Annotated in this window: 99 protein-coding genes (1 of these 99 running past the window's edge); 42 read left to right on the forward strand and 57 right to left on the reverse strand. The window is 38.4% G+C overall.

The features are described from left to right. Positions 1 to 194: 194 nt before the first annotated feature. Both IEX65_RS23400 and moeB read right to left on the reverse strand, forming a co-directional pair. On the reverse strand, positions 195 to 638 hold the full coding sequence (locus tag IEX65_RS23400) for a GreA/GreB family elongation factor (RefSeq protein WP_188769945.1): 444 nt from the start codon (positions 636 to 638) through the stop codon (positions 195 to 197). Positions 639 to 641: 3 nt separating this feature from the next. Further along, complete coding sequence (moeB, locus tag IEX65_RS23405) at positions 642 to 1748, reverse strand: molybdopterin-synthase adenylyltransferase MoeB (protein WP_188769947.1); 1107 nt, start codon at positions 1746 to 1748, stop codon at positions 642 to 644. A gap of 196 nt (positions 1749 to 1944) precedes the next feature. Here moeB and bamJ point away from each other — a divergent pair, with 196 nt between their 5' ends. From bamJ to IEX65_RS23445, 8 genes are all read left to right on the forward strand, one after another. After that, positions 1945 to 2697 (forward strand): BamJ family beta-barrel-assembly machinery protein, encoded by a 753-nt coding sequence (gene bamJ / locus IEX65_RS23410; RefSeq protein WP_188769949.1) that lies wholly within the window; start codon positions 1945 to 1947, stop codon positions 2695 to 2697. A gap of 68 nt (positions 2698 to 2765) precedes the next feature. Next, on the forward strand, positions 2766 to 4832 hold the full coding sequence (locus IEX65_RS23415) for a carboxy terminal-processing peptidase (protein WP_188769951.1): 2067 nt from the start codon (positions 2766 to 2768) through the stop codon (positions 4830 to 4832). 130 nt (positions 4833 to 4962) lie between these two features. Then, a complete protein-coding gene (locus IEX65_RS23420) occupies positions 4963 to 6972 on the forward strand; it encodes a hypothetical protein (RefSeq protein ID WP_188769953.1) in 2010 nt (669 codons plus the stop codon). 148 nt (positions 6973 to 7120) lie between these two features. Next, positions 7121 to 7564: a DUF6934 family protein gene (locus IEX65_RS23425; RefSeq protein ID WP_188769955.1), complete on the forward strand. Its 444-nt coding sequence runs from the start codon at positions 7121 to 7123 to the stop codon at positions 7562 to 7564. After that, on the forward strand, positions 7561 to 7704 hold the full coding sequence (locus IEX65_RS23430; RefSeq protein ID WP_188769958.1) for a hypothetical protein: 144 nt from the start codon (positions 7561 to 7563) through the stop codon (positions 7702 to 7704). Before IEX65_RS23425 ends, IEX65_RS23430 begins: the two co-directional genes overlap by 4 nt. A 72-nt stretch (positions 7705 to 7776) precedes the next feature. Continuing rightward, positions 7777 to 8688: a DUF72 domain-containing protein gene (locus IEX65_RS23435; RefSeq protein WP_188769960.1), complete on the forward strand. Its 912-nt coding sequence runs from the start codon at positions 7777 to 7779 to the stop codon at positions 8686 to 8688. Between the two features lie 197 nt (positions 8689 to 8885). Next, positions 8886 to 9467: an LOG family protein gene (locus tag IEX65_RS23440; RefSeq protein ID WP_188769962.1), complete on the forward strand. Its 582-nt coding sequence runs from the start codon at positions 8886 to 8888 to the stop codon at positions 9465 to 9467. A 60-nt stretch (positions 9468 to 9527) separates the two neighbouring features. Then, a complete protein-coding gene (locus tag IEX65_RS23445; protein ID WP_188769964.1) occupies positions 9528 to 10808 on the forward strand; it encodes a UDP-N-acetylmuramoyl-tripeptide--D-alanyl-D-alanine ligase in 1281 nt (426 codons plus the stop codon). Positions 10809 to 10864: 56 nt separating this feature from the next. Here IEX65_RS23445 and IEX65_RS23450 read toward each other — a convergent pair whose 3' ends face one another. The 3 genes from IEX65_RS23450 to IEX65_RS23460 form a co-directional block, all read right to left on the reverse strand. Continuing rightward, positions 10865 to 11650 carry a class I SAM-dependent methyltransferase gene (locus tag IEX65_RS23450; protein ID WP_188769967.1) on the reverse strand — a complete coding sequence of 262 codons (786 nt, stop codon included), beginning with the start codon at positions 11648 to 11650 and terminating at the stop codon, positions 10865 to 10867. A gap of 117 nt (positions 11651 to 11767) precedes the next feature. Continuing rightward, positions 11768 to 12673: a glycosyltransferase family 2 protein gene (locus IEX65_RS23455; RefSeq protein WP_188769969.1), complete on the reverse strand. Its 906-nt coding sequence runs from the start codon at positions 12671 to 12673 to the stop codon at positions 11768 to 11770. A gap of 119 nt (positions 12674 to 12792) precedes the next feature. Next, a complete protein-coding gene (locus IEX65_RS23460; protein ID WP_188769971.1) occupies positions 12793 to 13941 on the reverse strand; it encodes a DegT/DnrJ/EryC1/StrS family aminotransferase in 1149 nt (382 codons plus the stop codon). Between the two features lie 423 nt (positions 13942 to 14364). Between IEX65_RS23460 and IEX65_RS23465 the strand changes: the two genes are divergently transcribed. Then, a complete protein-coding gene (locus IEX65_RS23465; protein WP_188769972.1) occupies positions 14365 to 15693 on the forward strand; it encodes a DEAD/DEAH box helicase in 1329 nt (442 codons plus the stop codon). Between the two features lie 154 nt (positions 15694 to 15847). Here IEX65_RS23465 and IEX65_RS23470 read toward each other — a convergent pair whose 3' ends face one another. Beyond that, positions 15848 to 17005, reverse strand: coding sequence for a hypothetical protein (locus tag IEX65_RS23470; RefSeq protein WP_188769975.1), 1158 nt, complete (start codon positions 17003 to 17005; stop codon positions 15848 to 15850). A 315-nt stretch (positions 17006 to 17320) separates the two neighbouring features. Between IEX65_RS23470 and IEX65_RS23475 the strand changes: the two genes are divergently transcribed. The 3 genes from IEX65_RS23475 (at position 17321) to IEX65_RS23485 (ending at position 21721) form a co-directional block, all read left to right on the forward strand. Then, positions 17321 to 19516, forward strand: a complete 2196-nt coding sequence (locus tag IEX65_RS23475; protein ID WP_188769976.1) for a penicillin acylase family protein — start codon at positions 17321 to 17323, stop codon at positions 19514 to 19516. 45 nt (positions 19517 to 19561) lie between these two features. Continuing rightward, complete coding sequence (locus IEX65_RS23480; RefSeq protein ID WP_188769978.1) at positions 19562 to 19969, forward strand: DUF6855 family protein; 408 nt, start codon at positions 19562 to 19564, stop codon at positions 19967 to 19969. Between the two features lie 240 nt (positions 19970 to 20209). Continuing rightward, complete coding sequence (locus tag IEX65_RS23485; protein WP_188769980.1) at positions 20210 to 21721, forward strand: DUF4394 domain-containing protein; 1512 nt, start codon at positions 20210 to 20212, stop codon at positions 21719 to 21721. A gap of 86 nt (positions 21722 to 21807) precedes the next feature. Here the strand turns inward: IEX65_RS23485 and IEX65_RS23490 are convergent, their stop codons facing one another. The 13 genes from IEX65_RS23490 to IEX65_RS23550 form a co-directional block, all read right to left on the reverse strand. Beyond that, positions 21808 to 23232 carry a TolC family protein gene (locus IEX65_RS23490; RefSeq protein WP_188769982.1) on the reverse strand — a complete coding sequence of 475 codons (1425 nt, stop codon included), beginning with the start codon at positions 23230 to 23232 and terminating at the stop codon, positions 21808 to 21810. Between the two features lie 82 nt (positions 23233 to 23314). Beyond that, entirely contained in the window at positions 23315 to 24679 is a 1365-nt protein-coding gene (locus IEX65_RS23495; RefSeq protein WP_188769984.1) for an HlyD family secretion protein, read from the reverse strand. A gap of 40 nt (positions 24680 to 24719) precedes the next feature. After that, positions 24720 to 26849 (reverse strand): peptidase domain-containing ABC transporter, encoded by a 2130-nt coding sequence (locus IEX65_RS23500; RefSeq protein ID WP_188769986.1) that lies wholly within the window; start codon positions 26847 to 26849, stop codon positions 24720 to 24722. Positions 26850 to 27077: 228 nt separating this feature from the next. Further along, on the reverse strand, positions 27078 to 28199 hold the full coding sequence (locus IEX65_RS23505) for an acyltransferase family protein (protein ID WP_188769988.1): 1122 nt from the start codon (positions 28197 to 28199) through the stop codon (positions 27078 to 27080). Positions 28200 to 28296: 97 nt separating this feature from the next. Next, positions 28297 to 29439: a helix-turn-helix domain-containing protein gene (locus IEX65_RS23510; RefSeq protein WP_229250858.1), complete on the reverse strand. Its 1143-nt coding sequence runs from the start codon at positions 29437 to 29439 to the stop codon at positions 28297 to 28299. Positions 29440 to 29562: 123 nt separating this feature from the next. Beyond that, positions 29563 to 30906 carry a S41 family peptidase gene (locus IEX65_RS23515; protein WP_188769990.1) on the reverse strand — a complete coding sequence of 448 codons (1344 nt, stop codon included), beginning with the start codon at positions 30904 to 30906 and terminating at the stop codon, positions 29563 to 29565. A 54-nt stretch (positions 30907 to 30960) separates the two neighbouring features. Further along, the gene (locus IEX65_RS23520) at positions 30961 to 31947 is read right to left on the reverse strand and encodes a PorV/PorQ family protein (RefSeq protein ID WP_188769992.1); all 987 of its coding nucleotides are present in this window, start codon (positions 31945 to 31947) and stop codon (positions 30961 to 30963) included. 151 nt (positions 31948 to 32098) lie between these two features. Further along, positions 32099 to 32791 carry a sulfite oxidase-like oxidoreductase gene (locus tag IEX65_RS23525; RefSeq protein WP_188769994.1) on the reverse strand — a complete coding sequence of 231 codons (693 nt, stop codon included), beginning with the start codon at positions 32789 to 32791 and terminating at the stop codon, positions 32099 to 32101. A gap of 125 nt (positions 32792 to 32916) precedes the next feature. Next, positions 32917 to 34548 carry an L-glutamate gamma-semialdehyde dehydrogenase gene (gene pruA, locus IEX65_RS23530; RefSeq protein WP_188769996.1) on the reverse strand — a complete coding sequence of 544 codons (1632 nt, stop codon included), beginning with the start codon at positions 34546 to 34548 and terminating at the stop codon, positions 32917 to 32919. Positions 34549 to 34650: 102 nt separating this feature from the next. Further along, the gene (locus IEX65_RS23535) at positions 34651 to 35496 is read right to left on the reverse strand and encodes an AraC family transcriptional regulator (protein WP_188769998.1); all 846 of its coding nucleotides are present in this window, start codon (positions 35494 to 35496) and stop codon (positions 34651 to 34653) included. Positions 35497 to 35694: 198 nt separating this feature from the next. Continuing rightward, positions 35695 to 36270, reverse strand: a complete 576-nt coding sequence (locus tag IEX65_RS23540) for a non-canonical purine NTP diphosphatase (RefSeq protein ID WP_188770000.1) — start codon at positions 36268 to 36270, stop codon at positions 35695 to 35697. 120 nt (positions 36271 to 36390) lie between these two features. Then, positions 36391 to 37470, reverse strand: a complete 1080-nt coding sequence (prfA, locus tag IEX65_RS23545; protein WP_188770002.1) for a peptide chain release factor 1 — start codon at positions 37468 to 37470, stop codon at positions 36391 to 36393. A gap of 157 nt (positions 37471 to 37627) precedes the next feature. Beyond that, positions 37628 to 38479 carry a DUF2911 domain-containing protein gene (locus IEX65_RS23550; RefSeq protein WP_188770004.1) on the reverse strand — a complete coding sequence of 284 codons (852 nt, stop codon included), beginning with the start codon at positions 38477 to 38479 and terminating at the stop codon, positions 37628 to 37630. 284 nt (positions 38480 to 38763) lie between these two features. Between IEX65_RS23550 and IEX65_RS23555 the strand changes: the two genes are divergently transcribed. After that, positions 38764 to 40302: a long-chain-fatty-acid--CoA ligase gene (locus IEX65_RS23555; RefSeq protein ID WP_188770006.1), complete on the forward strand. Its 1539-nt coding sequence runs from the start codon at positions 38764 to 38766 to the stop codon at positions 40300 to 40302. Between the two features lie 65 nt (positions 40303 to 40367). On the opposite strand, the gene IEX65_RS23560 is transcribed toward IEX65_RS23555, so the two are convergent. The 4 genes from IEX65_RS23560 to IEX65_RS23575 all read right to left on the reverse strand — a co-directional run bounded on the left by IEX65_RS23560 (position 40368) and on the right by IEX65_RS23575 (position 46827). After that, positions 40368 to 41279: a hypothetical protein gene (locus IEX65_RS23560; RefSeq protein WP_188770008.1), complete on the reverse strand. Its 912-nt coding sequence runs from the start codon at positions 41277 to 41279 to the stop codon at positions 40368 to 40370. Between the two features lie 661 nt (positions 41280 to 41940). Continuing rightward, positions 41941 to 43311: a Gfo/Idh/MocA family protein gene (locus IEX65_RS23565; protein ID WP_188770010.1), complete on the reverse strand. Its 1371-nt coding sequence runs from the start codon at positions 43309 to 43311 to the stop codon at positions 41941 to 41943. An 85-nt stretch (positions 43312 to 43396) separates the two neighbouring features. Then, complete coding sequence (locus tag IEX65_RS23570) at positions 43397 to 45427, reverse strand: glycoside hydrolase family 3 protein (RefSeq protein ID WP_188770013.1); 2031 nt, start codon at positions 45425 to 45427, stop codon at positions 43397 to 43399. Between the two features lie 32 nt (positions 45428 to 45459). Beyond that, positions 45460 to 46827: a 3-keto-disaccharide hydrolase gene (locus IEX65_RS23575; protein ID WP_188770015.1), complete on the reverse strand. Its 1368-nt coding sequence runs from the start codon at positions 46825 to 46827 to the stop codon at positions 45460 to 45462. Positions 46828 to 47064: 237 nt separating this feature from the next. Between IEX65_RS23575 and namA the strand changes: the two genes are divergently transcribed. Further along, complete coding sequence (gene namA, locus IEX65_RS23580) at positions 47065 to 48135, forward strand: NADPH dehydrogenase NamA (protein ID WP_188770017.1); 1071 nt, start codon at positions 47065 to 47067, stop codon at positions 48133 to 48135. Positions 48136 to 48165: 30 nt separating this feature from the next. On the opposite strand, the gene IEX65_RS23585 is transcribed toward namA, so the two are convergent. The 3 genes from IEX65_RS23585 to IEX65_RS23595 form a co-directional block, all read right to left on the reverse strand. After that, on the reverse strand, positions 48166 to 49050 hold the full coding sequence (locus IEX65_RS23585) for a sugar phosphate isomerase/epimerase family protein (RefSeq protein ID WP_188770019.1): 885 nt from the start codon (positions 49048 to 49050) through the stop codon (positions 48166 to 48168). 166 nt (positions 49051 to 49216) lie between these two features. Next, positions 49217 to 50899, reverse strand: a complete 1683-nt coding sequence (locus tag IEX65_RS23590) for a RagB/SusD family nutrient uptake outer membrane protein (protein WP_188770021.1) — start codon at positions 50897 to 50899, stop codon at positions 49217 to 49219. 39 nt (positions 50900 to 50938) lie between these two features. Further along, on the reverse strand, positions 50939 to 54004 hold the full coding sequence (locus IEX65_RS23595; protein WP_229250871.1) for a SusC/RagA family TonB-linked outer membrane protein: 3066 nt from the start codon (positions 54002 to 54004) through the stop codon (positions 50939 to 50941). 330 nt (positions 54005 to 54334) lie between these two features. Here IEX65_RS23595 and IEX65_RS23600 point away from each other — a divergent pair, with 330 nt between their 5' ends. Next, entirely contained in the window at positions 54335 to 55198 is an 864-nt protein-coding gene (locus IEX65_RS23600; protein WP_188770025.1) for an AraC family transcriptional regulator, read from the forward strand. A gap of 84 nt (positions 55199 to 55282) precedes the next feature. On the opposite strand, the gene IEX65_RS23605 is transcribed toward IEX65_RS23600, so the two are convergent. Beyond that, entirely contained in the window at positions 55283 to 55495 is a 213-nt protein-coding gene (locus IEX65_RS23605) for a hypothetical protein (RefSeq protein WP_188770026.1), read from the reverse strand. 41 nt (positions 55496 to 55536) lie between these two features. Then, entirely contained in the window at positions 55537 to 55830 is a 294-nt protein-coding gene (locus tag IEX65_RS23610; protein ID WP_188770028.1) for a putative quinol monooxygenase, read from the reverse strand. A gap of 65 nt (positions 55831 to 55895) precedes the next feature. Here IEX65_RS23610 and IEX65_RS23615 point away from each other — a divergent pair, with 65 nt between their 5' ends. The 4 genes from IEX65_RS23615 (at position 55896) to IEX65_RS23630 (ending at position 59469) form a co-directional block, all read left to right on the forward strand. Further along, positions 55896 to 56837: a LysR substrate-binding domain-containing protein gene (locus IEX65_RS23615; protein ID WP_308424971.1), complete on the forward strand. Its 942-nt coding sequence runs from the start codon at positions 55896 to 55898 to the stop codon at positions 56835 to 56837. Positions 56838 to 56900: 63 nt separating this feature from the next. Beyond that, positions 56901 to 57827, forward strand: coding sequence for a YeiH family protein (locus IEX65_RS23620; protein ID WP_188770030.1), 927 nt, complete (start codon positions 56901 to 56903; stop codon positions 57825 to 57827). 6 nt (positions 57828 to 57833) lie between these two features. Further along, complete coding sequence (locus IEX65_RS23625) at positions 57834 to 59060, forward strand: sulfite oxidase (protein WP_188770032.1); 1227 nt, start codon at positions 57834 to 57836, stop codon at positions 59058 to 59060. 4 nt (positions 59061 to 59064) lie between these two features. After that, the gene (locus tag IEX65_RS23630; RefSeq protein ID WP_188770034.1) at positions 59065 to 59469 is read left to right on the forward strand and encodes a hypothetical protein; all 405 of its coding nucleotides are present in this window, start codon (positions 59065 to 59067) and stop codon (positions 59467 to 59469) included. Positions 59470 to 59471: 2 nt separating this feature from the next. Here IEX65_RS23630 and IEX65_RS23635 read toward each other — a convergent pair whose 3' ends face one another. Both IEX65_RS23635 and IEX65_RS23640 read right to left on the reverse strand, forming a co-directional pair. Further along, on the reverse strand, positions 59472 to 61472 hold the full coding sequence (locus tag IEX65_RS23635) for a T9SS type B sorting domain-containing protein (RefSeq protein WP_188770037.1): 2001 nt from the start codon (positions 61470 to 61472) through the stop codon (positions 59472 to 59474). Positions 61473 to 61598: 126 nt separating this feature from the next. Beyond that, entirely contained in the window at positions 61599 to 63074 is a 1476-nt protein-coding gene (locus IEX65_RS23640; RefSeq protein ID WP_188770039.1) for an ATP-binding cassette domain-containing protein, read from the reverse strand. A gap of 158 nt (positions 63075 to 63232) precedes the next feature. On the opposite strand from IEX65_RS23640, the gene moaD reads away from it, so the two are divergent. After that, positions 63233 to 63475 (forward strand): molybdopterin converting factor subunit 1, encoded by a 243-nt coding sequence (gene moaD / locus IEX65_RS23645; RefSeq protein ID WP_188770040.1) that lies wholly within the window; start codon positions 63233 to 63235, stop codon positions 63473 to 63475. Between the two features lie 61 nt (positions 63476 to 63536). Then, a complete protein-coding gene (locus tag IEX65_RS23650; RefSeq protein ID WP_188770042.1) occupies positions 63537 to 64169 on the forward strand; it encodes an acetyltransferase in 633 nt (210 codons plus the stop codon). Positions 64170 to 64250: 81 nt separating this feature from the next. Here IEX65_RS23650 and IEX65_RS23655 read toward each other — a convergent pair whose 3' ends face one another. Together IEX65_RS23655 and IEX65_RS23660 are read right to left on the reverse strand one after the other, a co-directional pair. Further along, positions 64251 to 64853, reverse strand: a complete 603-nt coding sequence (locus tag IEX65_RS23655; RefSeq protein WP_188770045.1) for a DUF1684 domain-containing protein — start codon at positions 64851 to 64853, stop codon at positions 64251 to 64253. Beyond that, positions 64850 to 66043, reverse strand: a complete 1194-nt coding sequence (locus IEX65_RS23660) for an MFS transporter (RefSeq protein ID WP_188770047.1) — start codon at positions 66041 to 66043, stop codon at positions 64850 to 64852. The genes IEX65_RS23655 and IEX65_RS23660 overlap by 4 nt, the downstream gene beginning before the upstream one ends. A 141-nt stretch (positions 66044 to 66184) precedes the next feature. Here IEX65_RS23660 and IEX65_RS23665 point away from each other — a divergent pair, with 141 nt between their 5' ends. From IEX65_RS23665 to IEX65_RS23680, 4 genes are all read left to right on the forward strand, one after another. After that, positions 66185 to 68257 carry a carboxy terminal-processing peptidase gene (locus IEX65_RS23665; protein WP_188770049.1) on the forward strand — a complete coding sequence of 691 codons (2073 nt, stop codon included), beginning with the start codon at positions 66185 to 66187 and terminating at the stop codon, positions 68255 to 68257. A gap of 82 nt (positions 68258 to 68339) precedes the next feature. After that, a complete protein-coding gene (locus IEX65_RS23670) occupies positions 68340 to 69377 on the forward strand; it encodes an LIC11966 family surface protein (RefSeq protein WP_188770053.1) in 1038 nt (345 codons plus the stop codon). Between the two features lie 198 nt (positions 69378 to 69575). Next, positions 69576 to 70124, forward strand: a complete 549-nt coding sequence (locus IEX65_RS23675; protein ID WP_188770055.1) for an REP-associated tyrosine transposase — start codon at positions 69576 to 69578, stop codon at positions 70122 to 70124. A 115-nt stretch (positions 70125 to 70239) separates the two neighbouring features. Then, the gene (locus IEX65_RS23680) at positions 70240 to 71319 is read left to right on the forward strand and encodes an aminotransferase class I/II-fold pyridoxal phosphate-dependent enzyme (RefSeq protein ID WP_188770057.1); all 1080 of its coding nucleotides are present in this window, start codon (positions 70240 to 70242) and stop codon (positions 71317 to 71319) included. On the opposite strand, the gene IEX65_RS23685 is transcribed toward IEX65_RS23680, so the two are convergent. From IEX65_RS23685 to pyrR, 3 genes are all read right to left on the reverse strand, one after another. Beyond that, on the reverse strand, positions 71271 to 72179 hold the full coding sequence (locus IEX65_RS23685; RefSeq protein ID WP_188770058.1) for a TraB/GumN family protein: 909 nt from the start codon (positions 72177 to 72179) through the stop codon (positions 71271 to 71273). The genes IEX65_RS23680 and IEX65_RS23685 overlap by 49 nt on opposite strands. Positions 72180 to 72546: 367 nt before the next feature. Beyond that, positions 72547 to 74424, reverse strand: coding sequence for a glycosyltransferase family 39 protein (locus IEX65_RS23690; protein ID WP_188770060.1), 1878 nt, complete (start codon positions 74422 to 74424; stop codon positions 72547 to 72549). A 94-nt stretch (positions 74425 to 74518) separates the two neighbouring features. Then, positions 74519 to 75052 (reverse strand): bifunctional pyr operon transcriptional regulator/uracil phosphoribosyltransferase PyrR, encoded by a 534-nt coding sequence (pyrR, locus tag IEX65_RS23695; protein ID WP_188770062.1) that lies wholly within the window; start codon positions 75050 to 75052, stop codon positions 74519 to 74521. 127 nt (positions 75053 to 75179) lie between these two features. On the opposite strand from pyrR, the gene pth reads away from it, so the two are divergent. The 3 genes from pth (at position 75180) to IEX65_RS23710 (ending at position 77194) form a co-directional block, all read left to right on the forward strand. Beyond that, the gene (pth, locus tag IEX65_RS23700; protein ID WP_188770064.1) at positions 75180 to 75740 is read left to right on the forward strand and encodes an aminoacyl-tRNA hydrolase; all 561 of its coding nucleotides are present in this window, start codon (positions 75180 to 75182) and stop codon (positions 75738 to 75740) included. 239 nt (positions 75741 to 75979) lie between these two features. Continuing rightward, positions 75980 to 76441: a hypothetical protein gene (locus IEX65_RS23705; RefSeq protein ID WP_188770066.1), complete on the forward strand. Its 462-nt coding sequence runs from the start codon at positions 75980 to 75982 to the stop codon at positions 76439 to 76441. A gap of 213 nt (positions 76442 to 76654) precedes the next feature. Continuing rightward, entirely contained in the window at positions 76655 to 77194 is a 540-nt protein-coding gene (locus IEX65_RS23710) for a hypothetical protein (RefSeq protein ID WP_188770068.1), read from the forward strand. Between the two features lie 106 nt (positions 77195 to 77300). Here the strand turns inward: IEX65_RS23710 and IEX65_RS23715 are convergent, their stop codons facing one another. From IEX65_RS23715 to udk, 6 genes are all read right to left on the reverse strand, one after another. Further along, positions 77301 to 78059 carry a TPM domain-containing protein gene (locus tag IEX65_RS23715; protein ID WP_188770071.1) on the reverse strand — a complete coding sequence of 253 codons (759 nt, stop codon included), beginning with the start codon at positions 78057 to 78059 and terminating at the stop codon, positions 77301 to 77303. A 136-nt stretch (positions 78060 to 78195) separates the two neighbouring features. After that, positions 78196 to 78630, reverse strand: coding sequence for a TPM domain-containing protein (locus tag IEX65_RS23720; protein ID WP_188770073.1), 435 nt, complete (start codon positions 78628 to 78630; stop codon positions 78196 to 78198). Between the two features lie 77 nt (positions 78631 to 78707). Beyond that, the gene (locus IEX65_RS23725) at positions 78708 to 79289 is read right to left on the reverse strand and encodes a LemA family protein (RefSeq protein ID WP_188770075.1); all 582 of its coding nucleotides are present in this window, start codon (positions 79287 to 79289) and stop codon (positions 78708 to 78710) included. A 142-nt stretch (positions 79290 to 79431) separates the two neighbouring features. Then, positions 79432 to 80862, reverse strand: coding sequence for a DASH family cryptochrome (locus IEX65_RS23730; protein WP_188770077.1), 1431 nt, complete (start codon positions 80860 to 80862; stop codon positions 79432 to 79434). Between the two features lie 81 nt (positions 80863 to 80943). Then, complete coding sequence (locus IEX65_RS23735; RefSeq protein WP_188770079.1) at positions 80944 to 81756, reverse strand: hypothetical protein; 813 nt, start codon at positions 81754 to 81756, stop codon at positions 80944 to 80946. Positions 81757 to 81883: 127 nt separating this feature from the next. Further along, the gene (gene udk / locus IEX65_RS23740; RefSeq protein ID WP_188770081.1) at positions 81884 to 82501 is read right to left on the reverse strand and encodes a uridine kinase; all 618 of its coding nucleotides are present in this window, start codon (positions 82499 to 82501) and stop codon (positions 81884 to 81886) included. 145 nt (positions 82502 to 82646) lie between these two features. Here udk and IEX65_RS23745 point away from each other — a divergent pair, with 145 nt between their 5' ends. Beyond that, positions 82647 to 83783, forward strand: coding sequence for a carbon-nitrogen hydrolase family protein (locus tag IEX65_RS23745; protein WP_188770083.1), 1137 nt, complete (start codon positions 82647 to 82649; stop codon positions 83781 to 83783). 20 nt (positions 83784 to 83803) lie between these two features. On the opposite strand, the gene IEX65_RS23750 is transcribed toward IEX65_RS23745, so the two are convergent. Together IEX65_RS23750 and IEX65_RS23755 are read right to left on the reverse strand one after the other, a co-directional pair. Next, positions 83804 to 85699, reverse strand: a complete 1896-nt coding sequence (locus IEX65_RS23750) for a beta-N-acetylhexosaminidase (protein ID WP_188770085.1) — start codon at positions 85697 to 85699, stop codon at positions 83804 to 83806. A 45-nt stretch (positions 85700 to 85744) separates the two neighbouring features. Continuing rightward, the gene (locus IEX65_RS23755) at positions 85745 to 86458 is read right to left on the reverse strand and encodes an MIP/aquaporin family protein (protein ID WP_188770087.1); all 714 of its coding nucleotides are present in this window, start codon (positions 86456 to 86458) and stop codon (positions 85745 to 85747) included. Between the two features lie 221 nt (positions 86459 to 86679). On the opposite strand from IEX65_RS23755, the gene purB reads away from it, so the two are divergent. Continuing rightward, complete coding sequence (purB, locus tag IEX65_RS23760) at positions 86680 to 88023, forward strand: adenylosuccinate lyase (RefSeq protein ID WP_188770089.1); 1344 nt, start codon at positions 86680 to 86682, stop codon at positions 88021 to 88023. A 43-nt stretch (positions 88024 to 88066) separates the two neighbouring features. Here purB and IEX65_RS23765 read toward each other — a convergent pair whose 3' ends face one another. The 10 genes from IEX65_RS23765 to IEX65_RS23810 form a co-directional block, all read right to left on the reverse strand. Continuing rightward, on the reverse strand, positions 88067 to 88594 hold the full coding sequence (locus IEX65_RS23765; protein ID WP_188770091.1) for a hypothetical protein: 528 nt from the start codon (positions 88592 to 88594) through the stop codon (positions 88067 to 88069). An 83-nt stretch (positions 88595 to 88677) separates the two neighbouring features. Beyond that, complete coding sequence (locus tag IEX65_RS23770; protein WP_188770092.1) at positions 88678 to 90735, reverse strand: penicillin acylase family protein; 2058 nt, start codon at positions 90733 to 90735, stop codon at positions 88678 to 88680. Between the two features lie 121 nt (positions 90736 to 90856). Continuing rightward, entirely contained in the window at positions 90857 to 91849 is a 993-nt protein-coding gene (locus IEX65_RS23775) for an aspartate-semialdehyde dehydrogenase (RefSeq protein WP_188770100.1), read from the reverse strand. 162 nt (positions 91850 to 92011) lie between these two features. Then, entirely contained in the window at positions 92012 to 93169 is a 1158-nt protein-coding gene (locus IEX65_RS23780) for an outer membrane beta-barrel protein (protein WP_188770102.1), read from the reverse strand. A gap of 6 nt (positions 93170 to 93175) precedes the next feature. Beyond that, a complete protein-coding gene (locus tag IEX65_RS23785; protein WP_188770104.1) occupies positions 93176 to 94525 on the reverse strand; it encodes a hypothetical protein in 1350 nt (449 codons plus the stop codon). Positions 94526 to 94531: 6 nt separating this feature from the next. Beyond that, complete coding sequence (locus tag IEX65_RS23790) at positions 94532 to 95491, reverse strand: DUF4097 family beta strand repeat-containing protein (protein WP_188770106.1); 960 nt, start codon at positions 95489 to 95491, stop codon at positions 94532 to 94534. Positions 95492 to 95503: 12 nt separating this feature from the next. Then, the gene (locus IEX65_RS23795) at positions 95504 to 96094 is read right to left on the reverse strand and encodes a hypothetical protein (protein ID WP_188770107.1); all 591 of its coding nucleotides are present in this window, start codon (positions 96092 to 96094) and stop codon (positions 95504 to 95506) included. After that, positions 96087 to 96578 (reverse strand): RNA polymerase sigma factor, encoded by a 492-nt coding sequence (locus IEX65_RS23800; RefSeq protein ID WP_229250861.1) that lies wholly within the window; start codon positions 96576 to 96578, stop codon positions 96087 to 96089. Before IEX65_RS23800 ends, IEX65_RS23795 begins: the two co-directional genes overlap by 8 nt. 159 nt (positions 96579 to 96737) lie before the next feature. Then, positions 96738 to 97307 (reverse strand): 5-formyltetrahydrofolate cyclo-ligase, encoded by a 570-nt coding sequence (locus IEX65_RS23805; protein ID WP_188770111.1) that lies wholly within the window; start codon positions 97305 to 97307, stop codon positions 96738 to 96740. Between the two features lie 54 nt (positions 97308 to 97361). Further along, the gene (locus tag IEX65_RS23810) at positions 97362 to 98207 is read right to left on the reverse strand and encodes a cupin-like domain-containing protein (protein ID WP_188770113.1); all 846 of its coding nucleotides are present in this window, start codon (positions 98205 to 98207) and stop codon (positions 97362 to 97364) included. A 259-nt stretch (positions 98208 to 98466) separates the two neighbouring features. Between IEX65_RS23810 and IEX65_RS23815 the strand changes: the two genes are divergently transcribed. The 7 genes from IEX65_RS23815 (at position 98467) to IEX65_RS23845 (ending at position 105562) form a co-directional block, all read left to right on the forward strand. Beyond that, positions 98467 to 98958, forward strand: a complete 492-nt coding sequence (locus IEX65_RS23815; RefSeq protein ID WP_188770115.1) for a DUF4442 domain-containing protein — start codon at positions 98467 to 98469, stop codon at positions 98956 to 98958. A gap of 108 nt (positions 98959 to 99066) precedes the next feature. Next, positions 99067 to 99384: a glyoxalase gene (locus IEX65_RS23820; protein ID WP_188770117.1), complete on the forward strand. Its 318-nt coding sequence runs from the start codon at positions 99067 to 99069 to the stop codon at positions 99382 to 99384. A 2-nt stretch (positions 99385 to 99386) separates the two neighbouring features. Further along, complete coding sequence (tnpA, locus tag IEX65_RS23825; RefSeq protein WP_188770119.1) at positions 99387 to 99854, forward strand: IS200/IS605 family transposase; 468 nt, start codon at positions 99387 to 99389, stop codon at positions 99852 to 99854. A gap of 199 nt (positions 99855 to 100053) precedes the next feature. After that, positions 100054 to 102462, forward strand: coding sequence for a 3-hydroxyacyl-CoA dehydrogenase/enoyl-CoA hydratase family protein (locus IEX65_RS23830; RefSeq protein WP_188770121.1), 2409 nt, complete (start codon positions 100054 to 100056; stop codon positions 102460 to 102462). 18 nt (positions 102463 to 102480) lie between these two features. Beyond that, complete coding sequence (locus tag IEX65_RS23835) at positions 102481 to 103332, forward strand: hypothetical protein (RefSeq protein ID WP_188770123.1); 852 nt, start codon at positions 102481 to 102483, stop codon at positions 103330 to 103332. 68 nt (positions 103333 to 103400) lie between these two features. Beyond that, positions 103401 to 104576, forward strand: coding sequence for an acetyl-CoA C-acyltransferase (locus tag IEX65_RS23840; RefSeq protein ID WP_188770125.1), 1176 nt, complete (start codon positions 103401 to 103403; stop codon positions 104574 to 104576). Between the two features lie 218 nt (positions 104577 to 104794). Beyond that, entirely contained in the window at positions 104795 to 105562 is a 768-nt protein-coding gene (locus tag IEX65_RS23845) for a ThuA domain-containing protein (RefSeq protein ID WP_188770127.1), read from the forward strand. Between the two features lie 92 nt (positions 105563 to 105654). Here the strand turns inward: IEX65_RS23845 and IEX65_RS23850 are convergent, their stop codons facing one another. Continuing rightward, entirely contained in the window at positions 105655 to 106944 is a 1290-nt protein-coding gene (locus IEX65_RS23850) for a flavin-containing monooxygenase (RefSeq protein ID WP_188770129.1), read from the reverse strand. A 36-nt stretch (positions 106945 to 106980) separates the two neighbouring features. Next, on the reverse strand, positions 106981 to 107823 hold the full coding sequence (locus IEX65_RS23855) for an SGNH/GDSL hydrolase family protein (RefSeq protein ID WP_188770131.1): 843 nt from the start codon (positions 107821 to 107823) through the stop codon (positions 106981 to 106983). A gap of 212 nt (positions 107824 to 108035) precedes the next feature. Here IEX65_RS23855 and IEX65_RS23860 point away from each other — a divergent pair, with 212 nt between their 5' ends. Both IEX65_RS23860 and IEX65_RS23865 read left to right on the forward strand, forming a co-directional pair. After that, positions 108036 to 109931, forward strand: coding sequence for a sensor histidine kinase (locus tag IEX65_RS23860; protein WP_188770134.1), 1896 nt, complete (start codon positions 108036 to 108038; stop codon positions 109929 to 109931). A 12-nt stretch (positions 109932 to 109943) separates the two neighbouring features. Beyond that, a complete protein-coding gene (locus tag IEX65_RS23865) occupies positions 109944 to 110627 on the forward strand; it encodes a response regulator transcription factor (protein ID WP_188770135.1) in 684 nt (227 codons plus the stop codon). A 77-nt stretch (positions 110628 to 110704) separates the two neighbouring features. Here IEX65_RS23865 and IEX65_RS23870 read toward each other — a convergent pair whose 3' ends face one another. Both IEX65_RS23870 and IEX65_RS23875 read right to left on the reverse strand, forming a co-directional pair. Beyond that, entirely contained in the window at positions 110705 to 111178 is a 474-nt protein-coding gene (locus IEX65_RS23870; protein WP_188770137.1) for a DUF4293 domain-containing protein, read from the reverse strand. 94 nt (positions 111179 to 111272) lie between these two features. Next, complete coding sequence (locus IEX65_RS23875) at positions 111273 to 111773, reverse strand: cupin domain-containing protein (protein WP_188770139.1); 501 nt, start codon at positions 111771 to 111773, stop codon at positions 111273 to 111275. A 213-nt stretch (positions 111774 to 111986) separates the two neighbouring features. Between IEX65_RS23875 and gldG the strand changes: the two genes are divergently transcribed. From gldG to IEX65_RS23890, 3 genes are all read left to right on the forward strand, one after another. Then, positions 111987 to 113663 carry a gliding motility-associated ABC transporter substrate-binding protein GldG gene (gene gldG / locus IEX65_RS23880; RefSeq protein ID WP_188770141.1) on the forward strand — a complete coding sequence of 559 codons (1677 nt, stop codon included), beginning with the start codon at positions 111987 to 111989 and terminating at the stop codon, positions 113661 to 113663. A 403-nt stretch (positions 113664 to 114066) separates the two neighbouring features. Next, positions 114067 to 114990 carry a helix-turn-helix domain-containing protein gene (locus tag IEX65_RS23885; protein ID WP_188770143.1) on the forward strand — a complete coding sequence of 308 codons (924 nt, stop codon included), beginning with the start codon at positions 114067 to 114069 and terminating at the stop codon, positions 114988 to 114990. Between the two features lie 173 nt (positions 114991 to 115163). Then, positions 115164 to 115343, forward strand: partial view of a S66 peptidase family protein gene (locus IEX65_RS23890; RefSeq protein WP_188770145.1) — the start only. It continues 879 nt past the right edge of the window; only the first 180 of its 1059 coding nucleotides appear in the window; it begins with the start codon at positions 115164 to 115166; the stop codon falls past the right edge of the window.

A 115343-nucleotide genomic window follows, 5' to 3' on the forward strand; every position in this document is an offset into this window, starting at 1 on the left:
TCATCAGAAATGATGAGACTTTTTTTGTTATTAGCCTATACCAACCAAATTAACAAACAAAAGCGTTGGGCCTCAAACTCAGGTGAGTAGAATAAACTACGAGCATTTTATTTAGTTTTATCCACATAGATTATAAAACATAAACCCCACAGACCAATCCGCAGGGTTTATGAAAGTAAATAAGAGGTCTACTATTAACTAATCGATAGTATTTTGTAAATTTTTCCTCTAAACTCAAAAGTTTCTCCTACTGATTTACCTAAAATAATCTGTCCGATTGGTGCTTCTTGTGAAATCACCATAAATTTTATTCCGTTTAACTCAACTATCCCTGCACCGATTGATACAAAGAAATAGCCCATCGTAGTTTCTATTAATGCTCCAAAAGTCACTTTTGTAAAAAGAGTCTCGATGTCAATTTTATCCAAAGAAAGGCGTTCTTGACGTGCCTGTCCGTACATTCTGCCGTTCATTTCTCGGTCGAGTTGCCCCATTGCTCGGGCTGTTTCGTATTTATCTCCTGCCGAACTTTTTCCTTCTTCATTTGCGGAGTTTTTTGCCGCTTCCATTGCTTCAAAAGAAGTTTGCATACGGCTTTCTATCAATTTCTTTACTTTTTCTAATAATTGTTGTTTCATGTATTAATTAATTCTCTTTTCAGCGGTGATATTTTGTAGAAAAGAAGGGTTATCATTTAAGATTTTATTCATTCCTCCAGTTAGATTTAAAAGATTGTCGTAGCCATATTGTTCTTGAAGAATTTTTATAGCTTTCTGACTTCGAATACCACTTTGGCAATGCACAACTACCGTTTTATCTCGACTGATTTTTGGTAAATGCTTTTCAAATTCTGACAAAGGCATTAATTCTCCGCCAATGTTTCGGGCTTCGTATTCGTGCTTTTCTCTTACATCAATTAGTTGGTAATCGCCTAATGAGTTTAATCTTTCAAACGTTATATCATTCGCTGATTTTAGTCCACAAAAAGCTTCATAATTAATTAGTTGAGTAATTTTTGATGTTTCGGGCATCTTGGGAATTTTAATAATTCTGCTTTGCATCGAAAGCGTATCCAATACTAATAATTTTCCTGAAAGTGGTTCGCCTACATTTGTAATAACTTTGATAGCTTCAAGTGCTTGCATTGAACCAATAATTCCAGGCAAAACGCCCAAAACACCAGCTTCAGCACAGTTTGGTGCTTGCTCAGGTGGTGGTGGAGTTGGGAATAAATCTCGATAAGTAGCTGAGTTTTTATGATTAAAAACTGCAACTTGCCCCTCAAAACGATGAATTGCACCATAAACGAATGGTTTATCAAGTATCACGCAGGCGTCATTTACCAAATACCGAGTCGGGAAATTATCGGTTCCATCAATCACAATGTCATAATCTTTGATGATTTCTAAGGCATTGCTGGCACTTAATTGAGTTGGATATTGATTAAATTTGACTAAAGGATTTAATGCTGATAATCGGTTAATGCTTTCACTAATTTTCTCATGTCCAACTGCTGAAGAACTATATAAAATTTGCCTTTGGAGATTGCTAATATCAATTTTGTCGTTTTCAACGACACCAATCGTACCTACACCAGCCGCTGTTAAGTATAACAAAATAGGGCTACCGAGTCCGCCACAACCAATTACCAAAACCTTTGATTGTTTTAGTTTTTCTTGTCCAGCTAAGCCAAATTCTGGCATCAGCATTTGTCGATTATATCTTTGAAATTCTTCGGGTGTGAGCATATTACAAAGGGAGCAATAAAGAAGCTATTTCTTAAAATATGTTAAATAATTACGATTACAACAAGCTAACGAATCATTTCTCTCGTAAATGTGTAATTATTACATAGTTTTTTAATAGAAATACTAATTTTTAGACTAAAAGTACGTTTATTTGTTATTTATAAAAAAGTTAATTCAAAATAAGTATATCTGAGAAATGAAAAAAACATTTATTGCTTTCGCTACTTTTATTCTAATAACACAATTTTCGTTTGCACAAAACACAAAAGCACCAGCTGCCAAGCCTAAAACACCAGCTGCAAAACCAGCTACGACTACAAAAACTGTAGTTGTTGCTCCGTCATCAGCGGAAGGTATGAAAAACGGTGTTGATTCGATTAGCTACGCTATCGGTATGAATATTGCTGGTAATTTAAAACAACAAAATCTGAAAGTTAATTCAGCGATGATGGCAAAAGCCATTGACCAAATATTGAATGGACAATCGACTTGGATGGACCCCAATGCTGCAAATGCCTATATTCAGGGGTATTTTCAGAACGAATCAATGAAAAAAGGGGCAGCTAATAAGGCTGTTGGAGATAAATTTTTGGCTGAAAATAAAACCAAAGCTGGTGTTGTTACTTTGCCAAGTGGCCTGCAATACTCAATCATGAAAGAGGGTAACGGTGCAAAACCTGCTTCTTCTGATAAAGTAAAAGTACATTATCACGGTACGTTGATTGATGGAAGTGTTTTTGATAGCTCAGTGGAGCGTGGACAACCTGCCGAATTTGGTGTAACGCAGGTGATTCAAGGTTGGGTAGAAGCTCTTCAATTAATGCCAGTTGGTTCGAAATGGAAATTATTTATTCCTTCAAACTTGGCGTATGGCCCACAAGGCCCACCAAGCATCGGCCCGAATCAAGTTTTGATTTTCGAGGTTGAATTGCTTGATATTGTGAAGTAACAATATCGCTCTAAAATATGACATTTTTTAAATATACACTCCCCTTCAGGGGACAGGGGTTACAAATTATGAAAAGAATCATCGTTCTACTAACCTTAACTGGTCTTTTTGGTTGTTTTGAAAACAAAGCCCAAAACTCGTCGTCGCCAACGTATGGCTATAACGATTTGAAACCTACTCGTACGCAAGAGCAGGTTGAGCAGTTTGCTACCCAGTTTTTGAGTTATCACCACTACCAAAAGTTTAAGCTCGATGATGATTTTTCGGCAAAAGTTTGGGATAATTTTTTGAAAGATGTAGATGGTGGACATTCATATTTTCTTGAAAGCGACATCAAATCTTTTGAAAAATATCGTAATGGTATTGATGAAGATTTATTGGAAGGAGATTTGACCGCTCCATTTGAAGTTTTCAATCTTTATCGCAAACGCTACAAAGAACGTCACGATTTTATTATGGCTTTGCTTGATAAGCCATTTGATTTTACGACCGACGAAAGCTACGAAACTGACCGTGAAAAAAGCAATTGGGCAAAATCAACGGCTGAGTTGGATGATGTTTGGCGTAAGATTGTAAAAAGTCAGGTACTTGACCTGAAATTAAGTGGAAGCAAAGATTCTGCAACAATAGCAACCCTGAAAGACCGCTATAAGCGTTGGGAAACTCGTATTGCTAAATGGAGAGCCGATGACGTATTCCAGTCGTTTATGAATGCTTTTTCTGAAACTATCGACCCTCATACAAACTATATGATTCCGAGTACAGCTGCTCAGTTTAATATCGAAATGAGCCAGTCGGTAGAAGGAATTGGTGCTTCGTTGAGAAACGAAGGTGATTATGTAATGATTGCCGAAATTATCCCTGGAGGCCCGTTATTTAAAAGTGGACAAGCAACCAAAAATGACAGAATTGTGGCTGTAGCTCAAGGCGAAAACGGAACATGGCAAGATATTGTTGGCTGGCTAACAGATGATGCTGTAAAGCTAATTAGAGGCACAAAAGGAACAGTTGTTCGTGTAAGACTCCTACCGGGCGATGCACCTGCGGGTTCACCAACAAAAGAGCTACGTTTAGTTCGTGAAAAAGTAAAACTCGAAGAAGCAGTTGCCAAAGGTGAAGTTGTACCGATGAAAAAAGATGGTAAAGACTATAAACTGGGTGTAATTGATATTCCGATGTTCTATCGTGATTTTGAAGATGCTCGCCGTGGCGGTGATTTTCAGAGTACAACAAAAGATGTTAAGCGTTTCTTGAATGACTTTAAAGCTAAAGGTGTAGACGGTGTAGTGATTGACCTTCGTAATAACGGTGGTGGCTCGCTGACTGAAGCCATTAATCTTACTGGTCTATTCATCACAAAAGGCCCAGTTGTTCAACGCCGTGATAATAACGGTAGTGTTGATGTAGAGAGTGACACCGACCCTGAATTGGTTTATAATGGCCCATTAGTTATTCTTCAAAATCGTTTTAGTGCTTCGGCTTCGGAGATTTTTGCGGGAGCTATTCAAGATTATAAGCGTGGAGTAATTGTTGGCGAACAATCTTTCGGAAAAGGAACAGTGCAACAATTAGTTGATTTAGACCAGTTTTTGCTCGCACCTCGTACTGCGTCTACCGATAAAAAACCAGCGGTAGGTTTCGACCAAAAAGAAAGATACGGACAATTGAAATTGACAACTGAGAAGTTTTATCGCATCACAGGAAATAGCACTCAACGCAAAGGAGTTTCGGCTGATATTTTATTGCCAACACCTTTCGACCCAGAGGAAATGGGAGAAAGTTCTCAACCAAGTGCATTGCCGTATGACCAAGTAAAAACTTCTGATTACGAGAAAACAACTGTTATCAACGAGAAAATATTGGCCAAATTGCAAGAAAAATACCAAGCTCGTTTGAAATCAGACCAAGAATTGAAGCAATTAACCGATGATTTGGCCGAGTATCGTAAGATAAAAGATATTACTGTTATTTCGCTGAATGAAGCTAAACGCAAGCAAGAGCGTGATGAAAACGAAAAACGCAGAAAAGCTGTAAATAAATTAAGCTCAGGCGAAAAAGATGAAAAAGAAAAAGATATTATCTTGTCCGAAAGTGAGCGTATTCTCTGTGATTTAATTTCATCATCACAGAAATAATAATCAACTATTTTTTCTAAAGAAACCCCCAGATGAGCCAATCAACTGGGGGTTTCTTATTTTTTTAAGGTTAAATTGTTATCTTTTATTGGTATTTCATAACTTTGTATATAACCTATGATGAAATTCGATGACAACTGATACTTATACACAAACGTCGATGTTTGATTTGTGGCGTCAGAATCATTATTTATACAAAGATAAATATACTTCGCACCAGACGTCGTACATCGAGAATCTGTTGCCCGAAATTGCCGTTCAGCTAAATGTTTATGATATTATAGACATTCTTCAACGTCGATTTGGCAATGATATTATCCAAAGGGCATTAGACCCCAGTCGTGGTATCGAAAGCCCCGTAAGCTATCACCAAGATAGCCAATGGCTGAAGAAGTCGAATATGGTGGGCATCAATGTCCGTACCATCAACAACTTTTTCAATGTCGTCAAATACGCACTAACGATTCCAAAATCACAAGATTCGATACATTTATTGCCTATTTGGGAGCCAGGAGTAGTTGGCAGCCTCTATGGCATGACAACTTTCAATATAAACCCTGAGTTTTACAGTCAAGAATTGGCTACTGCTATCCCGTCGCTTGATTCGGTCGAGAAACAACTCAAATTTGTGGTGAATATCTTGCATGCAATGGGCAAGAGCGTAGGCATGGACGTGATTCCACACACCGACCGTTTTTCGGAAATGGTCATTGCATATCCTCGCTTTTTTGAGTGGGTACGCAGGGTTGGAGGAAGAATTACGAGCAATTCAGAAACAATTTATAGAGAGGTCGAAGAAATTATTTGGCATTATTTAGTACGTAATGGCACAGCCAACGGAACACCGATTTCTTACTCAAAAAACACGCTGTTTTCGCCCGAAATTCCAATTTTGAGCGATGAACAACGATTGGAAATAATATTCGGTTATAAAAACGATTTTCAAGGCCGTCTTCGCCGCCGCATTGAGTTAATGCACGAACTAATTTACCAAGGCTACGAAACCCTTCCGATGACAATGGCACCGCCGTACCGTGGGCTACACATCAATCCCGAAGAATTTGTGATTGATGAAAACGGAAACCGTTGGTACACTTATGAATTTGATGAGCCACAGGCAATGTCGAGGGTTTTTGGCCCTTTGGCACGCTATAAGTTTTTTCACTCAAAAGATGATAACGCTAATTGGATATTAGATTTTGAGAACCCAAATAAATATGCGTGGGAGTATTTCTGTCAAAAAGTGTATGAATGTCAGAAAACCTATAATTTAGATTTTATGCGGGGCGATATGGCTCATGTTCAACCCCGACCAGATGGCGTACCAGCCAGACCCGATGAATATTATGACCCACTGATGGCCGTAAAGCATTATGTGCAGAAACAAGGCGTCAAGCATTTTGCATTTTTTGCTGAAACTTTTTTAGTTGACCCTGATTTTATGGGATATGGCGATGAAAATGACCACTTGGAGGCCATTGATGCCGATTCTACACTCGGAGATTTACAGTCTTCGGTGGTAGGTTCTCCCGAGTTTATGCAGAAATTTGTGAAGTACAATCAATTGCTTCGCACTCGTAAATTCGCACCAAATTTTACGGTTATGACAGCTGATAAAGATGACCCTCGTTTTGATGAGTTTTATCGAACTGCCAATTATCTGCGTTTGTTTGTTTCGTTGTTTTTGACTGATATGCCAAGCTATGTAGGTTTGGGCTTTGAAACACGCAATATGCACCTTGAAAGAGGCAAAAATGAAGAATATACGAAACTATACGTTTTTGCAATTCGAGATGATAATGACCGAGATAAAGTAACTCACGGGCCATTTATTTGGGGTAAAAATCACTATCAGTTTCATTTGTTTCAGCAAATGCACCAACTGGCTGAAAATATTTGGGAGGAAATCAAAGGCCGTTCGGTGAAATGGCTTTTAGAACCAACCGAAGAGCAAAAATTGATGATTTGGACACTGCAAGATAATCCGAAGTACGTTTTTGTGGTAAACTTCGACCCATATAATGGTATTGACGAAAATCTTTTGCGAGAAAAGACCTTCAATCATCCACTCAACCAAATCTTTACGACTGGGCATTATAGCCAGCAGCATGAGTGCAGGGTTTATCGTTTGAACGATTGATAGAATATTAATAAATCACACAAAAGTCTCATACCTACTCGATAGGTATGAGACTTTAATTATACTACGACCATGGATTTCGGAAAACTCAAAGATATTTCAGATGTAGATTTTACACTTTTGTTAAGCATTCATCATTAAAAAGTATATGGAAGAAAAGTATTACGATTTTGAACGCCCTATTTCAGAAATTCGTTATAACTTTAAAAGCATTAGTCAAGAAAAAGAGGTTTCTAAGCGAGTAATTTTTACTACTTCAGATTATCAAAACTTTTATAACTTAGCTTTAGTTGATGTTTTTGATGATGGTAGCATCTCTGATATTTCTGAAACTCGAAATAAAGATATGATAATGGTTTTAGCGACAGTTATCAAAATTATTGAAGAGTTTTTGGATAAATATCCAGATGTATTTCTAATATTTCAGGGTAGTGATAAAAGACGGCAACGTCTATATCGACTAATTATCAGTCGGGAAATGCCTAATATTGAAAAAAAGTTTATAGTTTTAGGTGGATTTGAAAACTCACAGCCTGAACACTTTCGACTTAATCAAGAATATGATTATTTCATTATTTCAAAAATAAGATGAAAAACAAGCCAATATCTGCAACACAAAAGACTGGTTATCAAGTAGTTGATGATAAGCTACGAGCGGCTAATTCATATTTAAAAACAATAGATATGGATAAATTGCATGAAACTGTGCGACAAGGTAAAAAAGAAAAATAACTTCTTGAATTAATTTTATTCTAAAGTCTCATACCTACCCGATAGGTATGAGACTTTAATTATACTACGACCATGGATTTCGGAAAACTCAAAGATATTTCAGATGTAGATTTTACACTTCCGCCAGATAATCCATTAACTGCACAAACCCTTGCGGCAGTATCTCCGAAAGTTTCTCAGCCCGATTTATATTTTGGTCCACCGATTTGGGCGAATAAAAGCTGGGCGGGAAAGATTTACCCATCAAATGCCAAGGATAAAGATTTTTTACATTACTATACTCGCCAGTTTAACACCATTGAACTGAATGTAACGCATTACCAAATTCCGACCGAAGAAACGATTATCCGTTGGAAAGAATCGGCCGCTGATGGTTTTAAGTTTTGCCCGAAATTTCCGCAAGTAATTAGCCATGACCGTCAACTGATTGGCTGTGAGTTTCTTACCGAACAATTCTGCACGGCGGTTTTGGGCTTGGAAGAGCATTTGGGAATGACTTTCTTGCAGCTTTCACCGATGTTCGACCCACGAAGGCTGAAAAGTTTAGAAAATTACTTAAAATCTTTACCGCCAAATTTTCCTGTTTCGGTTGAGTTTCGTCATTCTGATTGGTTTAAAGATGCCAAAGTTTGGGCAAATACCTGTGCAATGCTCACCGAAATGAAAGTTGGAACGGTGATTTCAGATGTTTCTGGCCGACGAGATGTACTTCATGCCACACTTACGACGCCAAAACTTACGCTTCGGTTTGTAGGCAACGAGCTTCACCCGACAGATTACACTCGTATCAATGCGTGGTGTGAACGTATAAAAACTTGGCTTGATATGGGTTTAGAAAGTGCTTATATTTTTGTGCATTGTGGCGATAATGAATTTGCTCCCGAACTCACAAAATATTGGATAAATAAGATTAATGCGAAAACAGGCCTAAATCTGCAAGAACCTAAAATAATTCCACAGGTTGTGCAGGGTAGTTTGTTCTGAAAAAAATGTTGCATTATATTGTTCAAGTCCATAAATTGCACGAAAATCCGAAAATGTATCCACTTAACAACAAAGATTTTTTTTCCTGACAAATTTAGCGAACAAAATAAGCCCGACGTTTCGTTGGGTTTTATTTTTTAAATAAAACGCCTCATTTTTTATAAACATCAAGAAACAAAAAACACTTAATTGAAGCTATGCAAGCGATATTAGTTTACTGTGGAGCAAATCCTGGAACAAAACCTATTTATAAAGAAACTGCCGAGAAACTGGGCAAAGTTTTAGCTGAAAATAATATCCGTCTTATCTACGGCGGAGGAAGCGTTGGATTGATGGGAATTGTGGCCGACTCGGTTTTGGCAAATAACGGACAAGTTACGGGTATTATTCCGCACTTTTTAGACCGTATGGAAGTTGGACATAAAAGCCTACCCGAAATGCACAAGGTAGAAACCATGCACGAACGTAAGGCTTTGATGGAAAAGCTCTGTGATGGCATTATTACATTGCCTGGAGGTTATGGTAGCATGGACGAACTTTTCGAGATTTTGTCATGGTCTCAGTTGGGACTTCACCAAAAGCCAGTGGGTTTGCTTAATGTCAATGGTTTTTATGACCACCTCTTAAAGCAATTAGATGTAATGGTTGAAGAAGGTTTCTTGAAAGCCGAAAATCGTGCATTGGTAATTGTGGCCGATAATATTGAAGAATTAATGGAGAAAATGTCGAGTTTTAAAGCATCTTACCACGAAAAATGGTTGAATAGAGAGCAGATTTGAGAAGGTAAATTGCTTTTAGTTTATCTTTGTAAAAAACTTCGACACTTATTATAGAAAACCATGTCTATTGCCGAATTATATCAAAAATTTAAAGTCAGCAACGGAATTTCGACCGATACCCGAAAAATCAACGAAGGAGTAATGTTTTTTGCTCTGAAAGGCGATAAATTCAATGCTAACTCGTTTGCTCATGAAGCACTCAGCAAAGGTGCAAAATACGTAGTGATTGACGAGGCCGAATATGCTACCGACGAACGTTGCATTTTGGTTGGTGATGTGCTTTATACGCTTCAGAAATTGGCTAATTACCACCGTCAACAGCTCAGTATTCCGTTTGTGGGCATGACTGGCTCGAATGGAAAAACCACTTCTAAAGAGTTAGTTGCGGCAGTTTTATCAAAGAAATTCAAGACTTATTATACAAAAGGAAATCTCAATAATCATATTGGTGTGCCGCTTACATTGCTTGGAATTGACGAAAGCTACGAAATTGCGGTAATCGAAATGGGAGCAAATCACCAAGGCGAAATCAGAGATTTATCTAATATTTGTGAACCGACGCACGGCTTCATCACGAATGTTGGAAAGGCTCACTTAGAAGGTTTTGGAGGTGTTGAAGGGGTGAAAAAAGGCAAAGGAGAATTGTATGATTTTTTAGCAAAATCAGGCGGAACAGTTTTCGTAAGTGCCAAAAGTACGGCATTGCTCGAAATGGCCGCTCAGCGGAAATTCAAAGAGAGAATCGACTATTTAGCTGATGATGAGGTTGTTATGTTGCAAGATTCACCAGTGGTTAGATTCTCCGCAAATGGCTCTCAATACGAAACGCATTTGCCAGGCTCATATAATTTTGAAAATATTGCCGCAGCTTTGGCCATTGGAAAATACTTTGGTGTGTCACCTGAATTGGCAAATGAGGCTGTTTCTGAATACAATCCTGATAATAATCGCTCTCAGATTGTAGAAAAAGGTACAAATAGCATTTTGCTCGATGCCTACAATGCTAATCCATCGTCAATGTCGGCTTCAATTCAGAATTTTATCAATCTGAAAACCGATAAAAAGAAAGTCGTGATTTTGGGAGATATGTTTGAATTAGGCGAAGAAGGACCCGCCGAACACCGTCTGATTGGCGAATTAGTAGCCAAAGGAAACTTTGATTTGGTAGTTTTATTCGGCGAATTAATGACAAATGCCCTCGAGTTTTTACCGAATGCTTTCTATTTTTCTGATAAGTTTTCGTTACATAACTGGCTGATTGATAAACAATTAAAAGATTCTTATGTATTGATAAAAGGTTCGAGAGGAGTTAGTTTGGAGACTGTTGTGCAGTTTTTGTAGCAATCAAAATATATTGAGAGGGGATATTTTAACAGAATATCCTCCTTTTTTATGTCTTATGATTTTTTCTGAAAAGTGACGCACAAGTGCTTATGCAAAAGCAAAGTTTGATTTGTATTAAGAGAATGTTGCTCTGCCAAAACTTCTTTTTCTATCGAATTTGACGTTTTTCGAGAAAGGCGTTTAAGCGTGCGAAACGAACGAAGATGAAAAAAAATGCCCAAAAATAGATACGAAATCAAAGAACTTATGCTTAGTTGGTTGGCATGAACCTTCTGTAATTTTAAGCCTGCTAAACCTGCCAGTGTTCGTAGCCTTTGGGCGGTGCAAAGATATACTCGACCATTATAAATATGGCTATCATCGTAGCCAATTACACTTGCTTCGTTCGACGAAAACATATCGCTTCGCTCTGCTTCTACCCACAAATTTCCGAGGCGACCGTTAAGGCTGCTGTTATTGGGCTTTGTTACGATTAAAATACCGTTGGGCTTGAGTATTCTTGAAAGTTCTTGTAGTAGCGAAGTCTGATTAGGAATATGTTCGATTGTTTCCATCAAAAGAACATAATCAGCTGAATTAGCTTCGATGGGTAGTTTTTGGTTTAAATCAATGGGCTGGCAAGTTAGTGAATCGCTTTTGAAAATATCGGGATACATATCAAAAGCCTTTACGACGGCACCAGCATTGTGCCACAAATTAGCAACATAGCCCGAACCAGCCGAAACATCAATCACAGTTTTTCCTTTTACCTCGTTTTCTTCAACAAAACGATGAATAAACTCCAAAGCAGCTCCTTTTGAGTGTGGTACTTGTTTGATTTGTGATTTATATTTCGACATTAGAGGGCGTTGTTGTTATAGTTTCATATTGTTGCAAATTGTTAGTTTTTGTTTTAATAAGAGGTTTTCAATGCCTTTCTCAACAATCTGCAACAAAACAAACCCTTTAAACAAATTTTAAGATATATCAATCGGACGACTTTTAAACTTAACCTTCCATCTATCAATTTGTTTTTTTAAGCGAAGTGTAAAGTTTTCTTCGGGGTCGGGTAGTTTACCCAAAAACTTTGTTCCGATTTTTAGATAATTTTTGAAAAACGTATTGCTACTCATACCCCACTTCAAAATAAACTCTGTACGGCCGTCATTGCGTTTTACTCGTCCTGTACTTCGGCTGGCAAAATGATAAACCCTGCTTTTTCCCAAACCTTTGTAATATCTTACACCATAGTGCCAGAGTTTTATCATAAAATCGGGGTCGCTGTACATCCCTGGGAAAAACTCAACGCTTAACCCACCAACCGCCCGATAAACAAACGTTGGTAAAACCATCGGATACCATTGGCTACCATTCCAGTCTTCTTTTGGGTAAGTGGCATATTCTGCTAAAAATTTCTCTTCATCAAATTCCGAAGGGTGCGTGCCATAGTTTTTATCAGCTATCACACAGGCATTTCCTTTATCGAAACCCTCAATCATTGTTCCGCTGATGCACCATTTATCATCTGTTTGTTTGGCTACTTCTTCAAACAAGTAGAAGTCCCAATCGGGGCATAAGTACATGTCATCATCAATGAAAACTAAGTATTCGGCAGTAGCCAAATGCGAAGCGGCATTGAAACCATAGCAAACACCCGAATTTTGCGAGCTTTTTGTATAGCTAATATCACCTTGAGCAATTACCCAATCTTCTGAGCCATCGTTCCCTTCATTTACGTGAACAATAATTTGGTGCTTGTATCGACTATTTTTCTTGATACTATTGACCACACATTTCAAATAGTCAATATTATTCCACGATGGAATGAGTATAGAAAAAATAGGAGAGTAGTCTAAGGCTACTTTTTTATGAATAAAATCCACTTACAATAATTGATAATTGATAATGAAAAATGGAGAAGTATTAGGTGATAAAGATTGGGAAAAGTAGAATTGATGATTAGTATTCATAATTATCAATTCTACATTCTCAATTAAAGATATCACCATCCTTTGCGTAAGACATAAGCAATGTATGCCACATCTTCTTCGGTTACTTTGGCGTGAAGTGGTAATACTAAATAACGTTCTTCGATGGCATCCATCTTAGGGAATTGTCCCGGTGTACGGCCACCAAAAATGCTATATTTATCGTTTCTGTAATGTACTTGACCTGATTCGATGCCGTGTTCACGAAGGTGTTTCATCAAATTTTCACGGTCGTCAACTTCGGCAGTTAATAGCCATGCTGCGTGTTCACGGTCGGTGTATTCGCTTCCGATTACTCTGATTCCTCTAATATCTTTCAATAAATCGCAATAGAGACGATAGAGTTTCTGACGATGAGCCAAATGGTCGTCAAACTCATCGATTGCTGCAAGGCCGATACTGGCAGCAATATCGGTCATTTGGTATTTATAACCAACTTCAGTAATATCGTTTTCCCAAATGCCTTTTTGTTTGCTGCTACGGTCAATGCCGAACCAACGTAAACGTTTGGCTTTTTCTACCAAAGATTTATCTTTTACGACCAACATTCCGCCATCACCAGTGGTAATGTGCTTGATTGCTTGAAACGAAAACATCGTAAAATCGCTTTGGCTACCGATATACTCGCCTTTGTATTTTGCACCAACGGCATGAGCTGCATCTTCAATGATAGCAATATTGTGTTTACGGCCAAGTTCCCAAAGTTCGTCCATGTCACATGGCAAACCGCCATAATGCACACAAACAATCGCTTTGGTTTTTGGTGTAATGAGTTGGGCTACGTGCTTCACATCAATATTGAGGTTGGCGTCAATATCGGCAAAAACAATTTTTACTCCCATATACAAAAATGGGATGTTGGTAGCTGTACAAGTAAATACTGGGGCAATCACCTCATCGCCTTCTTTGAGGCCAGCCAGTAAATACGACAAATGTAGGGCGTCAGTTCCTGAGCCAACCGCAAGACTTTTGCAAGGAGCGGTAAATTTCTGCTCAAAACGTTGTTCAAATTCATCAACTCTCGGACCTTGACCAATCCAACGAGTATTCAGAACTTCGCTTACGTTTAAAGCAGCTTTGGCTGGAATATTTGGGTGAAACAGAACGATACCGTCACTTGTATCCATGACAGGAAACTCGTTCATGGGCTTTTCAGCAGTCATAAACAATAGTTAAGTTTTAGGTTAGATTGACCAGGTTTTTCTGGAAAATTTATTTTTCACGTTTAAATATACCAAGATAGTTTTAATGCTATACATGGACGTGAACAAAATTAATATTATAAATTTTAATATTCTACAAAAAAAGGATTTTTATCATAAATTTTAATCTTTTAATCTATACATTTGGTGGGTTAGTATGCTGTTTTATGAGTAGCGAAATGCTAAATTATAGTATTAATGACTCAAATTAAAAGAGTGAAAAAGGCTATTTTCGAAGAAAAATTGTCTAAATAATAGACTTTTGTAATCAAGATTCTGGTTTGTGAAATAAGGTTGGAAGCACCTCAGAAATATTAGATTTGGTGTGGTTGAGGCACATAAATATTTCAACAAAATCCTATTTATTGTCCGTACCTTTGTGTCATGGATATTCATCAACAACATTCGCAAATATTGGCCAATCTTGGCATTGAGAAACTAAATCCGATGCAAGTTTCGGCACAAAAAGCCATCACCGCTCGCAATAGCGATACGCTTTTATTGGCACCAACGGGTTCGGGTAAAACGTTGGGTTTTTTATTGCCTGTTTTGCAGTTACTCAAAGCTGACCAAGCTAAAGTACAATGCTTGATACTGGCACCTTCTCGTGAATTGGCTTTGCAGATTGAGCAAGTTTGGAGGAAAATGTCAACGGGTTTTAAAGTAAATGTTTGTTATGGCGGTCATCCAATGGCTACCGAAATACAGAATCTATCAACCCCGCCCGCTTTATTAATAGGCACTCCTGGCCGAATTGCCGACCATATTACTCGTAACACTTTCGCACTTGATGGCATCACGACTTTGGTGCTGGATGAATTCGATAAATCCTTGGATTTGGGGTTTCATGACCAAATGTCTTTTATTATCGAAAATTTACCGAATCTTAATAAAAGAGTATTGGTCTCGGCTACGGCGGGTATTGAAATTCCAGAGTTTACGGGTTTGACCGAACCAAAGGTTTTAGATTTTTTACCTGAGAAAAATACCGAAAATGAACAACTGACGATGAAGTTGGTGATTTCGGACGAAAAAGATAAACTTGATACGGTTTTTGATTTGGTTTGCTCACTTAATTCAGAAGCTGCTTTAATTTTTTGTAATCATCGAGATGCCGCCGAGCGAACAAGCGAATTTTTGAACCAAAAAGGAATTGTTGCTACATTTTATCACGGTGGAATGGAGCAAGACGCCCGTGAACGTGCTTTGATTAGATTCAGAAACGGCAGTGTAAATTATTTGGTCACGACCGACTTGGCGGCTCGTGGGCTGGATATTCCCGAAATGAAACACGTGATTCATTATCATTTGCCACTTCAAGCACACGAATTTGTGCATCGTAATGGTCGTACGGCACGTATGCACGCTTCGGGAACTTCGTATCTGATTTTTAGTATAGATGAAGAACGCCCAGCTTATGTTGACAAAAACTTGGAGGAATTAGTGCTTTCAAAACGTTATCCATTGCCGCAGCTTCCTGAATATCAAACACTTTACATTAGTGGAGGAAAGAAAAATAAACTCAATAAAATTGATATTGTAGGCTTCCTATCACAAAAAGGCCAACTCGAAAAAGGTGATTTAGGGCTTATCGAAGTGAAAGATTTTACATCGTTTGCAGCGGTGAAACGCACAAAAGTAAAGGCACTCCTACAACTTATCAGAGAAGAAAAGATGAAAGGTAAGAAATATAAAATTGAGATTGCGAGGTAGGTTTTTAGTAGTCGACAGTCAACGGTAGTGTCGGTAATTACTCAGTTTGTATTTTTTTGAAAGCAAAAGCGGCCAAAACTTAGACTTTTGACCGCTTTTTGTATTTTGGATAAGTTATCCACGTTTCTGTGGACTACTGACTATGGACTGTTGACTAATTTCTTCTGCCTCTGCCTTCGCTACGGCCGCCGCCATCGTTTGAAGGTCTTTCGCTGCGTTCGGTACGGCCAGCTTCTGAGCTACGTTCGCCACGACCACGATTGCTTTCTGATGTATTTGGCATACTACGTTCGTTACGGCTCGACTCTGCTCCACTGCCACGACCGTAATTATCCGAACGACTTTCGCCTGTATTTGGGCGGTTGTTTCTCGAATCGTTACCGTTATCACGTGGGCTGCGTTCAGTAGGAGTTACTGGAGAGTTTTCGCTTCCACCTCTCGAACCACGCTCATTGTTGTTCCAATCTGGGCGACCGCTGTCACGTGGGCTGCGTTCAGTAGGAGTTACTGGAGAGTTTTCGCTTCCACTTCTTGAACCACGCTCATTGTTGTTCCAATCTGGGCGACTGCTACGGCCGTTGTCGTTGCTTCTTGAGCCTCGCTCGTTGTTATTCCAGTCGGGGCGGGAATTACGATTATTGTCATAGCCATCTCTCGATGAGCGACCGTTGTTACTCCAATCTCTTGATGTACGGTTGTCGTAGCGACCGCCTTCATAACTACGAGAATTATTATTGCTGCGATAACGGCTACGCTCGCTGTAATATTCACGGCCAACACGATTTCGGTCGTTTCTGTACCAACCATTATAGTTCGGGCGAGGCGTATATCCTAAACGAATGTTACCAAATCCACGGCGGTCGAAACGGTAGAAATCAAAACCACCTTGATAGTACCAACGAGGATATCCACGAAGGTCGTTCCAAGCCATATCAAATCCGTAGAATCTGCGGTCGAAATCATATAGTTCGATGCCAACTTGACGGTTGAGATATGCCACATCGTCCCAGATTTCTTGCTGCTCCCAACGATTGAAAATTCCATCTGATAAGTAAGCATATTCTTTACGCTCCACGTCCTCTAAACGACGATACAGACGATTGGCTTCATTACGAGTGATGAGTCCATTTTGAATACCATTGCTGATACGCACTCTGATGTCCCAGTGCCAGTCAAATTCATCATCGTAGTAGTATCGGTCATCATCATAGCCGTAACCATTACCATAGTTATCATAAACACCACCATATTGTGCATTTGCCGAAAGAATAGTAGCGAATACCATCATTGCGGCTATCATGAAATTTCTCATCGTCTTATATAATTAATTGTTAATTTATACTTTAGATGCAGAAAGGTATCAAAAGGTTTGCTACTGATTTGTTAATTGATTGTTAATGGGTTTTGTCTCATTGTAAATAGTTGATTATAAGTTTATTAAATAAATTTATTAATGATTTTTTTGTAGTATTGTAGGACTGGTTTTTAACCTATCACCAGTGCAAAATCTATTTTTAAACATAGGCTATCTAACAGACTAAAAACCTGCCTTACTTTTCAATCTTATTTACAATTTTGTGTATGTTTGTTAAACCATTTTTCATCACTCAAACGCATAAGCCTTTTTATGAAATCTTTCTGTTTATTTTTTTTACTGTCATTTTCAATATTCGCCCAAAAAACTGTTTCGAGTAAATTTTCGACTGCCGAAATTGCTCGTTTTCAGCAGCAAGCTAAGCGAGTAAATATCATTCGAGACAATTGGGGGATTCCACATATTTATGGAAAATCAGATGCTGATGCGGTTTTTGGTTTGCTTTACGCTCAATGTGAAGACGATTTCAAGCGAGTAGAAATGAATTATATCGAAAAACTGGGCAGAATGTCAGAAATTAAAGGCGAAGCAAGCCTCTACGATGATTTACAAATAAAACTCTTAATTGACACGACCGACGCCATTGCTGACTACAATAAAGCCGAGCCGTGGATGAAAAAACTACTCAATGCCTACGCCGATGGTATCAATTTCTACTTATACACGCACCCCAACACAAAACCTGCTATGCTGACTCGCTTCAAGCCGTGGTATCCACTTTTGTGGACTGATGGAAGTATCGGAGCAATCAGCACAGCAGATATTACAACGGCCGAATTGAAGAATTTTTATTCGGGCGATAAAGTTACTTACACTGCCGAACCCAAAGACCCCGAAAACCAAACTGGCTCGAACGGCTTTGCTTTTTCGCCTAAAATTACGGCTTCGGGAAATGCCATTTTGTATATAAATCCGCACGTAACGTTTTATTTCAGACCCGAAGTACAAGTAACCAGCGAAGAAGGTCTGAATGCTTACGGTGCAGTAACTTGGGGGCAAATGTTTGTTTATCAGGGGTTTAACGATTATTGTGGTTGGATGCATACTTCGTGCAATGTCGATGTGGCCGATGTTTATGCTGAAAAAATTACTAAAAAAGGAGATAAGTATTTCTATGAATACGATAAGCAATTAAAGCCAGTTACCGAGAAAAAAATAAGTATCAGTTACAAAGATGGCGATGGACTGAAAACCAAGATTTTTACGACTTATGCTACGCATCACGGCCCAATTATGGCGAAACGTAACGACCAATGGATTAGCCTAAAATCATATAATCGCTCAATGACAAGTCTGATTCAGAGTTGGAAACGAACAAAAGCCAAGGGTTTTGAAGACTACAAAAAAACTATGGATTTGCGAGCGAATACTTCAAACAGCACCGTTTTTGCCGATAACAAAGGAAATATTGCTTATTGGCACGGAAATTTTGTGCCTGTACGTGACCGCAAACTCAATTGGGCAAAGGTAATCGACGGAAGTACTTCGGCCACCGAATGGAAAGGCTTGCATACGGTTGATGAAACCGTTCATGTCTATAATCCAGTGAATGGTTGGTTGCAAAACTGTAATTCTACACCCTTTTCGGCAGCGGGGGCGATGAGTCCGAAGAAAGCAGATTTTCCGCCATACATGGCACCCGATGGAGAGAATTTTAGAGGTGTAAATGCCGTGAAGGTTTTGGATAAAGAAAAAAGCTACACGATTGATAAAGTGATTGCGGCAGGCTATGACACAAATTTGGCAGCTTTTGAGGTCTTGATTCCGTCGTTGATTAATGTTTTCGAGAAAAGCGTAAAACCTACTGATTCGCTTTATGCTGTTTTGAGTGAGCCAATTGCCGAGTTGAAAAAATGGAATTATCATTCATCAGAAACCTCAGTAGCTACCACTTTGGCAATTGAATGGGCGGGGAAATTGAGTACAACACTACAAAAATTATACATTGATGAAGGTGAAGACGACCAAGTAGCCAATGTGAAAAGATTTGCGGCATCGGCCACACCTGAGCAGGTTTTACCGCCATTATTGACTGTGGTGAATGATTTAAAGAAGAAATTTGGCAAATGGCAAATGCCGTGGGGCGAAATCAATCGTTATCAAAGAATTTCGTCAGATATTCAGCAAAAATACGATGATGCACAGCCGAGCGTGCCAGTGGGTTTTGCTTCTGCATTGTGGGGAATGTTGCCTTCGTACAATAGCCGTTATTATCCATCTACTCAAAAACGCTACGGTGTAAGTGGCAATAGCTTTATTTGTGCCGTTGAATTTGGACCAAAAATCAAAGCAAAATCATTGTTGGCAGGTGGCGAAAGTGGCGACTCAAGCTCAAAACATTTCAACGACCAACTTGAAATGTACACTAAAGGCAAATTTAAAGATGTACTTTTTTACAAAGAAGATGTACTGAAAAATGCCGAGCGTACGTATCATCCTGGTGAGTAAAGTAAATAACGCATTTCTAAGTCTAACCTATAATTACTCAAGAAAATGAAAAATCAAATCGGAACAAAAGAAAACCCAATGGCATTACAAACGCCACCTCAAACTTCATCATATACGATGCACGTAGCCGAAAAAGATGGTAAAGAAATTTTGGTTTGTACGGTTGGCTCAACGGTTTTGCATTATGATATTCGTTGTATTAATGATTTGCACGAAATGCTCAAGCAACACGGCGATTGGATGGAACTTGGCTCGGCTGACGAACAAAAACCAGCCAAAGAAGGCACCGTAGAAGCATGGGGACGCTCAGAGTCTAATCCTGTTGGTGGTTGGTATGGTTTGAAAAAAGGTTTTCGTGGGCGTTTTGGTATGTATGTACCGCCTTTAATGGAAGCTCTTGGTTTGGTAGAATTAGAGCATAATCCTAAAAATAATCGGATGAGAGCGAAGTAAGTGTTTTTCCTTCCCAAGAGTTTCTTGCACGAAACTCTTGGGAATTCTATTCAAAGTATATTCACGCAAAAGCCTCTTTTTCCCCTTTTCTTGTACGTTTCTTCTTTCAAAGCAAATATGTAAGTGTTTTATAATAAGTTATTTAAGTATTTGTTGGCTTTTTTTCTACATCGAGATTAAATCCTTTTAATCTTTTGTGTCGTATATAAAAAACGTAAACAAAACTTAAACTTAAAAAACATGAGTCCAAAGAAAATTAAGATGCTTTTGGGAGCATCAGTTATCGCTTTTGGTATGGTGGTATCATCATGTGACAAAGATACTGTTAGTGTAGTTAAACCTGATGTAACATTCTTCGCTCTTGCCGATGGTAAACAACTGTTAAAAATAAACGCCATGAATTCAGAAATGGCAACAGCTACAACACCAATTACTGGTTTAATGGCTAATGATGCTCTTACGGCTATCGATTTCCGCCCAGCTACGGGTGAATTGTACGGTGTAAGTATGATGAATCGTTTATATGTAATTAATCAAGAAACAGGTGCGACAAGAGTAGTCGGAACGGCGGCACTTAGCCCAGCAATCAGTGGTTCGGCGGTTGCTTTAGATTTTAATCCAACAGTTGACCGAATCAGATTAGTAACCAATACTGGTCAAAACCTACGTTTACACCCAGAAACTGGTGCAGTTGCCGCTACTGACGGAGTAATTAACGGTGGAATGAGTCCAAGTATTGAGTCGGTAGCATATACAAACAACATGGCTGGTGCTTCGACAACAGTTTTATATGATATTGATTCTAAATCTGATAAACTTTACAAGCAAGACCCACCAAACAATGGAACTTTGGTAGAAGTGGGTGCTTTAGGCATTGATATTACAGCTTCAGCAGGTTTTGATATTAATCCAGCGGGTGATGTAGCTCTTACTGCTGTACAAGTGGGGGGTAAATGGGAACTTCATCAAGTAGATTTAATGACAGGAAAATTGACAAAATTGGGTAATCTTCCATCAGGAAATATCAATGGTTTGGCAATTCCAACATCGCCAGTGGCTTTTGCGGTTGATGAAAGTAATAATTTATTGGCATTCAATTTTATGAGTGTTGGTACACCCGTAAGCAAACCAATTACTGGCTTGCAAACAGGCGAGACTATCGTGGGAATTGATTTTCGTCCAGTGAATGGCCAGCTTTATGCTTTGGGTAGTACAAGCCGTTTATATGTGTTGAATACTTCTTCGGGAGCAGCTACTGCCGTTGGGACTTCTCCTTTCACAACTCTTTTGTCTGGAACAGCATTTGGCTTTGATTTTAACCCAACCGTTGACCGTATTCGTTGCGTAAGTAATTTAGGTCTTAATCTTCGTTTACACCCAGAAACTGGCGGAATTGCAGCGGTTGATTTAATGTTAAATCCAGGTACACCAAGCATTACGGCATCGGCTTATACCAATAATTTTGCAGGAGCAACAACAACAGTTTTGTATAATATTGATAGTGCTACTGATAAACTTTACAAGCAAGACCCACCAAATAATGGTACTTTAGTAGAGGTTGGTACTTTAGGAATAAACGTAGAAAATGCCAGCGGATTTGATATTGGCAGTAGAAGCGGAATGGCTTATGCTGCGTTGAAAGTTGGCTCAAATTCTGCTATATACACAATCAATCTGATGACGGGAGCAGCAACAAAAGTAGCCGATTTACCAACTTCGGTTCGTGCGTTTTCTATCGGAACAGGGTTTTAAATGATAGATTGTTGAAGAAATAAAATTCAAAAAATATAAGGGCGATAACTTAGTGTATCGCCCTTTATTTGTTTTATAACTCATCTTTAAAATTGTACAGCACCCGAATATTGCAAGGTAGCAATCGCTTTTTCGTATTTTGATTTGAGGCTTTCGAGCTTAGTTCTCATATCAATCAATTTTGTCTCTCTCGAATTAATCAAGAACAAAGTACTTTCTCCGATTAAAAATTTTTGCCTTTCAGCTTCGAGTAACTTCTCTTGATTGGCATTGGCTACAAGCTGAAACTCAATTTGTTTAGCTAAGTTGATTACTTCATTATAGGCACTTTCAACCGCAATTCTTAGTTCTCTTCCAATAATATCTTTCTCGAACGTCGTCTGTAATTGCTTAATTCTGACCGATTGTAATTTACCTCGCTCTTTTCTGAGCAAAATAGGCATTTCAAAATTCACCCCGAATTTATGATTATTGAGCAAAAAGCCACTCGCAACCGAACCTTCTTTCTGATAGCTTGCCGGCACACGTAAAAGATTGAAGTTGACATCAAATTTAGGTTTGAGCATTTCAATTCTGAATTTTTCTTCTATTTGAAGTTGTTTTTGTTTTAGAATTATTTTTGCAATTTCGGGATGGTTTTGTTCTAAGTTTCTCAAAATGTCATCAACCTTTTGGCGTTCGATGGCCATTGGATTAATTGTTTGTGGAATAAAATTCGCATCTAATTCAAGTGGTTTTTCGTCTTTATTCCAAAGATAATTAGAGATAGCCAAAGCTCCATTCTGAAACTCAAGTTTCGATTGTTCGAGAATAACTTGTCTATCTTGTACCGTAATGGCTGCTTCCACACTATCAATGGCTGCAATTTCGCCTATTCTGGCTCGTTCGCTTAGTAGCTTAAAACGGTCTTCGGCCATTTGATATGATTCTTGATTAAGTTTGAGTTTCTGATAACTCAAATACCACTCCCAGTAATCTTTAGCGGCCGAGAAAATAAACTTGTTTATGATTTTTTGTCGTTCGGCTTGGGCAATATTATTGAGAAGTCTCGCTTGAAGTAGCGTATTTCGGCGAGCATCAATCAATAGACCTTGCCCAAGCGGAACACTCACACCACTAAAAATCAAACTTGCTGACTCTTCTGGAATAAGGCGTGTTCCTGTATTTTGTTCGTATCCTCCTTTTATCTCAATCCCGCTGTAAATCGGCACTTTTAAGGTACTCTCAAAACGGTTGTAATAATCTTTACCGTCGAGGGCTTTTCTGTCGAATGTTGTGGCGAGTTTTGGGTCAAACTGTCCACGAGCTTGCATCATTTCGGCTTTGGCATCATCAAGATACAAGTTGGCTTGTTTTATTACTGGGTGATTTTTGAGAATAATTTCTTGAAAATCCTGAAAACTAAAGACCTCTGTTTTTTGTGAAAATGACTGATGTACGGCCAAGTTCAAGACAAAAACCAGCAAAATGACTGTTTTCGAAGAAATATATCGCTTTATTGGTTTTATCATTTCGTAATTAATTACTGGTTATTGGGGAATTGGTTAATTAGTGTTCCCCGAAAAAGCGGCGTATCGCATACGCCGCTACAAATTATTTTTTAGCAGCGGTTTCTTTGCCTGTTTTTTCTCCTTCTTCGGGAGCTTCTTTTAAGCTCGGTGGGAAGGCATTTAGCTGACGCCAGATTTCGTACCAAACAGGCACATCATCGAGCATAATCCATCCATATACACCCGAGCCAACCCTGAGTTGTTTTGGCCAATTGCCACTGTCGGGAGTTACAAGTAAGCGATATTGTCCATTTTTGCTATCAATCATATCAATTACTCGAACTTTTCCGGCAAAAGTACCCACCGAAACCGACGGCCAACCCGAAAACTGAATTGCTGGCCAGCCTTCAAATTCCAAACGAGCAATGCGACCTTGCTGAATTAGCGGAACGTCCATAGCATTGACGTATAGTTCAACTGCCAAATTTGGATTGACTGGTTGAAGTGTACAAATAGACTCTGTTTCTTTCAACGTTTCGCCAATACCTGCTTTTAACGCTTTTACTACGTATCCATCTTGTGGAGCTCTGACCACGTACATATTTCGACGAATATCAACGCTGGCTTGTTTGTTTACAATTTTTGAAATTTCTGATTGCCCATCAGAGATTGAGGCTAAAGCTGAACTTCTATCTGAACGTGCCTTTGCGATTTTTTCGGCATATTCGGCATTGATAGAGTTGAGTTCGATTTGGCTATTGATAAGTTCTTGTTTCGAAATCGCTAATTTGTTTTGTACCGAAATGAGTTTGTTCTGCGTTTCCTGCAATTTCAAACGTCTTGATTCGATTTCATTGAGCGATACAATACCTTGTTTTTCTTGTGTCAGACCACGTTGAAGTCGGTCTTGGGCAATCTTTACTTGTAATTGTTCGGCTTGAATATCGGCACTGTCGGCATTTACTTTAGCTCGGTTTTGTTTTACTTTATTGCGAGCTTTTTCGAGGCTCAATTCCCAGTTTTTCGATAAAGCATCCACTTGTTTTTGCAAAGCGTCGGCTTTTGCTTCGTAGCTGTCGAGTGCTTCTTTTTTGGCTTGAAGCTGCTCGTCAAGTCGGATTGGGAGTTGAGGGTCAAAATACTCGTCTTTCAATTCAGAAAGTATCACGAGTGTGTCGCCCTTCTTTACCAGTTGACCTTCGGCTACATTCCATTTTTCAATTCTTCCTGCAATTACGTTCTGAATACTCTGTGGCCGCTCCGATGGACTAAGTGCAGTAACAGTACCTTTTCCGTTGATATTTTGCTGCCACGGTAAAAATAACGTAATAATGAAAATGATAAAAAAGCCCAATAGCCAACGCTTCAGAACGTGAGTGCTTTTGGGGGTACTGACTAATTCTTGTATGTAGGCATTGCTCGATTCTTTCACCGATTCGGGCACTACATTATTTGATAAGTTTAGCATATTTCTTTGGCTTGATTAAAATTACTGTTGAGAAATTCTCTTAATGCAAATAATTTTGAAAAGCTGGATTTGTTTTTAAATCTTGATATTTTCCTTCTTGAACGATTTGACCTTTATCCATCAAAATAACTCTGTCGCATCGTTCCATGATATTTTCTTTTTTGGTTTCAATCAATACCGTTGTTGATTTTTCGGATGAGAAAATGAAAGCGATAATTGCTTCTAATTCTGCTTGACTGAAAGAATCAAAACAGTTGGAAAGTATCAGAAGGCGTGGTTGTAAGAGCAAACAACGGGCTAAAATAAGCTTGGTTTTGAAGGTATCAGAAAACTGTCGACCGCCCGATAGAATTTGTGTTTGAAGACCGTCTTTTAGTTTACCGATGCTTTCGGTTAGTTGTAGGCCATCAAGTACAGTTTGTATTTTGGTTCCAGTTAGTTCAGTACGATTGAGCGAGATGTTTTCCAAAATTGTTCCATCAAAAATCGCATCAATGGTTTGATTTTTCTTCACGTACTTAAAGAAATGTTCCTGCTGAATATCTCGCATCGAAATGCCATCGTAGGTAATAAGCCCTTGATAATTTCCGAGAATTCCAGCTAAAACTTTCAAGAAAGTCTCTTTACCCGAACCATTCATTCCTGAGATTGCGATTTTTTCGGAAGGATTTACCTTTAGGTTAATACCACTGAGGGTATAATCAGAACTATCTGCAAACTTATACTTTAGGTTTTTGAGTTCAAGGCCAATTCCTTGTGTAGAATTATCTAAATGTCTCAATACTCCCTTATGGTTTTCGAGTGGAAGGTCAGAAATTTGACCAAGTTTATCGACGGCTGTTAGTAGGTCGAAAACTGAGTCAAATGATAAAATGATTTTTTCGACAGAGCTCACTACTAAAACCACGACGATTTCGGACGCTACAAATTGACCAATCGTGATTTGTAGATTTACGACTAAATATGTCCCTAAAATCAATAAACCACCCACAACCAATACCTTGAAAAACACCGCATTGTAAAGCAATATAAGTAAGTAGCTAAAATATTTTTTGCGGTATTTAAGATAATTTCCTGCCAAATGCTCCATTTTTTGTAACGGGAAATTTCTCCCGCCCGCTACTTTAAATACCGATACCATTCGAGCCATGTCTTGCAGCCAGTAAGCTATTTTGAATTTATATTTCGACTTTATGATATTGGCATCGAGAAGCCTTTTACCATAAACTCTGATAACGATAAAAATTAGCAAGACAGTAATGAGTGCAAAACCGATAAACAAAGGGTGATAGGCCGAAAGCAATAAAAGCCCAAAAATAATCTGGATAACGGCGGCCGTTACATCAATCAAAATCTTTGGTAGCGTTTTTTGTACGGTGATTATATCAAAGAAGCGATTCATCAATTCGGGAGGATAATAGCTTCTTAATGCCTCAGTTTTGATGTTTGTGATACGATAGGTGTATTCGAAGGCCGATTTCACGAATAAACGCTCTTGTAGGTACTCAACGATGGTTAGCTGCATGACTTGCATCACGCCCGAAAGAATCAGAGCAACAATAACCAAACCTATCAACATATAAATCGAACTGAAATAAACGCCACCTTGTACGAATCCGATGATTGCCTGAATGCCCAATGGCAAAGCTAAACTGATTGTACCTATCAGAATGGCATAAACATAGATTGATAGAATATCTCTTCGCTCAATGCGGAGCATATTAATGAGGCGTTTGAGAGGCGATAGTTTAACTATCTCAATATTGGCTTCATCAGAGATGGACTCGACTGGAAAAAACGTAAAAAGCTGGACTTTCTCGAAAGAAGTATCCAGCTTTTCTAAGGTGCTATTGATGGGGACTAAACCTTCGCCACCGATTTTAAATGCTTTTTTCTCTTTGTTTTTTTTGCTCGGAACAAAGAAGTAGGCTTCACCACTACCATCAAAAAAAAGAAATGGTGTAGTGGTTTTCTTCTCAAACTCTTTGATTTGGTTAACATCAACTGAGTTTTCAATGAGAAGTACTCCTTTTTTTTCTATACTACTGCGAAGTTCACTAATAAAATCTTCTTTCGATGTGAGAGTAGGGTTGCTCAAACCCACATAGTTACTAAACTCAAAGTACAGGGCTAATTTCTCTAAAATACTTCTTAATGATATTTCATTCATACGACTACGATTTTCTTAATTTAGAAAGAAATTAACTGGAAGTGTAAAATTTTAAACGTATATATTGATAATATTGTTCAGAAAATATCTCCTTGCCACGGGCGGTTATTATCATTTAAAATGCCCATTTCCTTCATTTTTCCTGCAAAATTTGCCATTTTGAGCTTTTAATCCTAATTAGAATCTCATTAGAAGTACGAATAAGTAGGCTAAAATAAGCAAAAATACTCAGGTTTTTTGACCTTTAAGGCCGAATAAAACCCTCATAAAAAAGAAAGGTTTGATAAGAAAATGGTAAATCAAAAACGAAACCCCAAATGTACCAATGACCAAGATGATGAATTTTGTAATTACGCCTATCGCTAAATCAGCGATGTAAAAACCAATCGTAACTGTAATGGTTTGGTGTAAAATATAGAAAGGATATACAGCTTGGTTGGCGTATTCGACAAAACTATTATGGTAATTTAGGTAATATTTTGCAAAGCCGCAAATGGCCAAAATCATAAACCAAACATGGGTCATCTTCAAGAAGCCATTAAGAACTAAAATTACTAAACCATCTTCGGGAATTGCTCCAAAAATAGCATCGTAAGTTTTGCTGGAAATAATTATACAAAGTGAAACCGACAAAAATAGTTTACGTTTCTGCTCAATAATATCCCACACGAAAGTCTGGTAGGCTATTATATATCCGTAAATAAAAAACAATAACGAAACCGTGAAATTATACCAGTCGGCCGTCAGATTATGCGTCGTTGGCCAATCTTGGCGAAGAAAAATATAGGTCAATGCAAGTGGCAGAATCAATAAGATTAACTTGATAAACGCAGTGTTTTCTGGATTTAAGATTTGTATGTTTTGTTTCCGAATCCAAACAAAGAGAGGAGCCGCCAAAAGAGAAAACACCCACAAATAAGCCACAAACCAAAGGTGATGCCAGCTGAAACTTCCTTCGGGGTATGGCACAAATTTAAACACACTTGGGTAAAAGTCTGCGTATGAACCCGCAAAAGCGTGAGTTTGAAGGCGTTCGAAATAGATTTGCGGTGGCACGATTACGAACATTCCGAAAATCAAAGGCAATAATAATCTTTTGGTGCGTTCGCCAATAAATTGCAGACCAGTACGAGATTTCATGGCAAAGCTTACTCCCACGCCCGAAATGAAAAATAATAACGAAAGTCGCCACGGACTGAAGAACTCCATCCAGACCGTAAAACCATTGGCAATGACGTTATTTTTTACGTGCCAGTCCCAGCTTACAAAAAACATTCCGCTGTGATAGAAAATTAAGATTCCAAAAGCAATCACCCGAATCCAATCAATGTAATGTTGTCGATTTTTCATAAATTATGTTTTTTTCGACAAAGGTCTGCTCAAATGATGGGTTTAGAAGTAGTTTCTTATCGTTGAGGTGTTCGTTCTGATAAACTCGAACGTCCATTTAGCTTGATTTAAACTCCGAGGGGGTCTTGCCTGTAATTTTCTTGAAAGCCGTGTTAAAAGCAGATTTTGAATTATAACCCACCATTTCGGCTATTTCTTCAATTTTCAGATGAGCATTTGCTGAGTTTTTGAGTAAAACCTTCGCTTCTTCGATGCGATATTGAGCCGCAAAGTCAAAGAATGATTGCCCGAGTGATTCGTTGAGGATTTGTGAAAGATGATGCTGCGAAACACCCAAGTTTTTGGCAAGTGAAGGTAGCGAAAACCCAGAATCCAGAAAAGGTTTTTGGGTTTTCATTAATGTTTGGAGTTTTTCGAGCGTATTTTCTTGAATTTCATCAGTCAACGAAGATTTTTCGTATTTCTTTGTGGGTTTTTGCTGAAAAAATGCCGATTGCTTGGTCAGCGTAAAACTCAAAGCATAAATAATTAGTGTGAGGTAAGTCGCAATGAAATGGTCGCCTAAATCATTATCATAAATTAGTTTGGCAACAACAAAAACGACGATTGCCAAAACCGAATAAAGTTGTCCTCTTCGGCACCAAACAAAATTCGGATTCTGATTCGACCAAAAATCTGTTTTTTCTGCTTTAGCTTTATTGCTCAACGCCCAGAATCCCGCAACGGTATAAATAAACATTTGCAGGAGCATCAGTTCATTTATATGGTCTCGGATTTTGTAAATAATACTCGGAAAGCTATAATTACAAGGTAGTTCTGACAAGACTCCGTCGTGATAGGCACTGATATACGCATTGTATTTTTCGGAGAATTCCTGTGTGTAGAAAGTAACCGAAAGATAAATGAGGTAAATCAAAAAAGGTGCAAAATGCCACAAATCAGAACGTCTGAAGGGACGACTCAGAAAACCTCGGTGATACAGATAAATAAGTGGAGCAAAAAGAAGATTGGTGGGTTCGGCAAAATCAATGAGCCAAATAACCCTAAACATATAGTTGGTGTAGCATAATAAAATTTCTGCAAGAGCTGCCGCAAAACTTATGAGCAATACACCTAAATATCGGTTAGCTAAAGTATTTTTATTTGAAAGAAAAAAGTAAGCTAAATACAGTGCCTGAACAATACCAAGGAATATCCAAAGGGCATAAATATCAATCTTTAGAGGGAGCGTTTGGGCCATTTCTTTGATTTGTTTGCCCAAATTTATAATATATTTCCGAAAGCGAGAAGATTAATTCATGGCTACGAAGTATTGAGAAGCAAATCTAAAACCCAAAATTGAAATTGCCTATGAATTCTTATTTTACGGTATTTGTTTGATTATCAATTTTTTAGCAAAATCTAAAATAGTGTCATCACCCGTCAGAAAATCCGCATAAGTCTGTTTGACCTCAAAAGTGGGTTTTAAATGAAGCTCGGTAGTGGTGTTATAATTGATTTTGAGCAGTGGTAAACTTACCGTAAATTGTGTATTAGGTAATGTAAAAGATGTAAATTCACCAGCCGAGGAGCCATCGGCTGCTCCACCGCAAGTTGTTCCAATCAAAGCAACGTTTTCTTGATTTTTGAGATGTGCCGCTAAATAAACCGCCGTCGAAAAAGTGCCTTCGTTGGTTAAAACATAAATATTGCCTCGAAAGAGATATTCGTTGACAGGCTCATAAAACTGACTGGCCGCAAGCCCCTTCTTCTTAGCTTTTATATTAGAACTACTACTGATTTGGTATCTTTGATAGGGCTTTTTGAGCAAATATTTGAGCATTTCATCGGCATAATCGAGGCCGCCACCTGCATTATTTCTTACATCAATTATGAGGTTTTTAGATTGTTTCTCGGCGATTTTCTTGAAAATTCCTTGAATTTCGTTACGAAAATTGCCGTTTTCAAACTCGTTTCCATCAAAACTTCTAATCCGTAATACCGATGCTTTAGCGGTGTTTTCGCTCAAATAGATATTTTTATAAAAATCGGTATTTTTAATGGGGTTTCGCTCGGCTTCCATTTCTCGAAGATACGCCAAAGGTTGAGTCTTAACGGTCAGATTTTTAACCCCTTTGCCAAGCCTAACTTTGAGGTTTAGTTCATCTTGCTCATCAAAAAACAAGTAAAGTAATCTTCTGAAATTACGTTGGAGATAATAAGCCTCTACATTGGCATTTGAACCATCGCCATTCTGAAAAGTATATTTTGAAAGGTTTTTGATTAGTTTGGGTATCGGAATATCTTCAATTTCCAGAATCTCAGAGCCTTTAGTCAGTAAATTATTTTCCGATAAATTTCTGGATACATAAACTTTGTCATCGAAAATAACCACCTCCATTGGCAAGAATTTCGGGTTAACATTATTGGGTTTAATCAGACGCTCATCAACAAAAATAGAAGTATGCCCGCACTGAATAGCTCTTGTGAGATTCAGATAGTGTACGAATGTTTGCTTGATAGTAAGCGACCGCTCAACTTTGTATAATGAGTCATAAATCTGCTGAAAACGACTTTGCTCAATAAACTTATAAGGATTCGGATGGATTTCTTCGATACGTTCTTTCAAAAACGCCAAATCAGCTCGTAACTCAATAGGGGAGAAGGTTTGCCCAAAACTCTTGATGCTGCTAAGTAAAAATAAAAAAGCGATAAGAGTTTTGGGCATTGGTCTATACTGAAAATGATTTTCTAAAATTAAATATTTAACACCAAAGTTTTACTAAAGAGTTTTGATAACTTCTTTATCGAAGCTTTTAATATCAAAAACGAGCGAAAATTGTGCTGTCTTATTATAGACCACTCCTTCACCAATACGATAAGCAAAGTCAAGGCCAACTTGTTTCATGATTCGTCCGCCTAAACCGAAAGTAAGGTAATTCGCAAATGCGTCATTGCCATTCCAATACCCTACTCTTGCATAAACGGTATTATCAAAAGAATATTCTGTTCCTATCGAATAAGCAAGCGGTGCACCGTAAAAGAATTGATTTACTTCAAACCCAAACATGATTTTATTCTTGTTTTTTTGGAAAGTTGGTGTTACCCCAAGCCTAAAATTAGCAGGAAGATTAAAATCTTGCTGTCCGTAGTTTATTTTACTGCCAATATTTGCTAACGCAATACCATAATTTAGCTTAAAATTGTCTTTTTTGCCAGCCATTCCAAACAAACCTACGTCACCAGCCATACCTTGTCCTGTGTGGAAAGATGAGTTTCCTATTACATTGTTTCCAATGATTTGCGAGTTAATATACTTTAAACCAACCCCTAAAGAAACGTTATCAATGATTTTTTTAGCGTAATTAATACCAACAGCTTGGTCTAATGATGTAAATGTTCCATTAGACTGTCCATTAGGTGTTGAGAAATTGACTCTGCCATTGTCAAACCTTCTGTAATATATACCAATAGCATCTTGTCTGGACTTGGTTTTGTAGTAGCCAGATATGTTTGTTATGTGCATATCATTTGTAAGCTGTTTTAGCCAAGCAAATCGAGTAATATTTCCTCCAAAAGTTCTATCAGTAAAGGCCAGTTTGGCGGGATTATTGAAGTTTGCACTTGCATCAGCCGATGTGGCTACCCCAATGTTGCCCATACCTGAATGACGAGCGTCGGGTGGAATTCGTAGAAATGGGAAAGCAATTTGGGCGTAAAGGTTGGTGGATAAAGCAATAGAAAAGGCAGTAGTAACAAGTCGTTTCATAGTTGTGATTGTTTATAAATTGCGGAATTAACTTTCTAAAAAAACGCCTAATTAAAAAGCCATATTTGAAAATGAGCATTTTAAATTTTTTCTACAATAAAAAAGAGTCGAATGAAAACATCCGACTCTTCTCAAAAACTATCAATTCTTCTCAACTATATCTATCATTTCGCCAAGGATAGGCCGTATTAGAATACCCTCTTTCTTCCCAAAAACCTAATTTGTTTTTCGGTAAAAATTCAATTCTCTTAATCCATTTTGAACCTTTCCATGCGTATAACTGAGGTGTAATCATACGAGCAGGGCCACCATGTTCTTTAGCCAGAGGTTCGTTGTAAACCGTGTGGGCAATCAAAACATCGGGTTTTAGTGCCTCTTCGAGCGATACATTGGTTGTGTAAGTATCGTAGCCATAGCACATGATGTGCGTAGCGGTTTCTTTAGGCTGAACAAGTGCCGCTAAATCAACCAAACGAACGCCTTTCCAAACCATATCCATCTTCGACCAAGTAGTTACACAATGAAAATCGCTGGTGTCTTCTACTTGTGGTAATGCCATGAAATCTTCCCAAGTTAACACAACTGGATTTTCAACTTCTCCGTTGATTGTCAAACGCCAACGGTCAAGACTAATATCGGGGTGATAACCCAAATCAAGCACGGGCCATTTTACAGTGGTAGTTTGTCCAACAGGAAGTTGTGGCATTCCGTGTCGGTTGATTGGCCCTTTTCCCATCGGCTTTTCATCAGCCATTGATGGGGTTGTTTTCATTTTATCTTCAAACCGAGCTTTGAGTTTCATACGAGCCTCAATAATTCGGTCAAGTTTGTTTTGTTCTTCCATTTTTTAATTTTGAAGCGGTTCGCCGCCCGTTCGGAATGATAGAATGAGCGAATAAACTCATTGAATATTAAACAACAAAACCTTGTACATAGTTTAGCCAAGATTCTATCATTCAAAATTAGAATTTACTCTTCTCCTAAAAACGGATATTTGTAATCAGTTGGCGAAACGAATGTTTCTTTGATTGTGCGTGGCTGCACCCAACGATAAAGATTCAAAATCGAACCTGCTTTATCATTTGTTCCCGATGCTCTCGCACCACCAAATGGCTGTTGACCAACCACTGCACCCGTTGGTTTATCGTTGATATAAAAATTACCTGCTGAGTTAACCAGTTTTTTCATCGCCAAATCAATCGCATATCTATCTTGCGAGAAAACCGCCCCTGTGAGAGCGTAAGGCGAAGTGGCATCAACTAATTCGAGGGTTTTCTCGAAATCCTGTGGCTCATAAACGTAGATTGTTAGTACAGGCCCGAAGATTTCTTCGCACATCGTTGTATAATTTGGGTCAGAAGTCAATAAAACCGTTGGTTCAATAAAATATCCTTTCGATTTATCGTAATTTCCGCCTGCAATTACCGTGATTTTATCACTTTTCTTAGCATTATCAATGTAGCCAGCAATTTTATCGAAAGCACGTTCGTCAATAACGGCATTCACAAAATTTGAGAAATCTTCTGTACCGCCGATTTTGATTTCTTTCAAATCAGCAATAAGTTGCTCTTTTACGGCTGGCCAAATATTCGATGGAATATAAGCACGAGAAGCCGCCGAACATTTTTGTCCTTGATACTCGAATGCTCCACGAACTAAACCAGTTGTTAAAGCCTTCACATCAGCTGACTCGTGAGCCACTACGAAGTCTTTTCCACCTGTTTCGCCCACAATACGTGGATAAGTCTTAAATTTCGAGATATTTTCACCGATTGTCTGCCAAATCGTTTGGAAAACTTTCGTGCTACCTGTAAAGTGGATACCTGCAAAATCTGGGTGTTTGAAAATAATATCGCCAGCTACGGGGCCATCAACGTAAATTAGGTTGATAACACCGTCAGGTAAGCCTGCTTCACGCAAAACTTCCATGATTACGTTGGCCGAATATATTTGTGGATATGCTGGTTTCCAAACAGTTACGTTACCCATCATGGCTACGCACGCAGGAAGATTACCCGCAATGGCCGTAAAATTGAATGGGGTAAGAGCAAAAACGAATCCTTCAAGTGGACGATATTCTACACGATTCCATAAGCCACGCACTGATTCTGGTTGACCAGCGTAGATTTGCTGCATGAAATGAGCATTGAAACGCAAAAAGTCGATAAACTCACAAGCTGAATCGATTTCGGCTTGGTAAGCGTTTTTCGACTGCCCGAGCATCGTAGCGGCATTGATTTTTGCACGATAAGGGCCAGCCAAAAGGTCGGCAGCTTTCAAGAAAATACTTGCACGGTGTTCCCACGAAAGATTTGCCCAATTTTCACGAGCAGCCAAAGCCGCATCAATGGCTTTGTGTACGTGTGAGGCATCGCCTTCGCTGGCATAACCCAAGATGTGTTGGTGGTCGTGCGGAGGCGAAAGTTTGATTTTATTATCGGTATGTATAAGTTCAGAGCCAATGTACATCGGAACTTCGATGACTTTTGAGCGAGCTTCGGCAATTGCTTTTTTGAGGGCGATTTTTTCGGGCGACCCCGGGCCATAATTTAAAACTGGCTCATTGATAGGCGAAGGAACTTTAAAAAAGGCGTTGTTCATTGTTGATGAAGTTTTTGTTGATTTTCGAGGGCGAAATTAATGAAAAGATTTCAATAGAAATTTGATTCTTTACTTTTTGTTATTCTTTAGAGCGGTAGTCGCCTACTGGTTAGAGTTGGCTTTATACTCCCTCGGACTCACGCCTTTTAATTGTTTAAATGTTTTATTGAAGTGCGAGATATTATTAAAACCCACTTCAAAACAAATATCAGCAATAGGTTTGTTTTCAAACAACAAACGGCAAGCTTGATTGATTCGATATTCGTTTACGAAGTCAGTATAGGTTATGTGCGAAATTTTCTTGAAATATCGACAAAAAGATGGAACGGTCAGATTTGCTAAATCGGCAACGGCTTGAATATCAATGCTTTTTTGGTAGTTCTGCTCCACGTATTCATAAACTCTGTTGATGCGGTCTTCATCTTTATGATTAAAATCAAAACGTTTTTCGGCGGCATTTAGTACCGAAAATTCGTTAGTTGTAGCAAGTGTATGAAAGATATTCAGCAACTCAACAAGCCTTTCAAAGTGTGAAAGCGTAAGCATTTTTTGAAGTTTAGCAGCTACAATCTTTCTGGCTTTTCCTTGAAAAGAAAGTCCTTGCTTTGCTCGCTCGAAAAGTTCTCTAATGTGCTGCAATTCAGGTTTTTGCATAAACTCTTCGCCCAAAAAATCTTTGCGGAGTTGCACCACAATTTCTTCGTGTTCGCCAATTACTCCGTAACCAAAACCTGTATGTGGTAGGTCGGGGCCAATAAAAACCAATTCGCCTTCTTCGTAGTTTTTTAGGTGTTCGCCAATGTGGAGTTTTCCAGAACCTTTTCTTACAAAAACAATTTCGTATTCGGGATGATAATGCCAAAAATAGCGGTCATTTTCTGACTTCCAATGAATCAGACGAAATGAGCTACCAGTATCGGGTGAGATTTTTTCGTACTCAACTTTCATGCTTTATTATCATTATACGTTCAACAAATGTATAAATAATGTTAATAAAGCACAAGTATTAGATAATGATGGAGTAGTTTATTTGGAAGATTTCTATCAATTTTGCATCAGAAAAGAATTGATTACCTTTCTGAGACATTCAGAAATACTTTTACCTATGACGAGTTTTTGAGCGAAGCCATTGGCCTCGCTCATTTTTTATGCTTTTTTCAGAAATTCAATCATTTTTGCTACGGCTAAGCCTCGATGGCTGATTGGATTTTTCTCTTCCATTGTCATTTCGGCAAAAGTGCGGTCATAGCCTTCGGGCATGAAAATTGGGTCGTAGCCAAATCCTTTTTCTCCGTGCTTTTCGTGTGTAATTTTTCCCCGAATAATACCCTCGAAAAAGTTAGGTTTACCATCAATAAGCAATGTAATTACACTTCTAAATTGTGCCGCACGGTTTTCAACTCCTTTGAGGGTTTCGAGTAGTTTATCAATATTTTTTGCGTGATTGCCATGTTCGCCTGCGTAACGTGCCGAGAAAACCCCAGGTTCTCCATTGAGTGCATCGACTTCTAAGCCAGAGTCATCGGCAATGCAGTCGATTTGAAAACGCTCCCAAACATACATGGCTTTTTGTAGAGAATTACCGTCGAAAGTATCGGCTGTTTCGGGAATATCATCAAAACAACCAATTTCGTTGAGGGTTTGTAACTGAAATTTATCGCCCAGAAGTGCTTGTAATTCTTCTACTTTATGGGCATTATTTGTGGCGAGACAGAGTTTCATTTTGGGAGATTTGTGGAGTTTTGAACATTTTTTTACCACGGAGGTTCGCTGAGTAAAAATCACAGAGTTACACGAAGTTATTTTTCAATCGTGCAACTCTATCATAAATATAACGCAAATTTACGCCACAGCCATTGCTCCTTCTTTCATTTTTTCGGCATTATCAGCCATGCGTAATTGCTCAATAAATCCACCGATTTCGCCTTCCATTACAGTTGGTAGATTATAGACTGTATAGCCAATACGGTGGTCGGTTACACGGCTTTGGGCGTAATTGTATGTTCTGATTTTGTCCGAACGGTCGCCATTTCCTACCAAACCTTTACGTTCGGCCGAAATTGCTTCATTGTGCTTGGCCATTTCCATTTCGTAAAGTCTCGAACGCAAAACCGAAAGAGCTTTTTCACGGTTTTTGATTTGCGAACGCTCATCTTGACAAGAAACCGTTACGCCCGTTGGAATATGCACCATACGAACTGCGGAATAAGTGGTATTTACTGACTGCCCACCCGCACCCGACGAACAGAAAGTATCAATTCTAACGTCGTTCATGTTAATCGTTAAGTCAACTTCATCAGCTTCGGGAAGAGCTGCTACCGTAGCGGCTGATGTATGCACGCGGCCTTGAGATTCGGTAGCAGGTACACGCTGCACACGATGCACGCCCGACTCATATTTGAGCTTTCCGTAAACGTCATCTCCCTCTACCTGCACCACAATTTCTTTATAGCCACCCGCAGTTCCTTCGTTGTGGTCAAGAAGTGTCATTCTCCAACCTTGTTTTTCGATGAAACGTTGGTACATTCTGAATAAATCGCCCGCAAAAATTGAGGCTTCGTCGCCACCTGTTCCTGCTCTAATTTCGAGGATTACGTTTTTGCTATCGTTCGGGTCTTTCGGAATGAGCATTTCTTTTAGAATTGCTTCTAATTCATCTCGTTTTGGCAAAAGCTCATCTAATTCTTCTTTTGCCAAATCACGCATGTCTTCGTCTTTTTCATTGGCAATAATATCTTTTGCACCTTCGATATTTGAAAGTACATTTTTATAAACCTTTAGTTGGTTGACGATTTTCTCCAAATCTTTGTATTCTTTACTCAAACGAGTAAACTTCGTCATATCAGACACGATTTCGGGCATCGTCATCTGCTGCGAAACTTCTTCGTAGCGTTCTCTTATGGCTTCTAATTGCTCTAACATATAAGTAGTTATTTGTTACTTGTTATTTGAAACTGGTGTTTTGTGAATTTTTTCTGTCTGTAAGAAGAGCGTCCAATTTGGACGTTCCTACAAAAATAAAAACGTGGCACATCTCATTATCGTTCATAACAAGATGTGCCACGTTTAGGTATTCTCTCTAATATCCTTTTTTACACTGAGCCAAAACCGCTTGGTTTAACTTGATGTAAGCATCATCGCCTGCTTTTTTAGCCAATTCCATTGATTTTTCAGCATTCGGAATTGCTACTGCACAATTATTTTGTTTGGCGGCAATGCGTGCCACGAGTTGGTATGTCCAATATTCTTTTTCTTTTTCAACAACCTTATTGGCCCATGTCAGTGCTTGGTCGAGTTTTACACCTTTTTGGTAATAAAAATCGGCAGCCGAGAAGTAGGTGTCAGTTGTGGCATCGGGTTTTGCGGTTTTTTCGGCAATTTCGGCCATTATTTTCTCATCAACACCTCTTTGTTCGATTTTGAATCGCACTTCAGTACTTTCCCATTTGATTGAAAGCTCGGTACTGGTTGGTGTAAATTCCACAAAATCAATCGTCATTTTCTCTGTAAATTCTTGTGGTTGAATTGGCTGAACGTTGAAGCGAATCACATCTTTATTGATGTCGTAGCCATACGAACCCCATTGTTTATCATCACGGTTGAAGATAATTGTCCATTCGCTTTTGCCAGGAATTGTATAAAGTCCATAACTTCCTGCTTTCATTACAGCACCATGAACATATACTTCATCATCAAATTTGATAGAGGTGATTTTATTCGCACCCGTACGCCATACTTTTCCGTATGGCACTAAATCACCAAATATTTTACGACCTTTTACCGATGGTCGGCTATAATCAATCGTAATTTTTGTAAGGCCAAGCGTTTGCGAAAGTGTCGTTGACGGACTCGCCGCTGGCGTATTTATCTGAGCAAAACTTGTTGATGATGCTAAAATTATAAACAGCAAATTTTTAAGAAAACGGTTCATTTCTTTGAGGGTTAGTAATTTGGTGCAAAGTTACGCTATATCTTTTGTTGTTTGTGCGTTTTGAATGATTTTTTACGATTTAGGCTTGCTAAATGCCGTATTCATCACCTCTACGAGAGATATTTCCATAGCGAAGGGGCTGCAACCCCTTCGCTATGGAAATGATGTTACGATAAACAAATTCTTGTTTTTTGTTAAAATTTAACGTCAAATAAAACAATTTTTTCTTTTCAAAGTACTATAATAAATCTATCTTGCAAAGACCAAATAACCTGTTAGAAACCATGTTTAACTTATCAACTGTCTTAGAACATCACGCTCGAAACTCCGCCAATAAAGAGGCTTTAATATTTGCTGATAAACGAATTACGTTTGCTCAGCTCGATGCCGCTGCCAATCAGATTGCCAATGGTTTGGCTTTGCTCGGCATTGGCTACGGCGATAAAGTGGCTCTGACTTGTCCGAACTTGCCCTATTTTCCGATGATTTATTTCGGAATCTTGAAAACTGGTGCATCGGTTGTGCCATTGAGTGTATTGCTGAAACGCCACGAAATTGCCTATCATTTGCAAGATTCTGATGCAAAAGCTTATTTTTGCTTTGTAGGCACGCCCGAAATGCCAATGGGTCAGGAAGGACACGCTGGTTTTGAAATGACCAATTCGTGTGAGCATTTTTTTATGATTACACCCACGTTTACTGATGTTTCGCCGATTGAAGGAACAAAGACAATGGGAATGTTGATGGCAGGAAAATCGCCTGCTTTTCAGAGTTATTTTACTTCACCCGACGATACTGCGGTAATTATTTATACTTCTGGTACCACTGGCCGACCAAAAGGTGCCGAACTTACGCACTCAAATATTTTCTTGAACGCTAATCTGAGCAAAGATTTGCAGGATTTGAACTACAATGATAAAACAATGCTGGTTTTGCCACTTTTCCACATTTTTGGGCAAGTGGTGTGCATGATTGCCAGTATTTATCGAGGCTCAACGGCCGTGCTTGTGCCAAGATTTGATGCCGAAATGGTGCTTTCGTTGATTCAGAGTGAAAAAATTACGCACTTTGCGGGCGTGCCGACGATGTATTGGGGACTTTTGAGTTATCCAGAAGCCAATAAATTTGATTCGAGTTCGCTGCGGGTTTGCTTGTCGGGTGGAGCGGCTTTGCCTGTGCAGGTGCTGAAAGACTTTGAAGCAAAATATAATGTTGCAATTTTGGAAGGCTACGGAATGTCGGAAGGTTCGCCAGTGGTTACATTTAATCACCCAGACCGTGTGCGTAAGCCAGGGTCGGTCGGAACACCCGTTTGGGGAGTGGAAGTTTGTATAAAAGATGAAAACGGCAACGAACTCGGAGCAAACGAAAAAGGCGAATTGTGCTACCGTGGACACAACGTAACGAAAGGGTATTACAAACGCCCCGATGCTACGGCCGAAAGTATCAAAAACGGTTGGTTACACTCAGGCGATATTGCCATCAGAGACGACGACGGTTATTATTTTATCGTTGACCGCACCAAAGACATGATTATTCGTGGTGGTTTTAATGTTTATCCACGAGAAGTCGAAGAAGTAATGATGCAACATTCAGCTATTTCGATGGTGGCAGTAATTGGCATACCAAGCGACGAATATGGTGAAGAAATAAAAGCTTGTGTGGTACTAAAACCCGATGCTCAAATAACGGAACAAGAATTAATTGTTTGGACAAAAGAACGTATTGCATCCTATAAATATCCTCGTGTGGTAGAGTTTAAGAGTAGCTTACCGATGGGAGCTTCTGGGAAGATTTTGAAGCGAGAATTGAGAGGGAAGTAATAGTTGAATTTTATACGGAAGTCTTCGCTTTAAGGGGAACGCCCAGTTCGAAGACTTCCGTCAGTTTAATCCTTAGAATAACGCAAAATTACTTCATCGCCAAAACGTGAAACGGAGGCAATCAAATACTTTTTATTTTCGATGATAAGAAAATCAGGGTGATTACTATTATTATTTTTAGAGTTAAATTCTTCGTTTTCCTTGCGAAATAAAAGCCTTAGAAAAGATTTATTTTTGTAGGTCAAATAGGGCAATATATTATACATAGACAAATAATATTTCTTGCTATTAAGTATAAATTCTCCTTCTAAATGCTCAGATAGCTCTATCGAAAGATGTAATTCTTGCTCTGTTTTGTTAGGATAGCCTACACCAGTATTATATGGAACAGGTTTGATTAAAATATTTCTCGAATACCGAGTAGTGTCATAAAAGCCTTCGACTTTTATCTCAACGGCCGTTACTTCTTCGTCCAAAAATTTATTGACCTCTTTACTGCTAAAGAAACCAGCTTGGTCTGGCTTAAAACTTTCAGGTATAAAATCGAAAGCAAATATGTGGTCGTTATTGAAATTATAATCTCCGTTTTGGTCAATTATTACAACCTTTTTACCATCAGAATATGTTCCTACCAAGCAATAAACTATACTCTTGGAGCGGCCTTTATAAACTTTAGAAGAATCAAAGTCAAAAATTTTAGTTCTTGCTGTAAAATCAACTTCTGTCATTAAGTTATTTTTTAAATCTTGATAAGCCGAATGTTCAGGAAAGACAGAGAAACGCTTGATGATAAAACTTTTGAGGTTTTCAACAATCATAAATTTTGAAATATCTTTTTCTAAAGAAAGAACAGGACGAGAACGAATAGATTTAACATGACCTGCTTTTAATGTCATTTTTACTACAATGGTATCTTGTGAAAAAGCAAGATGAGCAACGAAGGTAAAAATTAGTAAAAGTTTAGATTGTGTGTTCATGGAGGTTGAAGAATAAAGTTTAAACAAATTTAACCTTTTTTCTGAAAACCCATAATCTGAATTAAGTAAAACAGCTTAGAGAATGGCAATGAAATCATTTTATTTTTAAGCCTGAAAGGTTTTAAGCTCATTAACTAAGGGCATCGCCCTTAGAAAAGTGATGTACAAAAATGCAGAAAGCCCTGAAAGGGCGAAATAATTTTGGTAATATTTCGGCTTGTATTGCCCTTTCTGGGCTTGGGTTTTAGTAGAGCAGATTTTCTAAATAGAGCGATGCTCTATCTTAATGTGTCAAGCCCTTTCAGGGCAATACTATTGTATTTGTTTGACTTGCTGCAAAAGCGTATTAAAATCATTCTATTTTAAGCCTGAAAGGTTTTAAGCTCATTAACTAAGGGCATCGCCCTTAGAAAAGTAATGTACAAAAACGCCTAAAGCACTGAAAGGGCGAAATATTTTTGGTAATATTCGGCTTGTATTGCCCTTTCAGGGCTTGGGTTTTTAGTAGGGCAGATTTTCTAAATAGAGCGATGCTCTATCTTAATGTGTCAAGCCCTTTCAGGGCAATACTATTGTGTTCGTTTAACCTGCTTAGAAAATAAAAAAGGAGCATTTTATGCTCCTTTTCTTGTAAAAATATCTAATGCGGTCGGATAAAATTTTAATACTTAAACGGTTTTCCACCAGCCAAAACTTCTTGATTTTTTGCATCGAATGTTACTTTCAAGCCGGTACGGTAAGCTGCATTTGACATGATTGTAGCGATTGAGTGCGAATAACCCGCTTCTATTGGAGCGTGAGGCGTTTTGCGGCTACGTACACATTCCATCCAGTTTTTGATGTGGTTGAATGTCAACGGGTCGCCACCAGTATTTGCACCTGACTCAACTTTTTGTCCTTCAAGTTTAATTTTTGGCAATAAGTTAGCCTTCAAGCCCATTGCTGATGCTTCACGCTCACGTAAGCCACCAGTATCTGAAATCTCGTTAGTGTCAAGATTAATCATACCACCATTTGAGTAGTATAATTCTTTTGTATCACCCGCAGCGTTTGAGAAACGACTTGTGAATTGTACTTGGAAGCCAGTAGAAGGGTCGTTTATTGGGCCGTAATCGAATACTACTGTTAACGTATCGGCGTTTGTACGGCCATCTTTCCATTGATAAATTCCACCGTTGGCAACTACACTACGTGGGTGTGGCAAGCCCGAGAACCAGTGAACTGTATCAATTTGGTGGCTCATCCATTGCCCAGGGATACCCGAAGAATAAGGCCAGAATAAACGATATTCTAAATATTTACGTGGGTCGAACGGAACCATCGGACGATTCATCAAATAGCGTTTCCAATCAACATCCGATTCTTTCAAGTCTTTTACCAATTCTGGTCTTCTCCAACGACCTGGTTGGTTTACGTTCCACATTAATTCAACCATTACGATTGGGCCAAACTTACCAGATTTGATGAAATCTTCTGCCGCAAAGTAGTTTTCTCCACTACGGCGTTGTGAACCAATCTGTACGATTTTACCTGACTCTTTTACTGCTTTCAATACCGCACGGTTATCTTCCATTGTTTCGGCCAGTGGTTTTTCGGTGTAAGTATCGCAACCTGCTTTTACCGCCTCGATTGTGTGCAAAGCGTGTTGAAAATCGGCAGTTGAGATAAATACGGCATCAACCATTTTAGAGTTGTAAAGTTCTTCGTTGTTACGGAAAACCTTCACATCACTACCTAATTGCTTATCAAGATAAGCTTTTCCTTCTTCACGACGGCGATTCCACAAGTCAGAAAGTGCTACCATTTCAAAGTTCATGCCTTTTGAAAGCTCTTTGAATGGCCCTACGTGTGAGGCACGGTGGCGGTCAGAGAAACCTACGCAACCTACACGAACACGGTCATTGGCACCGATGATTTTGCCATAACTTTTGGCCGAAAAACTGCCTGTTGGTTTTGCAAAAGCAGAGCCTCCAACGGCTACCCCCGCACTTGCAATAACCGACTTGATAATAAAATCTCTACGAGTTGTCATAGTTTTATACTGATTGAATATTTGCTAATTGTATTGTTGTAAATCTAATAAAAATTTTAAATTTTCAGTGGTTTTTTCTACCAAATCACTTATAACTCAGTCCAGCACCGAATTTGAATAGAGCATAATTTGGCTCCAAATAACCAGGTACATCTGATTTATTTTCTTGTACTGCTTTTTCTGAGACTGGTATCGAAAAAGGCATCTTTCCTGTTGGGTTGAATGCTCCACTTACAATATCCAAAAGTGCATCTTGTGTTGTTCCAAAAGTTGCTAAAATTGACTTGGCTTTGCCCTTATCAATCTCGCCAATTACCCAAGGATTTGTAAAGTTGATTGCCAAAATGGTTGGTTTTGCATTCAAAATTTCGTTCACATGGGCTACGTCAACTTTGTTTTTCGAAAGACTTAGTTCGATAGGTTGCCCGCCCGAGCTAAACAAACCACCAGCACTCGGAATTAGCCATAAAAGCACCACATCGGCTTCTTCTTTGGTCGAAACAAATTCGATGTTTGGGTTTTGGATAGTTGGCTTATTTACATTGATTGCCGAAGTTTGAGCTTGTCCTCTTCCGCTACTTTCTTTGTAAGTTTCAAAATACACTTTTGTGCGGCTACCATCGGCTTTCTTTGAAATCGGCAATAGTTTTTCGTCATTTCTGAGCAAAACAATTGATTTTCTGAGAGCCAAATCTGCTTTTTTCTGAAACTCAGCATTTCCAACTGTTTTTACCGCATTTTCTACATCAACATAAGGATTTTCAAATAAACCCAAATCAAATTTTTCTTTCAATAATTTGGCAATAGATTCATTGATTCTGTCTTCTGTTACCATTCCTTTCTTGACAGTTTCGAGTAGAAGAGCAGGGTCAGCTCCGCCCGAGAAAATATCTACACCAGCATCGAGAGCTTTTTTATAGCGTTCGGTAATCGTAAGATTTTCAACTCCCCACGGCATCATGTCAATCGGGCCAGTATCAGAGTTGATAATACCTTTGAAACCGAGTTTTTTGCGTAATAAGTCTTGAATAATGGCTTTATTATAAGAAAAACCTACGGCTTCCATACTTTTATCCTTTGGAGCTGAATAATATGGCATGATAGAAGAAGTTCCTGCATCAATGGCCGCTTTGAAAGGTTTTACGTGATAATCAAACATTCCGCCTGGGTAATGAGCATACTTTCCCCAATCGAAGTGCGAATCTTGTCCGCCCTCCTGTGGGCCTCCACCTGGGAAATGTTTGGTAGTCATTGCTACCGAGTTTTTATTGAGTTTTGTGCCTTGAAAGCCCAAAACTATCTCACGAATCATGTTGGAAGCTAAATCGGCATCTTCACCAAAGGTTCCTTCCGTACGTTGCCAACGTGGTTCGGTCGATAAGTCAGCCATGTACATATAGCCTTTTCTGAGTCCAACCGAAGCCCATTCTTTGGCGGCAATTTCGGCAAACTCACGAGTCAATTTCAAATCTCGCATGGCAGCCATGCCTAATTCTCCTGGCCATTTTGAGAAAACTGTTGTACCTACGCTCAAACCGACTGAGGCATCAACCGTTACATGGTTTCGTGGATTTGAGGCAACAATCGCTGGAATTCCCAAACGTGAGGTTTCGCACAATGCCTGCAAATTATTCGACCAATCGGCCATTGTTTTGGCACTTGTATTTGCTCGCAAAATAAAATGACGCAGATGAAAGTTCATCACACCTTTGGTTGTTCCTGCCGACGACATCATCGGTACAGCCAAAGGCTTGCGAGTGAACATATTGTTGGGCTGAATCAAATCTTCTTCATTAAACCCACTCGAAATTTCGGTTCTTGGGGCATTTGCCTGAAAGACATTATCGCCCGCCATACGAGTAGTGCTGATAATCATGAAGCCGATTTTTTCTTCAAGGGTCATCTGCGAAATCAAATCCTTGATGCGGGCTTCTTGCGGTAAACGCCAATCTTCGTATTTATCAAGTTTACCGTTTTTATTGAGGTCTTTAAATTCTAAACCGTTGACTTTCAGTGTTTTCACCGAACGATACCCCAATGTGGGTTGTACGGGCTTTTGGGCATAACCGACCGTTGCACAAAACAGAGCAACTCCAATAAAATGTATTTTTTTCATGATAGGTTAAATAGATGGCGTTGAAAAATGATTTATTTCAATTCACGGATTTTGATATTTCTGAATGAAACATTATTGCCGTGGTCTTGAAGCAAAATATTGCCTTTATCACCTGCACCAAAGCCGTTATAATCTTTGTATTTTGAACGAGCGACTAAGGCATTGAAAATATTGCTTTTACGCTCATACTCAACCACTTTGAAGCCATTTAGCCAGTGCTGAACGATATTATTTGGATAAACAATTACACGGCCTTGATTCCAATCACCAATTTTCTTGATGAAACGTCTGTCCATTTTCAAATCTTTGTCGATTTTGTAAGAAGGAATCAAATCGTATAAACTCGCCAACGTACGATTTCCAACTGCTCCCATTTTTGCATCGGGGTGCTTTTCGTCGTCAAGCACTTGGAATTCAAGTCCGATACCTGATTTTCCGTTAGAATCAAATGCTTCGTTTACGAAATATTTCACCCCTGAGTTAGCACCTTCGGTGAGTTTAAATTCAAAAACTAACTCAAATGCACCAAATTGTTCATTCGTAACAATATCGTTACCAGTTTCTGAGCCATCTGATGGACTAACATTGATTGTGCCGTCAACTACTGCCCAGTGTTGTTTTGGCATTTCTGTTCCGTGAACGGCTCTCCAACCAGTGAAATCTTTACCATTGAAAAGCATTTTGAAACCTTGTGCTTTTTCTTGTTCTGAAAGATTATTCAAAAGTAAATTTACAACTGGGCAATTATCAAGCGGACTTGGTTTGAGGTTTTCGGTTTGAATTTTGATGTTTTTCCAACGAATTTTCATGCCTTCTTTCATTGGTCCGTAGATTGAGTGTACTTGCAAACCAATAAAACCTTGGGCAGTCATATCGTCAATTACATGGGCAGTCGGCACACCATTGATGAAAGTGCGAAGTGTATTTCCAATGGCTTCGATGCGGTATTTATTCCACTGACCAACTGGCTTGAAAGCTTTTTTACCTTCGGGATTGTTATTTGGAATATACAACCAATCGCGACGGCCTTCATCATAAATAGCACCCGACCAAGCTCTTGGTGAAGGGTCAACTTCCATTTGATAGCCATGCACACGACCTTCTTTATAGTCAGGTTTTGAAAGGCTGCGGAACTGTACGCCACCGTTCATTTCGTCATCAAGTTTGAGGTCGAGTTCGAGGATAAAATCGCCGTAGTCTTTTTCGGTGCAGAGGAATGAGTTTGGAGTGTCTTTTACGGTTGTACCAACTATTTCACCATTTTCTACTGTATATGTAGCTTTGCCTCCACGTTGTGTCCAGCCTTTTAAATCTTTACCATTAAATAGGTTTGTCCACTTTTGGGCAGAAGCATTAAAAAATGCACCAAAAGCTAATAAAACAACAAGTGTTTTCTTCATTTTCATTGTAAATAAATTGATTGAATAATGAATCAAAATTAGTGATTAAACGAATACCAATCTAATATCTATTTAACCAAAAATATTAAGATTTTGATATTTAATTGACCTAATTTCAGTATTTATAGTCAATATTTAAGTATTTGTTCTGACCGTAAACCAACAAAAGAAACTAATCGGCCGAAAAAACGATTTTCTATGTATTAGTTTTCACTTCATTCAATAAAGATATAACTCATGGAAGAAATAACTCTTTTTTCTCCGCTCCAAATAAAGGGTGTTACCCTTAAAAATAGAATCGTGATGTCGCCGATGTGCCAATATTCGGCTACCGATGGTTTTTTGGATGATTGGCATTTTGTGCATTTAGGTAGCCGAGCCGTTGGTGGTGCTGGATTGATAATTACAGAAGCAATGGCGGTTTCGCCCGAAGGAAGGATTTCGGCAGGAGATTTGGGCTTGTGGAAAGACGAACACATTGCCCCAATTCGCCGAATTACAGATTTTATTCACAAACAAGGCTCAGTTGCGGGTGTGCAACTCGCTCATGCAGGCTATAAAGCAAGTTCGGCAGCACCGTGGGAAGGTGGAAAATATGTTTCGACAGAAGAAGGTGGCTGGCAACCAGTTTCGCCGAGTGCTACTTTATTGACCGACCAAAAAACTTACTCAAAAGAGCTAACAAAGGCTGATATTGAACAAATCGTTGAAGATTTTAAACAAGCAGCCAAGCGTGCTATTGAGGCAGGTTTTAAGGTTATAGAAATTCATGCGGCACATGGTTATTTGTTGAATGAGTTTCTTTCGCCAGTAGCCAACAGACGAGCTGATGAGTTTGGAGGAAGTTTTGAAAACCGTTCGAGGGCATTGATGCTGGTGATTGATGCTGTGAAAGAAGTCGTTCCGACTGAAACACCGTTATTGGTCAGAATTTCGGCCACCGATTGGCGTGCCGATGGTTGGAAAATTGAAGATTCTGTTCGACTTTCAGCTATTTTGAAAGAAAAAGGAATTGATTTGATTGATTGTTCGACGGGTGGATTTGTCGCTCCGAAAGAAATTCCGATTGCTCCAAATTATCAAGTACCTTTCGCCGAAGAAATAAAAGCCAAAATTGGCATAAAGACAGGAGCAGTCGGACTAATCACTTCGGCCGAGCAAGCCAATGAAATTATAAGTTCGGGGAAAGCAGATTTGGTATTTTTGGCTAGAGAATTACTGCGTAATCCATATTTTCCGCAAAGTGCAGCTCATGAACTGGGTTTTGATATTGAGTTGCCGAGCCAATATTTGAGAGGGAAGAAATAAAGGCGAACAGAATGTTCGCCCCACATAGGTTTAGAAGTTTACTTTAATAGACTCCAGGTATTTTTTGCTGGTTTGGCCGCATTCGAGAGCAGTGCGGCCTTTTACTGGCACCGAGTCAAGCTCAATGATATTCCAGCCTTTGAATTTAATCTTTTCTAAATTCTCAAAAATTGCAGGAAAATCTACTCTTCCTTGTCCCAACTCTACAAACTGATAACCAGACTTTGAGTCGGTTACTTTCGTATCTTTTATATGCGTTGCGTACAAAATGTCTTTGTATTTTAGCACCGCATCGGCTGCATTTCCTCCGCCTTGCGTGTAGTGAGCCACATCCAACAATGCCAAAATATATTTATGATTCATCTCGTTGAAGATAATATCTACTTCTTCGGGGGTTTCGCCGAGTTGATTCATGTGATTGTGATAAGCTGGCTGAATGCCCGTTTCGCCTTTTACAACCTTTGCTACTTCACTCATGTTTTTGGCGTATCTTTTTAATTCTTCTGTAGTTGGAAGGCGGTCTTTCGGACGAGAATTATTGGTTATTTGCAAAGAATTGCCACCCAAAGCTTTGATGAATTTTGCGTGATTAAGGTGCGTTTCGATATCTTTTGAAATATCATCTTGAATACTCACATTTCCACTCGAAAACATCGCCAACGTTAGTTTGTTTTTAACGAGTGTATCTTTCAATTCTTGTGGTTTATCCTTGAATGGAGCATAAGTATTAGCTCTTAGTTGGATTCCTTTGAAACCCAGAGCGGCAATATCGCCGATGGCTACTAAATCATTTCCATTCCAAGTAATAGCCGAGTAAGCTATTTTGTATTTGCTTTTTGCGGCAAAAGCATCAATAGATAGCATTGAAGAAGCTGTCAGTAACGATGCTTGTGTAAGAAAATCTCTTCTGTTCATAGTTTTAAATAGATGGATAAAGGCGAATGATTTTTTAGAGGGTTGAATTTACAAAAAATGTGGACTAAAAACTTAAAAAATAAAACAGAAACTCTCAGAAAAAAAGAGGACTCCTCGAAGTGGAGGAGTCTCTCTGGATACTATGATGAAACAAATCTACTAAATATTAATATCCTGGGTTTTGTGCAAAAACACCAGCATTTGAACGGTCGATTTGAGTTTGAGGAATCGGACGAACATAGTGTTTGTCGGCTATGTTTGTTGCTGCCTGAGGGTTATATTTTTTTACTCGGTCAACCAATAAGCCCCAACGTTTCAAGTCCAACCAACGAGTTTGCTCACCTGCCAATTCTCTTGCACGCTCTTCGATTAAAAAGTCCATTGTCATTTCTTTGTCAGTAATCAACATAGCATCTTTTTTTCCAGGCCATCCAGCTCTTTGACGAACCATGTTGATAGCTTTTGTAGCTTCTGATACGTTCCCAGCTTTTAATTGAGCTTCTGCCAACATCAAGTAAACATCAGCCAAACGGAAAACGAAATAATCACGGCTACCAGGTTCCCAAGTTAAGTCTGGGCGTTTTGTATCGAAGAATTTAGTCAATGTCGGGAACAAAGCTTCACTATAAGCACTTGGAACTAATACTTGGTATTTTTTCTTAGCACGCTCTTCTTTCGACATTTCGTAACCTGGGATAAAGATAGCTGTATCACCTGCTGCGAATGAGATTTTAGACTTAGAGTTATCAAACGATGCGTTTAGGTTAGTACCTGGGTTATTGCTCAACCATGTATCACGGAATGTTTTCTTGTAACGAGAGTCATTTGTACGGTCTTTGAAACAAACATCTAACAAATAAGCAGTTGGACGTAAACGCTTAAACGGACGACCATAAAATATATCACGCTTCATACCTGGTTGTACGTCATATTGCATACCGAAGAAAAGGTGTAGGTTATTTCCTCCATTTGCTGCTGCAACAGTATTAGTAAGGTTAGTCAATAGGTCAGAAGTATATTGAACTGCAAACACAACTTCACTATTCACTTGGTTGTTTTCGTCAAAAACACTTGCAAAATCATCTAATAACTTATAGCCGTAAGCCGTAGTTACAGTTTTACACAATTCGGCTGCTTTCGTGAAATCATCGGCAGCTTTTGCTGATGAATATCCTTTAGCCAAATATACCTTTGCTAAAAGAGTTTCGGCAGCAGGTTTTGTAGCACGACCATAATCAGACGATTGAGCTTTTGCTTCCAATGCAGGAATAGCCTCGTTCAAATCTTTGATGATAGCAGCATACATTTCTGCATCAGATGCTCTTTTTGTTTCTTTAGTTGGAGCAAGTGTCTCAGTCAATCTTAAATCAACACCACCAAATTGTTGGTGCAAGATATAATAATAGTGAGCTCTCAAGAATTTTGCCTCAGCAACTCTTAGTTTTTTGATTGCTTCAGTAACTGTCGCTGCTGGAGCTCTATCAATTACGGCATTACAAGTATTGATACCACGGTAAAGTTCGTCCCAAGTATTTCCTAAATAATCAACAGTTGGTTGTAGTTGAGTATCGTAGAAATGGAATCCTTTATAACCACCATCGGCACCAGTAGCATAAATGTCAGTACCGTATTCGGTCATTGTTAGACCCTGCTGCGTTCCATAATAGTATCTAAGAGAAGAATACGCAGATTTTACGGCATCTTCAAATCCCTTAGGTGTATTGATGTAGTCGTTACCGATTCCTGATACTACGGTTTCATCCAAAATATCTTTACATGATTGGCTCGTAAATAGTAAAGCCACAACACCAAAGATTTTGATTGGTTTTAATATATTATTTAATTTCATTTTTTTAATGTTTTAAAATCCCTTGTTTAAATCTTTCAATTAGAATCTAATGTTCAAACCAACTGTTGTAACCGATGTTGCTGGTGTAACACCCGCTCCAACGTTTGTTGTACCATTACCTGCTGAAGTAATAGTTGCTTCTGGGTCGATACCATTGTATTTGCTACGGTATTCAGACCAGATTTTTGGTTGTTGAATACTTGAGAACAAACGTAAAGATTCCATTCCGAGTTTTTTCGCAACACTTTGAGGGAAAGTATAACCGAAGTTAATGTTTCTTAATTTGACGAAAGTACCATCAAAATAAATCAAAGTAGTATTATACTGAGGGAATTCTTGTGTGCTAAACGGACGAGGGAACTCATTAGTTGGATTGTTTGGAGTCCAATAGTCAACTTTGATTTGTTGGTAACGACCAGCCAATGCGTTGTTGTTTTGGTGGAAACCACTCACAATCATATTTCCGAAACGACCAAATAAGAATGCCGATAAGTCAAATCCTTTGTAAGAAAATCTTGTTGTGAAACCAGCACTAAAGTTAGGAATATCTGAACCTAATAAAACTCTGTCAGCAGCTGTAATTGCACCGTCACCGTTAGTATCTTGTACTTTAACTTGTCCAACACCTGCTCCAAGTGGGTTTGCTTTGTCACCAGGATAGAATTTAGCTGCTTCTTCTTTCTCATTCAACTGCCAGATACCTACTTTTTTGTAATCATAGTATGAGTTCAATGGTTGACCAATGAACCAGCGGTTTCCTAAGTCATCAACTTTTCCATTGTAAAGAGAAACGATTTCTTCTTTATTTTTAGTGAAAGTGAAGTCAGTAGTCCATTTGAAACCACCAGCTGTGTTCACGTTTACAGTTGTGAAACCTAACTCGATACCTTTATTACGAGTTTGACCTACGTTACGAGTTACAGCACTAAAGCCGATTGAACCTGGTAATTGGTCAGACAATAATAAGTCAGTAGTGTTAGTTTCATACAATTCTAATGAACCTTGGATTTTTCCTCTCAAGAAACTGAAGTCTAAACCGATGTTGGCAGTTGCCGAAGTTTCCCATTTCAAATCAGGATTTCCGATAGTGTTCGGACGGTAACCGTAAGCTGCTGTATTTCCCCAAGCGTAAACCGTTCTGCTCAACAAACCTTGTGTTTGGTAAGGTGCAACCCCTTGGTTACCCACTTTACCCCAACCTGCTCTCAATTTCAATAAATCTAACCATGGAATTTGCTTCATGAATGCTTCGTTGCTGATATTCCAACCTAAAGCGATACCTGGGAAATTACCATATTTAGTGTTCTCACCGAAACGGCTTGAACCATCACGACGCATAGTAGCAGTCAATAAATATTTATCATTGAAGTCGTAGTTGATACGAGCCATATATGAGTTGATAGTCCATTCACTTAAAAAACTACCTACAGCTAACACTGCACTTGCATTACCTAAGTTATAGAACTGTTGCGTTTCAGCAGGAATACCTTGTACATCAGTTGAATATCTTTCAAAATTATCTCTTTGGATAGATTGTAATAACGTTACACCAAGGTTATGCTTTTGAGCGAATGTTTTGTTATAAGTTACAACGTTTTCAAGTGTCCAGTTGAAACCAAAGTTATTGCTGGCAGATGCTGTAGGGTCTCCATATTTACGAGCATTTGTGGCAGCTCCAATGAAGCGACCTGACCTTGAAAGCGTAAAGTCTGGACCAAAGTTGATACGATATTTTAAACCTTCAATGATTTTAAACTCCGTGTAAAGACTATTGAAAATTCTGTATTTTTTAGTATTATCTACTTGGGCACCTGGAACAATCTCAGCCAATGGGTTTGTCAATAAGGCATCATTGGTTTGTGAAAAAATGATATTGCCATTATCATCGTAAGGGCGACCTAATGGGTTTTGATTGATTGTAAATTGATATGGGTTCAAGTTTTCACCATTTCTGATACTATACATTGTATATGAAGAAAGACCAACTTTCAACCAGCTATTGATGTTATGGTCGATGTTTGCTCTTAACGACATACGAGTATAATCTAAGCCATCAGAGATACCTTTATCTTGGAAGAATCCACCTGATATATAAAACTGTGTTTTATCGTTTCCACCTTGTACACCCAATGAGTGATTTTGCATAATACCATTGTGCAAAATCAAGTCTTGGTAGTTTGTGTTTCTACCAGCCGCAAGACCAGCTGCTACGGCAGGGTCACCACCGAGTACCGCTACTTTAGCATCGGCAGCTGCATCAGCTACACCAGTTGGAACTGGGTTACCGTTTGCGTCTTTGTAGTTATTTGTAGCACGATATGCTTCACGTACGTACTCTGCAAATTCTGCACCATTGAACAATTGAATTTTATCAAGCGGTTTCGAAACACCACCGTAAGTATCAAATGTTACAACAGTTTTACCTTTTACTGCCCCTCTTTTAGTTGTTACAAGCACAACACCGTTTGCACCTCTCGCACCATAAATGGCCGTTGCAGTTGCATCTTTCAAAACCTCAATTGATTGAATATCGCTTGGGTTCATATCTTCATAACCCGCTGACAATGGAATACCATCTACTACATAGAGAGGGTCGTTACCAGCATTGAATGAACGACGGCCACGAATCAAGATTTTTGGTGTTGAACCTGGTTTTGAACCTGACTGCGAAACATCAACCCCTGCTGTTCTACCTTGAAGAGCTTGGCCAAGGTTAGTGATAGGCATCTCAGTAATTTGCTTTGCAGATACTTGAGAGATAGCACCAGTTGTTTGGCTTTTCTTTTGCGAACCATAACCAACAACGATAACTTCGCTCAACGCAGCAGCATCTTCTTCTAATGCGACATTAATGTTGTTTTGGCTTCCCACTTTCACTTCCTGTGCTTTGTAACCAATGTAGCTAAATACTAATGTAGCATTGTTAGCTGCTTGTACCGAAAACTTTCCTGCAGCATCAGAGATTGCTCCTTGTGCTGTGCCTTTTACTGTTACGCTCACACCTGGTAGTGGGTTACCACCAGCATCGGAAACCTTGCCTGATACTGCTCGGCCTTGGGCGTCGGCGAATTGCCAGCTAATGAGAATAGCCAAGCTGAGCATCATCTTAAGTAGTAATTGTTTCATACTCAATTAATAAAGGATTAGTTAATAAATAAAGGTGAAAAATAGACGAACTAAAAATAAGTAAATTTTTAATTAGAATAATTACAAAATTACATTTATTATAAAATTACTACCACTAAAATTTGACCCATTTCTAATATTTTTTTGACAAATAAGCCTTTCAATAATGTACTTTGTGTCATTTATGTCGTAAATTAGCTGTCATAATCTATTATTTAGTCGCACAAATAGAATGTTTCTAATAAATTTTATAAAAGAAATTAGTTAAAACACCTATAAAGGTCGGACCTAAACATGATTCTTGAAAAAATGAAACCTCAGTTACTCAAAATATCAAATCCTGCTGATTCTTCATTCAATCTGTTTGTGCAAGAAACGCCTTACTTCTCTACACCGTGGCATTATCATCCAGAGTATGAAATAGTGCTAGTTTTAGAAAGTACAGGCAAGCGTTTTGTGGGAAGTAGCATTACAGATTTTAAGGCTGGCGACCTTTGCATGATTGGTTCGTATTTACCTCACTACTACCGCAACGACGAAGATTTTTATAACAAAGATTCGAAACTCAAGGCTCGTTCGTTGGTTATTCACTTTTTGGAAGATTTTTTAGGGGAGAAATTTCTTCAGTTACCCGAAAGTCAGGCAATAAAAGCTTTACTCGAACGCTCGAAAAGAGGCCTAAGCTTTGGTGAAAAAACGGTTGCGAAAGTAACGCCCAAATTCAAGAACTTACCAAATTTGGTAGGCATGGAACGGTTGTTGGAGATGATTTCGATTCTAACGATTTTGTGCGAAAGTGAAGATAAACAAGACCTAACAACCAACCCGATTTCGCTCCGAAATGAAGTTGACTCGGCTCGCATGAATAAAGTTTTTGAGTATGTGATGCTCAAATACCAAGAGGAAATTCAGTTGAAAGACGTTGCCGATTTGGCAAATATGAGTGAATCGGCTTTTAGTAGATATTTTAAAAAACGTACTCGCCGAACTTTTACGCAGTTTTTGGCCGAAATACGCATCGAACACGCTTGTAAGCTATTGATGGTCGATAAAATGAGCGTAGCCGAAATTTCGTTTGAAAGTGGATTCAATAATCTTTCAAACTTTAATCGTCAATTTAAAGCTATCAAGAAAATCACGCCTTTGGCATATCGAACTAAGTTTCTTGAATAGTCCACTGACCATAGTCGATAGTCCACAGAAGTTTTTAAAAATATAATTACTGTCGTCTATCGACTATCGTCCGTGGACTAAAACTCAATGTTTCGGGCAATCGCATTGGCTTTTGCCTTTGAATATTCCCCACATAAAGCCTTTTTTCTTTCTGTAAGAACCATTCTTTTTTCTGCGACCTCCACCGTTTACTTCTTTTGTCTCGCTGATGCTATTTATTTTATAATCAGCTGCTTGCGAAAAATCGGGCGTTAAAGCCATGATTCCCAAAAGTGATAATATTGCTACTTTTTTCATTTCCTAAGGTTTTATTATTCAACGAATTTTTTGCTCAAAAATTACACCACCGTCAAGCTTTCGACCGAAAAGGCCAACGGTTTTTCGGCAAAAAGCACTTTAGTTTTTGCCCAAGTGGTTTTGAAAAGCTCAGAATCTCGATAATTATTCAAATCTGTTTCTGATTCCCAATGGCTGTGAGTCATGTAAATATTGGGCTGATTAATGTCTCGCATCAGTTCGAGATGACAACAGCCCTGCATGGCTCTAATTTTATGTTTAGAACTGTTAAATATTTCTTCAAACTCACTGACTTTATCGGCCTGAAAAGTCATTCTGACGAACCGTATGAGCATATACTTTTTTGATTTTCAACAAAAATACATATTTTTTTCTACCGACCTCGCCATCAAATTTACGAATGCTTAAAGTATTACGAAAAGTTATACTATTTTTGAGAAAAAAACTTTCGATGGATGATTTTAGATTAAAAGTTTTCTACTCAGTCAGCAAAAATCAGAGCTTTACCAAAGCTGCTGCTGAGCTATTTATTACACAACCTGCAGTAACAAAACACATCAAACTTTTGGAAGAATCGCTGGGTGTTAGACTCTTTGAGCGTAAGGGGAATTTTATCGTTTTGACTACGGCGGGTGAAGTCCTTTTTCGATATGCAACTGAGATTTTTAGGCTTTATCAAGAAGCCATTTTTGAACTCGGAACGCTCAAAAAACAATATCAAGGTAGCCTTCGCTTGGGAGCAAGTACCACCATCGGGCAGTATCTAATTTCTCCAATTTTAGCATCTTTTCACGAAAAATTTCCCCAAATCGAACTAACATTACTGAACGGAAATTCGGAGTTTATCGAAAATGCAGTTTTATCAAAAAACATAGATTTAGGAATCGTAGAAGGCAAAAAACACCATAATAGTTTGAAATATACTGAATTTATGGACGATGAACTGGTGGCGGTAGTTCATACAAAAAGCAAGTTTGCCAAGCAAGCGAGCATCAGTTTAGACGATTTGCCCAATATCCCGCTGGTGCTACGTGAGCGAGGCTCAGGCACGCTTGAAGTGATAGAAAGTGCATTGAAAGAAAAAGGCTTGAAATTATCGAGCCTTTCTATAGTGATGCACCTCGGCAGCACCGAAAGTATCAAGTCATTTTTGGAGCATTCGCAGGCCATGTCGTTCATGTCGATTCGGGCGATTCAGAAAGAACTCAAACGTGAAGAGTTTCGTGTCATAAGCATCCAAGATTTTGAAATTTTGCGTACTTTTTCGTTTGTCAATCTGCACGGTCAGCAAGATAACCTTTCTTCGATATTTATGCAGTTCGCCAATCGTCATTATAACTAAAAGTAATTGATTATAAAAAAATACGATTTGTTTGTGCTGTACTTTGGGTTCTACCTTTGACCCATGAAAAAACAAACAATCATACTCGGAGTCTTGGCAATTATCTGTTGTTTTCCTGTCATCAACTCAACTTGGGCTTTGCTTTTGGGTTTAGTTTTTGCATTGACGGTCGGAAATCCAGACAAAGATAAAACCAATATTTGGGGCGGATACTTACTCAAAGCCTCGGTAATAGGTTTAGGATTTGGTATTAATATTCAAGTTTTGGCCAAAGAAGGTCAAGAAAATATCGGAACAACCGCACTTTTTGTACTTGGCGTACTTTCAATGGGCTTTCTGATTGGCAAATTTTTGAAACTCGACAAAACCATTGTGCTGCTCATTTCGGCTGGTACGGCCATTTGTGGGGGCAGTGCCATTGCAGCCGTAGGTTCGGTTATTAAAGCCGATGCTGATAAACTTTCGGTTTCAACTGGCGTAGTATTTTTGCTCAATGCCATTGCTTTGTTTGCATTTCCTGCCATTGGGCATTGGTTGGGGCTTTCGCAAGTGCAGTTTGGCACTTGGGCGGCCATTGCTATTCACGATACGAGTTCGGTTGTTGGGGCTGCAACCAAATATGGCGATGTAGCTCTTGGCATTGCTTCTATCACAAAAATGCTTCGCATCATCTGGATTATTCCAGTTTCGTTGATTTTGGTGCTGGGTTTTAGCAAAAATCGGGAGTCTTTAAAGATACCTTCATTTATTATCGGCTTTATATTGGCTTCGTGCCTTTTTAGCTTTTTTCCTGCCTACAAAAGCCTCTATGTATCACTTTATGGAATTTCAAAACAGTTAATGGTTGTTAGTTTACTACTGATTGGCTCGGGAATTTCGGTCGAAAATCTAAAAAAAATTGGCGGTAAAGTAGTTTTTCAGGCCGTTGGGCTTTGGCTTATCGTTTGTCTATTATCTTTGTATTATGTGATTCATCATTTTCAATCTTAATCCATCATGGAATCAACCAATAACCGACGTTCATTTATTCAAAAAAGTATTCTAAGTATCGCAACGGTGCTTGGTAGCGATGTTGTTTTTGCTAAACACTTACCCAAAGAAGTAGAAATTTTAGGAGAAAAAGCCTTTATAGACCTTCCCGAAGGAAAAAATAAAGATTTAATGCTACTCAACGACCGTCCGTGGAATGTCGAAACTCCACCACATTTGCTTGACGATGAGGTTACGCCAGCCGATAAAATGTTTGTTCGTAATAATGGCAATTTGCCAGAAAATATTGATGCCTCAAAATGGGAACTGGTGATTGATGGAGAATCAGCCAAAGCTCGTAAAGTATTCACATTGAATGATTTAAAGACAAAATTTAAAACCTACACCTACCAACTTACGCTCGAATGTGCTGGAAATGGTCGTTATGGTTTTAGTCCACAAACATCGGGAAATCAATGGCAAGATGGAGCTGTAAGTTGTGCCGAATGGACAGGTGTAAGACTGCGTGATGTACTTGAAAGTGTTGGAATAAATGCTGATGCGGTTTATATTGGTTATTACGGAAAAGATATTCATTTGAGTGGTGATGCCACAAAATCGCCAATTTCGAGAGGTGTGCCAATGAAAAAAGCCCTCGAAGACGAAACGCTTTTGGCTTGGGCAATGAATGGAAAAGATATTCCTGTGATGCACGGTTTTCCGCTTCGATTAGTCGTTGGCGGTTGGCCAGCATCAGTTTCGGGCAAGTGGTTAAATAGAATTTCTATCCGAAATAAAGTACACGATGGTGAAAAAATGAGCGGCCATAGTTATCGAGTACCGTCTTATCCGATTGAAGCGGGTGGAAAAATTGCTGATGCAGATTTGAAAATTATTGAGTCAATGCCAGTAAAATCGGTGATTACATACCCAAAATCGGGAGCAATGCTCGAAGAAGGCCGTACGCTCGATTTACGTGGACACGCTTGGGCGGGAGATTTGGAAGTAAAAAACATGGAAATTTCGATTGATTTTGGTGCAACTTGGCAAAAATGCGAGTTACGTAAACCTAAAAATCGTTTGGCTTGGCAGAGATGGTCAACCAAAGTAAATTTCCCGAAGAAAGGTTATTATGAAATTTGGGCAAAAGCAACTGATGCGAACGGAATTGGGCAACCAATGATTATTCCTGCGTGGAATCCAGGTGGGTATTTGAATAATTCTTGTCACCGAATTGCCGTAAAAATTGGTTAAAACTATGAAAAACATACATAAAATATCCTTACTCGTTTTCAGTGCCGCAATCATGATAAGTGCGGGCTTAAAGCAGGAAAACCTAAGTAATCGAAAGGCTTTCGCAGTAATGCCTGCGGATTCTTCTGTAAAAATTGACAAAGCAACAGGCCTAATTGTAGATAAAGGGCTTGATATGGTAACTGCCCATTGCACAGGATGCCATTCGAGTAAACTGATTACGCAGTTTCACACCGACCGTGCGGGTTGGCTCGAAAAAATTAGATGGATGCAACAAAAGCAAAAACTTTGGGCATTGGGCGATGCCGAACCAGTTATTCTTGATTATTTGGCAAAAAACTATCCAGCTTCAGAAACCGTCAATCGCAGAGCTGCTTTGAAGGGTGTAGAATGGTATAAGTTGAAGTAGGCTTAGTATATAACCTCAATTCTACCTACTCGTTTGGTTGTTTCTCCTTTGTGGTCACTGGCGATAATTTCGTAGAAATATTGCCCTATCGGGACGGTGCTTCCTTCGTAAGTGCCGTCCCAACCTGTTTTATAATCTTCGGTTTCAAACATTACGTTTCCTGCACGATTATACACCCGCATCTTGAAATTTTTCACAAAAAGGGCTTTTATTTCAAAAATATCGTTGATGCCATCGCTGTTTGGCGTAAAAGTATCGGGCATAAACATCAGTAGTTTTTGAGCATAAAGTACCTCGTTTGAATAGCTCACTAAATTATTGGTTGAAAGTGCTTTTACTCTAAACTTTACAATCGGGTTCGTTGGGTCGATGGTAGCTGGGTCTGGTTCAAATTTTAGATTTTTATCAACTTTCGTACTTGTCAGAATTGTACCATTATCATCTAACTTTTCTACATAATAAGCATTTAATCCGAGCGGAAACTTCTGATATTCAGTCCATTTGATGCCTACACCTTCTAATGTCAAATAAGACGGGCAAAAAGCCGATGAAGTATCCGACATAATTCCGCAGCCGTTTTCGTAGGCTACTTTATAACATTCTCGCTGAGTATTGGGACTTGATTTATCATCCACAACTCTATTTCCATTGCCTCCTGCATTGAAAGATTCGAGTTTATTATTTTTCCAACGATAAAACGTATAAGTTTTTACCTTCTGCGTAGTCGGAATCGTGGCAGTAATAGCCACCTTTTCTTTTTCGACCGAAACCAAAATATTTGTAATGACGGGTGGTTTAGTGCTATCGACACCAATAACCGAAATGGTTCTTGACAGGGTTTGGACTGTCCCAGCAGTTGCAACTACCTGATAGCTATAAGTCGTACCACAAACCGTTGGGCGGTCAGTAAGGGTATCGGTTGTTGCTTTAGTAATTGTCTTAAAATTTGTGGTAGTATTTTTGGCAATTCGATACGAAATGAATTTGGGATAGGTGAGCGTCTTCCATTTCAAGAAATTCCTTTTGTCGAGGGCTTTTATTTGTAAAGGAATCGTACAACTCGAATCAGAAAACGTTGTTCGTGGGCAAGCATCTGTAATACCAACTTTATAACAATATTGTTCTTTGTCAGCATCTTTGACAGCAATTTTTACTGTATTGAGGGCAGGAGTTGAAGAAGTAATGTTTTTTACAATTCTAAAATTATCAGCACCCCATTTCTGATAAAAATCAAAAGAATAATTGCCTCCGATATACCTAACCTGAATCGTATCATTGTCTTGCACGGTCAAACTAAAAAGCGTTGGCGAAACACTTCGACCATTGGGGGTAACGCCTTGAGTGCTTATGCCATCGCACAAAACTCCTGCTTTTTTACCTGTTACTGTAATCGTTCGAGCGGTATTATTGGTATAAGTGTGTTTTTTTGCTGTAAGAGGAATCTGTGCTTTAGTGACAGTTTCAATGGCAGAATTATCTCCCCAATTGATTGTATATGAGTCGAAATCATTACTCGGGTCGGTTGGAATATTGATTTGTGCCTGAGCCGCTGCACAACTACTGACCGTAAACTTTGGATTGATAGTAGGAGCAACTACCTCGATTGGTTGACAAACATAGGCGTTTACCGTGCGAGTGGTTGTATTATAACTTACTTGAATCAGAATATATTGGCCAGGGGTTGCAGGAGTTGTGAAAGTACGGTTAGTAGCCAAAATGTAATTGGCAGTTGGTGCGGGAAAAGCCGTACGAGTAGTATTGAAATAGTAATAAATACCTGTACGTCCGCTTTTATCGGTTACAGTAAACGTACTATTCGTACAAACAGTTATTTTATTAGTTGCTACACCATCGACCGTATATTTTGTACCTTTAAAATCTAACTCAAACTTACCTTTATTGGTTGTTGTAGGCAGATTTTGTGTTGGACATTGAGCTTCCAATCCATCCAATTTCAAGAAAAATAAAAATATCCAAAAAAGACTCGTAAAGGTACTCTTCATAGAATTGACAGGTTATCTTGATAGAAAAAGATTGCAAACATAGCAAAAAAACTGAATGTAAAGTTTTAGACGAAAAAAAACTGTAATTCGTTGCAAGACAATACTTTACGTTCCTAAAAATTTAAATCAGTTATTTATTACTTTTCCTTTACTAAGGCTCAGGCGTTTATCGACACACGCAGGAATTTCTTCTTCGTAGTGCGTTACATAAATAAGCGTTTTGTTGAGTTCAAGCACCAATTCGTTGACCAAATCTCTGAAATAAATCATGTGTTCGTAATCGAGCCCTTGGCATGGTTCGTCGAGCAGCAGTAATGGTGGATTTTTCACTAAAGCTCTTGCCAAAAATACTTGTCGCTGCTCACCTGTGGATAGTTGATAAATTTTTCGCTCAGACAGATGACTGATATTCAAAAGTTTAAGATAACTATCAGTTATGGCTCGTTCTTCATCGGTTAGTTTCTTGAAAAGCCCCGCCGAATCGAACAATCCCGAAGCTACTGCCTTCCAAACTTCGGTTTGGCGAGTAAAATACAAGTGCAATTCGGGAGAAACAAAGCCGATTCGGTGCTTAATATCCCAAATACTTTCGCCACTACCACGCTTACAGTCGAACAAATCATAATCATTCTGATACCCTTGCGGATTATCGCCCGTAATCAAACTCAAAATTGTACTCTTTCCCGAGCCGTTTGGCCCCATTAATGCCCATTTTTCGCCACGTTTTACTTGCCAACTCACGCCATCAACTACATTTACACCTTTGTAAGTCACGGTAACGTTTCGCATGTTCAAGGCATATTTGAAATCATTTTTAGCTGGAATTTTCTTAACCAAGGCCAAAATCTCAGCATCTATCTTTATACCAGAATTGTGAATAACTTGTTGAAAATCAGAAATTTGTGTAGAAATCTTCTTTATTTTTCCATTTTGAAGTTCAATAACATTTGTGATGCACGAAGGGATTTCTTTGGGAGTCGTAACGATGATTATTTGAATACCAGAAACAGCCACTTGGTTAAGTACTTGGTGCAAAGTTGCTCGACTTTCGATGTCGAGTCCGACAAACGGATTATCGAGCAAAAGAACTTTTGGTTTACGCAATAGCGAAAGCGTTATGAGCGTGCGGCGAGTTTCACCGTTTGATAAGGTTACGATTTTACGTTCGAGTAAATGGGTGATTTTAAGCAAATTAGCAGCTTCAATCAACTCATTTTCGGTATAAGGTAAAGGCGGTAAATCAACCGATTTTTCATCGACCGTACCGATAGGTTTGATTTGATTTTGCAGGATTTCTCGCACCGTTGGCGAAATCTCAGCATCTTGCGAATTGAAACGTTGTTGATAATATTGAGTAGCTGCCTGCACGATTCTGTTAAAACTATAATCTTTGGCTACGAAAGCAATTTCGTCATAATTGGGCTTTGAGATTCGGCCTTTTGTTGGAAAAATCTTTCCTGCGATGGCTTCTAGAAAAGTGCTTTTTCCTGAGCCATTTCCACCGATAATCGCCCAGTTTTCGCCATTTTGGGCTTGCCAATTAATAGTTGACAAAACCGTACGGTCGCCTTTTTGGATATTTACTTCGTCGAATGTTATCATTAAATCAATAATCTTTTTTTACTCTTATTTAGTTTTAAGTGCAAGATAGGTTATTTTTAATTTCACAGGAAAAAATTTAAGAATGCCCACAGAAATATTGTACCGATAAACCTATTTTGTGAAATAGTGGTTATTAAGTTTACCTGCAAATAAAAAATATGAAAATAAAAATCTTATGTTTTGGCATCACTCGTGACATCATCGGGCAGTTTGAATATGCAACTTCGCTCGAAGATGCTGCTACCGTTGCCGACTTAAAACAGCATCTTTCAGCAAATTTTCCTACTTTTGCAAGCCTAAAGTCGTTGCGAGTGGCTATCAACTCTGAATATGCCGAAGATACGGCCACTTTGAAAGAAAACGACGAAATTGTATTGATTCCGCCAGTAAGTGGTGGGTGAAATTTGTGAAACTAAATACCAGTTTCGCATTAAATTATTAAACAAAGAATAAATTTTAAGAATGGAAAATCCAGTTTTGATTTTTGGTGCGGGTAATCTCGGAAAAATAGCCTTAGATATTTTTAATAGAAATAATGTGGTAGTGTATGGTTTTTTAGATGACGATAAAAAACTACACAATACCGAAATCGGTGATGTAATGGTTTTGGGCGAAACCGACGATGATGGTTTTTTGAAGCTAATCGGACAAAAAACCGAAGCGTTTGTCGCTCTCGAAAACACAAAAGAGCGTAAAAAACTCGTAGAAATGCTCATCAGTCGCCGAAAAACGATGCCTGTCAATGCAGTGCATAATACGGCGGTAGTTTCGGCCGATGCCTTTATTGGCCACGGAAATTTGGTTGCTGCTCGTGCAATCGTCAATCCTTACGCAACTGTTGGCAATCATTGTATCATCAATGCTTCGGCAGTAGTTGACATCAACGCAAGTGTAGGCGATTACGTACAAATTGGTGCAGGTGCCATTATCAATAGCGAAGCCGTTGTTGAAGAGGGGGCTTTTATTGGCTCAGGAGCAGTAATTATCTCGGGTGTGACGATTGGTAAAAATGCTCGTGTAGGTGCTGGTTCGGTAGTTATCGAAAATGTAGCCGATGGCACAACCGTTTTCGGAAATCCTGCAAAGAAGATATAAGAAAGTCCACGGTCGACAGTCAATAGTCCACAGATGCTATTTTTTCTGTTGACTGTTGACTATCGACTGTGGACTAACAAATCAATGCTCTTTCGCAAAGTTTTTTTCTCCAGCCTCAATCGCAACTTTTAAATGATTTTCTTTGGGCGGAATCGGGCAACTATAACCCGCACTAAAAGCACAATAAGGATTGTATGCTTTATTGAAATCTAAGTAAATCTTATCGCCCGAAATCTCTTTCATTCTTAAATCAAGGTAACGCCCGCCCCCGTAGCTCTCTTTTCCATTGGTCAAATCTTTGAATGGAATAAACAAATAATCTCGGTATTGAGGCAAATTTCTCAACTTAAGCGATTGATAAACAGCAAGTTTATAAGGTTTTCCATCAATTTCAAACTTCAATTCTCCAAATTTTGTATAAGTGGCAGTTTGACCCGATGAGGTTGGTACTTCGAAGGATTTTTCCCGCTTTTTGGTAGCTACAAATTCGCATACAACTTTAAATTTCTCGTTGGGTTCGTAGAAACGTAAATACTCAAAATCTTCTTTTTTGAGTGGCGAACTTGAATTTTTAAGGAAATCTGCTTTATATTCTTCTCGATGCTTTTCTATTTCGGCCTTAAAATCTTGGGCCAAAATTGTTAAAGGAACAAATGCAATGACTGCGAAAATAAGTTTTTTCATTGTGCGATTGGTTTGACGGTTTTGGCAATAAAAATACTTATAAAAATCATAATCATGGCAAAATAGCCAACATACGGATAATTTTCGAGATACCCCGATGGCGTTTTATGAATGATAAATCCGCCAATGTTAGTTGCAATAGCTTGTGCAAATAGCTGAACCGATGAATTGATGGCCATAAAACTACCTCTTTGTCGTGAACTTACTACATTCGATACGATAGCTTGAGTAGGAATTAAACGGCCATTTGAAAACACAAAGAATATTCCAGAAATTACCAAAACTCCCCACAAAACGCCCGAAAACATATTAGTTATCAAGAAAATCGGAATCATTGAAAGTAAGGCAAAAGTTACAAAAACTGGATATTTACCTTTGCGGTCGGCCAATTTCCCGACCATTGGAGCGGAGAAAATCGTGAGGAGTCCGCCCACAAAATAAATAAGAAAGATATTATCTTGACTGAACCCAACATTGGCAACCAAAGTCGGCGAAATATATGGAATGATGCTAAAATGCCCCAACATAATAATTGTAGAAAGACTCAAAGCACGAAGTTGGTTTGGGTTTCGAGTAATATCAGTAATGACAGCAAATGGACTTTCTTTAGATTGACGATTTTTCAGGTGTTTATCGAGTGTAGGAACGTAGCGATAAATCAGAAAAATTACCAAAACGCCAAGTCCACCAAGCACTAAAAATGGTGAGTGCCAACCAAAATGATTGGCCAAATAAAGCCCCGCAGGAATACCCACCACCGAAGCCAACGAAAAAGCGGTGGTAATAAAACCCATTGCGGTAGCACGACGTTCATACTCAAAAGTATCGGCCACGATTGAAAGCACTTGAGCTCCAATCAGGCCACCGAAAACTCCTGCCACCACTCTTGCCAAAATCAAAAATTCGTAAGTTGGGGCAACCGCACAAGCGAGCGTACCAATCACAAAGCCCGTATAGGCAAAAAGAACAACTTTTTTGCGGTCGTAATTATCAACAAAAAATGCCGATAAAAAACCAGAGATTCCCGCACTTAGGCCGTAGGCCGATACAACAAAGCCGAATTGTCGGGGCGAAATATCAAAAATTTTCATTAATTGTGGCCCTAACGGCATCATTATCATAAAATCAATGATGTGCGTAAAATTGATACAGGCTAATATAAATAATAGAAGTTTCTCTTTTTGAGTCATTTACGAAGTGCTTTTGTGAATTATACTTAATTTTTCAACGAAAGGGAATTGAAAATAATTCCTTGCTCTAACTCACCGTTTTTTAGTTTTCTCTCCAAAAAGTCTTAAATTCACCCAATTTTTTATTTATCACATTCCTTTATGTCACACAAATACTTTCTTGCTTGTTTTTTTATCGCTGTTGTTTTTCATCATGTCACTTTTGCCCAAAACAAGGCTAATCAACTTAAACCTGCCGAAAAAGCTGACTTATTGGTACAAGTTCTACAAAAGAAACATTGTGAACCACGCAAGATAGATAATCTCTTTTCGGAGCAACTTTTCGATTTATTTCTCAAAAATCTCGACGAGCAAAAAAGTATTTTTACCGCCACCGATGAAGTTTCATTGAGTAAATATAAATCCTTACTCGACGACCAAATCAAGGCGAAAGACCTTGTAATTTTATCAAAAATATCACAGATTTATCGAAATCGCTTATTGAAAATAGATTCGATTATTCAACAATTCACTCAAAAACCAATTGATTTTTACGCAAAAACCAACTATCAACCCGAACGGACGGTTTTTCCGAAAGATGAAAAAGAATGGCAGGAATGTTGGCAAAACGAATTCCGTTTTCAAATTCTGAAAAACGTATTTAATAGTCTTTCGACCGAAAAAAATGCCAATTTCAATGATAAAACTATCTTAGCCCAAAAGGAAGTCAATGCTCGTAAGCGGGTACGAGAATCTAACTTACGCCAAATCAAAAGCCTTTTGGGGCAAAGCAACGAGGATTTAGAGAATACTGTTGCGACAACCTTTTTGGAATCTATTGCCAATTTATACGATAAACACACCGAATATTTTGGCTTTGACGATGCCCTTGATTTCTTGAAAAGCGGTAGCACGAAAAATGAAATTTTTGGTTTCAGAATCGGGGAAAATAAAAACGGGGAAATCGAGATATTGACACTCGTTCCTGGCAGTCCAGCGTGGAAAAGTGGGCTATTGAATAAAGGAGATGTTATTGTTTCGTTACAGTGGGAAGGAAAAGAAGTAATTGATGTAACTGGTGTCGATGAAGATGAAGTAAAAGAGCTTTTAGCAAGCGAACACGAAACTCCCTTGCATATAACTGTCCGTAAGGCAAGTCAAGAAACCGTGACCGTCAAACTTGTGCGGGCGGCAATCGTACAAGATGAGCGTGGAGCAAGAGGTTTTATTTTGCAGAATAAAGAAAAGTTTGGCTACATAAATCTCCCTGCATTTTATAGCGACTTTGAAGATGCCGAGGGTTCTGGTTGTGCCAATGATGTTGCCAAAGAAATCGTAAAATTCAACCAAGAAGGCATCAAAGGACTTATTCTCGACCTTCGCTTCAATGGCGGTGGCTCGCTCAAAGAAGCCCTTGATTTAGCAGGAATTTTCATCGACCAAGGCGTTTTTGGTGCTTACAAAGGTAATTCTCCCAAAAGCTACATTGCCAAAGACCCCAACCGAGGCTCAATTTATGATGGTCCAATGATAGTTTTGGTCAATCAAGCAAGTGCATCGGCATCAGAGATTTTGGCAGGGATTTTACAAGATTATAAACGAGCCGTTATTGTTGGGGCAAAAACTTACGGTAAGGGCGTTGCTCAAACTTTTTTCCCGCTTGATTCGCTCAGTCGAATGCCCAGAGATTTTGTTAAATATACCATTTCAAGGGTTTTCCGTCCGTCGGGTCGAGCATTACAGACACGAGGCGTAATGCCCGATGTGGTTCTTCCTTCGATGTTTGATGGTATGCAAGTGGGTGAAATTTATGACGGATATTTTTTATCCGCCGATACTCTCACCAGGGTTTTAAATTATAGTCCATTACCCGATTTACCGATTCAGAAACTTGCTCAAAATAGCCAAGAACGACAACGCAACAATAGCGTTTTTCAGCATATCGAAATGGCCGCCAAGAAGATAAAAGACTTGGAATCGCAGAAAAACAAGCAAATTTCGCTCGAATGGAATGCTTTTCAACAAGAATTCAAAAAAGAAAAAGAGGAAATTGCAAGCATGACCAAAGCGACCGAATTATCGAAGGCTAACTTTACGGTTTCGCTTACAGCACTCGAACAACAACGCACCCAGTTGGATAGCTATTGGAAAGAACTCAACGAGCAGATTTTTGAGACACTAAAAAAGGATGCGTATATCGAAGAAGCAATTCAAATTTTATTAGATTTGAAATAATTTAGTTTCAAATTTTCGCCAATACACAGACCGAAAACTGCTGAAATTTTATAAACCAATCAACTTTCAAACAAAATTCCCAATGAAGCAACAATTACAACGAGTTTTGGGCATAGCTATGCTCTTATTTTCAAGTTTTATTACTGTATCTGCACAAGAAGCCCTCATTTATTTAGAAAGTGCCTCACTCTCTCAAAAAGACATTTCGCAACGATACATGAGTTATGTTAGTGCTGTTTCGCACGGAAAAAGTGCCAGAAAAGTCGAAAAACGACGCATCAGTTTGCTCGAAACTGTTCAACAAGCACGTAATCAGGCCGAGATTCTACCGCCATTCAAAGGAGACAGAGCATTGAAAGATGCTTTAGTGAGCTATTTGGGCATCATGTTTAATATTTTGAATGAAGATTACGGCAAAATAGTAAATCTCGAAGACATCGCCGAGCAATCATACGATAACATGGAAGCCTATTTCATGGCTCAAGATATGGCGAATAAAAAGCAAGATATTGCCTACAAAAAATACGAATCAATCTACGAAGACTTTGCCAAGAAAAACAACATAACTTTGATTAGCAAAGAAAGTGAACTATCGCTTAAATTAAAGCAAGCTAATACAGTGAATAGCTATTATCATGCTCTTTATCTGATGTTTTTTAAATCATACAAACAAGATTTTTATCTGAGCGATGCCATCAATAAAAACAATGTGAGTGGAATTGAGCAAAACAAAAATACACTGGTAAAATATGCCAACGAAACCATCACTAAATTGGATACGATGAAGGCATTTGAAGATGACCGTACATTGATTATGGCTTGCCGAGACTTAATGCAGTTTTATGTAGAAGAAGGCTCAAAAATGCAGATTTACACCGAATTTTTATTAAAAAATGAAAATTTTGCAAAAATGAGCAAAGCCTTCAACTCAAAATCTGACAGACAACGCACACAAGCTGATGTGGATACCTACAATAAAGAAGTTAACGAAATAAATGCTTTGACTAACACGTACAATAAAACAAATCAAGAGCTAAACAATAAACGAGCAAAATATATCAATGGTTGGAACGACGCCGTTTCTCGCTTCCTTGATAATCATGTGCCGAAGTATAAGTGATGTGTATTTTTGCAGTCAGAGACTGCTAACGATGAACAGGTACAAGTCTGAGACTTGTACCAACAAATGCCAATCTGTAAAATATAGAAATCGCTGAAAACCGCTGGTGCAAGTCTCAGACTTGCACCCACCAATCGCAAACAGTCTCTGACTGGGTCACACTGACTGGGTCGCAAAGACTGGTACTAAATTTTAAAAATGAGTCGAAAATATAAAATACGAGACCAAACAAAACCTTATTTTGTAACATTAACCATAGTTCAATGGGTTGATGTTTTCACTCGAAATGAGTATAGGAATATATTTATGGATAGCTTGCGATATTGCATAGCCAATAAAGGATTAGAAGTTTATGCCTATTGTATCATGACAAACCATGTTCATCTAATCATCGGTACACATGGCGAAGATCTTCAATCAATTTTACGAGATTTGAAAAAGTTCACTTCCGTAAAAATCATAAAAGCCATTGAAGATAATCAACTTGAAAGTCGCAAACATTGGATGTTGTGGATTTTCAGAAGGTCAGGCGAACAAAATCCAAACAACGAGAAGTATCAGTTTTGGTTGCAGCACAATCATCCAATTGAGATTCAGACAATTGAAGTAGCCATGCAAAAACTGCAATATATTCACGAAAATCCTGTAAAAGCAGGTTTTGTTAGCGAACCAGAAGCATATTTATACAGCAGTGCAGGAGATTACTCAGGTAGAAAAGGATTACTTGATATTGATTTTTTGTATTGATATTCTTCCTTTTATCTAATTTATCGCAGTCGGAGACTGCTAACGATGAATAGGTACAAGTCTCAGACTTGCACCAGTATCCAGCACATACCAACTGAAAATTATTTAAACTAAAATGCCAAACGATTTCATAATCAGCCAATTACCATCCAACAGAATCTTACTTGAAGGAAAGGAATATGATTTTTATAGCGGTACGGCCTACTTAGGCATGAACCAAGATGCAGACTTCAAAAGATTATTGATTGAAGGCATGAATCGCTATGGAATGTCGTTTGGGAGTTCTCGAAACGGAAATCTACAACTTGACATTTACGACCAAGCCGAAGAAAAAATGGCTCGTTGGGTTGGGGTAGAAAAAGCACTAACGGTTTCGTCAGGAATGCTGGCTGGGCAAGTAGTAGCACAATATCTCAAAACGCAGAATGTAACGTTTTTTTATGCACCAAGCAGTCATTCAGCCAATTTCCATGAACCAAATGTGAGTTTACCCAGTGTTAGTTTTGAGGTTTGGGCAAGCAATATTTGTCAAGAAGTTTCGGAGAAAAACGCCCCTCACTCAGTCATTGTTTGTAATTCTTGCGATGCAATCAAACTAAGTTCTTATCATTTTGATTGGACGAGTAAGTTACCGCAAAATCAGCCAATTACGCTCATTATTGATGATTCGCATGGTTTGGGAATTACGGGAGAAAACGGTTCGGGAATTTTCAAGCAAATAACTGTCAACACAAATGTAAGACTCATAGTAGTGAGTTCACTGCACAAAGCCATGGGCATTGCGGGTGGAGTAGTTTTTGCCGATAAAAACTTTATTCATACGCTGCGTTACACCGCTTTTTTTGCTTCCTGCTCACCAATTGCACCTGCATACTTGTACGCCTACATGCACGCTGATGAAATTTATGAGAAAAACCAGCAAAAATTAAAGGATAATATTCAGCGTTTTTCGTCTCAACTATCTAATAGTCAGTCTTTATTTAATTCTATCGAAAACTACCCAGTTTATTATTCTTTACGAGACGACCTCTACGATTTTTTGTTTCAGAAAGGCATCTTTATTTACAGTTTTGCGTATCCAATCAAAACAGGAAAGTCCAACACACGCATTGTGCTGAGTTCGTGGCATACAAGTCCTCAAATTGATTATTTGATAGATAAAGTCAAGGAGTTTTGCAAAGTTGCAGGAGTTTGATTCATTACGGCCGTAACAGTATAACCCTTTTTGCGAAGTAAATTAATCACACCTTTTTCGCCAGCCAAATGAGCAGCTCCAACCGCAAAGAACGTAGATTTTTTTGCACTAATTTTGGCTATTTTCTTCAACCAACGTTTATTTCTTCTATCCAGAAGTAAATGCTCGTAGCGTGCCGAGTAAGAATCAAGCGAGGTTTTTACTAAAGCATTGAGATTTTCTTCTTTATAATCTTTCAGCAATGTCTGAAACGATTCCTGCATCTTACTAAAATCTTTTATACACCCCAATAATATATTGGCTTGTTTTTGCTGCGAAATCTTCTCAAAAACTGAAAGTTGGTCTTCCAAAGTCTCAAGTCCAAATATACTTTTATTTTGAATATAAGCCATTTCTGCCAGTCCCTTTTCAACCGAAATGGGCTGATTACAGCCAATCATTGGCGAGTAAGTATATGAAAGCAAATAAAAAGGTTTAATCATGCCCAAACTTTCAATCGAATAGCCAGTTCGTTCTCTAAAAAAACTCTCCAGTTGCTCATACTCATTGGCTTTTAGTAGATTTCTCAGATGCGTTTGGCTCGCCATTGAGCGTTGCATCTTTATAGCCAATTCTGGGTCATCTAAATCAAGTTCAAGGTAGAGTTGTTCGGTGGCGTTAAACGCTTTTTTAGCTTCTTCCGAAAAACTTAACTCATTGGGGCAAACTACGTGAATTGTTCCGTACAGAAAAGAAGATTTTTGTAGCCCTTTTCCCGAAATTTCCCACAATAAGGCATTCTCAGTCGGTACTTGCCCAATCGAAAGAAAAGGAAATAAGAAAAAAATCAGACAATAAAGAATTTGAATATTTTTTTTCATAGAAGTACGGAAAGCATGATAAAAACACTTTCTCAACAACCATGCCACAACTACACCTAAAAGGCACGTCGAAGACCACTAATTTTTTCGGGTTATAAATCCAAAACTATAAAACAAGCGTATATGAAATCAAATATGAGTCGGAAATCCTGTTATTTGAAAAAAGAACATATAAAGATATTTAATAATTCATGGATATAAGAAAACGTAAGTTCTCGTAAAAACCTTATTATCAGATTGATAAAAAGGAGAGATAAGCCATTTTTTAGAAATGGCCGATTATAAAAAATATTCTACTGCCTAAATTTGAGTAGTAGGGTTTAACGGTTGAAAACAGAAAGAGTGCCACCATTGGCGGCACTCTTTTTTATTTTTGAGAAGAAATTAACTTCAAATTTTCTTGTGCAATTTGGTTCGATGGGTCGAGCGAAACAGCTTGTTTCAAATCGGCAATCGCCCCAACTTTATCATTCAGATTATACTTCGCAATCGACCTATCGGTGTAGTAAGTCGAAGGATTCGTATCAATGTTTTCAATCACATACGTATAATCTTCGATGGCCTCCTTAAACTTATTGAGTTTCAGATACGCATACGCTCTCGCTCCTCTAATCTTAAAAAGTCTATCGTGAGATGGCAAACTCATTGATTTATTATAGTCTTCAATCGCCTTTGCTGGATTGCTCTCTACGAGCGTTATTCCTCGATTGAAATACACATTTCCTACGGTAGAATCAAGAGCAATTGCCTTGTCGTACATCTGTAATGACTTTGGAATGTCTTTTTTCAAGGCATAAACATTGGCTAAAATCTCGTAAGTGTGATAGCTATTGGTGTTTATTGCCAAAGCTTTTTCGCCAAACTCCTGCACTTTATCATATTGTCCTTGTCGGCCATACTCATCGGCCATTGACTCCAAAATGCTACTATCTTCAGGATATTGCTCGTAAGCATTGCTCCACAAGCTAAAATTGTCTTTCCAAGTTTTTACTTGTTGAGTAGTCAGAAATAAGCAGAAAACGCCAAAAACACTTCCTATTGTGAGTAAAACATTGGGTTTTTGAAAGTATTCATCAATTCCGTAAAAAATCATAAAAAATAAACCCACATAAGGCAAATACGAATATCGTTCGGCCATAAATGCCTTACCAACCGATAGAAATTGTAATACTAAAAAGATTGTAACCAAGAAAAATCCCCAACCAAAGAAAATGTATTTCTTACGGCTATACGACCAAATCATGATGCCGATGGATGCAATGAAGAATGCAATCGCCAGAAAATATTTAGGATTAGTGGCACTTCCCGAAACTGGATACGGATGCAAATTAGAAAGTCCAAAAGGCAAAATTGCCATCAAGTGATATTTTAAATAACCAAACATCGGATAAGCAACTCGCTCTAAACCCGAAAACGGTGGATTGGCAAGTGCCTTATTTTTGAGTTCCATCGTAAGCAAACCATAGAAATCTCCGCCCGCCTGTACATTGATTGACATCAAACCAAAGAAAAGAGCCACGGCAAAAAACGCACTTTTCTCAACCAAGTTTTTTACAGAAAGCCATTCTCGGCCTTGCCAATAGTCAATCAATAATAATACTACCGGTAAAGGCACAGCCATTGCCTTAGATAAAGCCGAACAAATGAATAGTAAAAGGCTAATAATCAACCATTTATTGTTATTTTCTTTGCGAAATCTCAGGTAAGACAAACACGAAAGCAAGAAGAAGAAAACATACAGTACATCTTTACGCTCAGCAATCCACGCCACCGATTCTACGTGCATCGGGTGAAGGCCAAAAACCAAAGCCGTCAGAAAAGCCACGATGTTTTTGCTTTCGGTAAGCCTTTGGATAAACTTAAAAACCAAAACTGTATTAATAGTATGAATAATGACATTCGTAACAATGAAAGAAGTTGCTCCTTTACCAAACAAAATCACATTCAATGCCAAGGAAAGCATCGTGATAGGGTGGTAGTTGAGAGCCACAATTCGCCCCATCAAAGTTTTGATATTTGCTCCCGTTGGATTTAGCACCAAATCATTATTCGTTACATAATGTTGGTCATCCCATTCTACAAAACCATTCTTGAATGCTCCAACGTAGGCTATGAATGTCAGCAAAGCCAGAATTATCAATAAAATCGTTGGGTTTATCCCCGAAGAAGTCTTCGGTGGACTAACTTTTGTTTGATTAACAGGTTTTACGGGCGTATTCTTGGCGGGTTTTTGTTGCTTCGACATTTTTCTAATAAATGTATATGTACTTTATTCCTCATTATGGTTTTCATTTTTAACCACAATTTTCAACATATTTACAAATCTCATTCCAAAAGCATCAACCAATCAACCAAATCTTATCTTCTTCGTTGCCTTGTTCTTTCCATTCTACCAATACACGCTGCGTATCAAGCGTATTTACACGCATACCTGTATAATCGGGCTGAATCGGCAAATCTCTTTCGTAACGGCGGTTAATTAAGCACAAAAGCTCCACTTTTTCGGGGCGACCAAAGGCTTGCATTGCATCAATTGCCGCACGAACCATTCGGCCAGTCGCCAGCACATCATCAATCAAAATCACCTTTTTATTTTCAATCACAAAAGGCACTTTGGTTTCGTTGGGTTTTAGGGGCGTATCTCTTCTTCTGAAATCATCACGAAAGAAAGTAGCATCCAAATACCCCAGTTTTATATCAATGTTTGTTTCTTCTCTTAATTTTTTGGTGATGCGTTCGGCCAAGTAGATGCCTCGTGGTTGCAGCCCCAAGATTACTGAATTCGAAAAATCTCCGTGGTTTTCAATCAATTGCTGGCACAAACGATTGAGTGTAATATCAAGTAAAGGATTACTAAGAATGAGTCGGTTCATACTCCTGCCACAAATCGGGAAAGGTTTTTTAATTAAAATAAATCTGGGTGTAAATCTAATAAATTGATAGACTAATTCTGCTAATTTTATGAACTTTGCACAAAAATTATTTACAAACAGAGGTATTATGAAATATTTAATAGCTGGGCTTGGCAATATCGGTCCAGAATATGCACTTACCCGACACAACGTTGGTTTTATGGCCCTCGACAGGCTCGCGGCACAACAAGGCTTTTCGTTTAAGATGGAACGCCTCGCTTACACGGCCGAGTTTAAGTATAAAGGAAAACAGATTTACTGCATCAAGCCAACCACTTACATGAACCTCAGTGGCAATGCTATCAACTATTGGTTGCAAGCTCTGAAAATTCCGACCGAAAACCTACTGGTGATTTGCGACGACCTTGCTTTGCCATTCGGAAAGCTCCGCCTAAAGACCAAAGGTTCGCACGGTGGGCAAAACGGTTTGCGAAATATCGAAGAGAAGTTAGGTACAAATGCTTATAACCGATTGAGGTTCGGAATAGGCAATAATTTCCATGCGGGCAAGCAAGTAGAATATGTCTTAAAAGCCTTCAACGACGACGAAATGATTCAGCTTGTCGATAGATTAGACCGTGTTGGCGAAATAATTTTGAATTTTTGCACAATTGGTGTAGAGAGAACAATGAATTTTTACAACGAATGATTGTACTTTTTAAAGAATTTTCACATTTGCTATTTTTAGAATAAAATACAAGTTGCATTTTTTTAATACGAATTTTATTTTGTTTTTGCATTAAAAATTTACTTAAAATTTCTGTAATATTAGAAAAATCCAAATAATTTTAGAACAATATTCTGTTGTCGGCCATAGACAATATTTGGATTGTATTATTTTTTCTTATACCTTTGCATCGTTATCCACAAGGAAAATAAGACAAAACAATGAAAAATTCATTTAAATCTGTTATATTTGCATTGGTATTCGGGTCATTATTGACTACTGCAAATATTGTTAAAGCAAATGACCGTGATTCAGCCAAAAACGAAGTAATTTTAGTTAGAGGTGCTGAAGCAAGTTTCGCAAATTTTATGACAAAAAATGCGAAGAAATTAGTTAAGACAAATGATTGGAATGTTTTCACAGAAGTAGTGACTTTATATAATGCCTCTCCGTCTAAATTCATAACATTGAGTGCCGACAAGAAAGCAGCATTTATCACAGCAGTAGAAAACATCGAAGTAAAACTTAATAAAGTACGTGGCAGTGAAGCGAAGGTTTGGAAGCAGAAAGTAACAACAACCGCCTCAGTAATTAAAGTTTTATGGAATTACCAATCAAACGTTGAGTCAACAGACACACAGCAGGCCGAAGCTCCAGTAGCTATCGAAATGTTAGGTCGCTAAGACTCAACTTTCAAGAAGAATATTAAGTTTTCATAGTTTAATAGGTTAGGGTTGAATAGATGGACGCTTACCCCACTGCTCTCGATAGCGGTGGGGTTAAGTTTTTTTAGGGGGTACAGGAACGCTCAACCGATAAAATAATGTTATATTTTTAATACTAACAGAGGTTGGTAATATTTGCAATTATCAACTCTCAATTATCAATTATTTGTAATGCGTAAACTGCTCTTTATCAGCTTATTACTAATCGGATGCACGGAGTCCGAAAACCAAAATTCTACAAAAACATATTTCGATTTGGCGGGCCTTATAACTCAGCAAATAGCAGAATTAAATAAAAACCAGCCGCTTACGCACAAAAATTTAGTAATTGAAGACAAAAAAGAAGTATTGAATACCAATAAAATTGATTGGCAAAAAGAACTCGAACTCTTTCTACAAGCCGATTTAAACAAGCAGTCGTATCAATTAAGCTATAATAAAGAAGAAACTCCTCAAATGGCGATTTATACGCTTAAAGAAAGCGAAAACCTGCCCGTAAAATCATTGAAAATTATTTTTGATGAAGATAAAACCGTAAAACACATTGAGGCTTTGCTACAAACCGAAAACTATCTGTATCAGTCAGAGAAACATCTTTTGATGACGCTTGATAAAAATCATCTTACAAATTACCAAATAGAAGGCTGGCAAGAATTGTTTATCGGTAAAAAGAAGAGTTTTAAAGTTGATGGAATTGTGGTGAGGAAATAAGAATTGAAAATTAAGAATTTTATAAAAGACTAATATCCAATATTTTAAAGTAAAAAAAGAGCCTTCCGAGAAAGGCTCTTTTTTTACTTTATCTTTCAAAACTACTTTAATAATCTCCGCCAGCACCACCGCCGCCGAAACTACCTCCTCCGAAGTCGAAACCTCCACCACTACTTCCACCACCGCTTGACCATCCACCCGACGAACTTCCCCAACCTGTGTAGGTTGTGTAAGGCACAAAGCCACCTCCACGGTTTCCGCCACCTTTACTACCTCCACTCATTTTTCCAATCACATACAAGATAATCAATCCTATAATGATAAAGAAAATGATAGCAAAAATAACATCACCCAAATCACCTTCTTCGGCAGGGTCTGCATCAAATTCGCCCGATAAATACTTAATTATGCTATTCGTTGCTTCATCAAGACCTTGATAATAGCGTAATTGCTTAAAATTGGGCTTTACTACCTGCTCGATAATTCGTTTGCTGTAAGCATCTGTCAAACCACCCTCTGCACCGTAGCCTGTGGCGATAAAGATTTTTCTATCTCCAGGAGCCCATAAAAATACAACACCATTGTTTTTACCTTTTTGTCCAACTCCCCATTCTCTACCGAGTTTGACGGCATATTCGCTGATGTCATAGGGTTGAACGCTTTTTACGATTACAATAACTACTTGCGTAGAGGTCGAATCGTAATATGCTTTTAGTTTTTGTTCTAATTGGTTGATTTCGCCCTGACTCAATAATCCGCCTACCAAATCATTGACAAATCTCGGAGGATTTGGCTTCTGTGGAATATCTTGTGCAAAGACAAAACTTTGAATAAGAAAAAGAAATATGAAAAATCTGTTAAGCATCGAGAAGTTTAAGTGGCAAACCACAATTATTTGTTATTAGTTATCAGTTAATGGCTTTGTTGTATTGTAGCCAGAGTCAATGTTAAATGCGTGCGGATATTTAATAGAGAATTGCTGGATAAACTAATGGTTGAGATTAAGGTATTTGTTCGGTCGAAATATCATCCGAAATCTCATTAATGTCGTTGCTTTGATAAGGAAAATACTTTTTCAACTGAAAACCAGCTTCTTTTATTCCCATTTGTAAGCCACCACTGAAATCATTTTGAGCAAAATACAGACGGAGAGTATCTCGTGTGCTTTCCCAAAAATTAGGTGGTACAACTTTGTCGATACCAACATCGCCTAAAACTGCAAATTTACGGTCTCCATGAGCTAAGTAAAACAAAACAGCATTGCGTTGAGCAGTAGTATCAAGGCTCAAATATTGGAATACCTGCTTTGCACGCTCAAACGGGTCGGCTTCAGGGCAACGCTCTTCGATATGCACCTTTATTTCGCCCGAAGTATTAAGTTCGGCTTGCTTGATGGCAGTTATAACCTTTTCTTTTTCAATTTCTGACAAAAGCATTATTGATTTCTTGGAATTTGATAGAATAGCGACGCTGCATCGCAACGTCGCTATCAATCTATTTTTACACTAATAAATTAAAACTTAACTGATGGAGCTGCTTGGGCTGAATCAGATGCTTGGAAGAATCCTTTTTCAGCAAAACCAAAGATTTTGGCAAAAATAACCGTTGGGAATGCCAATGCAGATGAGTTGTAAGTCTGCACTGATGTATTGAAATCATTACGGGCCACTGCGATGCGGTTTTCAGTTCCTTCGAGTTGAGATTGAAGCTCCAAGAAGTTTTGGTTGGCCTTCAAATCTGGATATTTTTCAACCGAAACGAGCAAACGGCTTAATGCACCACTTAGTTGGTCTTGAGCAGCCTGAAATTTCTGAATGTTTGCTGGAGTTAAATCGTCAGCTTTGATATTTACGGCTGTTGCACTTGCACGAGCTTGAATAACAGCAGTAAGTGTACTTTTTTCAAAATCGGCAGCACCTTTTACAGTATTTACCAAGTTCGGAATCAAGTCTGAGCGGCGTTGATATTGTGTTTGCACGTTTGCCCATTTACCTTTTACGTCTTGGTCTTTTCCTACCAAACCGTTGTATGAGCTACATCCGTACATCCCGAAAATGAGTAAAATACCAACGATGATGAGTGTGCTTTTGTTCATTGTCTTTAATTCGTTTTTTTGTAATTGGTTAAATTTTGATTCAAATGTAATGATTTGAAAATGATATACAAGTGACTAAATGTTATAAATGGATAAAAAACTCAGCAAGCGGATATTTTTGATGTCGATTGCAGAATTTTTTTTAAGATTTTAACCATTTACTAACATTAACGATAGGTTTTGGATAGTCTGTGCCTAAAGTCACGCCATATTCTTTCTGCTCTTTGTCGCTCAATAGCCCCACAAAATGTACTTTGTCAGCTGGAACATTGGCAAGTTCGGGTAGCCAAAGTTTTACGTATTCGCCTTGTTTATCATACATATCGGCTTGGCGGCCAATATTAAAGTAGCGGTCTTCTCGTGGGTCGTTGCCTACACCAGCCGAATAATTCCAGTTTCCCCAGTTGCTACACACGTCATAATCAACGAGTTGTGTCTCAAAGTATGATGCACCCCAAGTCCAATCAATACCGAGGTCTTTGGTCAAGAAACTGGCCACGTTTTGGCGTCCACGGTTCGACATAAAGCCAGTTTGCTGTAATTCTCGCATATTGGCATCAATAAATGGCACTCCAGTTTCGCCCTTTACCCACTTCTCAAAATTGGCCTTATCACGTTTCCAAAGCTTCATTAAATCATTTTTCACACCACTTGGTTTGAAGATTCGAGTACCAAATTTCAAGGCTATGAAATGGAAATAATCTCTCCAGATAAGTTCAAAAACCAGCCAGTAGGTCGAATCATTGGCGGCAACTTCTTTTTCGTATTTTTTTACTTCTTCATAAATCGTACGAGGAGAAATACAGCCTAAGCTCAACCACGCTGAAAATTTGGAAGAATAATCGGCTCCGATGAGGCCATTGCGGGTTTCTTTGTAGGTTTTTAGTAAGTCGTTATCCCAAAAATATTCATCAAGTCGATATTGAGCGGCGGTTTCACCTCCTTGAAACGACAGAACTGAGCGTTTGTCGGCCTTTACGTTTTGCTCAAAACCAAGCGTTTTTAAAGTCGGAATTTCGCCCGATTCAATCGTTTTATCAACTTTCGGTAAGGTTTTCGGAGCATCGAAGGTCGGGCGTATTTTGGCCGAACGTTCTACTTTTTTTCTAAATTCAGTAAAAACATCGGGTAAGAAGTTTATCTGAAAAGGAAGGTCACGGGCGTGATAGAGTGTGGCAATCCACACCAATTCGATTTCGATATTAAGTGGTTTGAGCCTCTTAGAAAGGCTGGCTTCGATGGTTGTTTCTTCTTGAGTTACTTCTTTGCTGGCATAAACCGCTGCTACTTGAAGTTCGGAAGCCATTTTGGCCAAAATTTCTTCGGGTTTGCCGATTCTGACAATTAATTCAGAACCAATTTTGCGGAGATTTGTACGAAGATTTTCTACCGATTCGATTAAAAATTTGGCTCGAAATGCTCCTGTACGCTTAAAACCAATGGGTGTGTCAATAAACTGACGTTCATCAAAAATATAGACAGGAATTACATTTCCTTCTTTGGTTGCTTGTATAAGTGCCTCATTATCGTGAAGTCGTAAGTCGTTTCTGAACCAGAAAAGAATATTTTGCATAAGAAAAATTTAGACTGATAGGAAAATTTGCTGTTGCAAAAGTAACAGTTTTTCTCTCGACTTTGTTTATCTTATCTCAACTCAATTACACATATATTGGTAAGCTACGGTCTGTGTGGTTTTGTTTTCGCCTTTCGTGATTGTCTTTGTGCCTTTGGTCGGAATCCCAGTTTTGTTGTATTCATAAACGGTTTCGATGGCTTCATCTACTTTACCGTTATCATCATAGATTTTGATTGAAGTTGCGTTATTTTGTCCAAAAAATGCAAAATAACTATTAGCCAGACCAATAAAACCATAAGCCATCGTACGATAGCCGTCGGGATAAAATTGAGCTTTTGTGTCGTAGTTAAGACCTTCATAAGCCAATAGCTCAGGTTCGCCTTCCATTTTAGTATAAACCTTCGATACGTTATCGTTGAGATACTCAACACGAGACGTACCTTTTACTGTATATCCAAAAATATTTAAAGTTGTATTGATAGTGATGAGTTTATCGCCTGCATAAACAAAATCATTGACTTGGAATTCGTAGTCTTTTACCGAAGTTCGAGTTTTTGAAACTTTCCCTGTTGCTACATCATATACATAGGTTACGGTGTAAGTTTCCAACGCATTTCCATTTGAAATGGTCATTTTTTCGATTTGGTTTTTGATATTATAAGTAAAAATGGCATCTACCTCGCCATCTTCTTTATTGACGATTCGTTTGATGCGATTGAGTGTATATTCAAAAGAAGCAATGGGCGTACCAGTGGCAGAATTGACATTTTTGAGTGGGCATTTGGCCAACTGCGAGGTTTGTTGAGGAGTAATGCCTTCGTCACTTATTTTTTTACAGGAAACAACAGCTCCGATAAGAGCCACCAATGCGAAGGATAAAATACGTTTCATTTGTATAAAATTGAAAATTTCAATAGCGAACTTTTACAATTTTAAGCAAAAAACGTGCCTGTTTTTATACGAAAAGAGGTGCTTTTACAACTAAAAAGCACCTCTTTTGCTATATTTCATCGACAAATCAAGGAAGTTTTGTTTTCAGGAAGGAAGTAAGAATATCCAGACCTTTCTCGAAGTGTAAATTATTATTGATGATGATGTCGGCACTGTATTTGGTTGGCTCAATGTATTTTTCGTAGGTTGGTGCTACATGGTTTTCCCAACGATAAAGTACATCGGTTAAGTCATAGCCACGTTCGTTGTTATCTCTGATGATGCGGCGTTTGATTTTGATATGCTCACGAGCATCAATGAAAACCCGTAAATCAAGCAAATTAGATACTTCCTGCGAATGGAAAACAAAGATGCCTTCAACTACAATGATTGGAGCTGGCTTGAAGGTCAAGGTTTTCGGAACAACATTAGGATTGTTGAAAACATATTCTTTGTGCTGAACGGTCTTGCCATTTTTGAGGTCGTTGATGTGTTGAGCATATAACTCAAAATCAATGGCTTCTGGAAGGTCGTAGTTTTCTATATTGTTTTGGTCTTTCGGTACAAATTCTTGTGTACGATAGTAATTATCTTGCGAGATTAGGCAAACTTCTTCTTCTGAAAAAGACCCCAATAGTTGATGTAAAAAATATGTTTTTCCCGATGCACTTCCGCCCGTGATACCGACAATGTAAGGTTCTGTCATGTTTTATGCCCAGTCTGCTGTAAAAATTATTTTATTGTTGATGTTGCCCAATGATGCTTGTTTGTGCAATTTTAAAACAAAATTAAGAAAAGGCTCAGGAATCTTGACAAAATATTTTGAGAAATGGCCATAAAAATAATAGATTATGAAAAAAATCTTCAAAACGATACTACTAATCTTACTGGTTTTGGTGGGAGTTTATCTGATTTGGTCGAGTACAAATAAAGGTACAACACTACCACCAACACTTAAAATTGATGTGGTAGAGTCTTACGGAGATTCGACCGAAAAGGGGAATATTCTTGGAGTACAAGCATTCATGACGCCAGTTGATTATGCTTCGGAAACTAATTTTAAGCAAAAAATTGAGTTTTATCTGATTGAAGCACAGAAGAACAAATTACTGATTTCGGAGAAAACTATCGTAGTTTTTCCTGAATATATTGGTACTTTTTTGGTGGCGGCCAACGAAAAGGAAAGTTTGTATCAAGCAAAAACCTTAGAGGGAGGCATACAAACAATGGTACTGAGTAATATCGGGAAGTTTGCGAAAACATTCGTTTCTGCTCCAGATTCTGTAAAAGATAAAGTAAAATACGCCGCATTTGCCATGAAAGCGGCCGAAATGGCAAAAATCTATCAGACAGTTTTCTCTGAGTTAGCGGCAAAATATGCTGTTACAATCGTAGCGGGTTCGATTTTATTACCTAATCCGAGTGTTGAAAATGGTATGCTGAAAGCAACCAATGGGTTGCTCTATAATACATCAATGGTATTTGATACTAAGGGGAAGTTAAATCAGAGTTTAATTAAAAAAGTATTCCCAACAGCCGATGAGCTATCGTTTGTGTGTCCAGCTAAACCCGAAGATATTCCAGTTTTTGAAACTCCTGTTGGTCGAATGGGTGTACTTGTTTGTGCCGATGCTTGGTTTTCGGAATCGTACAAGGTTTTGAAACAAAAAGGCGTCGATTTTGTAGTAACTCCTTCTTATTCAAATGGTTATGGCAATTGGAATAAGAAGTGGACTGGCTATTCGGGAGCAGAAACACCTGCTGATGCTAAAGGAAGCATCGGAAAACTAACACTCGGTGAAGCTTGGGTAAAACACGCAATGGCCGAAAGAGCAAAAAATGAAGCGGGGGTGAAGAAAGGTGTAAATGTTTTTCTGCAAGGAAATATCTGGGACTTGGGAGCAGATGGCTCAACAATTATTTTGGATGATTCAGCCAAAGCCACTCAGCAGATTGGCAAAGCGGCTTTGGTGAATTTGTGGCTATGAAGCCTAAATTAACTTTTATCTCACTTATCAGGCATTCTGTAAGTTTTTACAAACTCATTACCGATTTGCTGGCCATTTCTGAAAATTGCTGCTCTTACAGTAGTTAGTTTATTGAATGTCTGAGGTACAAAAATAGGGGAGTTGGCCGTCGGTTTCGAGAAATCGAGCGAGTAACGCACCTGTGCATCACGTACGTAAGGCTCCAGCTTTACTTCTACGGTTTGTGTATTTTTATTAGGTGTTGCTGTTTCTTTTACATCAAAAATACTTTTGGCGTAATTGACTTTCAATACCTCTAATCGCTTGAAGTGGGCTTCTAATCTACGTCCAAAATCAGCGAAGTTTTTATTGATAGATGGAGTCCACGTAACTTCCGATAAGGCACACGCACGAGGGAAAGTCATGTATTCGGCGTGTTCGGGTGTGGCCACGTATTCTGTCCAAAGGTTTACTTGAGCTCCCAAAATATGTTTTGTTTCTTCGGGTTTTAGTTCCGATGGCGTTGGTTCGTACGAATAAACTTTCTCTAAAGTTAAAAAACCGCCAATTGCTAAAGGCTCTGTTATGGCATGAGACTGATAGTAATCAATGTAAACGTGCGAATTTGGTGTCATTACTACATCGTGTTTTTGTTTGGCTGCTTCAATTCCGCCTTGCACACCTCTCCACGACATCACGGTAGCGTTTGGCGAAAGTCCACCTTCCAAAATCTCGTCCCAACCCATTAGTTTTCTACCTTTTGAAGTCAAAAACTTATCAATGCGTTTAATGAAATAGCTTTGTAATTCGTGTTCATCTTTCAAACCTTGAGCTTTCATTAAATCTTGACAGAATTTACTTCTTTGCCATGTAATTTTCGGACATTCGTCGCCTCCGATATGAATGTATTTGCTCGGAAACAAGTCCATAACTTCTGTCAAAACGTCTTCAATAAACTTGAAAGTTTTCTCAGTAGGGCAGTAAACATCTTCGATTACACCCCAAATCTTAGCTACGCCATAAGGCCCGCCCGTACAACCTAATTCTGGATAGGCCGCCAAAGCCGCCAAAGCGTGTCCTGGCATTTCGATTTCAGGGATAATCGTTACATATTTTTCTTGTGCATATTTTACTACTTCTCTGATTTCATCTTGTGTATAAAATCCTGAGTGTTCTTTTCCATCAAACTTTAATGGTTGATTATAAGACATTTTACCTTCAATTGTCTCAGAACGTACCGAGCCAACTTGTGTGAGGCGAGGGTATTTCATGATTTCAATTCTCCAACCTTGGTCTTCTGTCAAGTGCCAGTGCAGAATATTCATTTTGTGCATGGCCAACAAATCAATGGTTTTCTTCACAAAAGATAATGGCATAAAATGACGACCCACATCGAGCATAAAACCACGGTGTTGGTAGCGAGGTTTGTCAACGATATTTACACATGGCATGCTCAATAATAAGCCATTGACTTTATTTGAACTGTAAATTTGAGCAGGGAGTAATTGAAAAATCGTTTGTAGGGCATAAAAATACCCTTGCGAACCACTCGCTGTGATTGTCACCAAATTAGATTCGACCGAAAGCTCGTAGCCATCTTCGGACATTGGTTTGGTCGATTTTACAAACAAAATGGCATTGGTGATTGGTGGTACAGGAATCGCTTTTTTGGTTTTAGGGTCAATTCTTGGCACTTTTGGTAACGAAACTTCGGTAAAAAGCTTCATGCCTGTTGTTTGAGCTACTTGGCTCGACAATAATTTTGCAACGGCCGCCGTGGGAGCATCGTTCGTTTGTAAAATAATTCGGGTTTCGCTACTAATTACAAATGTTCCGCTTTTGGCTATGAGTGTATCGGGCTGAGGAATAATATTGTATGTATTTTGTCCCCAGACGGTCGTGGCAAAACAAAAGAATACAAAGAGTAGTCGTTTCATGATAATGAAATTTATAAAATTGGGTATTAACAGTGAAAAGATTTGTTAAATATTGAATGCTCCTAAAAATAAAGCCGCTAAAATGCCACCAACGATAGGCCCTACCACAGGAATCCAAGCATAGTTCCAATCGCTTGTACCTTTGCCCGAAATTGGCAATACTGCATGAGCGATGCGTGGGCCTAAATCACGGGCAGGATTGATAGCGTAGCCCGTTGGCCCGCCCAACGAAAGACCAATTGCCCAAACCAACATACCGACCAAATAAGGAGCAAAGCCATTTGGCAAATCGGCAGTAAATGAATTTGATACTATAATCAATACGATTGTGCCGATAATCTCAGAAATAAGATTGCCCGTAGGATTTCTGATGGCAGGAGCGGTAGCAAAAACCCCTAATTTTGCTCCTTTATCTTCGGTTATCGACCAATGAGGTAAGTAGGTCAGCCAAACGAGTGTTGCACCCAAAAATGCACCAATCATTTGAGCTGCAATAAATGACCCTACGTTTGACCAATCGCCAGATTTTACGGCCATTGCTATCGTAACGGCTGGATTTAAGTGTGCATCTGGGCTACCAAATTTTTGGGCCACAAAAATGCCACACATAACTGCAAAAGCCCATGCGGCTGTTACGACTATCCAGCCACCATTTTCGCCTTTTGAGCCTTTTAAAAGAATATTTGCGACAACGCCGTCGCCCAGTAAAATAAGTACAAGCGTACCCAATAATTCACCAATAAAGTTTGAAGTTTGCATTGAGGTTTTGTTTGATATAGGGTTGAAATTGTTTGGCAAGTTAATTTATTTTGTCAGAACACACAATAGGTTTAACTTTGTGCTTAGAATTTCGATGTTGGGGGTTCGATGTTGGATGTTAGCGGGGAGCTGATTGGGCTTACCCAAAGAGATTTTATCAAACCAACTTCCAGTTTCCATCTTCCAAACTTCCAATTTCCAAAGATTTTTACTTGAAAATTATGCTTTTGAATTCTCTTACCGCTATTTCTCCTGTTGATGGTCGATACCGCCGACAAATCGAAAATCTTGCAAAATATTTTTCTGAATTCGGACTCATTCACTACCGTGTGAGAGTTGAAATAGAATATTTTATTGCTCTTTGCGAGCTTCCGCTACCTCAACTTGAAGGTTTTGATAAAGGTTTGTACAAAAATCTTCGTGCGATTTATGAAAATTTTTCGGAAGAGGATGCTCTTAAAATCAAAGAAACCGAAAAAGTTACGAATCACGATGTAAAAGCTGTTGAGTATTTTATCAAAGATGCTTTCGAGGTCTTAGGAATTGGCCAGCACTCAGAATTTATTCATTTTGGACTTACTTCGCAGGATGTCAATAACACCGCCATTCCATTATCGTTGAAAGAAGCGATGCTTGTTGAGGTTGTACCAACTTTTCAGCAGGTTTTGACAAAATTGCACGAATTAGCTGAGCAATGGAAAGATATAGCACTACTTGCACATACACACGGGCAACCCGCTTCGCCTACTCGTTTGGGTAAAGAATTATTGGTGTTCTGTGAAAGAATCGAGAAACAACTCGAAATGCTCAATGCTGTGCCTTACGCCGCTAAATTTGGTGGAGCAACTGGTAATTTCAACGCTCACAATGTGGCATATCCGCAAACCGACTGGGTAGCGTTCGGTAATAGTTTCGTAAACGATTGGCTCGGACTTTCTCGCAGTCAGAAAACTACGCAGATTGAGCATTATGATATGTTGGCGGCTATGTTTGATGCCCTCAAACGTCTCAATACGATTTTGATTGATTTCTCTCGTGATGTTTGGACTTACGTTTCGATGGGTTATTTCAAGCAAAAAATCAAAGCTGGTGAAATTGGTTCGTCGGCAATGCCACACAAAGTAAATCCGATTGATTTTGAAAATGCTGAAGGGAATTTAGGCGTTGCTAATGCTCTTTTTGAGCATTTTTCGGCAAAATTACCTATTTCTCGCCTGCAAAGAGACTTGACCGATTCAACGGTTTTGAGAAATTTGGGTGTGCCAGTTGGGCATACTGTTATTGCCTTGAAATCATTGCTGAAAGGTATGGATAAACTCGAACTTAATCAAGAAGCAATCGACCACCATTTGGAAGAAAACTGGGCCGTTGTAGCTGAGGGTATTCAGACGGTTCTTCGCCGTGAAGGTTTCCCGAAACCTTATGAGGCATTGAAAGAATTGACTCGCAAAAATGAGAAAATCACTGAAAAACGCATCAAAGAATTTATTGATACCCTTGATGTAAGCGAAAAAGTAAAATACGAACTCAGACGTATTTCTCCTTTTAATTATACAGGGATATAAAATAAAAACGGCTCTTAGAAATTTAATCTAAGAGCCGTTTTGGTTAATACTCAACAATTTGCCGACTTGCTGGTGGAATACCCGAAAAAGGGCGAAGCATACGATATTGGTCACTTCGAGCCGTAATCTGAATTTCTTTCAAGAACTGAAAATCTTTAGAAAAATAGTCTTCCGAAATTCGATTGGTCGGATAGTTTTCATCACCATAATAGATATTTTTATATACAAAGGCGATTGGTAAAATATATTTACCTTCACTTACATTATTTAGATGTGGTGTTTTTGATAAACCACCCACAATTTCTGCTTCAAAACCTAATAAATGGCTTATCTTCTTACTCACCAACGGATAAATCAAGTTGACATTTTTAACTGCTCCTTTATTATCAACTTCAAACGAAGCGTATAGACGCCCATAAACACTGCCTCTAATTGCCCCAATCGGATACCCGATATTTTTTTGTGCGGCTTTATAAAAAATAGGGTCGATAGTTTCTCTAATTGCTTGAGCATACGATTCGATACAAAGCAAGCTTAAAAAAAGAGAGGCGAATGCAAATGATTTTTTCATATTTATCAAATTAATTCGTAGGATTTGTAAGTAAATCTATAAAATACCGACTTGATTTCAAATAAAACGATGCTTAATATTTATCACTTTGGCGAATAAGTCTTTACCGCAGTTTTCATTACTTCGGCTTTATCAAGTGTCATTTTTTTGGTTTTCTGGCTTAAATACAAATCCATTTGGTCGGCAAAATGCGGGCTATCGGCGTGGGTCGATTGTCCGAAGTTCAGTACCGTTTCTATTTCAGGTAGGCCTTCTTTCGGAAATTTAATTAATCCAATATATGATTCGCCTTGCACGACTTTCAATCTACCATCTTTATACGGGCGAGTGTGCATAGCTGTGATGACATCAGGCAAACCCCAAGATGGCTTTTCTATATCGCCACGTACCAGTTTTTGTAAATCTCCGAGTGAAATATCTGTTCTTCCAAAATATTGTTTCATGTAAGTATTCACATGGCGAAACGCCGCAACGGCTTCTTCTTTTGAAATAATATGGTCAGCAATTTCTTCTTTTTTACCAAACTCTGCTGTAAAATAATTGAGCATTACCAAAAATATAGCAGCTCCTTTGCTCTCAACATTGGTTTTTCTGTCCCACGAATTTAGATTTTCGATAAGTGGCTGTATATCAGCATATTCACTTGGGGTTAGTTGAAATAAAACATCGGTATTGGCTGGGAAATAAAGTTTTCCTTTCGGTAATTGTCCATCGTATTTGATACGTTTTAAATCATCAAAAGAGATTTTATCATACTGCGAAAACATTTCCTGAAAACGAATACTGCGGTTATTATCCTTTACTTCATAACCCATTGTTTGGTCGAAATCTTTGGCTTTTAGGTTATCTTTTTCACCCGTTGCGTTGAATGGCGTATGATTGGCATTGAATAAATATCCACTCGTAGGATTGATGTATTGAGGTAAATCTTTCAATGGATGAAAAGTCGTAGTTAGCGTTTTTGAAGTATTCCCCGGAATTGTATTTTTCCAATCATAACCTTCGGTACGAAATGGAATTTTGCCGTTACTTACATAAAAAATAGTGTCTCGTTTATCGGCATAAATGGTATTAAAACCCGGTATTGCAGTCATTGTCATAGCTTCGTAAAACTCCGAAAAATTGCGGGCTTTGTCCATTTTATACCATTGCTCGATGCCTCGAATATCTTGATTAGCACTAAATCTGACCGAAAAAGTACCTTGTTTGGTCTGAACTGTTGCACCATATTTACTCCACAAAGCTACTTTTTTGACAGGAATCGTCGCAATACCCATTTTTACTTTTAGCTTTACGGTTTTCTGCTCTAAAGTTTCCCACTTTCCATCAAATTTATATTGCATCTTGTTCGCTGGATTCATTTCAAGTTGAAAAACATCGACTTTATCTTGATAATTGACGGTGTGCGTCCAACCTAAATTTTCGTTTGCACCCACAAAAATCACTGGCCCACCTGGGAATAATGCTCCCAAAACATTTAGGCCTTCTTCACTGCACAAATGAGCTTCGTACCAAGCTACTGGGCCTTCGAGTGGTTGATGCGGATTGATAGCCAGATACGAACTACCATCGCTGGTCTTTGAGCTATGCACGGCAATTGCATTTGAGCCTGCGGCCTTGAAATCATCAAGTGTTTTTACTTTTTCTTTGAAAATTTTCTGTAAAACGGCATCAACTCCCGAAATCATTGACAGCGAAAGCACCGTGCTGGTAGTATATTCTTTAGGTGTTGTCGGAAACGAACCTTTTACCAGCACTTCTTCGGGGTGCTTGGTTGCGTAGGCGTTTATTCCAGCTATATATCCTTCGATAAGTGCTTTGTATTCGGGCGATAAGGCTTTGTCATACTGCTCTTCGACTACCTCACGGCAACGTAAAAGTGCTACTACGTAATCAATCGTTGCTCCGTCTTTGCCTTTTAGTTGTCCAACCATACCTTTTCCCGCCAATAGCGTAAGCTGCATAGTTTTGAAATCATCTTCGGCATTTGCCCAAGCCAGCCCATAAGCTACTTCGGGGTCTGTTTTGGCAAAAATGTGCGGAACGCCCCATTTATCACGCACGATTTTGATGTTTTCGGGATTTATCTGGGCGAATGCCCTCGTAGAGCATAAAAGTAGAATTAAGAATAGTTTTTTCATTGTTAGGTTGAATTGTAATTGCTTGATTAGCACAAATGTAATCTTTTGATAAGATTTAAAACAAAAAGGGAAGACATTTAAAATGCCTTCCCTTTGAAAACTAACAACTTGGAAAGTTGTTTTACAATAAATTTGCTTTCAACATATATTCAGCAATCTGAACAGCGTTGGTAGCTGCACCTTTGCGAAGGTTATCGGCAACCACCCAAAGGTTTAATGTATTGGCTTGAGATTCGTCACGACGGATACGTCCTACGAAAACCTCGTCTTTTCCATGCGAATTGATTGGCATTGGGTAAACGAAGTTCTTAACATCGTCTTGCACGATAACACCTTCGGTTTCGCTCAATAATCGACGAACTTCATCTAAATCGAAATCGTTTTCAAACTCAATATTTACTGCCTCTGAGTGTCCACCAACGGTTGGGATACGAACGGTAGTTGCCGTAACTGCAATGCTGTCATCGCCCATGATTTTCTTAGTTTCGTTTACCATTTTCATTTCTTCTTTGGTATAACCGTTATCTAAGAAAACATCAATGTGAGGCAATACGTTAAGGTCGATTTTGTGCGGATATACTTTCTTCACGCTATCATCGCCTACACGCTCGGCAAATAATTGGTCAACTGCTGCTTTACCTGTTCCTGTTACCGATTGATAAGTAGAAACAACTACACGTTTGATTTTATATTTATCGTGTAATGGCTTCATTACCACTACCATTTGGATTGTCGAACAATTTGGATTGGCAATGATTTTATCTTCTGCCGTAATCACATTTGCGTTTACTTCTGGAACAACCAATTTTTTAGTTGGGTCCATTCTCCACGCCGAAGAGTTGTCAATTACAGGAATACCTGCCTCAGCAAACAAGGGTGCCAAAGCTAAAGAAGAGCTTCCACCTGCCGAGAAAATCGCAACCGCAGGTTTCATCTTGATAGCATCTTCGTAGCCTACCACCGTAAACTGTTTACCCTTAAACTCAACCTGTTTACCAATTGATTTTTCGGAAGCAACAGGAATGATTTCGGTAACGGGAAAGTTTCTTTCCGCCAATACTTTCAAGATTTCAGTGCCAACTAAGCCAGTTGCACCAACTACTGCAATTTTCATTTTAGAATCAGAAAACCACCCCTCCGTCCCTAAGGAGGAGCTATTTGTTAGTAAATAAACAAATTACTTAATCTTGCTTTTAGGGAAAGAAGATTAATTGAGGGGCAAAGATAATGTAAAATTTGGTTCGACTTCTTGGAATAATACAAAATTTGGCATTTTTCACAATTTCCTACTAAAACCTAACCGAAAATCATTAATTCCGAAACCAGTGGCGTTTATTCTGGAGCCAAAACTCATAATATCAAACACAAAGCGAGTTTCGAGCGAGAGCTTGGGCGTAAGGTCGTAGCCCATTCCGAGTTGCGAACCGAGTGTTAGGCTACCTTGGTTTCTTACTTCTTGTTTTTCGTTGTTTACTGAGTATTTTCCACCAAAAAATGTGGAGAACTGTGGGCCGAAGAAATAATTCCATTTATAAGCAAATTCGTTTTTGAAAAGTATCGGAATTTGAATAAAATTTGATTGATAATTCGCAACTGGACCATATTTGTATAAACTCGGAGAAGTATAATTTACGCCTCGCTTTGCATAGGCAAGTTCTATGCGGGTTTTCCATGCTAAACCTAAACGTTTTTCTGCAAAAACACCAATGTATGGTAAAACTGGAAGTTTTTGGCGTTTTAAATCTGCAAAACTTCCCGTTATTCCAGCACCGCCCACGATTCCGTAAGCCCATTTTTCGTCTTTATTTTCATTCAAACCCAACGAATCGGCAGAGATATTGAAATGATAATTTACTGAAAATCCAATATTTGTGGCAGGGTATTTTCCAAAATATTTCTGAGCATTTAGTCCCGCTGACCAACGAGGTGAAACTCGGTAAGCGTAACTTATGCTGAGTTGAGGTATAAGCAAGTTTTCTACCTTTACATCGGCTGTATTGTTTTTTTGTATCACTGGCGGTTGACCGTATGGATATTGCTTTTCAAGAATTTGCATTTGGTAATGCTTGTTGGCTGAAAGGCCTCCCGAAAGTCTGAATTCGTGCTTTTGCATACTAAACTTGGTGGCTAAACTCAAATCTAAGTAGCGATTATTGATTTGGCGAAGTTTGGTAAGACCATTTGGACTGCTTCCATAATATTCTTCAATAGGAATATCAATAGCCTGATTTGAACGCATGTTGCTGACTGATACTCCAATATGCTGAGAGAACCAATGTGTATATTTTTGTCTGAAAAAATAGCTATTGGGCATCGAATTACCTCGATAACTGCCTATTTCGGTACTAAATTCGTTGCGAAAGTCAGGCTTATTTTGAGCAAAGAGTACTGTCGAAAGTACGCCCAGTAGAAGTGTGATGTATGTCTTTTTCATTTTGTGTTAGAATAAGTAGCCAGTTTTAATTCCTAAAGCGATAAAATCTCCATATCTATTCATTTTGTTACTGTTTGCTCTCAACCAACCTCCTATTGGTATTCGTTTAGTGAGTAAATAATTATAGTCTACTGTAAATTGATAGCCAAAACTACTTTTTTTAGGTATCAGAAGAGGTTGGAAGATAGGTTGGAAGATAGGTTGATAAATAGCTGGAATGTTATCGGAAGTGATAAGATATGTAGTTCCTTCCAATCCTTCATATCTGATGTAGTTTATACCAGCAGCAAGACCAATTCGATGTTTTTTGGTGTAAAGTGGTAAAAACTTTGCTTCTGAAAATACAGTAATAGCATTTTGGATGCCAATGTTAGGCAATCCGTCATTATCAGTTGCACTAAGTGGTGATTGAATTGTATTGATACCAATCGTTACACCCACACGCTTCAGCAAATAACGAGTATAAGAACTTTCATAAATATTGAGAGAGTTTTTATTTTCGCTCTGTTTGCCAAATAAGAAATTCACTTCATTTTTATAAAAAGGTATTTCCGATTGTATTTTTTCGTAAGTCTTGTTTTTGCGTGGAGGTAATAAGAACTTACGAATTGGTAAAATCCGATAGCCAACACTCAATGAAAGATAATCATATTGAAGATTCAGCGGCGATGCTTGCCCATTATAATCAATATCTTGAATGATTGGTGTGAGGGTGCGATTATAGTTAAGGTCTATCATAAATCCTCCGAAATCAACACCAACCCCTAATCGAGCATCAAAGTACACTTTCCTAATGGCTTTGAAATAACTATTTGATATTGCTTCTACTTTTTGTTGGCCTAATAGCATTTGTTTCATTTGTTGCCCATTAGCTGAATTATCATTTTCATACTGTTTTAGCGAAGTCGCAAAATACTCTGCACGATTTAGTTCGTTTTTTAATCGTTGATTAACTTGGAATTTCGGCTCATAATATAAGTTTGCACCAAGACCTGCATTAAGTCTCAACCAAGGCAAGGGTTTATAAGAATAACCCAGTCGAGGATTGACAAACATTAAATCGTACTCAGGAAATCCTAACTCATTAGGGCCAATCATAACTGCCTTTACAGTTTGCCAACTATGATTTAATTCGACTGAAAATACATTTTTCCCTTTATCTACTCTCGCAAAAACTCCTCCCGAACCATTGGGTAAGACATCGTTGTTAAAAAGAGCAATATCGTTATCAAATCCTGTACGTACATTAGATAACTTTTCAAAATTTTTAATACTGTATTCTCCCTTAATTCCAACCGTCAACTCCTGTGCGTGTACCGACGAAATGGCAAGCAAAAAGATAAGTAACTTTTTCATAATCAATCATTTGTGTGTTTGTAGGTTTTTATCAATGTGAACAGTAATCGGGCTGTACGAATTCTGGATTTGCACCAACGGTTTCTTAGTTTTTGTATCAAAAAGTAGCGTTTCTTGATTATTATAATTGCTTAAAAATTCTCGGTAGGCACTCGGTGTATTGATTTGCGAGAAAGTTGTGCCGAGGTCGAATCTGAAATCTTCAAAACGTCTAACATTGACTTCAATGGCCGAGCGAGAAGCATTGACCACGAGTTTATCAAGTGAATTGAAAAGGTTTAGTTTTACGCTGCCATACTTCGACTCCAAAAGTGTGGTTCCGCTCGGGTTGTAAAGTTCAACAACCGCTTTTTCTGATTTGCAGACGAAACTTCCATCAAGGTTTTCGGCATAAACATCGCCAAACGATGATTCGATGTTGAATTTTCCCGAAACATCGGTCAAATTAAGTTTGCCGAAATTAAATTTTACGGCCAATTCTCCCGAAAAATCATTGACCGAAATATTACCAAACGAATTAATAATCAATAAATTAGCTTTATTTGGAATCGTAATTTCATAAACTGTATTTACTTGACTCCTTAGTTTCCCTGCTGACTTCGGAATCTCATAGGAATTCGATAAATCAACCACACCAGAAGCGTTTTTTAATTCATAATTCAGGTACGAAAGTTCTTTTTCGGCAATACTTCGGTCGGTATGTTTGGCAATTAATTTTACTACGATGCTTATTCGGTCGGTTGATTTTCCTTTAATAATGATGTCGGCTTTTTTTGCGTTTAGATTGATTTTTGAGCCAGCCGAATAGATGATTTCTTTTTGTATGGATTTAGTAACGACTTGAAGCTGCTGGGCATAACTTGCGAATGAAAACAGCAGTAAAAAACTCCAGCCTGCCCTCCTCAGCAAGGAGGGCTTTCGGCTTGGTGCTTGTGTAGATTTAGTAGAATGACTTATCTTTTTCATAATTGTGTGTATTTAGCTTCTCAAAATATTGATTAACTCTTTTGTAATTTGAGCTTTTTGGTTTTCGATTTTGATTTGGGCTTGCACCAAAGCTGGGTCGTTGCCAAACTGCTCGATTTGCGTTTCCAAATCTCTTTGATTGAGGTTCAATTCGGCCAATTCTGCTCTCAGTTCTTTCACTTCGGGCTTCATACAAACCACCTCAACTTCTTCGCATTGCTGATTGATAAATTCCTCGGCTTCACTTTCGGAAGTGCTAACATTGGCTTGCAAATCTGATTTTATCTCAACTTGTTTTTCGACCGAATAAGAAATGACACCTTCATCAGATTTTTTATTAAACAACCAAACAGAACCAAGTGCCAACAAAACAGAAGCCGCAATTCCCCAACGAATGAAATTCGGAAACTTGACTGTTTTTAGCTTTTTCTCTACCGAAATTTCTTCCAGAACCCTGTTCCATTCTATCGATGGCTCAAATTCGGGCAAATCCTTTATTTTAGCCTCAAGCAAGTCATCAAAATCGAGCGTTTGCTCAATTTTGCTCCAGAGGTTGGCTTTTGGCTCAAATTCGGGCAATATTTCGTTCAAATCTTTAGGCATCGCTTAATTTTTTTCTCAATAACTTTTTGGCGTGTGAAAGTTGTGATTTTGAAGTTCCTTCCGAAATATTCAACATTTCGGCAATTTCTTTGTGCATAAATCCTTCAACTTCGGCCAGTAAAAAAACTGCTCTGCAACCTTCGGGTAAAGTTCTGATGGCCTCGTCTAATTCTTGACCTGTGAAAGTATCAGCTACTTCAAAAGCGGTTTCGTGCATTTCAACATCTAAACTTTCAAACTTATCCAAGAATTTTCGACGGCGAATCGCTTGCCGAACCATAATCGTTTTTATCCAAGCTCCAAGCGTTGAATCGGCCTTAAAATCGGGCAAACTTCTAAAAACTTCGATAAAACCTTCTTGCAGGGCATCGTTGGCTTCATCATAATCGTTTAGCAATCGAAAAACCTTCGTAAACATCGCTTTTTTGTATTTTTCAAAAAGCAAATACTGAGCGTTGCGGTCTTTGGCAAGACAGCGGCTCACCAGTTCGTTTTCCGATATGTTGTGCGATAGTGTCAAAGGCTTTGGTTGCGTTTCGATATAAAGGGAGAAAAACTAAGAAAAAGGTTGGATGAAAATAATAAAAAAAAATAATCAACCAATGTTAGTGGTTGATTATCAATGATTTATGAAAAATATTTTTTAATTAAAATCCCAGATTCGCTTAGGTGTTATGCAGTAATCCATTTTCACATCAAACTCATCGACATCGCTGATTTCGTCAACAGGTTCAAAAATCGAAAGACCGATTTTCATGACATCGGGACGGCATTCGGCCAAAAATCGGTCGTAATAACCTTTTCCGTAGCCAACTCGATAGCCTTTTTTATCGAAGCAAAGTAAAGGAATCAATACTAAGTCGATGCTTGATGCTTGATGATGGATGTTGGATATTGGTTCTGGAATTTTCCATTTATTTTCTTCAAAAACTGTATCTTTCGTGAGTAAGTAATGACTCATTGTACCATCTTCGTGGCTTTTCGGAATGACAATATTTGTGGCAAAGTCTTTTTGTAGTGTATTGATAATGAGCCAAGTATCTATCTCATTATTGCGTTTGATGGGCAAGAAAGTATGAATCGTGGCATAGGCATGTACAGGAATACTTCTAAAAAACCAGTCGTGTATTTTTCTCGAAAAGCCCTCAACTTCCATTTCGGTGAGGGCTTTTCGTTTCTGAAGATATTCTTTTCTTAAATCCTGTTTCTGCATATTTAATATTTAGTCCAAATTTTATGCCGTGGTCTGTGGGCTATCGACCATGGACTAAACCAACACTTCATTGGCATTTTCAATGGCTTTGCGTTCTTTCCATTGTTTCCACGACTCACCCGCCAGCTTGGTCATGCCTTTATCAATAAATGTATGCCTTACCACATTCCAGCCACCACGAGCGGTTGTAAAGATAGAATCATTTGCTCGAAGTGCCAAACTAAACCCACCATCGACATACTTAATATAATGCCACCATAACGACGGAATAAATAGCGTTTCGCCATGACCAAAAGTTGCCTCATAACCTTCCAAGTTTTTCATGGCAGGATAACGCTCGTAGTCAGGGTTTAGCGGATTTACGTGAGATTGTACCGTAAACGGGTGTTGGTAAAGGTTCGCACTCTTATCTGGTGCAAAAAGAATTGCTTGCTTGCGAGTTTGAAACTGCGTCAGGAATACATTTGAGCAGTCCATGTCATAATGCAGATTCACGACCGAATTTTGCCCCCCAAAAAACATAAATTTATAGCTTTTCAAGAAGCCATCCATGATTGTCGGGAAACGAATATCATTGGCTAACTCTGGCACAATCTTAAAAATATCGAACAAGAATATACGTAAGTCGGTAGGCCCTTGCTCAATCAGCGTTAAATATTCGCCAAAAGGCATAGTTTTGGCCGCTTGAAAGTAATTTTTGGTATCGTGAATATGATTATCAAACAAGGGAACTTCGATATGCCCATAATTTTTGCGTAACCAATCGAAAGTCCATTTATCAAGGGCAGGCCAATCCTTCACCAAATCAGTAAAAATGACAGGTTTTTTTGGTTTCAAATAGTTTTCGATGAATTCTTCACGACTGAGATTGCTGCGTCGCTCAATTGGTAATAGTTTCATAATGTGTATTGATAAAGTTTGTGTTTTATATACTTAGTTAAATGACAATACAAAGAGGATTTTCCCCTAAAACGTCTCCAAATAAAATTTGGTTTCCCAACAAATATCTTCTCACTAAATTATGTTTTTCTTCATAGAAAATCTTGGTAAAACAAATTTTATATTAGTATGCTTGCATACTAATATCTTTCATGTATATTTGCCTTGAAATTATGCTTGCATAACAATATTAGGCTTTACATTCAAAGAATATTATTTAATGGAGTACAACAATAATCTCAATCGAACTTTGGCAAAATTGCAGTCATTTCCTGCGTTTATACGTGGTTTTATGCGAGATTTTGCCATCGGTCGATTCGTAAAGTTTGTTGGTACGGCAGGCATACATTTCGAGAAAATGACTTGTAATGAAGTCGCAGTAACACTTCCAAATAGAAACAAAGTACAAAACCACATTGGGCAAATTCATGCCGCTGCAACCACACTTTTGGCCGAAACGGCTTCTGGAATGGTAGTTGGCATGAACATTCCCGATGATAAACTTCCGCTGATGAAAAATCTATCGGTGAAGTTTATCAAACGAAGTCAGGGGCAACAACGTGCCGTGGCAATTCTAACCGATGAGCAAATAAAACAAATCAGAGAAACTGACAAAGGAGAAGTGAATGTTACGGTAAAAGTGACCGACGAAACGGAAGAAGAAGTGGTTATAACAGAAATGATTTGGGCCTGGATTTTGAAGAAAAAATGAGTTTGAGTTGACAGTCAACGGACGGTCGTTGATTGTAATTGTTTCTTGAAAAAATGTAAAATTTAAAAAAAACTATGGACAGTGGTCTATTGAACATCGACTAAAAATATGATTTCAGCGGAAGAGAATTTTCAGAATGAGTTTTTAAGACCGATTTTGAAAGAACAAAATGAGTTACTAATTGCAGTTTTTAAGCAATATTTGGTCAAACATAAAGTTGTATTTGAAAGATATTCGCCCGAAGACCAAGCTAATTACATCGAAAATACCATCAAAAAAGACGCACAATTACGCAATTATTTTGTTGGAATGATAATTGGGAAACTTTCAGTTGAGCAATATAAAGATTATACTTCGCTGGAAACTGAGTTAAATCGAAGAATAATCACGATGCTTGTGAAAAGATTACAGAGTCAGATGATTTAGAAATGGCAAATACTTTTACTCAACTTCATATTCAATTAATCTTTGCAGTTCAGAATCGAACGAGTTTAATTGATAAGTATTGGAAAGATAGACTATATGCCTACATGACCGGAATTATTCAGAATAATGGTCATAAATTATTGATTATTAACGGAATGCCAGACCATGTTCATGTTTTAATAGGTTTTCGTACAACACAAGCTTTATCGGAATTAGTCCAAGTTGTCAAGCGAGATTCATCAAAGTGGATAAACGAAAATAAACTCGTTAGAGGTAAATTTTCTTGGCAAGAAGGTTTTGCGGCTTTTTCTTACAGTCATTCACATTTACAAAATGTAGTTGAATACATCAAAAACCAAGAAGAGCATCATAGGAAATTAACTTTTTTAGAAGAATATAAGTCATTTTTAAAAAAGTTTGAAATCGAATTTGACGAAAAATATATTTTCAAAGAAATTCAAGACGAATAAAAATCATCCCAGCGGGATGCAAAATTGGTAGAAAATCAATCAGCCCAAATAAATCCCATGCCGTAGGTATGGAACAATATACTGAGAACTGTTTCATACCTACGGCATGAGAACTTTTCTAATATTTACCTTTCTACCAATGTTTAATCCCTCTGGGATTTAAAAGCAACATTAAACGAAACATTACAAACACAAAACCATGAATCGTAGTATCAAAAAAGTAGTTGTTTTGGGTGCGGGCATTATGGGAAGCCGTATTGCGTTGCACTTTGCTAATATCGGAGTGGAGGTGCTACTCCTCGACATGGTTCCGAAAGAACCAAACGACGCCGAAAAAGCCAAAGGACTTGACACCGCTCATCCAGCCGTGCGAAATCGTATCGTAAGCGAACTTTTCCAAGCTGCTGTAAAGGCAAGTCCTTCGCCAATTTTTAGTCAGAAATCACTGAGCCGAGTAAAACTGGGCAATTTCGATGACGATATGCCAAAAATCGCTGCCTACGATTGGATTATCGAGGTAGTTGTTGAGCGTCTCGACATCAAGAAAATTATCTACGAAAAAGTTGAGAAATTCCGTAAGCCAGGTACACTTATCACCTCAAATACTTCGGGTATTCCGATTCATTTGATGGCAGAAGGCCGCTCAGAAGATTTCCAAAAACATTTCTGCGGTACTCACTTCTTTAATCCACCACGTTATTTACGTTTGTTGGAAATCATCCCAACTGATAAAACTGATAAATCGGTGGTTGATTTCTTGATGCACTACGGCGATTTATACCTCGGTAAAACCACAGTTTTATGTAAAGATACTCCTGCATTTATTGCCAACCGTTTGGGAATTTATGCGATGGTTCAAACCATCAGAGTGGCCGAAGAAATGGGTTTAACCGTTGAAGAAGTTGATAAATTGACAAGTACAGTAGTTGGTCGACCAAAATCGGGTACTTTCCGCTTGTCAGATGTGGTTGGTTTGGATACAACTGTGAATGTTTGTAATAACCTAATCAATGTTTTAGAAACCGACGAATCGAAAGATGCCTTTATTTTGCCACCGACAATGGCCAAATTAATGGAAAACAAATGGCTCGGAGATAAAACAGGTCAAGGTTTTTATAAGAAAACAAAAGACGAAAAAGGAAAAACGCTAATTCTTGCTTTAGATTTGAAGAGTTTTGAATATAAACCTTCAGAAAAAGTAAAATTTGCTACGCTTGAAAGCACCAAAAGTATAGACGATTTGAAAAAACGTTTCTCGGTTCTTTTGGCAGGAAAAGACAAAGCAGGTGAATTTTACCGCAAAACTTTTGCCGATGGATTCCGCTACGCTACCAACCGTATTCCAGAAATTTCGGACGAATTATATAGAATAGATGCCGCTATTTGCTCAGGTTTTGGCTGGCAAATGGGTATGTTTGAAACTTGGGATGCCATTGGGGTTCGTCCGATGATAAAAATCATGGAAGATTTAGACCTCAAACCAGCGGCTTGGGTTTATGAAATGTTGGAATCAGGCAATGAGACTTTCTATAAAGTTGAAGCAGGGAAACGTAAATATTACGATATTCCGAGCAAATCATACAAAGTAATTCCAGGAACAGAATCGTTCATTATTTTGGATAACCTCCGCCAAACCAACGTCATTTGGAAAAACGCAGGTTCAACAATCTTCGATTTGGGCGATGGCATTGCAGGCGTAGAATTCCACTCAAAAATGAATACTTTCGGAGCAGAAGTGGTTGAAGGCTTGAATAAAGCGTATGCCATTGCTGAGAAAGATTTCAGAGGTTTGGTTGTTGGAAATGATTCAAACGAGGCGTTTTCAGCGGGTGCAAACTTGGCGATGTTATTTATGTTTGCCATCGAGCAAGAATACGATGAAATCAATATGATGATTGCACAATTCCAGCAAACAATGATGCGTGCGAGATATTCGTCAATTCCAGTCGTAACGGCAGCTCATAGCTTGGCTTTGGGTGGCGGTTGCGAGTTAAATCTTCATGCCGATAAGGTTGTGGCTCATACTGAAACCTACATGGGCTTAGTTGAATTAGGAGTTGGTTTGATTCCAGCAGGTGGCGGAACGAAAGAAATGGCACTTCGTTGCTCAGATGCCTACAAAACTGGCGACCCAGAACTAAACGTGCTTCAAAATGCCTTTATGAATATTGCCCAAGCGAAAGTTTCGACTTCTGCACAAGAGGCTTTTGATATGGGTTATTTGAAAAACGACAGAGATAAAATTGTATTGAATCGTAGTCGTTTGATTGCTGAAGCAAAAGAAGAGGCCATCAAATTGGCTGAAGACGGTTATACTCAGCCAAAACAACGCACCGATATTAAGGTACAAGGAAAAGCAGGTATTGCTCTTTTCAAGGCGGGTATCACGGGTATGTTGATGGGTAAATACATCACCGAACACGATGCGAAAATTGCCGATAAATTGGCCTACGTAATTTCGGGTGGAGATTTGAGTTATCCGCAAATGGTTACTGAGCAATATTTATTGGATTTGGAAAGAGAGGCATTCTTATCGCTTTGTGGTGAAAAGAAAACTATGGAGAGAATGCAAGGACTTTTGAGTGGTGGTAAGCCGCCTCGTAATTAACAGAGATAAAATGATGTAATGAAAGACTTAAGACCATTAATATACATATTATTAATTCCACTTGGCATCGTAAGTGTACTTTTTATAATAACTCTTTTCGCTCTTGCTATGTCAAACTATGAGCCTGTTAAGGAGCTATTTAGCATGACTGGTACTATTGGAGATACGTTAGGTGGAATTACAACTTGTTTAGTTAGTGGTCTTACTCTGTATTACATCATCACAACTTTTAAAGACCAAAGTTCAATAAATCAACATTCAAGAAGTAGTAATAATTTTAGTATAAACTATGAATTACTGAGAAGGATTGAACAAGAGATAGAAAAACTTCAATTTGAATATTTTAATCGCTCTCAATGGGGTTTAAGCTCAATACCTTTCTTTAATGAATGGATTATGATGTCGAATTTAACAAGAGCAGGTTCTTATGGAAATTTAATAGCATATGATTTTTGGAATAGATTAAATGACAATGAATTTAAATACTTTTCTAAAATCATTGAAATTTTAAATAAACTAGAATACTGGGCAGAAAATCTTAACAAATTCCAATTGGAAAATGAGCATAAAGAATTCTTATTTAAAGAGTTTTATAGCATTTTCAATCCATTTTTTTACGAACAAAAAGCAGTAATAAATAAATTCTATTTTATGAAAGGATTTCTATCAGGAGAGGAAAATTTTAATCACAATGTAAATCTGTGGTTTAGTAAGTTATTAGAAAACCAAAAAATAATGGAAAATTTACTAAAAATGGGAGTTATTCAAGATGGCGAAGGGAGTGATAGTTCAAATTATAGTCTAAAATTTGATTTTAATTCATCTTCTTTACCGTTCAAAATAGATAAGTCAATATTTGATAAAATTTAATCGACTATTAGTCAATATTCCTGGACGACATTTTAAGGTGTTTCAAAAGGGCTAAAAATAACACAAACATGAACGCATATATAGTAGCTGGCTACCGCAGTGCAGTCGGCAAAGCACCCAAAGGAGTTTTTCGCTTTACTCGCCCCGATGATTTGGCGGCTGACGTAATCAAGCACCTCATGGCACAAGTGCCAAACCTCGACCCTGCTCGTGTTGATGACCTCATCGTAGGAAATGCAGTTCCCGAAGCTGAGCAAGGTATGCAAATGGCTCGTTATATTTCGCTATTGTCGCTGGGCAAGAGTGTAGCGGGCGTAACCGTAAACCGTTATTGTGGTTCTGGTGTCGAAACCATCGCAATGGCTGCGGCAAAAATTAGTGCAGGTATGGCTGATTGTATCGTGGCAGGTGGAACAGAGTCAATGTCGATGGTGCCAACAACTGGTTGGAAAATGGCATTGAACTATGGATTAGCTTCGCACCATCCAGACTATTACATCGGAATGGGACTTACGGCCGAACAAGTGGCACAACAATTCAACATCGGTCGTGAAGAGCAAGATATTTTCTCTTACAATTCGCACCAAAAAGCATTGGCTGCTCAAGCGGCTGGCAAATTCGATGCTGAAATTGTGCCAATTACAGTAAAAGAAACCTATTTCGACGAAGCCACTGGCAAGAAGAAAAACAAAGAATATACAGTAACCAAAGACGAAGGCCCACGTGCCGATACAAGCGTTGAGGCTTTGGCAAAACTTCGTCCAGTTTTCTCGATGGGTGGAAGTATAACGGCTGGTAACTCTTCTCAAACTTCTGATGGGGCGGCTTTCGTAATCGTGATGTCAGAAAGAATGGTAAATGAATTGGGCTTAAAACCAATCGCTCGCATGATGGCCTATGCTTCGGCGGGTGTAGAACCACGCATCATGGGTATTGGACCAGTAGCAGCTATTCCGATTGCTTTGAAACAAGCAGGTTTGAAACAAGATGATATTGATATTATTGAACTAAACGAAGCATTTGCTGCTCAGTCTTTGGCGGTTATCAAAGAATTAGGCTTAGATATGAGCAAAATCAATCCAAATGGTGGTGCAATTGCCCTCGGTCATGCTCTCGGTTCAACTGGTGGACGTTTGACAGTTCAGGTTTTGAACGAACTTCGTCGCCAAAACAAAAAATATGGTATGGTTACGGCCTGCGTTGGCGGTGGCCAAGGTGTAGCGGGGATTTATGAGTTGTTGTAAAACAGCCACCCCTAACCCCTAAAGGGGAATTTCTGATTCTCTACAATTTTTTAAAGAGGTCTTGTTTCACTTGAAACAAGACCTCTTTTTGTTTCATCAAATAAAAATCCCCCTTTAGGGGTTAGGGGTTTATTTTAAAATTCCTACATTTGCTTTCAATAAGTGTTTTTTTGACACTAAAAATTTTCTTCTTTATTCAATCTTTTATAATCAAAACTATGAAACAGGTTTTCGCACGAAACATGATGCTATTTTTGATGGCATTGTTTTTCTCTATTTCTTCTCTTGCTCAGGGGCAATTCAGAGTATTACTTTTTACCAAAACTGACGGTTTTCATCACGAATCTATTAATGAAGGTGTAATGGCGGTTAAAAAACTGGCCGAACGACATAGTTTTAGCGTTGATTGGCAAGAAAATGCTTCGGTTTTTAGTGATAAAGCCTTAGAAAGATACCAAGCGATTATTTTCCTGAATACCACTGGTAATATCTTAAACGATGAACAACAAGCGGCTTTTGAGAAGTTTATTAAAGCAGGAAAAGGTTTTGTTGGTGTTCATAGTGCGAGCGATACTGAATATGATTGGCCTTGGTATGGTAAATTGGTTGGAAATTACTTTAAAATTCATCCACAACAACAAACCGCTTATTTGAAAGTAGAAGATAGTAATTTTCCAGGAATGGAGCGTTTTCCTAAAAAATTACTTTGGACAGACGAGTGGTATGAATTTAAAACACCTTCACCAGCCAATGATTTAAAGGTTTTGGTTTCGATTGATGAAAAATCATACAATCCGAACACAAAATGGGGCGATAATGAGGGAAAAGGTATGGGTTTTCACCCAATTTCTTGGTACCATAATTATGATGGCGGTCGTGCTTTTTACACTGCTCTCGGACATATTCCGTTGGTTTTCAGTGACCAAACTTTCCTTGACCATCTTTATGGAGGCATTTATTGGGCTGCTACGGGTAAAGGACTATGATTTAATTAATAATTGAAAATGGATAATTGAGAATTATTTCACTTTACATTTTATTGGAGCCTCTTTTCTACTCGAAAAGAGGCTTTTTAAACTTATCGCTTCATTTCTTTCTCAATACTTTCTTTATAAGTAAAAAAATCAACTTGAAGTGTGTGTCGAGGAGTTTGTTTGTAGCGTTTAGCGAGTTTCTGTTTATCTTCATCTATAGATTTTAGCATTACCTCTTTTGATGGCAATTTACTTTCTCCTTTGATGATTTTAGCAATCCATTTCGCCTGAATTTCAGCCAAAGGCATGATTGCCCCCAAAGGCTGAATCAAAGCCAAAAAGAACAAGTTTTTGTAGTCGGGGTGAATGACCTTTTTGTAAAGTCGAATATCGTTGGTTTCTTCTACATCAAACTGGGCGTAATGTTTCAAGAATGGAAACGTGACTTTATAGCCCGTTGCATAAATAATCATGTCAAAATCTTGCTCTGTTCCATCTTCAAAAACTACTGTTTTTTCTCTAAATTCTTTGATATTTGGCTTGAATTTTATCAAACCTCGCCCCGAAAGGTTTAGTAAATCTTGCGAAAGCGTTGGGTGTTCGCTCAAAACAGGTCGATTAGGTTTCGGTACTCCATAATCTTCTTGTTTGCCACGAGCCAGCCAAAGTGTTGTTTTGAATAAGAATCGTTGTAACCAAAACGGTAGTTTAGCGGTCAGCGGATTGGCCAAATTATCGAAAGGAATACTCCAAATCCAGTTGGGTGTAATATAAGCACCACTTCGGGTCGAAATTACGACTTTTCCTGTGTGCAGGCGAGCAGCTTCGCAAGCAATGTCAACGGCTGAATTTCCAATACCTACAATTAGCACGTCTTTATCTTGCACTTGCTCGGCTTCACGGTAATAATGCGAATGTAGGATTTCACCAGTAAATTCCCCCTTGAAAGCAGGAGTTGGAAAACGTGGATTCCAATGGTGTCCGTTTGCTACAATAACATACTGATAATCAAAAGATTGGCGATTGTCGAGCGTGACGTTATAACTGCCGTCAGCATTTCTTACAACATCAACAACTGAGGTATTAAAAGTGATATGTTCACGTAATTTGAAATGCTCAACGTAATTTTCAAAATACTCAATTATGTCAGAATGGTGCGGAAACATCGGATAATCATCGGGCATTGGAAAGTCGGAGTAGGCCATCACGACACGGTTAGTGTTAATATGCAGACTTCGATAAGCCGATGATAGGCCGTTATCGTTGTTGAATCGCCAAACACCTCCAATTTTTGAGCCTTTTTCAAAGCAATCGAATGAAATTCCTTTTTCTTTTAGGGCTTTTGCGGCAGTAATTCCAGAAGAACCAGCCCCAATGATACACACTTGTTTCATAGCAGTTTGAGAGTAGAATATATTGTTAGTAATTTTTCAAGATTGAATACTCGCCATCACCAAATCACGAATCATCCCGCCAGCGATTGAGTTTTGATGTAGGTTGTCAGGCGTGAGTTGAAAGCCGTGTTTGGCAGAAATTTCGTCCCAGCTTTTCCCTAACAAGTAATAGCTGATTACTGAATAATTAAGAAGTTTATAAGTTTCTTCAAAAGTATGCTTTAAGGGTTGTGGATTTTTCTGCAAAAACTCCTTTTGTTTTTCTCTGACTGGTAAATAAATGAGTTGTGCATCGGAGGCGAGTTGCTTCACAAATTCGCTATATTTATCTGCCTTCTGATTAGCTTCGTGAGCTAAGTCTTCACCCATGACTGGCAAAGACATTACTGCGATTTTTGCCTGAGTTTTAGCTTTTAATTGACGAATAATTTCGATATAATTCTTCTTAAAATCTTCGAAGTTAGGTGAAGTATCTTTGCTTATTCTTCCTAAATCTTGGCAACGTTTTTCCATTACCTTACTCATTGTTGAATTTACATCATTCGTACCAATCAGAATAGTGATAAAATTGGGCTTGCAGGCAACCACATCATCAATTCGGCGGAGCAAAGTATATGTCAAATCGGAGTTTATTCCTGCATTAAAAACCTGATAGCCAGTTAGCTGAGAACTTAAATCATTCACCCAATTATAGCTCACATTGCCATGCGTATTGCTATCGCCAAAACACACCAAGACTTTTTTAGAAGCATCAATCTGTTGCCTATTTTTGGCGTTTGGATAGTTTTCTGGTATATGTTTCGATATTTTTCGGTATAACCAAGCGTAGATAAGCCCAAGAATTAAGACGATACAAAGAATTATAATGAGAAAAGACATTTTGTAGGGTAGGTTTTGTTGAGATTTATGTAAAGTTAGTAAATTGTTTGGTGTTAAAAAGTGTTAAATAAACCATAATTTTGATTTTATGGCGTTAATTTCGTGAGATAATTAAAATAGTCCACAGTCGATGGTCAACAGTCGACAGCATTTGAAAATGATAAAACAAGAAATAATAATCTTGAAATCTTAAAAATCGCTTTAATCCTGTCATGAATTTTCGTAATATCATTGTTGTCATGTTGCTTGCTCTGTTGGGTCTGATGGCCTTTCAGTGGTATTGGATTGAAAATGCGATTGCCGTAAAAAAAGAACAGTTTGACCGTGATGTGAACGATGCCATGCTGGCGACTGTCAAAAAAATTGAAAAGCAAGAGGTTATTTTCTTGGCAAATCAGCAAATGAAAGCCCAAGAACAGCAAAAGCTCTTAGCCATAACACAACATAAAATTCGTCCAAAAAGAAAGCCAAAACCCGCTACTCAGGAGCCACAAACTCAAACAGAAGAAGTGGTAGTAAATGTTGAAAGTCCTGAAAAAGAAAACCACAGAGTAGTGCTTTTACCCAAAGGCATGAGCAATCAAACGATAACAATTGCTCCATCGGATATTTTTTGGGCAGAACCAACTTTCGAGATTCCTGAACGCCAAATGGGCTTGATAAAAGATATGCTCGAAGAGCAAAACTTGGCTTGGGAGGAACTCACACAACCTACTCGCTCATTGCTGATGCGTCAGCGTAGTGTAGAAGATTTGGTTAGCGAAATCAATCGTCAGGTTATACAATTAAGTCGTAATCGACGAAATCGAGAACCTAATAATCTCAGAGTAAATATTGAAAATCAACAGGGCATAGTTACTTATAAATACTTTTACGATAACTCACAAGCAGCAGATTCGCTAAAATTTACAGCAAAAACATACAATAAAGTAGATAGACCAATTGAAATTAAGCGGAAAAGTCAAGAAAAAGATTTTAATACCAATTTTGAACGAACACAAAATAAAGCCGAACTTGTAAAGAATGTCTTGACTGATGTTATTCACGGAAGCCGAGATATTTATGAGCGTCTCGACCGCCAAACGCTTGATACTTTACTCAAAAAAGAACTCCGAAGCAGAGGCATTTCAATTCCGTATCAGTATGGTGTGAAAAATAGTTCAAACATGATTTTCTCTTCGTTTGCGGTCAATTATACGCCAGAATTACTCAAAAAAGCCTATAAAGTGCTACTTTTTCCGAATGATTTACAGCCACAAAATCATTTTCTGTACGTTTATTTCCCTGATACACAGGGCTTTATCTTGCGTAATATGTGGTCGGTTTTTTTGAGTTCGATACTTTTGTTTTTGGCAGTTGGAGGCGTGTTTTATAGCTCGATAAGTACGATGTTGAAGCAAAAGAAATTGGCTGATATTAAGAATGATTTCATCAATAATATGACGCACGAATTTAAGACGCCAATTTCAACGATTTCGTTGGCTGTGGAAGTAATGAAAGACAGCGACGTGAAAAAAGATAGTGGTAAAATGAACCGTTATCTGAATATCATTCAAGATGAGAATCGCCGACTGGGTACGCAAGTGGAGAAAGTGTTGCAAATGGCTTTACTCGATAAAGGTGAAGTGAAACTAAGACTCGATAGTGTTGATATTCATGAAACTATCGAGCAGGTGCTGACAAATTTAAGTGTGCAAATCGAGCAGAAAAACGGCATCGTCAACCTCGAACTCGAAGCCGATAATTCAGAAATCGTAGCCGATGAAGTACACTTGACTAATATTATCTATAATTTGCTCGATAACGCCAATAAATATTCGCCCGAAAATCCAGAAATAACGATTCGCACCGAAAATGTGGGTAATTTGTTGAAAATCAGCATTTCCGATAAAGGAATCGGCATGACAAAAGACCAAGTGGCTCGCATTTTTGAACGCTTCTACCGAGTTCCGACTGGAAACTTACACGATGTAAAAGGTTTTGGTTTGGGACTTAGTTATGTCAAGAAAATGGTAGAACTGCATAATGGACAAATATTTGTGGAAAGTAAGCTGGGCGAAGGTAGTAAGTTTGAAATTATATTTAGTCCTTCGACTGCAAGGGCTTAAAAAATAAAAAATATGGCAAAAATCCTTTTAACCGAAGACGATCCAAATTTGGGAATGTTGCTTCAAGAATACCTCCAAGCTAAAGGTTTTACGACTGATTTGGCTAAAAATGGCGAAGAAGGACTCAAGTTTTTCTTGGAGCGTGGTGGCTACGATATGTGCATCTTAGATGTGATGATGCCGAAAAAAGATGGTTTTTCGTTGGCCAAAGAAATCAGAATGAAAGACAAAGATATTCCTGTGATATTCCTGACGGCTAAATCAATGAAAGAAGATACGATTCAAGGCTTTAAGGTGGGGGCCGACGATTATATCACGAAGCCATTTAGTATGGAAGAATTATTGATGCGAATGAAGGCGATTTTGCGAAGAATTAATAAACAAGAGCCTGATATTCAAGTAAATAACTTCAAAGTTGGTGCTTATGAATTTGATGCCCAAACCAATAGTTTGAGTTTCAATAATTCACAAAATAAACTCACAACCAAGGAATCAGAGTTGTTGAAATTGCTTTGTCAAAATAAAAACCAATCGGTGAGTCGTAGTTTTGCCTTAAAACTCATTTGGGGCGATGATAGCTACTTCAATGCCCGCAGCATGGATGTTTATATTACGAAACTAAGAAAGCACCTCAAAGAAGACCCTTCGCTACAAATCATGAATATGCACGGCGAAGGTTTTAAGTTGATTTGCTAAAAAAATGTGGTCCAGCATTACAAATGCTGGACCACAAAAACTATCTATTGACCATCGACTGGCGTCTGTGGACTAACTTATCTCATTCTATCAGCATCTTTCACCATCTTGTCGTCACGACGGATGAGGCGATTGGCTACCCAGTTTAATGCTAATGCCAAAAATGCACCCCAAAAACTCAAACCAAACTCACCTTGATTTTCGGGAGCGAAAATTTTGTTGGCATCCATCTGAATATGATAAACCGTTGCACCCAATAAAGCTGCACCAACCAACGAATTAAGCGAAACCAACAACATCTGGCGTACACGATTTTTGAATTGGAAGATTGTAAAAATCGCTAATCCTGCTGAAAGAACAGCTAAAACTGCTAAATAATATACAGGCGTATTTTTTACGATTGAGCCAGCTTTTACATAAGAAAGCGTGTAAGCACTCAATGAAATTGATTCTGTACTTACGGCTTTGTGCCAGATTTGTGGCGTTCCGAGAAAGAAAACCATACAAACAGCAACAAGTAATAATAACAATGATTGCGGACGTTGTAACATCTTGATAAATAATTTATTATTTGAAAATATTCTGCAAAAATACTAATTCTATCATTCAGTTCCACTGTGGCACTCATTCATTTATTCAAAATTATTAATGCGTAAGCATCCTGATAATAGTTTCGTGTTGCGGAAATTCCTGTAAAAGTGTTTGTCGGTCGGGCATTTCAAAATCGGCAAAATCAAAGCCTGGGGCAACCGTGCAGCCAACCAAAGAATACGAGTTTTCAACGGCTGGTTTACTACCAAACCAAACGCCAGCTGGTACAACTGCTTGAAAAACTTCGCCTTTTTCGGGGTTATTTCCAAGTTTTATGATTTGCATATTTTCCTCATTATCAATATAATAGACATTCAGAGCATCGCCTGCGTAGAAATGCCACATTTCGTCAGATTGAATGCGGTGAAATGCCGAAAAATGATGACTTTCCAACAAAAAATAAATACCTGTGCTGAAATTTCTATCACCCGAAAATCGTTTAGGAAGAGAGTTTTTGTCAATCAGTTCGGTCGAACGATAAGTTTCGGCAAAAAATCCACCTTCGGGATGGCTTTGCATTTTTAATTTTTCGACCCAATATTTGGCAGGAAACATAGAAAAAGCAGGAATTAAGGAATGAATGTTTTATTTTTGAGCAAAATTACTTTTACAAGGCACAGAGTAACAAAGTTACAAAGGCACCAAGTAATAAAGGCATAAAGATACAGAGGTGTTTATAAAGTAAATACTTTATCTGACTAAATCAGGTATCTATTTTTTTCTATGTGCCTTTGCCACTGTGTGCCTATGTGCCTAAATAATTAAATAATGAAAAATAAATTTGTCGTAGCTCTGCTGATTATTGGCGGAATCGTTTTACTCAATATTGCCGCTTCTTTTGTTTTCTTTCGCCTCGACCTCACCGAAGAAAAACGTTATTCGTTGTCGGATGCCACTCAAAGTTTGCTCGAAAACCTTTCTGCCGAAGATTCGACCGATGTTTTCGTGAAAGTTTACTTAGACGGCGAAGAACTTCCCGGTGGTTTTGAACGCCTAAAACGTGCCGTTACCGAAACCCTCGAAGAATTTAAGGTTTACGGTGGCACAAATATCAACTATAAGTTCATCAACCCAAATGCCGAAACCGATAAAAAGAAACGTGAAGAATTTTATGTAGAATTGGCAAAAAAAGGCATGAATCCGACACGGGTAGTTGATACTAAAAATGGTCGTCAAATCGAAAATATCATTTTTCCTTATGCCCTCGTGAGTGCGGGTGGCTACGAAGTGCCAGTTTTATTGCTAAAAGGTACACAAGGCAAAACTGCCGAAGAAAAACTCAATCAATCGAATGAAAATGTAGAATATGAACTGGCAACGGCAATTCGTAAACTTACCTTGAAAGAACGCAAGAAAATTGGTTTATTAGCTGAGTTTACCAAACTAAAACCGCTTAACTTTTCTGATTTAATTGCTTCATTACAAGAGCGTTATGATTTATTTATTATCAATGCTAAAAGCTCTCCGACCTTTCAAGGGCTCGATGCCGTGATTTTGCCAAAACCCGATTTCCCTGTTGATGATAGTACCAAATATAAAATCGATCAGTTTGTGATGAGTGGCGGAAGTGCCTTGTTTTTTGTTGATGGTTTGAAAGTCGATTCGGTTGGACTGGAAGGCAATTTCGCTCAACCTTTAGAACTCAATCTGACCGATTTGTTTTTTAAATACGGTGTAAGAATCAACTCAAACATCATCAAAGATGGTGCAAGTTGTGCTGTGATTCCGTTGGTTGTGGGAGATTTGGGCGATAAACCCAACATTCAACCCGTTCCTTACCGATATTTTCCGTTAATAAATAATTTCGGTAAAAGCCTCATTACCAATAATTTAGATTTGGTTTTCAGTAGGTACGTAGCTTCGATTGATACCGTTCGAGCAGATGGCGTGAAGAAAACCCCGCTTTTGATGACTTCGCCCTATACAAAAACACTGAATGCTCCCGCTTTTGTGACTTTCAATGATGCTCAAACTGATACCGAACAGACTGAATATCAAGGCGGTGTAAAAACGATTGCGTATTTGCTCGAAGGAAAATTTCAGTCGCTATATAAAAATCGTTTATTACCCAACGACCCAAAATTTGCCGATTTCAAGGCTGAAAGTCAGCCAACAAAAATTATTGTATGCTCGGATGGAGATTTAATTGTGAACGAAGTGAGCCAGAAAACAGGCAATCCTTTGCCATTGGGCTACGACAAAGCGACCCAACACACATTTGGTAATAAAGACTTTGTGATGAACGCCATTGATTATTTGATTGATGAAGATGGCGTGATTCAGGCCAAAGGAAAAGAAGTAAAATTACGTCCGCTTGATAAACTTCGCACCCGTGATGAGCGAACTTTCTGGCAAATTCTCAATATTGGTTTACCAGTTGCGTTGGTTTTAATATTTGGGTTTATTCTTCAATGGGCAAGACGCCGCAATTATGGCACCACTTAATTATAATCTAATTGGTTGATTATAAGAGAGTAACAAGACCGTATAATAAAATTTTTTCTAAGCAAAAATACTTATTCATTTTCTTGGAAACGTACAAATTAAAAAATTAAAATTTGAACAAAACACATAAAACGTTGTACAAAAAAAGGCTCTTTTTGAGCCTTTTTTTGTACAAAATAGCGGAATTTTACCAGTTTGAACAATAAATGTGGTATTAAATAAGTTTATATAAAATTAGATTTTTTTTAGAAAAATGGTCTTATATTTGCAAAAGTGTATGACGAAATGAACATTTTATTTTATTTTTGTGTTAAAAAAAAATATTGGAATTATTAGATTTGTCCAAATTTGTTAATACATTGCACTTTATATTCTAAGCAAAACTGAAAAACATTCTTTCACGATGGAAGACTACAATAAAATAATCGAATCTCTTGGCGTAAAATTCGCTAAGGCACGTCACATCAGAATCTTACAAACAATTAAGATTAAAAACGTATATGACGTAGAAAACACCATTCTTGTATTATATAATGGTGAAGTGAAACTTGCTGGTAACGAAGAAAAAGTAGAGCCAGGCGATTTGCTTTTTATTCCGGGTGGAAAAGCCGCAACGCTAACCTACGGAACGGGCGAACCGAAAAATATCTCTTATGAAGAGTTTATGACTCGTCGTGAAAGCTATTGGGAAACTTTAACTGACCCTTCAACAATAGGGCAAGTGCCAAACTCATTTGGTTTGATTGCCTTTGAAGCAAAAGTTTTCGACTCGGTAAACTTCTTTACTTCGTTGGATATTCCTCCGTTTTTTATAAAGGCTCACAGCAAACTTGGCTCGTTGATTCATGATATTTTGAAGGAAGATTGCTCGGACGAGGCAGGTCGTGGCCGTGTGATTAGAAACAAAACAGAAGAAATCGTTATCGAAATCGTGCGTCATATCTTGAAAAACAGAATGTTTGTGGAGCAATTGGCCACTAACAGTACTTATTTCAAAGACCCACGTTTGATTGATATTTTCACATACATCAAAAATAGTCTTCCAGGCGATTTATCGAACAAACAATTGGCAAATGTTGCCAATGTTTCGGAAGATTACGTTGGCCAATACTTCAAGATGCTAACGGGTATCAACCCACAAGACTACATCGAATACCAACGCATGGAAGCAGCCGTAACACTTTTGCGTACGTCGAAGAAAAGTATTCGTGCCATTGGGCATGAGGTTGGTTATAAAGATACCGCATATTTCTGCCGTCGTTTCAAGATGATGTTCGGAATTCCAGCAGGAAAAATGCGTAGAAGAGAATCTTTAATGATTGGTTAATATTTTATCAGCCTGTCGCAATTAATACTTCATAAAGCAAAGCCGCTCGTGTATAATGAGCGGCTTTTTTGTTGAAAATAATGGCCAAATACAATTAAATAGTCCATTTTTTAATATTTTTGGAAAAACTCTCGTAAATTCGTTTTCATGATTTTACCGAAATAACTCAGCCGATGTCCTCTAAGAAAACGTCAGAAAATTCTCGTCGAAACTTTTTAAGTGCTTCATTATTAGCCACTTTTGGTCTAACAAACCTTAACTTTGTCGCTAAAAATGATAACCTAAAAACTATCAAACCTGCGGCTCTCAAAAGAGGTGATATCATTGGTTTGGTTTGTCCTGCTTATTCGGCA

This window comes from Emticicia aquatilis (genome assembly GCF_014644295.1).
GTDB lineage: Bacteria > Bacteroidota > Bacteroidia > Cytophagales > Spirosomataceae > Emticicia > Emticicia aquatilis.

What these genes read in the sequence shown, in the direction of transcription:
- IEX65_RS23400 (WP_188769945.1), bottom strand. Translation starts at nt 638, where the DNA reads ATGAAACAACAATTATTAGAAAAAGTAAAGAAATTGATAGAAAGCCGT.
- moeB (WP_188769947.1), bottom strand. Translation starts at nt 1,748, where the DNA reads ATGCTCACACCCGAAGAATTTCAAAGATATAATCGACAAATGCTGATG.
- bamJ (WP_188769949.1), top strand. Translation starts at nt 1,945, where the DNA reads ATGAAAAAAACATTTATTGCTTTCGCTACTTTTATTCTAATAACACAA.
- IEX65_RS23415 (WP_188769951.1), top strand. Translation starts at nt 2,766, where the DNA reads ATGAAAAGAATCATCGTTCTACTAACCTTAACTGGTCTTTTTGGTTGT.
- IEX65_RS23420 (WP_188769953.1), top strand. Translation starts at nt 4,963, where the DNA reads ATGACAACTGATACTTATACACAAACGTCGATGTTTGATTTGTGGCGT.
- IEX65_RS23425 (WP_188769955.1), top strand. Translation starts at nt 7,121, where the DNA reads ATGGAAGAAAAGTATTACGATTTTGAACGCCCTATTTCAGAAATTCGT.
- IEX65_RS23430 (WP_188769958.1), top strand. Translation starts at nt 7,561, where the DNA reads ATGAAAAACAAGCCAATATCTGCAACACAAAAGACTGGTTATCAAGTA.
- IEX65_RS23435 (WP_188769960.1), top strand. Translation starts at nt 7,777, where the DNA reads ATGGATTTCGGAAAACTCAAAGATATTTCAGATGTAGATTTTACACTT.
- IEX65_RS23440 (WP_188769962.1), top strand. Translation starts at nt 8,886, where the DNA reads ATGCAAGCGATATTAGTTTACTGTGGAGCAAATCCTGGAACAAAACCT.
- IEX65_RS23445 (WP_188769964.1), top strand. Translation starts at nt 9,528, where the DNA reads ATGTCTATTGCCGAATTATATCAAAAATTTAAAGTCAGCAACGGAATT.
- IEX65_RS23450 (WP_188769967.1), bottom strand. Translation starts at nt 11,650, where the DNA reads ATGTCGAAATATAAATCACAAATCAAACAAGTACCACACTCAAAAGGA.
- IEX65_RS23460 (WP_188769971.1), bottom strand. Translation starts at nt 13,941, where the DNA reads ATGACTGCTGAAAAGCCCATGAACGAGTTTCCTGTCATGGATACAAGT.
- IEX65_RS23465 (WP_188769972.1), top strand. Translation starts at nt 14,365, where the DNA reads ATGGATATTCATCAACAACATTCGCAAATATTGGCCAATCTTGGCATT.
- IEX65_RS23470 (WP_188769975.1), bottom strand. Translation starts at nt 17,005, where the DNA reads ATGAGAAATTTCATGATAGCCGCAATGATGGTATTCGCTACTATTCTT.
- IEX65_RS23475 (WP_188769976.1), top strand. Translation starts at nt 17,321, where the DNA reads ATGAAATCTTTCTGTTTATTTTTTTTACTGTCATTTTCAATATTCGCC.
- IEX65_RS23480 (WP_188769978.1), top strand. Translation starts at nt 19,562, where the DNA reads ATGAAAAATCAAATCGGAACAAAAGAAAACCCAATGGCATTACAAACG.
- IEX65_RS23485 (WP_188769980.1), top strand. Translation starts at nt 20,210, where the DNA reads ATGAGTCCAAAGAAAATTAAGATGCTTTTGGGAGCATCAGTTATCGCT.
- IEX65_RS23490 (WP_188769982.1), bottom strand. Translation starts at nt 23,232, where the DNA reads ATGATAAAACCAATAAAGCGATATATTTCTTCGAAAACAGTCATTTTG.
- IEX65_RS23495 (WP_188769984.1), bottom strand. Translation starts at nt 24,679, where the DNA reads ATGCTAAACTTATCAAATAATGTAGTGCCCGAATCGGTGAAAGAATCG.
- IEX65_RS23500 (WP_188769986.1), bottom strand. Translation starts at nt 26,849, where the DNA reads ATGAATGAAATATCATTAAGAAGTATTTTAGAGAAATTAGCCCTGTAC.
- IEX65_RS23505 (WP_188769988.1), bottom strand. Translation starts at nt 28,199, where the DNA reads ATGAAAAATCGACAACATTACATTGATTGGATTCGGGTGATTGCTTTT.
- IEX65_RS23510 (WP_229250858.1), bottom strand. Translation starts at nt 29,439, where the DNA reads ATGGCCCAAACGCTCCCTCTAAAGATTGATATTTATGCCCTTTGGATA.
- IEX65_RS23515 (WP_188769990.1), bottom strand. Translation starts at nt 30,906, where the DNA reads ATGCCCAAAACTCTTATCGCTTTTTTATTTTTACTTAGCAGCATCAAG.
- IEX65_RS23520 (WP_188769992.1), bottom strand. Translation starts at nt 31,947, where the DNA reads ATGAAACGACTTGTTACTACTGCCTTTTCTATTGCTTTATCCACCAAC.
- IEX65_RS23525 (WP_188769994.1), bottom strand. Translation starts at nt 32,791, where the DNA reads ATGGAAGAACAAAACAAACTTGACCGAATTATTGAGGCTCGTATGAAA.
- pruA (WP_188769996.1), bottom strand. Translation starts at nt 34,548, where the DNA reads ATGAACAACGCCTTTTTTAAAGTTCCTTCGCCTATCAATGAGCCAGTT.
- IEX65_RS23535 (WP_188769998.1), bottom strand. Translation starts at nt 35,496, where the DNA reads ATGAAAGTTGAGTACGAAAAAATCTCACCCGATACTGGTAGCTCATTT.
- IEX65_RS23540 (WP_188770000.1), bottom strand. Translation starts at nt 36,270, where the DNA reads ATGAAACTCTGTCTCGCCACAAATAATGCCCATAAAGTAGAAGAATTA.
- prfA (WP_188770002.1), bottom strand. Translation starts at nt 37,470, where the DNA reads ATGTTAGAGCAATTAGAAGCCATAAGAGAACGCTACGAAGAAGTTTCG.
- IEX65_RS23550 (WP_188770004.1), bottom strand. Translation starts at nt 38,479, where the DNA reads ATGAACCGTTTTCTTAAAAATTTGCTGTTTATAATTTTAGCATCATCA.
- IEX65_RS23555 (WP_188770006.1), top strand. Translation starts at nt 38,764, where the DNA reads ATGTTTAACTTATCAACTGTCTTAGAACATCACGCTCGAAACTCCGCC.
- IEX65_RS23560 (WP_188770008.1), bottom strand. Translation starts at nt 41,279, where the DNA reads ATGAACACACAATCTAAACTTTTACTAATTTTTACCTTCGTTGCTCAT.
- IEX65_RS23565 (WP_188770010.1), bottom strand. Translation starts at nt 43,311, where the DNA reads ATGACAACTCGTAGAGATTTTATTATCAAGTCGGTTATTGCAAGTGCG.
- IEX65_RS23570 (WP_188770013.1), bottom strand. Translation starts at nt 45,427, where the DNA reads ATGAAAAAAATACATTTTATTGGAGTTGCTCTGTTTTGTGCAACGGTC.
- IEX65_RS23575 (WP_188770015.1), bottom strand. Translation starts at nt 46,827, where the DNA reads ATGAAGAAAACACTTGTTGTTTTATTAGCTTTTGGTGCATTTTTTAAT.
- namA (WP_188770017.1), top strand. Translation starts at nt 47,065, where the DNA reads ATGGAAGAAATAACTCTTTTTTCTCCGCTCCAAATAAAGGGTGTTACC.
- IEX65_RS23585 (WP_188770019.1), bottom strand. Translation starts at nt 49,050, where the DNA reads ATGAACAGAAGAGATTTTCTTACACAAGCATCGTTACTGACAGCTTCT.
- IEX65_RS23590 (WP_188770021.1), bottom strand. Translation starts at nt 50,899, where the DNA reads ATGAAATTAAATAATATATTAAAACCAATCAAAATCTTTGGTGTTGTG.
- IEX65_RS23595 (WP_229250871.1), bottom strand. Translation starts at nt 54,004, where the DNA reads ATGATGCTCAGCTTGGCTATTCTCATTAGCTGGCAATTCGCCGACGCC.
- IEX65_RS23600 (WP_188770025.1), top strand. Translation starts at nt 54,335, where the DNA reads ATGAAACCTCAGTTACTCAAAATATCAAATCCTGCTGATTCTTCATTC.
- IEX65_RS23605 (WP_188770026.1), bottom strand. Translation starts at nt 55,495, where the DNA reads ATGAAAAAAGTAGCAATATTATCACTTTTGGGAATCATGGCTTTAACG.
- IEX65_RS23610 (WP_188770028.1), bottom strand. Translation starts at nt 55,830, where the DNA reads ATGCTCATACGGTTCGTCAGAATGACTTTTCAGGCCGATAAAGTCAGT.
- IEX65_RS23615 (WP_308424971.1), top strand. Translation starts at nt 55,896, where the DNA reads ATGCTTAAAGTATTACGAAAAGTTATACTATTTTTGAGAAAAAAACTT.
- IEX65_RS23620 (WP_188770030.1), top strand. Translation starts at nt 56,901, where the DNA reads ATGAAAAAACAAACAATCATACTCGGAGTCTTGGCAATTATCTGTTGT.
- IEX65_RS23625 (WP_188770032.1), top strand. Translation starts at nt 57,834, where the DNA reads ATGGAATCAACCAATAACCGACGTTCATTTATTCAAAAAAGTATTCTA.
- IEX65_RS23630 (WP_188770034.1), top strand. Translation starts at nt 59,065, where the DNA reads ATGAAAAACATACATAAAATATCCTTACTCGTTTTCAGTGCCGCAATC.
- IEX65_RS23635 (WP_188770037.1), bottom strand. Translation starts at nt 61,472, where the DNA reads ATGAAGAGTACCTTTACGAGTCTTTTTTGGATATTTTTATTTTTCTTG.
- IEX65_RS23640 (WP_188770039.1), bottom strand. Translation starts at nt 63,074, where the DNA reads ATGATAACATTCGACGAAGTAAATATCCAAAAAGGCGACCGTACGGTT.
- moaD (WP_188770040.1), top strand. Translation starts at nt 63,233, where the DNA reads ATGAAAATAAAAATCTTATGTTTTGGCATCACTCGTGACATCATCGGG.
- IEX65_RS23650 (WP_188770042.1), top strand. Translation starts at nt 63,537, where the DNA reads ATGGAAAATCCAGTTTTGATTTTTGGTGCGGGTAATCTCGGAAAAATA.
- IEX65_RS23655 (WP_188770045.1), bottom strand. Translation starts at nt 64,853, where the DNA reads ATGAAAAAACTTATTTTCGCAGTCATTGCATTTGTTCCTTTAACAATT.
- IEX65_RS23660 (WP_188770047.1), bottom strand. Translation starts at nt 66,043, where the DNA reads ATGACTCAAAAAGAGAAACTTCTATTATTTATATTAGCCTGTATCAAT.
- IEX65_RS23665 (WP_188770049.1), top strand. Translation starts at nt 66,185, where the DNA reads ATGTCACACAAATACTTTCTTGCTTGTTTTTTTATCGCTGTTGTTTTT.
- IEX65_RS23670 (WP_188770053.1), top strand. Translation starts at nt 68,340, where the DNA reads ATGAAGCAACAATTACAACGAGTTTTGGGCATAGCTATGCTCTTATTT.
- IEX65_RS23675 (WP_188770055.1), top strand. Translation starts at nt 69,576, where the DNA reads ATGAGTCGAAAATATAAAATACGAGACCAAACAAAACCTTATTTTGTA.
- IEX65_RS23680 (WP_188770057.1), top strand. Translation starts at nt 70,240, where the DNA reads ATGCCAAACGATTTCATAATCAGCCAATTACCATCCAACAGAATCTTA.
- IEX65_RS23685 (WP_188770058.1), bottom strand. Translation starts at nt 72,179, where the DNA reads ATGAAAAAAAATATTCAAATTCTTTATTGTCTGATTTTTTTCTTATTT.
- IEX65_RS23690 (WP_188770060.1), bottom strand. Translation starts at nt 74,424, where the DNA reads ATGTCGAAGCAACAAAAACCCGCCAAGAATACGCCCGTAAAACCTGTT.
- pyrR (WP_188770062.1), bottom strand. Translation starts at nt 75,052, where the DNA reads ATGAACCGACTCATTCTTAGTAATCCTTTACTTGATATTACACTCAAT.
- pth (WP_188770064.1), top strand. Translation starts at nt 75,180, where the DNA reads ATGAAATATTTAATAGCTGGGCTTGGCAATATCGGTCCAGAATATGCA.
- IEX65_RS23705 (WP_188770066.1), top strand. Translation starts at nt 75,980, where the DNA reads ATGAAAAATTCATTTAAATCTGTTATATTTGCATTGGTATTCGGGTCA.
- IEX65_RS23710 (WP_188770068.1), top strand. Translation starts at nt 76,655, where the DNA reads ATGCGTAAACTGCTCTTTATCAGCTTATTACTAATCGGATGCACGGAG.
- IEX65_RS23715 (WP_188770071.1), bottom strand. Translation starts at nt 78,059, where the DNA reads ATGCTTAACAGATTTTTCATATTTCTTTTTCTTATTCAAAGTTTTGTC.
- IEX65_RS23720 (WP_188770073.1), bottom strand. Translation starts at nt 78,630, where the DNA reads ATGCTTTTGTCAGAAATTGAAAAAGAAAAGGTTATAACTGCCATCAAG.
- IEX65_RS23725 (WP_188770075.1), bottom strand. Translation starts at nt 79,289, where the DNA reads ATGAACAAAAGCACACTCATCATCGTTGGTATTTTACTCATTTTCGGG.
- IEX65_RS23730 (WP_188770077.1), bottom strand. Translation starts at nt 80,862, where the DNA reads ATGCAAAATATTCTTTTCTGGTTCAGAAACGACTTACGACTTCACGAT.
- IEX65_RS23735 (WP_188770079.1), bottom strand. Translation starts at nt 81,756, where the DNA reads ATGAAACGTATTTTATCCTTCGCATTGGTGGCTCTTATCGGAGCTGTT.
- udk (WP_188770081.1), bottom strand. Translation starts at nt 82,501, where the DNA reads ATGACAGAACCTTACATTGTCGGTATCACGGGCGGAAGTGCATCGGGA.
- IEX65_RS23745 (WP_188770083.1), top strand. Translation starts at nt 82,647, where the DNA reads ATGAAAAAAATCTTCAAAACGATACTACTAATCTTACTGGTTTTGGTG.
- IEX65_RS23750 (WP_188770085.1), bottom strand. Translation starts at nt 85,699, where the DNA reads ATGAAACGACTACTCTTTGTATTCTTTTGTTTTGCCACGACCGTCTGG.
- IEX65_RS23755 (WP_188770087.1), bottom strand. Translation starts at nt 86,458, where the DNA reads ATGCAAACTTCAAACTTTATTGGTGAATTATTGGGTACGCTTGTACTT.
- purB (WP_188770089.1), top strand. Translation starts at nt 86,680, where the DNA reads ATGCTTTTGAATTCTCTTACCGCTATTTCTCCTGTTGATGGTCGATAC.
- IEX65_RS23765 (WP_188770091.1), bottom strand. Translation starts at nt 88,594, where the DNA reads ATGAAAAAATCATTTGCATTCGCCTCTCTTTTTTTAAGCTTGCTTTGT.
- IEX65_RS23770 (WP_188770092.1), bottom strand. Translation starts at nt 90,735, where the DNA reads ATGAAAAAACTATTCTTAATTCTACTTTTATGCTCTACGAGGGCATTC.
- IEX65_RS23775 (WP_188770100.1), bottom strand. Translation starts at nt 91,849, where the DNA reads ATGAAAATTGCAGTAGTTGGTGCAACTGGCTTAGTTGGCACTGAAATC.
- IEX65_RS23780 (WP_188770102.1), bottom strand. Translation starts at nt 93,169, where the DNA reads ATGAAAAAGACATACATCACACTTCTACTGGGCGTACTTTCGACAGTA.
- IEX65_RS23785 (WP_188770104.1), bottom strand. Translation starts at nt 94,525, where the DNA reads ATGAAAAAGTTACTTATCTTTTTGCTTGCCATTTCGTCGGTACACGCA.
- IEX65_RS23790 (WP_188770106.1), bottom strand. Translation starts at nt 95,491, where the DNA reads ATGAAAAAGATAAGTCATTCTACTAAATCTACACAAGCACCAAGCCGA.
- IEX65_RS23795 (WP_188770107.1), bottom strand. Translation starts at nt 96,094, where the DNA reads ATGCCTAAAGATTTGAACGAAATATTGCCCGAATTTGAGCCAAAAGCC.
- IEX65_RS23805 (WP_188770111.1), bottom strand. Translation starts at nt 97,307, where the DNA reads ATGCAGAAACAGGATTTAAGAAAAGAATATCTTCAGAAACGAAAAGCC.
- IEX65_RS23810 (WP_188770113.1), bottom strand. Translation starts at nt 98,207, where the DNA reads ATGAAACTATTACCAATTGAGCGACGCAGCAATCTCAGTCGTGAAGAA.
- IEX65_RS23815 (WP_188770115.1), top strand. Translation starts at nt 98,467, where the DNA reads ATGGAGTACAACAATAATCTCAATCGAACTTTGGCAAAATTGCAGTCA.
- IEX65_RS23820 (WP_188770117.1), top strand. Translation starts at nt 99,067, where the DNA reads ATGATTTCAGCGGAAGAGAATTTTCAGAATGAGTTTTTAAGACCGATT.
- tnpA (WP_188770119.1), top strand. Translation starts at nt 99,387, where the DNA reads ATGGCAAATACTTTTACTCAACTTCATATTCAATTAATCTTTGCAGTT.
- IEX65_RS23830 (WP_188770121.1), top strand. Translation starts at nt 100,054, where the DNA reads ATGAATCGTAGTATCAAAAAAGTAGTTGTTTTGGGTGCGGGCATTATG.
- IEX65_RS23835 (WP_188770123.1), top strand. Translation starts at nt 102,481, where the DNA reads ATGAAAGACTTAAGACCATTAATATACATATTATTAATTCCACTTGGC.
- IEX65_RS23840 (WP_188770125.1), top strand. Translation starts at nt 103,401, where the DNA reads ATGAACGCATATATAGTAGCTGGCTACCGCAGTGCAGTCGGCAAAGCA.
- IEX65_RS23845 (WP_188770127.1), top strand. Translation starts at nt 104,795, where the DNA reads ATGAAACAGGTTTTCGCACGAAACATGATGCTATTTTTGATGGCATTG.
- IEX65_RS23850 (WP_188770129.1), bottom strand. Translation starts at nt 106,944, where the DNA reads ATGAAACAAGTGTGTATCATTGGGGCTGGTTCTTCTGGAATTACTGCC.
- IEX65_RS23855 (WP_188770131.1), bottom strand. Translation starts at nt 107,823, where the DNA reads ATGTCTTTTCTCATTATAATTCTTTGTATCGTCTTAATTCTTGGGCTT.
- IEX65_RS23860 (WP_188770134.1), top strand. Translation starts at nt 108,036, where the DNA reads ATGAATTTTCGTAATATCATTGTTGTCATGTTGCTTGCTCTGTTGGGT.
- IEX65_RS23865 (WP_188770135.1), top strand. Translation starts at nt 109,944, where the DNA reads ATGGCAAAAATCCTTTTAACCGAAGACGATCCAAATTTGGGAATGTTG.
- IEX65_RS23870 (WP_188770137.1), bottom strand. Translation starts at nt 111,178, where the DNA reads ATGTTACAACGTCCGCAATCATTGTTATTATTACTTGTTGCTGTTTGT.
- IEX65_RS23875 (WP_188770139.1), bottom strand. Translation starts at nt 111,773, where the DNA reads ATGTTTCCTGCCAAATATTGGGTCGAAAAATTAAAAATGCAAAGCCAT.
- gldG (WP_188770141.1), top strand. Translation starts at nt 111,987, where the DNA reads ATGAAAAATAAATTTGTCGTAGCTCTGCTGATTATTGGCGGAATCGTT.
- IEX65_RS23885 (WP_188770143.1), top strand. Translation starts at nt 114,067, where the DNA reads ATGGAAGACTACAATAAAATAATCGAATCTCTTGGCGTAAAATTCGCT.